The sequence below is a fragment of the Bacillus sp. JZ109 genome (assembly GCF_053903135.1).
In genome coordinates this window covers 3,135,001-3,250,343 of record NZ_CP096388.1, presented here as the reverse complement: position 1 = coordinate 3,250,343, position 115,343 = coordinate 3,135,001, and the positions used below count along the sequence as shown (strand labels likewise).

Genomic DNA, 115,343 nt, shown 5'->3' with positions numbered 1-115,343 from the left:
CACGTATACAACAACTATTATGAAGGAAGCACAAGCTCTTCAAGTTATCCTTTCAGCTATGCATGGGGAATCGGAAAGTCATCTAAAATCTATGCCCAAAACAATGTCATTGACGTACCGGGACTGTCAGCTGCTAAAACGATCAGCGTATTCAGCGGGGGAACGGCTTTATATGACTCCGGCACGTTGCTGAACGGCACACAGATCAACGCATCGGCTGCAAACGGGCTGAGCTCTTCTGTCGGCTGGACGCCGTCTCTGCATGGATCGATTGATGCTTCTGCTAATGTGAAATCAAATGTCATAAATCAAGCGGGTGTGGGTAAATTAAATTAAGAAAGTGAAAAACACAAAGGGTGCTAACCTTTGTGTTTTTTAATTAATTAAAATGTTTATTAACTTAGTTAAGGAGTAGAATGGAAAAGGGGATCGGAAAACAAGTATATAGGAGGAGACCTATTTATGGCTTCAGAAAAAGACGCAGGAAAACAGTCAGCAGTAAAGCTTGTTCCATTGCTTATTACTGTCGCTGTGGGACTAATCATCTGGTTTATTCCCGCTCCGTCCGGACTTGAACCTAAAGCTTGGCATTTGTTTGCGATTTTTGTCGCAACAATTATCGGCTTTATCTCCAAGCCCTTGCCAATGGGTGCAATTGCAATTTTTGCATTGGCGGTTACTGCACTAACTGGAACACTATCAATTGAGGATACATTAAGCGGATTCGGGAATAAGACCATTTGGCTTATCGTTATCGCATTCTTTATTTCCCGGGGATTTATCAAAACCGGGCTCGGTGCTAGAATTTCGTATGTATTCGTTCAGAAATTCGGGAAAAAAACCCTTGGACTTTCTTATTCACTGCTATTCAGTGATTTAATACTTTCACCTGCTATTCCAAGTAATACGGCGCGTGCAGGAGGCATTATATTTCCTATTATCAGATCATTATCCGAAACATTCGGATCAAGCCCGGCAAATGGAACAGAGAGAAAAATCGGTGCATTCTTATTAAAAACCGGTTTTCAGGGGAATCTGATCACATCTGCTATGTTCCTGACAGCGATGGCGGCGAACCCGCTGATTGCCAAGCTGGCCCATGATGTCGCAGGGGTGGACTTAACATGGACAAGCTGGGCAATTGCCGCGATTGTACCGGGACTTGTAAGCTTAATCATCACGCCGCTTGTGATTTACAAGCTGTATCCGCCGGAAATCAAAGAAACACCGGATGCGGCGAAAATCGCAACAGAAAAACTGAAAGAAATGGGACCGTTCAAAAAATCAGAGCTTTCCATGGTTATCGTGTTTCTTTTGGTGCTTGTGCTGTGGATTTTTGGCGGCAGCTTCAACATCGACGCAACCACAACCGCATTGATCGGTTTGTCCGTTCTCTTATTATCACAAGTTCTGACTTGGGATGATATCAAGAAAGAACAGGGCGCTTGGGATACGCTCACTTGGTTTGCGGCGCTTGTCATGCTCGCCAACTTCTTGAATGAATTAGGCATGGTGTCTTGGTTCAGTAATGCCATGAAATCATCCGTATCAGGGTTCTCTTGGATTGTGGCATTCATCATTTTAATTGTTGTGTATTATTACTCTCACTATTTCTTTGCAAGTGCGACAGCCCACATCAGTGCGATGTATTCAGCATTTTTGGCTGTCGTCGTGGCAGCGGGCGCACCGCCGCTTTTAGCAGCGCTGAGCCTCGCGTTCATCAGTAACCTGTTCGGGTCAACGACTCACTACGGTTCTGGAGCGGCTCCGGTCTTCTTCGGAGCAGGCTACATCCCACAAGGCAAATGGTGGTCCATCGGATTTATTCTGTCGATTGTTCATATCATCGTATGGCTTGTGATCGGCGGATTATGGTGGAAAGTACTAGGAATATGGTAGAAAGAAAAAGGCAGACGCGGTCTGCCTTTTTTTTATTTTCACTCCTTCGCAAGAAAACGGATTTTGAAAAATGAGAAAATTGCCTGTGAAAAATGGTATGATCTAGGTAGAAAGGACGGCTGGTGCTGTGGTGAAAAAGCGGTTCCATTTTTCCCTGCAAACAAAAATAATGGGGCTGATTGCGGCTCTGCTGGTCTTTGTCATTGGTGTGCTGACCATTACGTTAGCCGTTCAGCATACACAGGGAGAACGGAGACAGGCAGAGCAGCTGGCGGTTCAAACGGCGAGAACCATTTCCTATATGCCGCCGGTTAAAGAGCTCATTGAGAGAAAAGACGGACATGCGGCTCAGACGCAAGAGGTCATTGAACAAATGAAAGAACAGACTGGCGCGTTTGCCATTTATGTTTTGGACGAAAAAGGAGACATTCGCAGCGTCTCTGGAAAAAGCGGATTAAAGAAACTGGAGCGCAGCAGAGAAATTTTGTTTGGCGGTTCGCATGTTTCTGAAACAAAAGCGGATGGACGAAGAGTGATCAGAGGGAGCGCGCCGATTATAAAAGAACAAAAGGGATACAGCCAAGTGATCGGCAGCGTGTCTGTTGATTTTCTGCAAACGGAGACAGAGCAAAGCATCAAAAAGCATTTGAGAAATTTGAGTGTGATTGCTGTGCTTGTACTGCTGCTCGGATTTATTGGCGCCGCCGTGCTGGCGAAAAGCATCAGAAAGGATACGCTTGGGCTTGAGCCGCATGAGATCGCGGCTCTATATCGTGAGAGAAACGCAATGCTTTTCGCGATTCGAGAAGGGATTATTGCCACCAATCGTGAAGGCGTCGTCACCATGATGAACGTATCGGCGGCCGAGATGCTGAAGCTGCCCGAGCCTGTGATCCATCTTCCTATAGATGACGTCATGCCGGGAGCAGGGCTGATGTCTGTGCTTGAACAAGGAGAAATGCTGCCGAACCAGGAGGTAAGCGTCAACGATCAAGTGTTTATTATCAATACGAAAGTGATGAATCAAGGCGGGCAGGCGTATGGGATTGTCGTCAGCTTCAGGGAGAAAACAGAGCTGAAGAAGCTGATCGACACATTGACAGAGGTTCGCAAATATTCTGAGGATCTCAGGGCGCAGACTCATGAATTTTCAAATAAGCTTTATGCGATTTTAGGGCTGCTTGAACTTGGGGAGTATGATGAAGCCATTGATCTGATAAAAGAGGAATATGCGATACAAAATGAACAGCATGATCTTTTATTCCATAACATCCATTCGCAGCAGGTGCAGGCCATTTTGTTAGGGAAAATAAGCAAGGCATCGGAAAAGAAGGTCAAGCTGGTGATTGATGAGAACAGCTCACTCGCGCCTCTTCCTGCGCATATCGGCTTGTCCCATCTTATTACGATTATTGGCAATTTAATTGATAACGCTTTCGAAGCTGTAGCGGAGCAAAGCATGAAGGAAGTTTTGTTTTTTATCACGGATATGGGCCATGACATTGTCATTGAAGTATCAGACACAGGGCCCGGTGTGCCGCCAGAGAAAATAGAAGCTGTGTTTGAGAGAGGCTATTCTTCAAAGGGGATGAGGAGAGGCTACGGTCTGGCCAATGTGAAAGACTCAGTGCGTGAACTGGGCGGCTGGATCGAACTGGCGAATCAAAAAACTGGCGGGGCGGTATTCACTGTGTTTATACCGAAGGAGAAACAAAGGGGGAATCCATTTGATTCACATCGCGATTGCGGAGGATGATTTTCGAGTTGCGCAAATCCATGAGAGATTGATTAAACAGCTTGATGGATTCAAGATTATCGGCAAGGCGGCTAACGCAAAAGAGACAATGGCGCTTTTGGAGGAACACAAGGCTGATTTGCTTCTGCTGGATATTTATATGCCGGACGAGCTTGGGACCGCGTTGATTCCTGATATACGAAGCCGATTTCCTGAAGTGGACATTATGATTATCACAGCGGCAACAGAAACCCGTCATTTGCAAGAAGCGCTAAGGGCGGGAATTGCCCACTATTTGATCAAACCCGTAACGGCTGACAAGTTCAGGCAGGTGCTGCTTCAGTATAAAGAAAAAAGGAAGCTGCTCATGTCTCAGCCGGAGGTCAGCCAATCCATGATCGACCATATTTTTGGGAACAGTGTGAAGACAGCTTTGCCGGCAGAGGATTTGCCGACTGGCATTAATTCGATTACACTGCGAAAAATTAAGGAAGCGCTTCAGACTGCGTCAGAAGGATTGACAGCGGAGGAACTTGGGGAAAAAATGGGGGCGTCACGAACAACTGCCCGCCGTTATGCCGAGTACCTTGTGTCAAAGGAAGAAGCAAGAGCCGAGCTTGAATACGGGATTATCGGCAGGCCGGAGAGAAAATATTATTTGGCGGCGGATTAGATATGAAAAAATCTATAATCCTATTGATTATTCTATTGATCTTTATGCAGGGTGATATCAGGCAGGCGGCTGCGCCGCGCCTGCCGGACGGGCCGATAGAAATTGTCGTCCCTGCCGAACCTTCTGGCGGCTGGGATGTCACAGCGCAGGCGATCCAATCAGTTTTGAGGCAGAAGCAGATCGTGAAGGGAGATGTTCATATCGTCTATAAATCCGGCGGCGGGGGAGAGAAAGGCTGGAAATATGTCAACAAAAGCAGCAAACAAACCATCAGCATGACGTCCAGCCTAATATTGAGCAATGATCTTCTCGGGCAAAGCAAATTAAAAATGTCCGATTTTACGCCGCTCGCCATTCTCTCCAAGGAATGGCAGACGGTTGCATTGCCAAAAGGATCAGCGTTAACAAATGGCAAGGATGTGCTGAATGAGATCAACATGCATCCCGGCAAGGTGAGAATCGGCTTTGCCCCGGGGTTTGGCAATGATGATCAGCTCTCGTTCGTCAGAGCGGCAGATATGTACGGCATTGACCCGTTTGACATTCAATTCTCACAGTATGACAGCAGCGAACAGCTCATTCAGGCGCTGATCAGACATGAGGTAGAAGCGGCTTCCATGACACTTTCTGAAGCGAAACCATATGAACGAAACGGCGATATCACGTTAGCCGCTGTAACGTCTGATAAAAGACTTCCCGGTTTTCCAAATGTACCGACGTGGAAGGAGCAGGGAATCCCGTTTGTTTTTTCTCATTGGAGAGGGATTTTGGGCCCGAAAAATATGTCTGAGGAAGAGATTTCTTACTGGGATCAAGCGCTAAAGAAGGTCACCTCCTCACCTGAATGGAAGCGGAAAATAAACGAACAGGACTGGGAAAGCTTTTATTTGAACAGCAGGGAAACGAAACGGTTTTTAGAAGAGCAATCCGCTTTTTATCAAAGCATCATGACAGGAAATTAAGATCCCGGCATCCCGGGATTTTTTCATGCCGAAAAATGATCAAAAAGAACAAAACGGTTTTAAAAATTTAAAAATACAAAAAAACCAAATTATTTACTTGCGGTTGGTTTTCCCATACGATGGCAAAAAGGCAAGACAAAAAGGGGAGTAAGGGAGAAAAAAATGTAAGCGGATTCATTTAAGGGGGAATGGATGTGTTAGCAATCTTAGGCTTTCTCATGATGCTTGTGTTTATGGCATTGATCATGACAAAACGGCTTTCTGTTTTAACAGCATTAGTTTTGACGCCGATTGTGTTTGCGCTTATCGCCGGATTTGGATTTACTGAAGTTGGGGACATGATGATTTCGGGGATTCAGCAAGTCGCACCGACTGCGGTCATGATTATGTTTGCGATCTTATATTTTGGAATTATGATTGATACAGGCCTGTTTGATCCAATGGTTGGCAAAATTTTAAGCATGGTCAAAGGAGACCCTTTAAAAATTGTTGTCGGGACAGCGGTCCTTACAATGCTCGTCGCCTTGGACGGAGATGGCTCGACAACGTACATGATTACGACAAGCGCCATGCTTCCGCTCTATTTGCTGCTAGGCATCCGGCCAATTATCTTGGCAGGAATCGCGGGAGTCGGCATGGGAATCATGAACACGATTCCATGGGGCGGTGCGACGCCGAGGGCCGCGAGTGCGCTGGGGGTTGATCCAGCTGAGCTTACAGGGCCGATGATTCCTGTCATTGCAAGCGGGATGCTTTGTATGGTGGCGGTTGCGTATGTGCTTGGAAAAGCGGAACGAAAGCGACTTGGTGTGATTGAACTGAAACAGCCAGCCAATGCCAATGAACCGGCTGCTGCGGTTGAAGATGAGTGGAAGCGGCCGAAGCTTTGGTGGTTCAATTTATTGTTAACGCTTTCTTTAATAGGATGTTTAGTATCGGGTAAAGTCAGTTTAACCGTACTGTTTGTCATTGCGTTTTGTATTGCACTGATTGTGAATTATCCCAATCTCGAGCATCAGAGACAGCGCATCGCGGCGCATTCCAGCAACGTGCTGGCTATCGGTTCAATGATTTTTGCCGCGGGGGTGTTCACGGGGATTTTGACAGGCACGAAAATGGTTGATGAAATGGCGATCTCGCTCGTGTCCATGATACCGGAACAAATGGGCGGATTGATCCCGGCGATTGTTGCCTTAACAAGCGGCATTTTCACATTCTTGATGCCGAATGACGCGTATTTCTACGGGGTGCTGCCGATTTTATCAGAAACAGCTGTCGCATACGGTGTGGATAAAGTGGAAATTGCCAGAGCCTCTATTATCGGCCAGCCGATTCATATGCTGAGTCCGCTTGTGCCATCCACTCATTTGCTTGTCGGACTCGTCGGAGTTTCTATTGACGACCATCAAAAATTCGCATTGAAATGGGCGGTTCTCGCAGTGATCGTCATGACGGCTATCGCTCTATTGATCGGTGCGATCTCTATTTCCGTATGATAATTCAGGCGTAATGACACACACTAACGGCATACAACATTCCGGAGGTGTCATTATGAGTGATCCTTATATGCCGCTGACTTCAGTCAGAAGCGGAACGGGGTTCGAAGCGGCAAAAGGGGTGCACGGCCTGACTGTGCAAATTGCGAATGTCTATTTTATTCAGCTGCCTTCTGAACCTCACTCATTTGTTTTAATTGATGCCGGCATGCCTCAATCAGCCGGCATGATTGTCAATGAAGCCAAACAAAGATTCGGTGAAGGGTTTCAGCTGAAGGCGATTATCCTCACACACGGGCACTTTGACCATATTGGGGCAATCGAAGAGATCCTTGAGCATTGGGATGTGCCTGTTTATGTCCATTCTCGGGAAATGCCCTATGTAACAGGTAAAGAAGATTATCCTCCGGCTCGTCCTGACAGCAAGAGCGGGCTGGTCGCCAAGCTGTCGCCGCTGTTTCCGCGGCACTCCATCGATATTTCCTCACATGTCCAGGCACTGCCGGAAGACGGTTCAGTTCCTTTTCTTGACGAGTGGATGTGGATTGCGACACCAGGACACACGCCGGGCCATATTTCGTTATTCCGCGATGACGGCCGCGTGCTTGTGGCAGGTGATGCTGTTATTACAGTGGAACAGGAGAAAATGGCTGACGTCTTGATACAAAAACAGGAGCTTCACGGGCCGCCGGCTTATTTCACGCCTGACACAGAGACGGCCGCGGAGTCCATTCTAAAGCTGGCCGGTCTTGAACCGGAAGCGTTATTGACAGGGCACGGCATACCGATGACCGGCAAAAACTTTCGAAGTGAATTAACTGAATTGGCAAATCGGTTATCGTCTATTTGACACCCGCACCACGCGGGTGTTTTTTATTGTTTTCCAGGAAGTTGCAGAAAAATCATTTGTCTTGCCGCTTAAAAACGATACAATGAAAAGCATGAAGTGATGTGAAGGGGAGAGTTTGTTGGAAGAAAAAGAAATACTCTGGAACGAAGCGAAAGCGTTTATTGCCGCATGCTATCAGGAATTGGGAAAGGAGGAGGAAGTGAAAGACCGTCTCGAGGACATTAAAAGCGAAATTGACCTGACCGGAAGCTATGTACATACGAAGGAAGAGCTGGAGCACGGAGCGAAAATGGCTTGGAGAAACAGCAACCGCTGCATCGGCAGATTGTTCTGGAATTCGCTGAATGTTATCGACAGACGAGACGTCCGGACGAAGGAGGAAGTGCGTGACGCCCTCTTTCACCATATTGAAACCGCCACCAATAACGGGAAAATCAGACCGACCATTACGATTTTCCCTCCGGAAGAGAAGGGTGAAAAGCAAGTCGAGATCTGGAATCATCAGCTGATCCGGTACGCTGGATATGAGTCAGACGGAGAAAGAATCGGCGACCCGGCTTCCTGTTCCCTGACAGCAGCCTGCGAAGAGCTCGGCTGGCGCGGAGAGCGAACGGATTTTGACCTGCTGCCGCTCATTTTTCGCATGAAAGGCGACGAACAGCCTGTCTGGTATGAGCTGCCGCGTTCACTTGTGATCGAGGTTCCAATCATACATCCGGACATCGAGGCGTTTTCTGATTTGGAGCTGAAGTGGTACGGCGTGCCTATCATCTCTGATATGAAGCTTGAGGTTGGGGGCATTCATTATAATGCCGCGCCATTTAACGGCTGGTATATGGGCACGGAGATCGGAGCGAGAAACCTCGCAGATGAAAAGCGGTACGACAAGCTGAAAAAAGTAGCGTCCGTGATCGGCATCGCCGCTGATTACAATACGGATTTATGGAAGGATCAAGCGCTAGTTGAATTGAATAAAGCTGTGCTGCACTCGTACAAAAAGCAGGGTGTCAGCATCGTTGACCATCATACAGCGGCAAGCCAGTTTAAACGGTTTGAAGAACAGGAGGAAGAAGCGGGCAGAAAGCTGACGGGGGACTGGACGTGGCTGATTCCGCCAATTTCACCCGCTGCCACTCATATCTTCCACCGATCCTATGATAACTCAATCGTTAAGCCGAATTACTTTTATCAAGATAAGCCTTATGAGTAAACAATAGAAAATCGATGATGGCCTTCAAGGCTGCGGGATTCAGTCACAGAGATGTCGGTAACCTTTGAGAAAGGGCTTCCGTTCTTTACAGCCTCAACAAACGATTGCAGGGCGTTTTCCGGACCCTCTGCCAAAATCTCGACACGCCCGTCATCACGGTTTTTGACCCAGCCGGCCAGTTTTCGCTTATCAGCTTCCATTTGAACAAAATAGCGAAAGCCCACACCTTGAACCCGGCCGTTTACAATGATTCGGTATTGAAGCATGTAAAAACCACCTTTTCTTTTTATGATAATCAATCATTTTACAACCTGTAAAGGGGATGTGTTTGTATGAAACCAGAGCGCTATTCAGTTCTTTCTCTTAATCTGGGAAAACCGCAGACGCTTGAATATGACGGAAAGAAAATCGAAACCGGCATCATGAAGCGGCCGGCTGAATCAGCCGTCATGCTGTATCGGGAGAATTTTGAAGGAGACGGACAGGCGGACCTCGTCAACCACGGCGGACCTGATAAGGCTGTCTGTGTCTACCCGGCGGAGCATTATCCGTTTTGGGAAGAGTTCCTCTCAAGACCACTGTCAAATGCCGCATTTGGAGAAAATTTGACGGTCGCGGGCCTGACTGAGGAGAATGTTTGCATCGGGGATGTGTTCAGGCTTGATGAAGCTGTTGTTCAGGTCAGCCAGCCGCGCCAGCCGTGTGTAAAGCTGGCGAAAAAGTTTGGTGTAAAAGAAATGGTGCTGAAGGTCCAGCAAACCGGCTATACAGGGTTTTATTTTCGCGTGCTGGAGGAGGGCAGGGTGTCTCCCGGCGCGAACCTTGAATTGCTGTCCAGAGGAGAGAAGGGCATCTCCGTCCAGTTCGCCAACCGCATCAACTACCATGATGCAAAAAATCTCACCGCCATAGAACTGATTTTAAGTGAGGCTGCACTATCGGAAAGCTGGAGAGCGTCCTTTATGAAAAAAAAGGACAGGCTGCTGCCGGTTGAATAGAAAAAAGCCGCGCATATCAACGTGCGCGGCTTTGCCATATTTAAGATTGTTTTTTCTTTGTTTCAAGCAGGTTGGCAAGAAAATAGGTTTTATAGCTTTGAAGCTTTCTTCCCTCATGGTGCGTGATCCCCTGCTTTTTTAGTTCTGCCACATACCAGCCTTTACTGCCGTAATGCATGTCAGAAAACTCCTTTCCCTATCTGATTTCGAAACGATTGGCATTGTAACATCTATAAAAAGATGCTGAAAAGAGATGCGGGGAAAACTGAGCCTTTCGCACTAGATGTACGAATGTTCTTCTGTATGTATATGCGGAGCAAAAGCCGAATATGATTTAATGGCCGGTTAGTTTGATCATGACAACGCCAAATGTCATAATGGCGAAAACAATGCCGATATATGTGAGCATCCCGTTTTTTTTCTTAACGCCGTAAACGGTCATAATGATGCCTTCAATGAAAAAAATGATGCCGAAAATAATAAACCACATGCAGATAAAGGCTCCTTTCACAGACATAATAGTAGTGTAGCATATCTGAAAGAGCCGGGCTGTGACAATATCAAGAAAGCCGGGCGCATATCGCCCGGCTCATGTTTTATTGTTTATCAACCAATTTGACCAGAAGCTGTGCCAAATGTTCTTTCTCATCTTCGTCTGCAACGCTCCAAAGCTCTTGCAGCAGCATTTCTTCACCGTTTTGCGGCTCTTCATGCTTTGCGAGGTAGTCTCCCAGGATCGCAGCGCTTTTTACAAGCTTGCCGTCATCCAATCCCAGCTTTTTGCCTCGGTTGACTTGTTTTTTCAAGTAGCCTTTAAATTCCTCAAAGTCTTTTAAAATGTCTTCTTTTATTGTGCCATGCATCGCGTTCATTTCGTTTTCAATTTGGATTTTTTCTTGATCTCTGTTCATTGCAAGACCTCCTCGTGCAGAATAATGATGTTTTACCTGCTATTGGAGGAGGTTAAACCTGCCGGAAGCCCGGAATGTGTTTTACAGTTTCGTCAGGATAATCGGTTCATCTTTTGTGATGACGATCGTGTGTTCAACTTGGGCAACCATGCTTTTATCCGGCGTCTTGAACGTCCAGCCGTCTCCAGCTTCAACAATCGTTTCTGCTTTCGTTGAAATAAACGGTTCAAGCGCGATGACTGTGCCATTTTTGAACAGTGCGTTATCAAACGGATCATAATAGTTCATGATGTGGTTCGGCGCTTCATGCAGGCTTCGGCCGATTCCGTGGCCGGTCAGGGTTTTGATGACGGTAAAGCCTTGAGAGCGTGCTTCATGATAAACGGCTCTTCCGATCTGGTTTTGGCGCTTGCCCGCTTTTGCCTGCTGAAGCCCCTTTTGAAATGCGTTTTCCGCGCATTGGCAAAGCTTATGAAGGCGTTCTTCTCCTTCACCGAGCACAAATGAGATGCCTGTGTCGGAATAGAAGCCGCCAAATTCAGCGGAGATGTCGATGTTGACAAGGTCCCCTGCTTTTAAAATTTTGGATGTGCTTGGTATGCCGTGAGCCACTTCATCATTTACGCTGATGCATGTCACACCTGGAAAATCATATTCCTTCTCAGGAGCTGAAACGGCGCCGTGCTCATCAAGCACAGCTTTTCCGATAAGGTCAAGGTCTTTTGTGCTCATGCCGGGCTCTGCCTTCCGCTTCATTTCTTCACGCGCAAGCGCGACGATTCTTCCGATTTTTTTCAGACCTTCTAATTCTTGATCGTTTGTTACAATCATCTGTCATTCCCGCTTTCTTTTTAAATAATCTAGATTAAGCTTACCACAACTGTCTTAAAAATAGGAAACACACGGGCCTGGGAAAAAAGAAATACCCCCGGGAAAATTGGTATAGATCACTAGATATCTTATATGGTATATTTGAAAAAAAAGGGTATGAGGGGGATGGGTATGCTTTCATTTTTACAAAAACTCGGGAAGTCATTTATGCTCCCGATTGCGGTTCTGCCTGCGGTTGGAATTATCCTTGCGCTTGGCAGAGAGGATGTATTTAATATCCCGTTTGTTTATCAGGCGGGGACGGCGGTTTTTGATCATCTGCCGCTTATTTTTGCGATCGGAATTGCCATCGGCATTTCAAAAGACAGCAATGGGGCCGCGGGTTTATCAGGGGCGATATCGTATCTGATGCTTGACGCGGCAACAAAGACAATTGATAAAACAAATAACATGGCGGTGTTTGGGGGAATTATTGCCGGTTTAATTGCCGGTTACACCTATAACCGCTTCAAGGATACCAAGCTGCCTGAATATCTCGGGTTCTTCAGTGGCAGACGGCTTGTGCCGATTATAACAGCCATTATTACGATCATTTTAGCGGGCATATTCGGAGTCGTCTGGCCGCCGATTCAATCGTGTATAAACTCGTTTGGAGAGTGGATGCTCGGGCTCGGCGGCATCGGGGCAGGCATATTCGGCCTATTCAACAGGCTGTTAATTCCGCTTGGCCTTCACCATGTGCTGAACAATATTTTCTGGTTCCAATTTGGAGAATATAACGGAGTGACAGGGGATCTGGCGCGCTTTTTCGCGAAAGATCCGACAGCGGGCACATATATGACCGGATTCTTCCCAATCATGATGTTCGGTCTTCCGGCGGCTTGTCTGGCTATGGTTGTGACTGCGAAGCCGTCTAAACGGAAAGCGACGGCTGGAATGATGATTGGATTTGCTTTAACGGCGTTTATCACAGGGATTACGGAGCCGATTGAGTTTGCATTTATGTTTTTATCTCCGCTTTTATACGCTGTTCACGCGGTCTTAACCGGGTTATCTTTATTTATCGTCAACTGGCTCGGCATCCGTTCAGGCTTTTCTTTTTCAGCTGGAGCTATCGATTATGTGCTCAGCTATGGAATCGCAGAAAAACCGCTGCTTCTGCTTTTGGTAGGTATATGCTATGCGGCAGTATACTTTATCGTGTTTTATGTACTGATTAAGGCTTTGAATTTAAAAACGCCTGGACGGGAAGACGATGATGTAGATGAAGTGCTGGATGAAAATACTGTTCAGGATGTAAATGAAAACATCATGCTGAAAGGGCTCGGCGGAAAAGAAAACATTCAAACCATTGATCATTGCGCCACAAGGCTGCGACTGACTGTGAAGGATACCGCTTTGGTGGATGAAGCGCTGCTAAAGAAAGCAGGCGCAAAAGGGGTTGTCAAATCAGGCGGGCAATCGGTTCAAGTCATTATTGGCCCGAATGTGGAATTTGCGGCGGAAGAATTGAGGGCTGCTGTCAAATAAAAAAAGCGGAGAGGGCAACCTCTCCGCTTTTTCTTATTTATCTTCGTTATCCTTTGACGTTTCGGAAGAATCTTCGTCATGTTTTGTGTAATCATAATCAGAAGGATTCACCTTCTTAAAACCTTTCGGCTCGTAGAACCGCAGCAGGTCTCCGTTTATGATTTTATCGGACATTTCAAGTTCCTTCTTGACGAGCGAGTCTTCTGACTTGTCGACTTCGGATTCATCGAGTTCTTTTCCGGTTTTCGTGTCGTAATACTTACCGGATATTTTCGTGTACTTCGGTGAAATAAAGTCTCCGTTTCGGAACGGAATCACTTCACGGTGTTCTTTCGATAAAATATCAGACCCGGACATCAGATAGTCCTTCGTATCCACTCCGAGCAGATGCAGAATGGTAGGAGCCACATCAACGTCTCCGGCATATTTATGAACTTTCTCGCCCTTCACGCCGGCAGCGTGGATAAAGAGCGGCACCCGTTGAAGCTGGGCGTTGTCGTAATCAGTGATTTCATCCTTGCCAAGCACTTTCGCCATCGCTTTATTGTGGTTTTCAGAGATGCCGTAGTGGTCTCCGTACATCACAATAATCGATTTATCATATAACCCGTCTTTTTTCAGATCATTGAAGAATTGTTCAATGGACTGATCAAGGTAATGGGCTGACTGGAAGTAGTTATCGACGACAGAGTCACCAAAGTCTCCAGCCGGGAAGTCTGTATCCCCCTCATCCATTCCGAATGGGAAGTGGTTAGACAGGGTAATGAACTTCGTATAGAACGGCTGCGGCAGGCTTTCCAGCAGCGGCATTGATTCTTTGAAGAACGGTTTGTCTTTCATGCCGTAGTTTTTCGTGTTTTCTTCGTTCATGTCATAGTAAGCAGAATCAAAGAATTTATCAATGCCTTCCGCTTTGTACATTTCGTTACGGTTCCAGAACGTCTGCGTGTTCCCGTGGAAAGTAGCAGATGTGTAATTCTTAGACTTCAGAATCGCCGGAACGGATTGCAGCGTGTTTTGTGCTTTGTTTACGAAAACTGAACCTTGAGCCAGCGGGTACAGAGAGTTTTCCATCATAAATTCAGCATCAGATGTTTTACCTTGTCCCGTTTGGTGGAAAAAGTTATCAAAGTAGAACGTTTCGTTATCATGTGCCAGTTTATTTAAGAACGGTGTCACTTCTTTGCCGTCAATTTTATAGTCGATAATAAATGACTGCAAAGATTCAAGTGAAACGTAAATGACGTTTTTTCCTTCCGCTTTGCCGAAATACACGTTATTCGGCACATCGTAATTGGCTTTCATGTAGTTTTCCACTTCCGTCACGTCGCTGGAATCGGCAAGCGCGCGCTGGCTGTTGGACTTGATATTCTGTACAGCGTCATAAATCGTGAAATTGTATGTTCCCAAGTATTTCACAAGATAGTTCCGGTCGAATGATCTTGTCAGCAATTCAGGACGGTCTGATTCCGCAACTGCCAGGTTGATCAAGAACACAAGAATTGAAGACGCAAAAATAATTCGGAACGATTTTTTGCTTGACGTTTCGGCAGGCTTGTTTACTTTGATCGCCAAGATGATCAGGATGATCGTATCGATAAAGTAAAAGGCGTCAGTCGGTCTCATCAGCGAAAATGCGCTGTCACCGAGTTGGCCGCCGTTTGTTTTAGCCTGCATAATGACCGGAATTGTAATAAAATCATTGAAAAATCTGTAGTACACAATGTTTGCGTACAGTAAAAAAGACATTAAAAAATGAATCACTATAATGGCTGTCTGCTGTAATTTTTTCTTGAACAAGAGTCCAAAGCCAAGAAAGAACAAGCTTGAGCTAAGAGGATTCACAAAAAGCAATATTTTTTGTATCGTGTTGTCTATTCCTAAGTTGAAGTTCAGGACATAACCGACATACGTTTTGATCCATAACAGGACGACCGCAATTAAGAAGAAGGCCAGTCCTCTTTCTTTTATAAATGTTTTCATTGTTACACTCCTTTTTTCCGATCCAGTTCGAGCGAAACGATAGAAAAAACGAACGTATCCAATATAACACGAATCAGCAGATTAGAAAAGTGAAAATCGTATGATGGAGAAAGTGGCGAAAAACGCCGTCGAATCAACGTTTCGCTTTGATATTACCAAATGTAAAACAAGGTATCTTTCTAGAAATAAAGGAATAAAATGGTACATTGAGAATTGTATGATAAAATATAAGGTATAGATAAAAAGAGGTGAAATGATGGATTTTTCCCATATTGTGTCTGAAGATAAAATTAAGCGCGCCATCAAAGACGGGGACTTTCAAAACCTCCCGGGAATGGGGAAGCCGCTGCCGAAGGATGACGCGGCACACTTGCCGGAATCGCTGCGCATGGGCTATCGTATTTTGAAAAACGCGGGAATGGCAGAGGACGAGGGCGCGCTCAAAAAAGAGCTTATGACCATCGACCATTTAATCGAAAAGTGCTATGACGAAAAAGAACGCGAGCAATTAATCAGAAAAAAATCTGAAAAGCAATTGCTGCTTGATAAGCTTGTCGACAAAAAAAGCATGTTTTCAAAGCCAGCATCCGCTTTTTATAAGAATAAAGTATATGACCGGCTTGGACGAAACAGACCTTCTTCCAGCTGATTTGTCTTGTCTGCAGGATGGCGTTTGTTAAAAGCCATCCTTTTTATGGTCCAAGTTCTATGTCAAAAGGTTTATGTTTTTCCATCTATGGGAAATGACCCATAAACGAAAAAAGGGTGATGGGATGGAACGACTATTAGTATGGATAGAGCATATATCTGATTGGCTGTGGGGTCCGCCGCTAATCATCCTGCTGACGGGGACGGGGTTGTATTTCACTATTTTGCTGAAAGGTTTTCAATTTCGCTATCCTTTATACATTTTCAAACAGACAATCGGCAGCGTAGGAAAAAAGCCGAAGGGAGAGGGCACAGTCACACCGCTTCAGGCATTGACCTCAGCCCTCAGTTCAACGATCGGTGCAGCGAACATTGTCGGTGTGCCCGCCGCTATTATGTTTGGAGGACCAGGAGCGGTTTTTTGGATGTGGCTTATTGCCTTATTTGCCATGGCGATTAAGTTTTCTGAAAGTGTTCTTGCTGTTCATTACAGAGAAAAAAATGAGCAGGGTGAATACGTCGGGGGACCGATGTATTACATAACAAAAGGGCTCCGCATGAAATGGCTCGGCGTATTCTTCTCTGTTGCGCTGATTGTGGAGCTGATCCCGAGCATTATGGTTCAGGGAAATTCGGTTTCAGTCTCGCTTGCCGAGACGTTTTCTTTCAATAAAATATACGCAGGAATCGGAATTGCATTTTTGATTGGGTTAGTGGTGATAGGAGGGGTAAAGCGGATCGGAAAAGTAACAGAGTTTGTCGTGCCTCTTATGGCAGGGGCATACGCAGGTGCCGGTCTCCTGATTGTTCTCATGAATCTATCATCAGTGCCGGCGTTTTTCTCTCTCGTTTTTTCAAATGCGTTTACCTCTTCTTCAGCAGTTGGAGGGTTCGCAGGTGCTGCGTTGGCGGAAACCGTTCGCTGGGGATTTGCCCGCGGGCTTTATTCTAATGAAGCCGGAATGGGAACAGCCCCGATTGCACATGCGGCAGCAATGACTGATCATCCTGTGCGGCAAGGGTTTTGGTCTGTGATCGGCATTGTCATTGACACCTTGATCATCTGCACGACCACCGCTTTTGTCGTTCTTGCATCTGGTGTCTGGACAGGGAAGAACGCCTCAATTGATCCGGCAGCACTGACGACGGCTGCATTTCAGCATTATTTCGGTTCTGGCGGAGGGTACTTCGTTTCGGTTTCCCTAGTCTTCTTTGTCGTATCAACCATTATGGTTGTCATTTTTTACGGCGTAAAGCAAGCTGAATTTCTGTTCGGGCGGCTGGCAGGACACGTGATTAAATTCGTTTATTTAGCGGCTATTATCATAGGTGCCGCAGGCGGAGCAAAAGCCATTTGGGGCTTTTTGGACTTAGCATTGGCTTTTATTCTCGTCCCAAATGTGATTGCGCTGTTGTTATTGAGCAGAAAGGTAAAAGCGCTGTACACCGAATTCTTTACATCTGAACAGTACTACCTGAAAGATATAAGGAAAACAAAACAGAATCCTGTTTATCAAACAAAAGAAGCTAAAAACTCCTAGTGCTTTGCTTTGGCGCCGAACAACGCTTTGCTTTTTATGATCAAATAAATGAGTAAAGGCAGCAAAAGAGAAATCACTACATTAATGATTGGTTTGATTCTGTTAAAGTCGATTAGCTGATTTGTATTTAAAAAGAACCAAAAGCTGCATACGACTGAGAACATGCCGATTGGTGTATACATGGCTTTCGGGTCGATTTTTGAGTGTAAAAACGAAAGGCCGTATACCACGATATATAGGGAACCTGCTATCTTCACCATAATGACCGGAATCCAAAAAGCCGCGATGATCAGGTCTGAGCGATCCAGAAAATCCGTAATGCGGATCTGCCTGATGACCATATAAGCAGGATCAAAGAAAGTAGATGTCAGGTTGGGACCAAAGACAGAAATTGAAGAAAATAACATCACGGCCAGCAATAAAGCGCCCAGCAGTATCGCGAAAATGGTGTATTTTAGCGGGACGCTCCGGTTTGAGAAGAGAAGCGGAAGGATAATCAATTCCCCCATTGTCCCAAACGCGTAATAGCCTGATTGAAGATATGGGATTAGACCTTCAAAAACAGGCGTCAAGTTTTGAAGCTCAATTTGTGTGGCCAGCGTAAATGGAAGGAATAAGATCAGGATGCCGAATGGAAATAGGAATATCTGCGCCATTCTGGTCAATGTTTCTTTTCCCTCTCCGGCAATACAGATCGCCACAAAGATAATAACACCGCCAAGAACAGCCATTGGTGTTCTCGGGAGAAATAAAATGTTAATCAAATTGATGAAAAAACGTATATCATGAGCATTGATTAACAGGAAATACAAAGAAAACAGTAAAATGATAATCCGGCCTGCGATTGGTGAGGAATCGCTCAGCAGCTCATAGATATTTTTATCCTGATGCTTTTTCATCAGCCTATGCATGAGCCAGAGTGCCGGAATCACGATGACAACGCCGAGGATGTAGCTGTGCCAGGCATTTTGTTTTGCTGATTCGATCATGAGAATCGGAGCATGCTTTAATCCGACTGCTAACGTATACAGAGCTCCGAAAAATAATCCTTGGTATGCAGAGGTCTTGTCCATAAAGCACATCCTTTCTGTCATGTTCAAAACGGAATATATTTAAACAGGTGCCCCAGCCGCGGAAGCAGGGGATTCACTCTCATATAAATCCATAGAAAAGCACTTCCTGCAATTAGCAGGCTGAAGGCCCATTTTGTTAGATTGTTAGCGGAACGAAAATTCTTCCATTCATATGCGTATATGGCAATGCACACTATCAATGTCTGTACGATATAGCTGATCATGCTGACGCACCTCCATTAATGGCTGATCGTTTTGTATAGGACACCGCCCTGCTCAATCGTCACAATTGGGACGACGTGAACCACCATATCCTTATATACCTCTTCCCATTCCTTTTTCAGCAGATTCTTCGTGGTTGCCGTGCTTCTGATGGTCCTGTCTTGAAAGCCGGCCGGGTCCGCCTTTAGCTTTTGCAAACGATGAACGGTGCTGATCACGTCCTTCTTTATGGTTCTGTTTAATGCTTTTTGAATGATGTAATACTGGTCAGTTTCTCTCGTCTCATAGGTTGATTGGTTTTCCATAATAATTCCTTTGGCTCTGATCTCGATTGTCATTGACAGCTTTCCGTTTTTTTCAGCGGCATGAAAGGATGCATTGGACTTTTGAAGCTGAATGGATGCTTGTCCCATTTGATTCGGCAGGTCTACTATGAATTCTGGCTGGCGGGCTTGATTAAGCAACATCAGGGCTGCTGTCATGTGTTCATCTTTGAAAATATCCATCAATCTGTCCTTTTTAAAGATCGCAAGCCCGTCAATTTTCAAATTAGATTTGCCTTTCCCTCCAGGTTTTGTTTTAGATGCAGAGATGACCGGTGCATACGGATCACTGCCTATTTCTACTAGATCAGACATGAATCTGCTTAAAAAAACGGGGCGGCTCGTTGCGATAATGGCCAGCTCCCGAATCATTTCCGCCGGAAACTGTTCAAGCTGAACATCGGTGTTTAAAATGTCCCGCGCTTCTCCCCGGCTGACTAAAATGAGCGCCGTTAATCTGTTCTGCGGATTTCGCGTTAAAATATCAAAGACTGGGGCAACGCCGTCTCTCGCCATATCCTCTCCAATAATGACTGTACGTCTGTGGGACGTATTGATTGTCCGTGACAAGGAGGTTTGCAGCTTGTTGTTCGCTTCTCTGATCGTAGTGCCGGAAGCTGAATCAACATACCATGTTTTTGAACCGGCAGTTCCGCCGCCGCCCCCTGTTTGTCCGCCTAATTGACCGACCAAGGGAATCTGCATGGCCACTCGATACTGATCTTTTTTCTTATCAATGGCTGAGCTGACAACAAATGCAATGTCATTGATTTCTGTCCGGTCCCAGCACCCCGTTAGAAGGATACAAATGAGAAGCGGCAAAACACACTTATATATTGTTTTCTTCATCTTTTGGGTCCTCTCTTTTCGCTCCCTTCTGTCCGTTGCCGCGCGAATACGTGCCCGGCCTTCTGGTCATCGTCCACCAAGGCGCCCTGACAAAAATATCTTTTACTTCATCTCGTTTAAACGGAGAAATCCCGGATAAATAAGGAATGCCGAAAGATTGCAGCTTGCATAAATGAAGCACTAAGATAATCGTGCCGAGCATAATGCCGAATATCCCAAAAATACTCGCCAAAAACATAAGCGGGAAACGAAGCATCCTGATGGAGATAGCTAAGTTAAACCGCGGAATTGTGAATGACGCGATCCCTGTTAACGATACGATGATCACCATGGGGGCAGACACAATTCCCGCTTCAACAGCTGCTGTCCCGATGACTAGGGCCCCGAGAATACTGACGGTCTGGCCGATGGTTTTCGGCAGGCGCACTCCCGCCTCACGGAGAGCCTCAAAAGAAATTTCCATAATCAATGCTTCTATGATGGCGGGGAAAGGAATCGGTTCACGCGCGGAGGCCACACTGAACATTAAGTTTGTCGGCATTAAGTCCTGATGGTATGTAATAACGGCAACATAAATAGCCGGCAAATATAAAGCAACGAATAAAAACATATAGCGAAGCCAGCGGATTAAGTTAGACATCAAATAACGCTCATAGTAATCTTCACTGGCCTGCATAAGCTGCCAAAACGTAATCGGGCCTGTTAAGACAAAGGGCGTATTATCTGTGAAAATGGCAAATCGGCCTTCGAGAAGCTGGGCGGCGACGGTGTCCGGCCTTTCTGTGTATTGCAGCTGGGGGAATGGCGAGTACGTGTCGTCTTCGATAAATTCTTCAATATATCCGCTTTCTAAGACAGCATCAATCTTTATCTTTTTGATTCTTTTTTTTGCTTTGTCAATGACCTTTGGATCGGCAAGCCCGTCAATATAGGCCAAGACAACATCTGTTTTGGTTTTTGTGCCGATTTTAAATGAGATCATTTTAAGCTGAAACGTTTTGACTCGAAACCGCACAAGAGCGGTATTGACCCTGAGGCTTTCAGTGAAGCCCTCTCTTGACCCTCTGATGGTCGATTCTGTTATCGGCTCTTCAATGCTTCTTCTTTGTCCGCCTTTTATATTTAAGATCAGGCCTTTTGAGTGCCCGTCGGCAAATAAAACCGCGTTCCCCTCAATGATGGATGCAGCCACTTTACTCATACTCGTTTCTATTGCAACACTTGAAATTGATAGAGTATTTTGCAGCGCCTTTTCATGTTCATCTATTTGATCCGTCAAATGCATTAAGAAAGGGCGGAGGGCGTGATCCTGAATATGTTCAGATTTTACAATTCCTTCGATATAAACAATAAATCCGCACAGCCCGTTTCCAAAGTCAAATTGTCTAAATACGATGTCTGAGCAGCCTTCTGTTAATAAGGTCAGATTATCGAGGTTTTCCTTCAAATTGGGAGAGATCGGTCTGTCCTGATTGTCTTCAAGCTCTTTGATGAGCTGAAGCGCTTTGTCGCGTTTATTCATAGAGACTCACCCTGCTTTTTAATGTCACAATAATTGCTTGTGACTTTTAGGGTAACCTTGTCTGTTTCATATATTCCAGACTAGGATGAAAGCGCTATAAAAAAGTGTTGACTACCTGTATATACAGGAATACAATATGATTATAAGTTGTATATACAAGTTATAAAAACGGATACGGAGGGGTTGGCATGGGGGAACTGAACAAATCGGCACGTCAGATTGTCGAAGCAGTCGGCGGTGCTGAAAATATTGCAGCGGCAACTCATTGTGTTACACGTTTGCGTTTTGCTTTAATAGATGAAAGCAAGGTTGACCAAGAGATGCTTGATCAAATTGATGTGGTAAAGGGATCATTCTCGACAAACGGACAGTTTCAGGTCGTAATCGGCCAGGGAACTGTCAACAAAGTATATGCTGAACTGGTTAAGGAAACGGGGATTGGCGAGTCAACAAAGGATGAAGTGAAGAAGGCCTCAGAAAAAAATATGAATCCTTTGCAGCGTGCTGTGAAAACGCTTGCAGACATTTTTATTCCAATATTGCCTGCGATTGTCACGGCGGGTCTTTTAATGGGGATCAATAACATTTTAACGGCGGAAGGCATTTTCTTCAGCACAAAATCGATTGTGCAGGTTTATCCGCAGTGGGCGGATCTTGCTAATATGATTAACCTGATTGCAGGCACGGCCTTTACGTTTTTGCCTGCGTTAATCGGATGGTCTGCAGTCAAGCGGTTCGGCGGCAATCCGCTTCTCGGCATTGTGCTCGGGGTTATGCTCGTGCATCCTGATTTGCTGAATGCGTGGGGATATGGCGCGGCAGAACAAAGCGGAGAGATCCCGGTATGGAATCTATTCGGCCTAGAGGTGCAGAAAGTCGGCTATCAGGGCCAGGTGCTCCCAATTTTGCTTGCTTCTTATATGCTGGCGAAGATTGAGGTATTTTTAACAAAACGCACACCTGAGGGCATACAGCTGCTCGTTGTCGCACCAATTACGCTTCTCTTAACAGGATTTGCCTCTTTTATCATTATTGGCCCGATTACATTTGCGATCGGTAATGTACTGACTTCAGGGCTTATCTCGGTGTTTGGTTCTTTTGCCGCACTGGGCGGTCTGTTATATGGCGGTTTCTACTCAGCGCTCGTGATTACCGGTATGCATCACACGTTTCTTGCAGTCGACCTGCAGCTCATCGGTTCAAAGCTCGGCGGCACCTTTTTATGGCCGATGCTGGCGCTTTCTAATATCGCACAAGGTTCGGCCGCTCTAGCCATGATGTTTATCGTGAAGGATGAGAAACAAAAAGGCCTCTCCCTCACATCAGGGATTTCTGCTTATCTTGGCATTACAGAGCCTGCCATCTTTGGGGTGAATCTGCGATACAGATTTCCGTTTATCATTGCAATGGTCAGCTCTGGCCTGGCCGGAATGTATATTTCTTCTCAAGGTGTGCTGGCAAGCTCCGTCGGTGTCGGCGGTGTGCCGGGGATTTTCTCAATCATGAGCCAGTACTGGGGCGCGTTTGCAATCGGGATGGCTATTGTATTGATCGTGCCGTTTGCCGGAACATACGCGTATGCGAGATTCAAACATAAATAACAAATGGGGAGCGGGACGTGTTGAACGTTCCCTTTTCCCGTTTTCAATTTAAATATGGTGGTGGAAACAGATGAAAACAGAACAAACGCCATGGTGGAAAAAAGCTGTGGTTTATCAAATTTATCCGAAAAGCTTTAACGATACGACAGGAAACGGTGTCGGCGATCTGAACGGCATTATTGAAAAGCTTGATTACTTAAAAACACTTCAGGTGGATGTGCTTTGGCTGACGCCGATTTATGATTCTCCGCAACATGATAATGGGTACGATATTCGTGATTATTACTCGATTTATCCTGAATACGGAACGATGGAGGATTTTGAGCGGCTAGTGTCCGAAGCACATAAAAGAGACCTGAAAGTCGTCATGGATCTTGTTGTCAATCATACGTCAACAGAGCACAAATGGTTTCGCGAGGCGATCTCTTCAATAGACAGCCCGTACCGTGATTTTTATATATGGAAAGACCCGCAGGAAAACGGTTCTGTTCCGACGAACTGGGAATCGAAATTCGGCGGCTCGGCATGGGAGCTTGACGAAGCATCAGGCCAATACTATTTGCATCTGTTTGATGTGACGCAGGCTGATTTGAATTGGGAAAATGAAGAGGTCAGAAAGCATGTCTATGACATGATGCATTTTTGGTTTGAAAAGGGAATAGACGGCTTTAGGCTTGATGTCATCAACCTGATTTCTAAAGATCAGCGCTTTCCGAATGCGGAGGAAGGCGACGGCCGCTCTTTTTACACTGACGGGCCGCGGGTACACGAATTTCTGCATGAAATGAACGAAAAGGTGTTTTCGCATTACGACAGCATGACGGTCGGTGAGATGTCTTCAACAACCGTAGACCACTGTATCCGGTATACGAATCCTGACAATAAAGAACTTGATATGACATTCAGCTTCCATCATCTCAAGGTTGACTATCCTAACGGCGAAAAATGGGCCTTGGCGCCGTTTGACTTTTTGAAGCTGAAGGAGATCCTATCCGACTGGCAAACGGGGATGCACGCAGGAGGGGGATGGAACGCTCTGTTCTGGTGCAATCATGATCAGCCGCGCGTTGTATCAAGATATGGAGATGATGGCGCATATAGGGTGAAATCGGCGAAAATGCTTGCTACGGCCATTCATATGATGCAGGGCACGCCTTATATTTATCAGGGCGAGGAGCTGGGGATGACGAATCCGAAGTTTACTGACATAAGCTCCTATCGGGATGTCGAATCGCTGAACATGTATCACGCCTTTAAGGAAAAAGGAATGGCTGATCAAGAGATTACAGCCATTTTACAGGCGAAATCCCGTGACAATTCCAGAACCCCCGTTCAGTGGGATGCTACGGAGAATGGCGGTTTTACAACGGGCACACCATGGATACCGGTTGCAGGAAATTACCGGGAAATCAATGCTGAAGCGGCGCTGAGGGATCAGAATTCGGTGTTTTACCATTATCAAAAATTGATTCAGATTCGCAAAATGTATGACATTGTGACAGAGGGTACGTATGAGATAATCGCAAAGGATGACCCGAACATTTTTGCGTATCTCAGACACGGCAGCAATGAAAAGCTGCTCGTGATCAATAATTTTTACGGGACAGAGGCGGCCTTTACACTGCCGGACTCTTTAGCGCCTGACGAATGGAAGGCAGAGGTGCTGTTGACGAACGATGAAGCAAGGGAAGGGCTTCAGTACATGACGCTTCGCCCGTATGAGTCCATTGTTTATCGTTTAACGAAACCGTGTTAAACTAAGCTGGGTGGTCCATAATGAAGGTGAATAAATTCATCACAATTTATAAAGACATCGCACAGCAAATTGAAGGCGGCCGATGGAAAGCGGAGGAGATTCTTCCGTCTGAACATGAGTTGACCGCACAGTACGGTACATCAAGAGAAACGGTCCGAAAGGCGCTTCATATGCTCGCGCAAAACGGTTATATCCAGAAAATCAGGGGAAAAGGCTCCGTCGTGCTCAATCGTGAAAAAATGCAGTTTCCCGTTTCGGGCCTTGTCAGCTTCAAGGAGCTCGCGCAAACGCTTGGCAAAGAAACGAAAACAACTGTACACAAATTCGGGCTGGAGCCTCCGTCAGAGCTGATCCAAAAACAGCTCCGGGCCAATCTGGATGACGACATCTGGGAAGTCATCAGGTCTAGAAAGATTGACGGGGAACATGTGATTTTGGACAAGGATTACTTTTTCAGAAAGCATGTCCCTCACCTGACGAAAGAAATTTGTGAAAACTCCATATATGAATATATAGAAGGAGAGCTCGGTCTTTCGATCAGTTACGCCCAAAAAGAAATTGTCGCCGAGCCGTGTACGGACGAGGACAGAGAGCTGCTCGATTTACGCGGCTATGACCATATGGTCGTGGTGAGAAACTACGTCTTTTTGGAGGATACCAGTTTGTTTCAATATACGGAAAGCAGACACCGTCTCGACAAATTCCGATTTGTTGATTTTGCGCGGCGGGGGAAATGAGAGAGGCGCCTGCCTGCGGCAGCGCGCTTTTTTGTTTGGTATCAAAATTGATACTATCCAACAAAAATGTGCGTACTTTTACTTTTTATCATAATGGCTACAATAGAGATGAGAGTAACCTAAAGGAGAGGTGTTTTACATGGCAGATCTAAAGAAACAAATTCTGGATGCATACAATTTCAGGCATGCGACTAAGGAATTTGACCCGAATAAAAAAGTGTCAGACAGCGATTTTGAATTTATTTTAGAAACAGGAAGACTGTCTCCGAGCTCACTCGGCCTTGAGCCTTGGAAATTTGTCGTCGTCCAAAATCCGGAGTTCCGCGAGAAGCTTCGTGAATACACATGGGGCGCGCAAAAGCAGCTGCCGACCGCAAGCCATTTCGTCCTGATTCTTGCGCGTACAGCGAAGGATATCAAATATAATGCGGACTACATCAAACGTCATTTAAAAGAAGTAAAACAAATGCCGCAAGACGTGTACGAAGGCTATTTAAGCAAAACAGAAGAATTCCAGAAAAACGATTTGCATTTGCTTGAAAGTGACAGAACATTGTTTGACTGGGCATCAAAACAAACCTATATCGCGCTTGGCAACATGATGACTGCCGCTGCGCAAATCGGTGTTGATTCCTGCCCGATAGAAGGCTTCCAGTACGATCACATTCACCGTATTCTTGAAGAAGAAGGCCTTCTGGAAAACGGAAGCTTCGATATTTCTGTGATGGTGGCATTTGGCTACCGAGTGAGAGACCCTCGTCCGAAAACAAGATCTGCTGTTGAAGATGTTGTGAAGTGGGTTTAAATAAAGAAAGCTGCTCGCTTAGCGAGCAGCTCTTTTTTATGCCTGATTCGCTCTATTCTGTTTTCTCCTCTGATGTAAGTACATTGCGGTGCCGAGTGCGCTGATCAGAAATCCGGCCAACAGGATCGAGTACATGGATGTGGCTGTGTCCGGAAGCAGGCCGCCAGCCGGACCGTTTCCTCCAGAGCCGTTAGTCGGTTGAGTGCCGGGAGGCGTATCATTTCCTCCGTTCCCGTCAGTTGGCTGTTTTCCGCCTGGTTTGTCGGAGCCTCCGCCATGATTGCCGTCATCACCGCCTGTCGGTTGGTCGGACGGGAATGCCGGCGGTTTGTTGTTTGAACCGGAATTTAAGATCGTGTATTCGCTGAAGTGGTTTGTATATCCTGTCACCATATCATCGTCGACTGATCCGTGATCTGTCTTTGTGAAAGCTTTCTTTTTCCTGTCGACATGATAAATGGCAGGGTTATGGGCTTCTTCAATATCAAACATGCGAAGCGAAAGCTGAACGGGCTCCTTGAATGATTTTATTTCTTTTCCTTTTTGCTTCACTGTAAAGTCATATACATCTGCCAGTGACACATCCAATTCTCCCGTCGACTTGATTCCGATTGCAGTGTCTGCTGTTTTAAGGTTCGCCATTGGCATCTTCATGCTGTACCAGTAGTTGAACACCGTCAATGAAGGATCTGACTCTCTTTCTTTCAAAAGTTTGACCTGATCTTTTTTTACTTTGAGATTGATAGGCTTCTCTTGTGATCCTTCATGTGTTCCGTAATAGACAAACGGCGTGTTGGCATTTTTAGCGTAAATCGCAAATTTGTCTTCATCAAGTGTCCAGCTGCCGTCCTTCTGCTTTGTCGGCAGGAATACTTCTTTGATCCGTCCTTCAACTTTAGGAGAGACCTTGTTTCCTAGTTTTTTCAGCTGTTCGGTGAAAATCTCATAATCAACGTAGCCAAGGTCTTCACCATGGGAGGCTTCTGTAAAGACAGAATATCCGTCTCCTCCGGCACCGACAAAATTATTTGTTGCCACGCGGTAGGTATCATCCGTATTTATAGCAACTTTGTCTCCGTTAGGCGATTCAATTTTCACTTCTAACACACGGTGTCCAGGTTCGTTGTTTAATGTAAAGGTATATTCGATTCCGGCCACCTGAGGGAAAGCGCCGCCGCCATTTTCCACATTGCTTAAGCCTTGTTCAAGGGCTTCTTTAATTTGTTTTCCGGTTAAATCGGCCACGTAAAGCGTATTGCCGAACGGCATCACGTTGAGCACATCGCCGAGTGTGATATCCCCTTTGTCAATGCCGGCTCTGATGCCGCCGCCATTTGTTATCGCTATTCTGGCGCTGGCTGCTTCTTTCGCTTTTGCCAGCATACCGTCCGCAATGAAGTTTCCGAGATTTGTTTCCTTCGTGCGCACATGCTCACGCTGGCCGTCAAGCGCCACATCCGTATAGCCGACTTTTTCATTTTTCACGTCTTCTAATTCACTTTTGAACTGATCAAGCTCTTGTTTTGCTTCTGCGTTTTCTTCTGTATGCTCATCAATTGGCAGCACGCTCAGATTTGATTTGTCTGTTTGCACAACGCCATTTTCATCAAACGCGACATCAACGCGCCCCAAGAATTGGCCGTATTCTTTTGCCTGCGCCACGATCGTCGGTTCTTCGTTGTTCACGACCTCCATTTTGTCAACGAGGGTGTGAGTGTGTCCGCCGATGATCAAGTCAATGCCTTTTACTTTTTTGGCTAGCTCAAGATCACGGTTATGACCGATATGGGTTAAAGCAATAATTTTATTTACCTGTTCTTCTTCCTGAATCGCTTTGACGGTGTTTTGTGCTGTTTCAAAGGCATCATTGAATACGATGCTTTTGCCCGGGCTTGATGTGGTGGCTGTATCTTCTGTTGTCAGGCCGAATACGGCGACTTTCTCCCCGTCAACGTCTAACAGAATGTAAGGATGGATGCCGGCCTCTTTCTTTTCACCTGCGGTAAAGGTTTGCGGTTTTTTGACAAATGATTTCAGTTTGGGCTCATTTGACACATCTACGTTTGCGCTGACAATCGGAAATTCCGGCGCTTCAAAGTGATAGCGGTTCGCCGGATCAACGGTTGCGCTGTTTCCGCTTAGAAAATCAGAAAGCACTGTCGGGCCTTTATCAAATTCATGGTTCCCGAAGGTCATGGCGTCATAGCCCATCATGTTCATCATTTTCAGATCGGCCAAACCGTTCCATTTTGTAAAATACAGATCGCCGGAAAACACATCTCCCGCATCAAGGAGAATGTTGTGATTTGTTTCGCTGCGTACTTCGTTGATTTTCGTCATTCGTCTCGCTGCATCATCGAGATGTGCGTGCGTATCATTGGTGTGCATGACGGTCAGGTCCCACAGTCCGTCTTTAGGAGGATCTGGATTTGAATCATCATCGAATTGCAGCTTATACACACCATAGCCTTCATTCGCAGACTTGCCTACATAAGCGACGTCGTCTGCTTTATCGGCAAATGGCTTGGCCAAAAGCGAGGATTCAAACGTCAGATTCGTGCCGGAAACAGGCGCGATTGACCAGTTGTTGTCTGCCTTTGGATTGACTGTTTTTTGTTCAATAATGTAATCCATCAGCACCTGCCTATTTTCAACCGCAGAGCCGTGGACAATTTTATCGCTTGTCAGATGAGGGAACCCGCCGCCTCCGGACGCACGATAGTTATTGGTGACTACGAGAAATTCCTGGCTTGGGCTGATCGGCTTGCCTTCATAGGAAAGGTTGATGATCCGGGATGAATCCGCATTGATCACTTTTCCGTTCTCATTGTATTTAGCCGGTTTTGTCACATCGACCTGATATGTGACACCGTCAATCACGTCAAAATTATAGGAGCGGAAATTCTCGTTCAGCAAGGCCTGATCGCCGCCTTTGGCTGGATCAATCTGGTTGAATTGGCCTGCTGACATCTCCAGCCAGTCCTTCACTTCGCTGCCTGTCAGCTTGACGATTTGAACAGTATTATCGTAAAGGTACAAGTCACCGACATTTTTAATCGCAAGATCTCCGGCTGGAATGTTTGTATAGTAATTGGCTCCGTTTCTGCCGCCTGCTTTAAACGGCGCCCCCGCAGACAAAATTGGAAGGTCCTTGTACTCAGTATCCTTCATTTCTTTTTGGGCATACCATTTTTGCGCGTCAGTCACGATCTGAATGGAAGGATCATCTTTGACCTGTGCAAAGAAGCTGTTAATATCTGCTTCGGTTTTGCCGACTGGCTTTCGGACATACTCCAGTGTGTTTTGGTGTGTTTGCTGAATGGTGTTTGTAACGGTCTCGTTTCTTGATGTGACGTTGCCAGCAATAGATTCAATACTTCCTTTGGAATCTGCTACCTTCCATGAGCCGTCCGCCTTTTCAAGCTTGAGGTCAATCACGCCTAAATATTTGCCCCAGCTGCTTGGCATGACGACAGGAATGCCGTTTATTGTTCCCTTTTCCACATTGAACTGAGCAACACCCGCATACTCGGCGGAAGGAAAGAGTCCGTGCTGATGGCCCGAGATAATCGCGTCAATGCCTTTCGTTTTGGTGGCAAGGTCAAACACGGCGTTTTCTGCACCTGATGATTGTGACTGCTTTTCAATGCCGGTGTGGGCGAGGGCAATAATGACATCTGCACCTTCCGCCTTCATTTTCGGGATCGTTACATTGGCGGATTCTACGATATCCTGCACCTGCACCTGCCCCTCGAGATTCTTTTTGTCCCATGTCATGATTTGCGGCGGGACAAAGCCTATGTAACCGACTTTTACTTTCTGCTCATTACCGTTTTCATCAATGAGGTTTTTTTCATTAATCACATACGGCGTATAACGGTTTTCACCGCTAGTTGTTTTGACGTTGGCATTTACAATCGGGAAATCGGCTCCTTTGATTGTGCCGTCGAGAAAGTCGAGCCCGTAGTTGAATTCATGATTGCCAAGCGTTCCGGCGTCGTATTTCAGCGCGTTCATGACGCTGATAATCGGATGGGTTTTCGTGCCGGAGATAATGTCGTCTTTTTGATATTTCACCGCGTATTCACCCAGCGGATTCCCTTGAATCAAGTCACCGTTATCCACAAGCAGAGTGTTAGGGTTTTGCTCGCGGTGCTTTTGGATCAATTGCGCTGTTCTCGCCAGACCGAAATCCGCCGTTTCTTTGTCGCTGTAGTAATCGTAATCCATCATGTTGGCATGAATATCAGTTGTAGCCAAAATACTCAGATGCACCTGAGGAGCCGCGCTTTCTTCTGCATGAATGGGTGGTGTTGGGAGGATTAGGCTAAGTATCATAATTGGGGGCAAAAGAATACGGAGAATGTTTTCGACGTGTGTTCGTCTTTTCTGTATTCTCACCAGTTCTCCACCTTTCAACGAAATTTGTGTTACAGCTCCTATTGTAAGAATATTTTGTAACTATTTGTAGGTGTTTCTTTATGATTATTGTAAAAGGGAGAAAAATGAGTATTATGTAGTAGTATCAAGCGACAAATACTGGGTATTTATACTTATCGTTTGTCACAATCGCGGAATGTTTATTTTAGTGTGGCTGGGGTAGAGTGTTTTATGTAGACATATAAAGCGGGAGGTTATGAATCATGGGGAAAAAAATTGCAGTTGTTTTAACAGATTATTTTGAGGACAGCGAGTACACTGAGCCTGCGAAAGCCTTTAAAGAAGCGGGACATGAACTGACTGTCATCGAAAAAGAAAAAGGAAAAACAGTAAAAGGCAAGCAGGGAACAGCGGAAGTGACGGTTGACGCGTCCATTGACGACGTAAACCCTTCAGACTTTGATGCGCTTTTGATTCCCGGAGGATTTTCACCAGACCAGCTTCGCGCTGACGATCGTTTCGTCCAATTTACAAAAGCGTTTATGACTGACAAAAAACTGGTATTCGCCATTTGCCACGGCCCGCAGCTTTTAATCAATGCGAAAGCGCTCGACGGCCGAAAAGCGACGGGCTATACGTCCATTCGTGTTGACATGGAAAACGCCGGTGCCGACGTTGTGGACAAGGAAGTGGTTGTTTGCCAGGATCAATTGGTCACTAGCCGCACACCGGACGATATACCGGCATTTAACCGCGAGTCATTGGCATTGCTTGAGAAATAAGAAAAAACGGACGCTCTTGGGCGTCCGTTTTTTTGTTGCTTAGGCTTGAGCACCTGTCAGTTTCTTGTACCTGTAATACAAGAAAGCAGCTGCAGCCGTTCCGATGACCGCAATGCCGAAGTCGAATATGAAAATATGGGCGATGCCCCCCGCTTTTGCGATAAGCCCTGTTGCAATCGGCAGCAGAATCGATGCAAGGCTTGAAGCGGTCGCTACAATTCCGGTAACGGTTCCTTTTCGCTTCCAGAAAAGCTCTGTCATTAACGTAATGGTAATTTGAAACACACCCGCAGTTGAAAAGCCTAAGAAAAAGGCAGTGATGTCCAGCACAACTGGGATATGAACGGTCAGCATGACTGCGAGCGTACATAAAGTAATAATAGGATATAAGAGCGTTATGAAGACAGGTTTGACCCATCTGTTCAGCAAAACGGCTAATAATAAAACAGATGCCAGAGATCCTATACTATAATAGCTCAGCAATTGTACAGATGCTGATTCAGCTAAACCGGCTGCCTTTTGCGCGTAGCTCGGGAGCCAGATTTGAGAAACCGTAAATAAAGCCGTGGATGTAAAACCGATGATAATCAGTGCGGTGCCTTCCTTCTGAAAAACGGGTTCAGACAAGAAAACGGGAGATTCCTGTTGGCCGCTATTAGTTGGTTTCTTATGTTTTTTAGGAAACGAAAGCGTTGATAAATAAATAATATTCAGGAGATAGACCGCTGCCGGCAGATAAAAAGCAAATCCGTAAAACATGCTGTGGTCTGCTAAAAATGTGATCAAAAGCGGCAAAAGTGCGGCCCCGACAGACATAAAGGCTTTGACCAAGACATTTGCCGAACCGGAAGCAGACGGAAAGAGCTCGGTTAGCGCCGGATATGTTCCGGCATCCATCGCTGAATTTGCGACCCCGGCTAATAAAGCGAACACAAACGCCAGTTCATAGCTCGGTGATAAAGGAATACCGACTAAAAAGACGGCCATAATTCCCGCAGAAGCGACAACAAGCGGCTTTCTGCCGATTTTATCTGATAGAACGCCGGAAATGCCGTATGTCAGCAGTTTGCCAAACCCGATAGCGGCAATGACATAACTGATGCCGGTCGGATCGGTATTCCACTGTTTTGTTAATGAAGACATATTGGATGCGAGAATGATGTTGACCATCCCCAGAAAGAAGTAGTTGATATACATTCCGGATGCTGTTTTGATAGATGTCGTTTGCATGCTTGTACTCCTTCAAATCTTATTCGAACACTTTACTGTTTTGGTTTGAGGAAATGATAAAAAAGACTCGCCGAGTTTCCGGCCAGTCTCCATTATTTACGAAGCGAGGCTAATTCTTGAGCAATCGCCTGCATTTCACTTGGGCTGAATGATTCTTTTTTCATCACCATGCTGTGAAGGTACGTGAGGTCTTCAATCTTCTCATCACTGAAATCCTCCGCTTTGATTACGCCGACGTTCAGCATGTTCAGCTTTTGGGAAATCTCTTCAATCATTTGAGTTAATGTTTCTGTATTTGGGCTGGACAAATGGTTCCATCCTTTCTATGCGCAATATAGGTATGTTTTATTCTAACAGAATTCCATCAGAAAAAAACCCTATTCTAAAAGCAGGCTGTTCATTCCAAAAAAGTGAAGACATCAGTTGAAAAGAAAATGAACATCCTACTAAGATATTCATGAAAGTTTCTTTTTAGAGAAATAGGGGCAAAGAATAGGGAGGTTGGACAATATGATAAGCGTGTTATTTGTTTGTTTAGGAAACATTTGCCGGTCTCCGATGGCGGAAGCGATTTTTCGGGACCTTGCAGCCAAAAAAGGATTAGAGGAGAAAATCAAGGCGGACTCAGCGGGAATCGGCGGCTGGCACATCGGCAATCCGCCGCATGAGGGAACGCAGGAGATATTGCGCAGAGAAGGAATCAGCTTTGATGGCATGCTGGCGCGTCAAGTCAGCGAACAGGATCTGGCCGATTTTGATTACATCATTGCAATGGATGCAGAAAATATCGGAAGTCTCAGAAGCATGGCGGGATTTAAAAACACCTCACATATCAAAAGGCTTTTGGACTATGTTGAAGATTCAGATCTTGCCGACGTTCCCGATCCTTACTACACAGGGAATTTTGAAGAAGTCTGCCAATTAATCAAATCGGGCTGTGAGCATCTGCTTGCGTCTATTCAAAAAGAAAAACAATTGTGAGTGAAAGGAGAATTTGCATGAACAACGAACGTTTAATGCTGAAAGGGATATTTCTCGGAGCTGCGGCAGGCGCGGCGTTATCACTGCTCCATAAGCCGACAAGACAGGCGTGCGGCATGAGATGGCTGACATGCAAGCATAAACTTTCACTGTATAAAAGCAATCCGGAGCTGTTAAAAAACACTGTTATCACAAAAGTGGATGAGGCCAAAAAGCTCGCCCAAACGCTTTCAAAGGAAGTCGACTTTGTGAACCAGCAGGTGAAAGAGCTGAAGAAAACAACGCCGCAAGTGATGGAACTCGTGCAAGAAACGAAAGAGCATCTTTCAAAAAAATGATCAAACATGCGAGGTGAGACGACATGAGTTTTTTGAAAGAGCTTTTCAGCAGATACACCCTTCATGAAGGACAAAGTAAATCAGCGGAGCTGGCGTATTTTTTTCTATTGTCACTGTTTCCGTTTTTGATTTTTATGCTGACGCTCACCGCGTATCTTCCGCTTTCTACCGATGATGTTTTAGGAGTCATAGAACAATATGCTCCCGCCAGTGCGATGTCTCTCGTTGAATCCATTACCCATCAAACCTTAAATAATCGAAATGGCGGTTTGCTCTCATTCGGGATTATCGCCGCATTATGGTCTGCGTCTAATGGAATGAACGCGATCGTCCGGTCGCTGAACCACGCGTATGATGTGGAAGAAAACCGCTCTTTTATCATTGTTCGTTTAACCTCGATTTTTTTGACGATTGCCATGGTATTTACGATTTTAGTGGCTTTGCTTCTGCCGGTATTTGGCCGGGAGATTGGAAGGCTCGCTTCTGACTTTGTCGGCGCGTCGGATCTGTTTTTATCCGTCTGGGCCGCCATTCGCTGGGGTGTCAGCCCGCTTGTGCTTTTGATTGTTTTTTCCGCGCTGTATGTGATTGCGCCGAACAAAAAGCTGTCTCTCCGGTTTGTCATGCCGGGTGCGGTCTTTGCGACCATCGGCTGGATCGTTGTCAGCACATTGTTTTCATTTTACGTCAGCACGTTTGCGAACTATAGCGCCACTTACGGGAGCATCGGGGGAATCATCGTTCTGATGATTTGGTTTTACTTGAGCGGCATTTTAATTATCCTAGGCGGAGAAATCAACGCTCTTTTACATAAACGTAAAAAGCTTCCTGATGAAAATCCCTACCATTAGCGCACCCTATAAACGAACTTCGGTTCAAAAAGAAGTCGGGGGGATATCGTGATGACCAAGCATACGAAAAAAGGCGGAAGCCATAACAAACAAAATTCGAAAAGCAAATCGAGCCATAAAACAAGCGGAAGCGCCAACGGACAAAACGGCTACCATTAGCATAAAAGCCTCCTGACATGATGTCGGGAGGCTTTTTGATTAAGAAGATGAAGAATAGGTTTCAGCCGGTGACCAGCTTTTCGGTTTGCCCAGCACAAGGGCCAGCCACACAGCGCTAAGCGTGAGAGTAATGAAGTAGAACAAGTTTGCGCTTTCAAATGTCTGCATATACCAGCCGCCGGCAACCGGGCCGAGGATGCTGCCGAGACTGAAGGTAATGCCGCAAAGCAGGTTTCCCGCCGGCAGGAGGTGGGGCGGAAGAAGATCTGTCATATAGCTGATGCCAAGTGTAAAGGTTGATCCTACTGCCATTCCTGCAATAAAAAAGCAGCCGCCGATCACGTAAGGCGAAGGAAATACACCGGCTATGAAAAAGCAAAGAGCCCCAGTCAGTAAAATCACCAGCAGCACATTCCGCCTGCCGTATTTATCGCTGAGGATGCCGAGCGGAAACTGAAAAATAATGCTTCCAATCGCAAATGCGGGAAGGATGATCGCTACTGCGTCTACTGATATCCCCAAACGGAGCGCGTACACCGGAAAGCTTCCGTTCAGCGCCGTTTCCAGAAAGCCATAGCCAAATGTAGGCATAAAGGCAACCCACCCAAACAGCATGGCCTGATAAAATCGCCTGAAACTATTGTCTGATTTGGTTTCATGAGGACTGGTTTCCGGGTATGCATTTTGTAGAAAGAAAACAAAAAGCCACGCAAACAGACTGATGCAGCCGGACACGATAAAAGGAAGCGACGGACTCAGCTTGACAAGCGGCACCATGAACGGGCCTGCGGCAAAGCCAAGGCCAAAGGAAAGCCCGTAAATAGACAGGTTTCTTCCGCGATTTTGTTTTGATGACATGGAGGTCACCCACGTTTGCGTAGAAAAGTGAAGCATGTGGTCGCCGATTCCAATGAACAGGCGAAGCAGGAACCAGACCCAAACTGACTGAAGCCAAATAAATCCGAATAAGCTTAAAATGACAATGCTTCCGCCCATGACGATCAGCGGCTTGAACCCGAGCTTTCTGAGCGGCGCTTCCATAAACGGCGAAGCCAAAAGCACACCGATATACAGCCCGGTCGCGTGCAGGCCGTTGATAGCAGCGGATTCTCCATTTGTTTCAAAAATGATTGAAATGACAGGCAGCAGCATGCCTTGTGAAAACCCGGAAATGGATACGAGCAAGACAAGGATAAAGAAATGAAATCGTGACATCGTGTCAGTTCTCCTTATGTGGAATCTATGTTGATCGTACAATGTTTTCCAAAAGCAGGCAACCTGAAAAAAGCCTATATCACGCTATACATTTGCCCTCGTGTAATCATGAAGGTTTTTGTGAAGAATAAAAATAAAACAAGTCATAAAAAAGGAGCTATTTCACCATGAATCGTATCTTTTTTATTTTAGTGGCGGCCGGTGTTCCGCTTTCTGTGATTGGCAGTTTGATGCATTGGCCTTCCGCGGTTCTATTTGCCGTTTATTGTGTGACGATTATCGCGCTTGCAAGCTATATGGGGAGGGCGACAGAATCACTGTCCATCATTGCAGGACCGCGTATCGGCGGTTTGTTGAATGCAACCTTCGGGAATGCGGTGGAGCTGATTATTTCCCTTTTTGCATTAAAAGAAGGCCTGACAGGAATCGTGCTTGCCTCTTTAACCGGTTCAGTGCTGGGGAACCTGTTGCTGGTAGCGGGCCTATCGTTTTTTGTCGGCGGTTTAAAATATAAGCGGCAGGAATTTAATATCCATGATGCCCGCCATAACTCCGGGCTTCTGATTTTTGCCATCATTGTCGCCTTTGTGATTCCGGAGGTATTCTCTGTTGGTATGGGAAACGCCAGCAAGCTCAATTTAAGCATCGGCATCAGCATCATTATGATTCTGTTGTATGTGGCGGCGCTGTACTTTAAACTTGTCACGCATCGGGGCGTTTATCAGCCGAATAATGCCGCTCAGACTGAAGAAGAGGAAGAGCCGGAATGGTCAGGGAAGGTTGCGACGATTGTCTTGTTTGCGGCAACGATTGTGGTTGCATACATATCCGAAAACCTGGTCCATACCTTTCACTCGGTGGCTGAACAGTTCGGGTGGAGCGAGCTGTTTATCGGGGTCATCATCGTGGCGATTGTAGGAAATGCGGCGGAGCACGCGTCAGCGATTATTATGGCCTTCAAAAATAAAATGGACATTGCGGTTGAAATTGCAGTCGGCTCTACGCTGCAGATCGCTATGTTTGTCGCACCGGTTCTCGTCATCTGTTCTATCTTTTTTCCGACAAGCATGCCGCTTGTATTTACATTGCCTGAGCTCGTCGCGATGGTATCAGCGGTTCTCTTGATGATCGCGATTTCGAATGACGGGGATTCCAACTGGTTTGAAGGGGCGACACTGCTTGCTGCATATGTCATTATGGCGATCGGCTTTTTCCTTCTTTAACCTGAAAAAATGATGGATAACAACAAAGCGGGATGAAAAGACTAAGGGAAAATGCCATAGAAAGAGTGATATGATGAAAAAGCTATTTCATTCCACACTTATCGTGTTGTTATTCTTTAGTTTTTTCGGCGTTCAGCCCATCCACGCGAAAAAGCAGTTTAAGGTTCCTAATTCTGTCGCAAGCATTTCAAAGGAAAACACGTATCCGAATGCTTCACAGGATCAGCCAATGCTTCAGCCGAGCAAGCTGGCAAAGGAATTGCTCGATCATTCTGAGGTGAAGATTGAAAATCCGCATCTCATCAAAATGCTGAATGAATCCAACATATCCGGCACACCGCTTGCAGTAGGGTACCGGGCGACAATATTTCTCGGGAAATGGGCGCTCGGCTATGAATCAAATGAAACAGTCGCAAACTGGGAATATAAAAAAATCAATACAAACCGTGCGGATAACCGCGGCGGGAAAGAAACGGCTGAAATGCATTATGCCCAGGAACAGCAGTACAGAGTGAAGGGCGGCCTGACAGCTAAAGTTCCAAATGCTGAAGATGTCAAAAGCATGATGATGCAAAAAGCAATGAAGAAAACGAACCTTCCGCTTGCATTTGAGACGGTCATTGGGGCTGGCACAAAACGGGATCAGATTTATAAAGTCGCTCCTAAAAAAATCGGTTATCTACATGCATATGCACCGGCTGTGAATGAAAAAGGAAAAGTGACTTACGGAGAAGTGTACTTAGTGCTGAAAGGAAATAAACGAAAACTCGTCGTGAAAAATGTCACGTCACAGGGCATCGGCGCGTGGATTCCGGTTCAAGACCATGTCACATTTGGCTTTCAGCTTTCCTCACTGCCAAGATAAATAAAAAACTGATTCCAACTCGGAATCAGTTTTTTTGTTTATTGGGTTCTCTCGATTCGGACCGCTTCCTCAAGCATTTGCACATTGTTTTGGTAGAGCTGGCGAACGAGAACCCGTCTGACTGCAAGGCTGGCACTGAAATAATCATCATCTTTCACCATGCCTTTAACCGTAAATTCGACGCCGCGATTGATTTTATTCAATGCGGTGATGCCGTGGATTTGAAACGGTTCTGTCGGATTGCCGAATTCATCCCGCTTCAATGAATCACGAAGCTCTTCATTCAGCATGTCACATGCCTCTTCCAACACGCTGTACACGCGGTCCGGATCTTCTTTAAAGCTGATAAGAAAGGATTCGGTAATCCGCATAAAATCAATATTATAGTTCTCTATTTGTCTGACCTCGCCGTTGCTGATGGTGAGCAGCTTCCCGCTCCATTCCCGGATTTGCAGCGAGCGGAGGCCGATTTCCTCCACTGTCCCGTTGAACAAGTTGTTGACGGTGACATAATCGCCTTTGTGCAGCTGGCGTTCATATATTAAGAACACACCAGCCAGCACATCTTTGATCAGCGATTGGGCGCCAAAACCGATCACGATACCTGCTACGCCCGCCCCGGCCAATATCTTGCCGAAATCATGCACAAATAAAGAAATAACGTAAAAGATAAAACCAATTGTCGCCGTATACTGGGTGACAGAACGGACAAGGCTTTCAATCGTTTTTTCCTTTTTTTCTTCAATAAAATCCGTCCGTTTAAAAAATAGCTGTACCAGCCGGTTGATGATAAAGACACCGATCCAAAGGATAACGGCAACGAGGAGAATATCGACGATTTTATTTTGAAAAATCTCCGTAAGTGTTTCTTTCATCCGCATCTAACTCCTGGCTTGACGTTTTGTGAAGTCTGTATCCTGATAATAACTGTTTTTGACAAGAACATTCGGTCCGAGGCACCGGACATTCGGGCAGTGGCAACTCAGTTCTTTCGCAAGCTTGGTCTCTCTCCACTTTTCATAGGCGGAAGGGAGGCTGTCCGTCTGAATGTTGCCAAGCGGCGGGGTATCACCGAAATCGGTCACGATAATGTTTCCGTCGAAAATGTTCACATTCAGGCGGGATCGGCCGTCAGGGTCATTTCGCACTGTGACGTTTTTCGCCGCGCGAAGCCGGCGAAGCAGCTTTTGATCGTCTTCGTCCGGACTGCAGGCATAAAACGGCAGCGTTCCGAACAGCATCCACGTATTTTCATCACGAATATCCAGCAAGCGGTGAATGGCCTGTCTCATCTCTTTCAGGCTGAGGGATTCAAGAGCGCTTGCGAAATCGCTTGGATACATTGGGTGGACCTCGTGACGCTGACATTTCATATCTTCTGTGATTTGGCGGTGAATATGCTCAATATGCGGAAGAGTTCGTTTGTTCAGCATCGTTTCCGCAGATACCATTACTCCGGCATCCACGAGCGTGCGGCTGTTTTCGATCATTTTTTCAAAATAGCGCGCGCGCTGTTCGAAGGTCGGTTTTCTGTCCATCATGGCAAAGCCGATTTCAGCAAAATCTTCAACTGTACCCCAGTTATGAGAAATATGTAGCACATCGAGATACGGAATGATCCATTCGTACCGCTCGATGTCGAGGGTCAGATTTGAATTAATTTGTGTCCGCACACCCCGTTCATGGGCATATTTCAATAAAGGAACAACATATTCTTTTACTGATTTCAACGAAAGCATCGGCTCTCCGCCTGTGATGCTGATGGATCTGAGGCGCGGGATTTCCTCCAGCCGTTTTAACAGAAGATCTATTGGCAGAGCATTCGGGTCTTTAGGCTGCAATGTATAGCCTACAGCACAATGCTCGCATCTCATATTGCACAGTGTCGTCGTTGTGAATTCAACGTTTGTCAGCTGCATGTCTCCGTATTGGTCAACATCCATATAGGCTTCCCAAGGGTCAAACTCGGGCGTAATCGGACGCAGCTTCGTGTTTTGTGTCATGACTATCTAACTCCTTTATAAATGGGCATACTAACGCTGCCAACAGTTAATTTTAGACCTGATTTGCCAAGATCGCAAGTAGCGCGGCGATTGAAAAACCGCAAAAAATGAGCTACCATAATAAAAAATGAATGGAGGAACAGAATGGGGAACGCCGTAAACAATAAAGATCAGCAGATTGATTATTTAAAGAACAGACTTGACATGTTTATGAACGTCATCGATTCATTAGACCCTGAAGCAACCGACGTTGAAGATATAGACAGGCTCATCAGCATGCTTGATGACCTGGAAGCCAAATACGAACGTTTTAAAAAAGATTGGGAATAAAACCGCGCGCCCGCCGCGGTTTTTTTATTGGCATAAAGCAACAGTATAAAACAAAGCCCCTATCTGTAAAATAAGAAAAAATGCAGAAGGAGCGCTGGCCATGAAGTGGATGTGTTCAATATGCTGCGCCGCCGTATTGCTTGCCGGAGGTGCAGCACAGGCGGAAGCGGTGCCGAATGAGCCGATTAATTGGGGCTTTAAACGAAGTGTCAATCATCAGCCGCCAGATGCCGGGAAGCAGCTGAACAGTTTAATTGAAAAATATGACGCGTTTTATTTAGGGAATACAAAGGAAAAAACGATTTACTTAACGTTTGATAACGGATATGAAAATGGCTATACGCCAAAAGTGCTTGATGTCTTAAAAAAACATCGCGTAACAGGAACGTTTTTTGTCACCGGGCATTTCGTAAAGGACCAGCCTCAGCTGATCAAACGAATGTCAGATGAGGGCCATATTATCGGCAACCATTCCTTTCACCATCCGGATTTAACGACAAAAACAGCTGATCAGATTCAGGATGAACTTGATTCAGTCAACGAAGAGGTTTATAAAATTACGGGAAAGCAGGACAACCTGTATTTGCGTCCGCCGCGCGGCGTGTTCAGTGAGTACGTACTGAAAGAAACGAAACGCCTCGGCTATCAAACCGTTTTCTGGTCGGTCGCTTTTGTTGATTGGAAAATCAACAACCAAAAGGGGAAGAAATATGCCTACGATCATATGATTAAGCAGGCGCACCCGGGAGCCATTTACCTGCTGCACACCGTATCAAGGGACAATGCTGAAGCACTGGATGATGCGATTACAGATCTGAAAAAACAGGGCTACACTTTTAAAAGCATTGATGATCTGATGTTTGAGAAAGAAATGAGGCTGCCGTCTTTGTAAAAGAGAAAAACCTCTCCTTAAACGGAGAGGTTTTTCTTTATTTTATACATTTAATCAGTGCGGCCCAGTCCAGATCCCCGAAGCCTTTCTCAATCCCGCTTTCAAAATGGCTCTTGGCCAGCTCGGCAAGAGGAAGATTTGCAGAAACCTGTTTTGCGGCGGCGAGTGCCAGGTTGGTATCCTTCAGCCCTAAAGACATTTTGAAGCCGGCCGGCTCAAATTTCTGCTCGGCCATAATGGTTCCGTAATTTTGATAGACTGGAGAACCAAAGAGCGCGCTGGCGATTTCTAAAAATTGTTTTTGTTCTAAGCCGTATTTCTCCATCATTAAAAAGGATTCAGATAACGCCTCCAGCATGGACACGAGCAAGAAATTAATGCTGATTTTGGCTGCATTTGCCGTCTTGCTTTCTTCGCCGACGTCAAATACCTGCTGGCTCAGGCTGTCGAGCAGAGGCTTGGCAGCTTGCTTTGCTTCCGCCGGTCCGGCTGTTATGATACGGAGCGCGGCTTTGGCTGCGGCATCCGGTCTGCCAAGAACAGGAGCGGCGAGAAAAAATTGTCCTTTCTCTGCATGAGCTGCTGCGAGCTTTTCTGAGAACTCAACACTGATTGTGCTCATCGAGATGTGAATGCCGTTCTCTGCTAATCCTTCAAGCAGCCCGTCTTCTCCGAATGTCACGGCGCTGACAGAATCATCATCTGCAAGCATAGTAATGACAATATCAGCGGACTTTGCCGCCAGCCGCGGCGTATCAGCTGCCTGTGCGCCTTTTGTGACAAATTCTTCTGTCTTTTGTTTCGTCCGGTTATAGACAGTCAATTCGTAGCCTGCTTGAAGAACATTTCGGGCAATGGGCTGTCCCATATTGCCGAGTCCGATGACAGCAATTTTCAATCTGATCACTCCCTGAATATTTTTTCCATTATAAACAATATGAACAGAATATGCATAGCGATCGGCTTACAACAAAAAAGAACAGCTGCTCGCTGTCCTCATTTAAAAATATTGAACCATCCTTTATGTACAAACCAAATCAGCATCCCGATCACAAGCGCGGCCATCAGGCCAAGTACAGCAAAATATCCGTATTTCCAATGCAGCTCCGGCATGAAGTCGAAGTTCATACCGTATACACCGGCAATAAAGGTGAGCGGGATGAAAATGGTCGACACAATCGTCAGAGTCATCATAATCGCATTCATCCGGTTTGAGTTTAGCGTCACGTAGCTGTCACGCAAGTCGGACGTCATGTCACGGTTGGATTCCACAATTTCAGACAACTTTAACAAATGATCATATATGTCGCTGAAATAGGCTTTCGTTTCCCGCTGCTCTTTCACATGGTCAAGGCTTAAAATCCGGTAGAGCAAATCACGCATCGGGATAATCGTCCGTCTCAAATGCAATAGGTCTGTTCTGAGATCAAACACCTCGTTCATCAGCGTTCCATACGTTTTGTGGGGACGGCTTTCTTCAATTTCATTCAGCCGGTCTTCGATTTTATACACGAGAGGAAAATATTCATCAACAAGCTGATCCATGATCATATAAGAAATATGCCCGGGCCCTTTTTTCAATATATCCGGTGAAGCATACAAACGCTCCCGGACTTTAGCGATACCGGGCGTTTCGTGTAAATGAAAGGTGACGACAAATTTTTCGCCTTGAAAGATATCGACTTCCTCCGTCTCAAGTGTTTCCTTATTCAGCGCATGAATCACGTAAAAACGATAGCCGTCATAATGGTCAAGCTTCGGCCGCTGCATATGCTGGAAGCAATCCTCAATGGCAAGCGGGTGAAAATGAAAAAAATCTCTCAATAACGCCGTTTCCGTATCCTCCGGGCCGTAAAAATCAACCCAGTACCATGCAATATCAGGCTGTTCCACTCGTTCGATCGGTATATTTTTCAGCAGCTGATGCTCTGTTGTGATTGCGGTAATGTTGATCATAAACAACCCTCCACCTGCCATTATATCATGCGGTCTTTATGAGAAAAGTATACGGTACTCTCTGCCTAATTCAAGCGGCATGTTATACTGAACAAAAACGGAAAAAGGGTGGATCTCATGTGGAAGGAAAAAGTATCTGTCACGCCTCCGTATCATTTTGACCGCGTGCTGGACAGGCTGTCTTTAGACCCCCTCAATGCTGTTGATCGAGAGGCGAGGGAAGTCCGTGTGCCAATCAGAAATCAAGCGGGGGATGTATGTATTGTAAAGATACAGGCGTTAGGCCATGCGGGTGAGCCTGAGTTCCTCGTCAGCGGGGAAACGGATCAGGGAGAAATGATGAAGGAAATCAAGCGGATTTTTCAATGGGAAAATCATTTGCAGCACGTTCTGGATCATTTTTCAAAAACGAGCCTGTCCGCCATTTTTGAAGAGCATGCAGGGACTCCGCTTGTTCTGGACTACAGCGTGTACAACTGCATGATGAAATGCATTATCCACCAGCAGCTCAATCTTTCCTTCGCTTACACGCTAACAGAACGGTTTGTTCATGCGTTTGGGGAGCAGAAGGATGGCGTGTGGTGCTACCCAAAGCCGGAAACGATTGCAGAACTCGATTATCAGGATCTGCGTGATCTGCAATTCAGCATGAGAAAAGCGGAATACACCATTGATACATCAAGGATGATCGCAGAAGGCACACTCAGCTTGTCAGAGCTGCCGCATATGGCGGATGAAGACATTATGAAGAAACTGATCAAAATTAGGGGTATCGGCCCGTGGACTGTGCAAAACGTCCTCATGTTCGGACTTGGCCGTCCCAATTTATTCCCGCTTGCCGATATCGGCCTCCAGAATGCCATCAAACGCCATTTTCAGCTGGACGATAAGCCGGCAAAGGATGTCATGCTGGCGATGAGCAAGGAGTGGGAGCCTTATTTAAGCTATGCGTCTTTATATTTGTGGAGGAGTATAGAATAATTCATCTGACAATGAAGGAAATCCTGCAAACGTGTTATACTAGAAAGATGTGAAAAAACCATTTCACTTTCTGCCATCTGCAGAAAGCTTTATATAGAAACGGAGAGAACAACGTGAACCAACAAAAGAAACAGGCGCCCGTCGAACTGAAGGTCGGACAAACCTTTCCGCTGACGATTAAGCGTCTCGGCATTAACGGAGAAGGTGTCGGCTATTTTAAGAAAAAAGTCGTCTTCGTACCCGGCGCGCTTCCTGGCGAAGAAGTTGTTGTGCAGGCCACAAAGGTCCAGCCGAAGTTTTCGGAGGGCCGCATTAAGAAAATCCGCAAGGCATCTGAGCACCGGGTGGCACCGCCTTGCCCTGTTTATGAACAATGCGGCGGATGTCAGCTTCAGCACCTTGCATACAGCCAGCAGCTTCGGGAAAAACGCGATATCGTCATTCAGTCTCTTGAACGCCATACGAAGTTTAAAGTTGAAAACATGGAAATCAAAGAAACGATCGGCATGGACAACCCGTGGAATTACCGCAATAAAAGCCAATTCCAGATCGGACGCTCGCAAAGCGGCAGCATCATCGCCGGCTTATACGGCCTTGATTCCCATGATATCGTGCCGATTAAAGATTGCATCGTTCAGCATCCGGCAACGAACAAAACAACAGGCATCGTCCGCCGCATTTTAGAGGACTTCAATGTGTCTGTTTATAATGAAAGAAAACGAAAAGGCGACGTTCGCACGATCGTGACGAGAGTCGGCTTTGAAACAGGCGAAGTGCAGGTCGTGCTTGTAACCGCAAAAGAAACGCTTCCGCACAAGGAAGAAATCGTCAAAGCGATTCAAAAGCGATTGCCAGAGGTCAAATCCATTATTCAGAATGTAAATGGTGCGAAAACTTCAGTGATTTTTGGTGAGAAAACAAAACAGCTCGCCGGAAAAACAGTAATTCAAGAAGTGCTAGGCGACGTATCTTTTGAATTGAGTGCCCGCGCTTTCTTCCAGCTCAACCCGGAACAGACCGTCAAGCTGTATGATGAAGTGAAAAAAGCGGCGCAGCTGACCGGAAAAGAAAAAGTCGTTGATGCGTATTGCGGCGTCGGCACTATCGGCATGTGGGTGGCGGACGGAGCGAAGGAAGTCCGCGGCATGGACGTCATCAAGGAATCAATTGACGATGCTAAGAAAAACGCCAAAAAACACGGCATGGCAAATGCCACATATGTAACAGGAACAGCCGAACACTGGCTCCCGAAATGGACGAAAGAAGGCTTCCGCCCGGACGTCGTCATTGTAGACCCGCCAAGAACGGGCTGTGACAGCACGTTCCTGGACACGATCAAAAAAGTCAAACCGAAACGCTTCGTCTACGTTTCCTGCAATCCATCCACGCTTGCGAAGGATTTGCAGACGCTGTCGAAGGACTATCGCGTGGACTATATTCAGCCTGTCGATATGTTTCCGCAGACGGCGCATGTGGAAGCAGTGGCGAGACTTGTATTGAAATCGTCTAACTAAAAAGAACATTTCCCAGTCATAAAATAGTTTTCCTAATAAGACCTGGATTTCGGTAAAATAAACAATTCCGATTTCCGGGTCTTTTTCGTGCGCAGCCCTTGTCCTAACTGTCTTTCCCCAATTTTATCTTCCTTCTTTTCTCGGAGATCTTTATTTTAACTGGCGAAAAGAATTGAAAAAACGTGTTGAAAAGCGGGTGAAAAAAGCGTTATTTAACCGGAAAAATTTCCTTCCAGTATGATTAAAATACATGAGTAAAATGATGTAAAATCATAGATATATTTTTCATAATTTGTAAAATTATATATTGACTTGCAGTTATTACGTGTGAAATATTGATTATAGGAATATAAGGAAAGGTATGGCGTATATCATTTCAAGAGTCATTCGATGTAAAAAGTTGAAACATTGTAATAAACGAAAGAGGTGAAAATGATGGCCAACCCCATTTTAAAATGAATAACGTATGAGCACTACAACAATTAAATAATAGTGCCGACGATAACAACTATTAAAGTAATACCTACAATGGTTATATCCTTGCGACAATCATGCTTCATAATAATTTAGATTGACACTTGGCTAAAAAGTATTGCAGAGAAGGAAATGGATAACTAAATGGATAAAGTATATAAAAAACGACCGTTATATAAAAGAAGTTGGTTTCAAACATTTTTGGCATTTTTAGTATCTCAGCTTTATTTTAATTTTGTAGAATTAACGGGATGGGGTCCTAAGTATAGAGAAATGAATGGATTCCCAGCAAACATAGTTGAACTAGATTTCTTTCAAACATATCTTTCATTCTATGATAATCCATGGTTTAATATTATTACTGTTTTCTTGGGAGTTTTCACTATTATACAAATAATTACAGGGATAACAAAGGATATTCGAAATTAAAGCAATAACTTCTGATGCCTTATTTAATGATGAAAGAAAATGAAGACTTTCTTAATTTTCTTATGAGTGAAGACTGCGACACTTAGTCAGCAGTCTATTTTATTGGTTCTGGATCAGGATTATCGAATTATAACCCTATACAAATATATAGTAGGTTGCCACTTGCTGCGTTGGTTATTTTCTAAATCATGAGCAAATCCCAAATGATTCAGATTGAAGTTCTTGAATTCTTTTAAATAAGGATTTATTTTCTCTTCTCATCCTCTTTACTCCATGTGATTCATAAGTGGTAGCAGCTTAAGTAGAGGTTTTTTTATTCTCTAAAGTACTCAGTTATACCACCCCCAACTCAATTTGCTTAATCAAAGTTTATCTCTTGAAATTAGTTTTTCCGCAAATATGATATTGAGATAAGGATATGGTGTAGCGTTAAATATCTTATCCTCAATAACAGGACAATTAGTTTGCGTTGGTAATATGGAGAACTCATATGATATTCTATTTAGGTTGGAATTCTTTTTATCCAAAAAGTTCAAAAGTAAGGCCACAAAGAAAGACGAAGGTCAGCGCCAGTGTTAACCACAATATAAAAAATGGTGTAGATAATCATCCCATGTGAAAATGTTCAAAATTTACTATAGATTGATAAGAAATGCTTTCGCATGCGATAAGTGTAAAAAGAAAGCATGGTCAGTTTTTAAATATTGAGATACAGGTATAGCTGTATCCTCTAATGAAAGGATTTGATTTTTGTTATGACAGAAAATTTCTGGCGTGAATTGCCACGGCCATTTTTTGTACTGGCACCAATGGAAGATGTGACAGATGTTGTTTTCCGGCATGTAGTAAGTGAAGCAGGCAGACCGGATGTGTTTTTTACAGAGTTCACAAACTCAGAGAGCTATTGCCACCCGGATGGGAAGGATAGTGTGCGTGGCCGTTTGACGTTTACAGAGGATGAACAGCCAATGGTAGCCCATATATGGGGGGATAAGCCTGAAAACTTCCGTAAAATGAGTATTGGCATGGCAGAGTTAGGATTTAAAGGCTTAGATATCAATATGGGCTGCCCTGTGCCTAATGTGGCGGGGAATGGAAAGGGAAGCGGCCTAATTTGCCGTCCTGCAGTTGCGGCAGAATTAATACAAGCTGCAAAAGCAGGGGGATTGCCTGTAAGCGTGAAGACAAGACTTGGATACACGGATGTGGATGAATGGCGCGAGTGGCTGACACACATTTTGAAACAGGATATTGCGAATCTTTCTATTCATCTGCGTACAAGGGCAGAAATGAGCAAAGTAGATGCGCATTGGGAGCTCATCCCGGAGATTAAGAAACTTCGTGATGAGGTGGCACCAGATACACTGTTGACAATCAATGGAGATATCCCTGACCGCCAAACCGGCTTGAAACTTGCTGAACAATACGGTGTTGATGGAATTATGATAGGGCGCGGTATTTTTACAAATCCATTTGCCTTTGAAAAGGAGCCAAAAGAGCATAGCAGCAAGGAATTGCTTGATCTCTTAAGGCTGCATCTGGATCTCCATGACAAATATTCAGCATTAGAAGCGCGTCCGTACAAGCCTCTTCCTCGCTTTTTCAAGATTTACCTCCGCGGGTTCCGAGGGGCAAGTGAATTAAGAAATCAATGCATGAACACAAAGTCAACAGATGAAGTGCGTGCATTGCTCGACGACTTTGAGAGAAAGTATCTTGATGGGATAGAGTAACTGCAGTGCTTGATTCAAAAAAGGCTAACACAATTCTTGACTAAAATACCTGGATTTTCGGTAAATCCGGGTCTTTTTTGTACGCAGCTTTACTCAGCCTGTCTTTTCTCTAATTTATTGTAAGAAAATAATGGTATATTTAGTGGAGATATCTTATAAAGGGGGAGAGAAAAATGAAACGGCTATGCATCATCCCCTGCGGCAAGAAAAAAATCTGGGACGTCCAGCCTGATGCCGGGCCGGTAAGAGCAGAGGACGCTTATCTCAGCCCGTTTCATCAGGCGTGCGAGCGGTATGCGAAAGCATTTTTCGATGAGTGGGTGATTTTGTCTGCGAAACACGGGTTCCTCCGCCCTAATGATCTCGTTTCGGGAAATTACGATGTCACTTTTGGCACCGGTCATCCGGAAATCATGACAGCGGACGAGCTGAGCCGCCAATTTCACGAAAAAGGCTTTTCTGATATCGAAGAGCTAGTCATGCTTGGCGGAAAAAAATATCGAAGCGTTCTAAACGCCGTCATCGGAGAACACCAGCATATCAGCTGGCCGCTATCATCTTACAAAGGCATAGGCTATATGCTCCAAGCGCTGAACCGGGCTGTTGAAGAAAAGCATGAACTGTAGCACATACATATGAAGAAAAGAGTGTGAACATGAAAAAACTTGTGTTTGGCTTGCTTGCCATTGCATTATTCGGATGCGGACTATATATCTATCATGTATGGTTCGGTGATCCATTTTCGAAAAATGCTGCAGAACAGAAGCTAGTCTCTTATGTGAAACAAACCTATCCTAAGAAAGAAATCAAGATCACGAATGGGGTATATAACGCTAAAACCTCTGAATATGTATTCGAAGCAACCTCCCAATCTCATCGCTACCCAATGTGTACGAAGGGATTTCTGCATCCTAAAGTAACGTGCGATGGAATTGAAGAAGCGTATACCGAATCAGTATCAAAACATGTAAATAAAGAAGCAACGAAGGCAATCGAAGCAGATCTGAAAAAAGCGGTTCCTCGACTTATAAAAGCTGATGCTGCTTTGAGTATTGAAAACGGACAGTTCACGTTAGATACAAAATGGAACAAACAGCTGGCTGAAAAAGCGCCTATGAGCATGACGATTCAGTTAGACGCCAGCGGGTTATCAAAAACAGATGCCGCAAAGATGGCGGAAACGGTCAGAAAAACGCTTAATGAAAAGGGATATACATACTCAAACGGCACGATAGACTGTATGCAGAAGGACGGGGACGGCGGTATTGGATATGTCAAATATTCAATTGATTTTCTTTCAAAAGCAGCTATTCAGTCAAACGATGCAGAGGAACTAGGAAGTTAAAAAGATTTCCAAGGAAATAAATACGTCGATCATTGTCAAAGGCCGGGTGATATCCGGTCTTTTTTTGCATGCTGTAAAACGAGACAAATGAATCAGTTTGAGACAAAACGAGACACACGTCTCAAACTGTCTCCAAAGTGAAGACGAGAAGACTGGTTTTACGGGCTCAAAAGACTGGCACACTTCTTGCATTTATAATGGTGAACCCTAAATAGAAGGAGGCGCACAAAATGGAATTGTTAAAACGAGAAGGCTTATCATTAACTGAGGAAAAAGCGCTGTGGATGTACCAAAAGATGCTGGAGATCAGGGGCTTTGAAGACAAAGTGCATGAACTGTTCGCCCAGGGAGTGCTTCCCGGATTCGTTCATTTATATGCCGGTGAGGAAGCTGTGGCTGTAGGGGTGTGCGCTCATTTACATGATGGCGACAGCATTACAAGCACCCACAGGGGACATGGACATTGTATCGCCAAAGGCTGTGATTTGGACGGCATGATGGCGGAAATTTTCGGAAAAGCGACCGGATTGTGCAAAGGCAAGGGCGGTTCTATGCACATTGCGGATCTTGATAAAGGCATGTTAGGCGCAAATGGAATCGTCGGGGGCGGCTTTACGCTCGCATGCGGATCAGCGCTCACGGCTAAATATAAACAGACTAAAAATGTAAGCGTTTGCTTTTTCGGGGACGGGGCAAATAACCAAGGCACCTTCCACGAAGGGCTGAATTTAGCGGCTGTATGGAACCTTCCTGTCGTGTTTGTTGCTGAAAACAACGGCTATGGCGAAGCTACCCCATTTGAGTACGCATCAGCCTGTGATTCAATCGCCGATCGGGCAGCTGCTTATAACATGCCGGGGGTTACAGTTGACGGCAAAGATATTTTAGCAGTTTACCAGGCAGCCGAGGAAGCGATAGAAAGAGCAAGAAACGGCGGCGGCCCGTCTTTGATTGAATGTATGACCTACAGAAACTACGGCCATTTCGAAGGAGATGCCCAAACCTATAAAACGAAGGATGAAAGAGTTGAGCACCTTGAAGAAAAAGATGCCATTCAAGGTTTTAAAAACTACCTTTTAAAAGAAACAGATGCTAATAAGCTGTCAGACATTGAACAGCGTGTCAGCGAATCGATTGAAAAAGCCGTCTCGTTCAGCGAAGACAGCCCATATCCAAAAGATTCGGAGCTGCTGACAGATGTGTATGTGTCATATGAAAAAGGAGGAATGTAAGAGATGGCGAGAGTCATAAGCATGTCAGACGCGATCAATGAAGCAATGAAGCTTGCGATGAGAAAAGACGAAAATGTGCTTTTGATCGGTGAGGATGTCGCCGGGGGAGCGGCGGTCGATCATTTGCAGGATGATGAAGCATGGGGCGGTGTATTAGGGGTCACAAAGGGGCTCGTACAGGAATTCGGGCGCACAAGAGTGCTGGACACTCCGATTTCTGAGGCGGGCTATATGGGTGCGGCTATGGCTGCGGCATCAACCGGTTTGAGACCGATTGCCGAGCTGATGTTTAACGATTTTATCGGCACGTGCTTTGACCAGGTGATCAACCAAGGGGCGAAATTCCGTTACATGTTCGGCGGAAAAGCGCAAGTGCCGATTACCGTCCGCACCACATACGGAGCAGGGTTCCGGGCCGCTGCCCAGCATTCACAAGCGCTGTATGGCCTTTTCACGAGCATCCCTGGACTGAAGACAGTTGTTCCATCCAATCCGTATGATGCCAAAGGTCTTCTGCTTGCAGCAATAGAAGATAATGATCCGGTGTTCTTCTTTGAAGACAAAACGTCCTACAACATGAAGGGCGAGGTGCCGGAAGATTATTATACAATTCCCCTCGGAAAAGCGGATATCAAACGCGAGGGCAATGATGTTACGCTCTTTGCAGTCGGCAAGCAGGTCAATACTGCGCTTGAAGCGGCTGCACAGCTTTCAGAGAGGGGCATCGAAGCCGAGGTCCTTGATCCGCGCAGTCTGTCCCCTCTGGATGAGGATGCGATTTTCACATCGTTAGAAAAAACAAATCGTCTGATCATCATTGATGAAGCCAATCCGCGATGCAGCATTGCCACGGATATTGCTGCGCTTGTCGCTGACAAGGGCTTTGATTTGCTTGATGCGCCGATTAAACGGATTACAGCGCCGCATACACCGGTTCCGTTTTCACCAGTGCTTGAAGATCAATATTTGCCGACACCAGATAAAATTGTCAGCGTCACGCTTGAATTGCTTGGCGAGCCGGCAATGAATTAAAGGGGGAACACAAATGGCGGTAAAAGTAGTGATGCCAAAATTGGGAATGGCCATGAAACAAGGGGAAGTATCGATATGGAATAAAAAAGTAGGCGACCCGGTTGAAAAGGGAGAAAGCATTGCCAGCATTCAATCGGAGAAAATTGAAATGGAGATCGAAGCGCCTGAAAAAGGAACGCTGATCGATATCAAAGTGAAAGAGGGAGAAGAGGTTCCGCCCGGCACAGCGATCTGCTATATCGGGGACGCCAATGAGTCGGTGCAGGAAGAGGCGAGCGCGCCTGTTGCTGAAGACAATATGCCGCAAGCCGTTCAGCCCGTCAAACAAGAAAACAAACCCGCAGCCTCCAAAAAAGATCGAATGAAAATATCTCCAGTCGCCAGGAAAATAGCAGAAAAAGCAGGATTAGACCTAAAACAACTGAAAGGAACTGGACCAGGCGGACGAATCGTGAAGGATGACGTAACAAAGGCTCTTGCTGAACAGAAAAAAGATCAGGCAAAGCCTGTGTCGGAGCAGAAAGCGCAGGAAATCCCGGTGACAGGCATGAGAAAGGTCATCGCTGCCCGAATGCAGGAAAGCCTGGCAAACAGCGCGCAGCTGACGATCACGATGAAAGCTGATATCACCAAGCTTGCCACTCTTCAAAAACAGCTTTCACCAACTGCGGAAGAGAGATACGGCACAAAACTGACGATCACTCATTTTGTCTCAAGAGCCGCCGTTCTCGCTCTGCAAGCTCACCCTGTGCTGAACAGCTTTTATCAAAATGAGCGCATCATCACACATCCCCATGTGCACCTTGGTATGGCTGTAGCCTTGGAAAATGGCTTAGTGGTGCCTGTCATCCGCCATGCTGAAAAGCTATCGCTGATAGAACTGGCTCAATCTATCTCAGAAAATGCCAAAAAAGCACGCGAGGGACGTGCGGGAAGCGAAGAACTGCAAGGATCTACTTTCTCCATTACAAACCTTGGCGCGTTTGGAGTTGAGCATTTCACACCGATACTAAATCCGCCGGAAACAGGCATTCTCGGCATCGGAGCAAGCTATGACACGCCGGTGTATCAAGGGGAGGAGATCGTCAGAAGCACGATCCTGCCACTCAGCCTGACATTTGATCACAGAGCGTGTGACGGCGCCCCTGCCGCTGCATTCCTGAAGGCGATGAAAACATATTTGGAAGAACCCGCAGCATTAATTTTATAGGAAAAGCAGGTGAAAACGACATGACATTAGCCATTATCGGCGGCGGACCTGCAGGCTATGCGGCTGCGGTTTCCGCGGCACAGCAGGGCAGAAACGTGCTGCTTATTGACAAAGGCAAGCTTGGAGGGACCTGCCTGAATGAAGGCTGCATCCCGACAAAGTCTTTGTTAGAAAGCGCAAACGTTCTTGATAAAATCAAGCATGCCGACAGCTTTGGAATCGAACTTCCGGCAGGTGCGATATCAGTCGATTGGAGTAAAATGCAAAGCCGGAAACAACAGGTTGTCAGTCAGCTTGTCCAAGGCGTTCAGTACCTAATGAAGAAAAATCAAATACAGGTTGTAAAGGGAACAGCCTCCTTTCTTTCTGAAAGAAAGCTCTTGATCGAAGGAGAAAAAGGAAAAGAAATCAGAGAGGCGGACCAAGTATTGATTGCCTCCGGATCAGAGCCAATCGAGCTGCCTTTCGCCCCGTTTGACGGCGAATGGATCCTCGACAGCAAAGACGCGCTTTCTCTTTCCGAGATTCCGTCTTCACTAGTCATTGTCGGCGGCGGTGTCATCGGGTGTGAGTATGCAGGGCTGTTCGCCAGATTGGGATCGAAGGTGAACATCATTGAAACAGCGGACCAGCTGATCCCGGCTGAAGACGAAGATATTGCCCGTCTTTTTCAGGAGAAACTTGAGGAAGACGGTGTCGAAGTGCATACCTCATCCAGATTAGAGCGGGTGGATCGGACGGCCAAAACGGCAATATGGAAAAGCGGTCAGCGAGAGTTTAAAACGAAGGCCGATTATGTGCTGGTGGCTATCGGCAGAAAACCCCGTCTTGACGGATTACAGCTTGAACAGGCCGAAGTTGATTTTTCTCCAAAGGGCATTCCGGTGAATGGGCACATGCAGACGAACGTGCCTCATATTTACGCGTGCGGAGATGCTATAGGGGGCATTCAGCTGGCGCATGCCGCTTTTCATGAGGGCATCATCGCTGCTTCTCATGCTTCCGGAAGGGATGTCAAAGTCAATGAGAAACATGTGCCGCGCTGCATCTATACGTCCCCGGAAATCGCTTGTATCGGAATGACAGAACGTCAGGCAAGAAGCATATACGGCGATGTGAAAATTGGCGAATTTCCTTTTTCCGCAAACGGCAAGGCACTCATTAAACAGCAAGCGGAAGGAAAGGTCAAATTCGTGGCTGAACCGGAATTCGGCGAAATCGTAGGTGTCTCGATGATTGGCCCGGACGTAACCGAGCTCATCGGCCAAGCGGCAGCGATCATGAATGGTGAGATGACGGCAGATATGGCGGAGCATTTTATCGCCGCGCATCCGACTTTATCGGAAACATTGCATGAGGCGCTGTTAAGCACGATCGGGCTTGCAGTACATGCATAATAAAGGAAAAAGCAGGTGCATGGATATAAGGCGCCTGCTTTTTTATTGTTGAAAGCGCTTTATTTTTCCCCTACAATAGATGAAAACGGCGTGTAAGGGAGGAGCGATCAAGGAAATGAATTCGGTCCCAAACGATTTGCAAACCTGGAAACGTTTTGTGAAAGACGGTGTGCTTGACGAAGCCCGATTAAGAAAACGGATTGCCGAGTCATGGCATCGCTGCAAAAAAGCTGAGGTCAATCCTTATTTAGAAAAAGGCCCGAAGGTTTTACAGCAAACGGAGCTGGATCAGCAGTCAAAAAAACATTCATTCTTCTTGACGACCGCAAAGCCTTACCTCGAAAAACTGCTGCCTGCCATAAAAGAAATGGAAATGATGGCGCTGCTAATTGATTCAGACGGTGTTGTTCTGGCATTGGACGGCCATTCCCGCGCGCTCTATGAAGCCAAACGCATCAACTTTGTCGAAGGGGCATGCTGGACGGAAACGGCTGTCGGAACAAATGCGATTGGCACGGCGCTCCACATTAGCGAGCCGGTTGCGATACAAGGATCAGAGCATTACTCCATTGCTTCCCATCTTTGGAACTGTTCAGCCGCTCCGATTCACCATGAGGATGGCAGCCTTGCGGGTGTGATTGACATATCGTGTCCGGCGGCAGGCGCTCATCCTCATATGCTCGGTATTGCCACTGCGATCGCCTATGCAGCTGAACGGGAACTCGCAGCTAAAAGCCGTGAGAAAGAGCTCGAGCTGATCAGCCGTTTTGGAGAGAGGGCTGCATCCAGTGTGCCGATGGTGCTATGCAATAACAAGCAGCACATCATCAGTGCGAGCATACCGATTCGAACCTCAATGCCGGATTGGCAGGGCCGGCACCTGTATGAGTTGAAGGAACGGGGCTACTCAATCGAAAAAGCTGTCACCATAGGAGATGGCGGCACTTGTTTTTATCTTTCGGAACATAAGAAAAAGAAGGTGTTTCGATTCAATGGAGTGATCGGGAAAAGCGGCCGATCGCAAGCGATGCTGATGAACCTTGAACGTGCAGCTGCGGCAGATGCAACGGTCTGTTTGTCGGGCGAAACTGGTACGGGAAAGGAAGTCGCGGCTCGCGCTCTTCATGAGAACAGTGAGAGACGTCACGGTCCGTTTGTTGCTGTCAATTGCGGAGCGATTCCGTCTGATTTGATTGAAAGCGAACTGTTCGGATATGCAGAGGGCGCTTTTACGGGAGCGAAACGAAATGGCTATAAAGGCGCCTTTCAAAAAGCGAATCAAGGCACATTATTTTTAGATGAAATCGGGGAAATTTCCCACTCGATGCAGGTTGCACTTTTACGGGTGCTTCAGGAACGCAAGATAACGCCAATCGGCGGGACGAAAGAAATTCCGGTTGATATCAGAGTTATTGCCGCCACACATTGTGATTTACGCGAGCTTGCCGAAAACGGAAAAATCAGAGAGGACTTGTTTTACCGTCTTCATGTCTATCCAATTGAACTCCCTCCATTACGCGATCGCACCGAGGATATCCCGGACCTCTTTGAGTACTACAAACAGAAGAATCATTGGCCAGGCGAACTTCCTTCTGATTTTTGTAATGTGCTGAAGCAATGGAAGTGGCCGGGGAATATCCGTGAGCTGTTTAATGTGTTTGAACGTCTTTCTATCAGATTTCCGGACGGCAAGCTGAGGGATGAACCGCTACCCGCTTTACTGGAAGCCGCTGGATTGCCGGCCAGCTCTGCAGAAAAAAAGCCGGCTGCTGCCGGCGTGCTTACCTTTCGTGAGCAAATCCAAAAGGATATGATGATCAAAGCGCTTGAATCAGCAAAAGGAAACGTCTCTCAAGCCGCAAAAATCAGCGGGATCCCCCGAAGCACTTTCTACAAACGCCTGAAAAAATTCAACTTGTCCGCTGAATCATAAAGCATACTTCCTTCAGGAAATGGAAACGTTATGTATTGAAGGAGGGTGTTACGATGAATATTCAAAGGGCGAAAGAAATTGTAGAATCTCCCGACATGAAAAAAGTAACATACAACGGCGTTCCTATATACATTCAGCACGTGAATGAAGAAACTGGAACAGCAAGAATTTATCCGCTTGACGAACCGCAAGAGGAGCATGAAGTGCAGCTGAACAGCTTAAAAGAGGATTAAACAAAAATGGCCCGCTTCATAAGCAGGCCATTTTGTTATCCGCGCGGCGCAAATAAAATAACACAGACACCGATGAGACAAATGAATGCGCCGATCCAGTCATACAGATCAGGTGTTTTCCGGTCAACAAGCCATCCCCACAGGACCGCAAGCACGATGAATACTCCGCCATAAGCGGCGTATACACGGCCGAAAGATGGGAAGGACTGAAACGTCGGAAGAATGCCGTATACAATGAGGATCAGCGCCCCGGCGATTCCGTAGCCGGCTGGCTTTGCCTCTCTCAGCCATAGCCAAACCAGATATCCGCCGCCAATTTCGGCAAGCCCTGCCGCGAGAAATAAAAGAATGGTAATCAGCATCATGAGCACTCCTCAATTTGCATTTATCTTTCATTATAGAGGAGGAGAGCTTTTAAAGCTTCGGATGATTCTCAAATTCCTTCAAATACGCTTTTCGCTGAACCTCTGTAAATTGGCTGATCCAATTGTTTTGAGCCTCTTCATTCAAATGGGGAAGGATATAGCGTTCAACGGCTTCGAAAAACAGCGGATTCGCGATGATGTTCCAGGTCGGGATGCGAACGATATTGCCGTCTGTTTTCTCGATGATAATATCCTCAAAAAAGATCCCTTTCAAACTGTATTGATGGCGTCCCATATAAAGCCGCTTCACCTCGGAAAACAGTACGCTGCGCTTTCTCGAAAAGATCTCGCCATTAGGTCCGGTCTTTATGCTGAAAATGACATTTCCACGGCTTGTGAAGGCAGGAAAAGCCATAAAGAATGTGATCAATCCATAAATCATCGCCAGTAATCCGCCGCCCAAATAAAGCAGGGCATATTTAGATTCAAACGTGAGAGCTTCAGACACCAGCCAGACGCCCACAATAAAGGCGCCCCATGTAGCGAGGAACAGCCAAGCCCTTAGAAACATCATGCTTTTTACTTCAATCATGTGCTGCCCCTAAAGCTTCGGATGATTCTCAAATTCCTTCAAATACGCACTGCGTTGGATGTCTGTAAACTGTCCGATCCAATTGCTTTTCGCCTCTTCATTCAGATGTGGAAGGATATAGCGTTCAACCGCTTCGAAAAACAACGGATTCGGAATGATGTTCCAAGTGGGAATGCGAATGGTCTTCTGATCAACAGTTTGGATCAATATATCTTCTTGGAAAATTCCTTTTAGACTAAATTTATGGCGGCTCATCTCAATTTTCTTGATATCAGTAAACGTAACAGACACTTTGTCAGTGAACACTTCTCCATTTTTTCCTGTCTTGATGCGGAAAATGGTATTTCCCCGCGGGGTGAAAGCCGGAAAGAAGATGATAAATAAATATAAACAAAACAAGGTGAACAGAAAGCCAGCAGGAATGGCTAATAGGTAATATTTCGTTTGAAACGTAATACCCATATAAAAGAGCCACAAACATGCTAATCCCATACCGGCAGATCCGACAAAAGCCCATATTCTCAGGAACATTTTGCTTTTGACTTCAATGATTTCTTGGTTTTTCAATGCTTTTCTCCTTTTGTTAATTCAATTCTTATCATTTTGAAATGATTTGATTTACAACATCCTTATGAGCAGGGAGGATAGAAAATTCATTCTGGGTGATGCCTGTGACAAGCCAAGTATGGTGGGCCCCCGGCAGGACAAATGCCATGTCAGCCACTTCAGGAGTGTTATCTTTGCCATATGCCAGACGCATAAGTGTATCCATTTTCCCTTTCCGCAAAGCCAGATCATTTGCAAATCGGGTAACGTCCTCTTGGTGGTCATGTTTTTCAAGGAACTCTTTTAGATATGAAGGGTTGTCTGAAGCGCCCTCCAAGAGTTTTTCAAATTCATTTGATGTCAATGTCACAATCGATTCTCTTTTATCCTCTGTATCTATTATATGTAAAAACTCATCTGTCTTAGCAAGTAACCCTTCACTTGATTCCATTTTTGTAATGCGATGGACTTGTTCATCAAAAAGGAGTTCGTGAGAGTAGGTGCCGAATTTTGATACATGGCAGGACACATTCTGTTCGGCGCCTTGCCCGTTAAATTTAGAAAGCTTCACTGTATAGTCAGCGTCGTTTAATACATGGATAAACGGACAGTACTCGTCCTTTAACCGATATTGATGGTTCCGATATTCCGCTGCATCCTTAGCTAAGAGTGAGCGGCAAGCTGCTTCGAACAAAGCGCCGAGCTGTTCATCTTCTATTTCCGGAAAATAGGCCTGCTTCAAGGCCATCCCCTGTTCAAAAAACCCTTCGCTGTAAAAGCAAAATAAGAGTTCTTCTATGCTAATTGTAAACTGCTTCATTGTTTATTCTCCTATCCAAATGAAAATTTCCCTTTAAGGAAATGGGTTGCGCCGTGTATAAGCGAATCCGCTGTTTTCTTTGCTTTTTCCATTCCTTTTTTTGCGCTGTCTATCCCTTTATGTATCGATTTATTCGCCGCATCTATGCCGTCATTCACTGATTTGACGACTTTGCCGGCTGATTCCAGCCCTTTTTTGGCTGTATCAACAACAGCATGGATCGGTTCTTTCAGCTTTAAGGCTGCTTTTTCAGCAAAACCGGCTGTATATTTGGCGATTTGTTCTCCGACGACTCCGCCAATGTATGAACCTGCTGCCCCAAGAAGGACAGTACCCACAGGTCCTGCAAAGCTTCCGATTGCACCGCCGATGACAGCACCAGCTGTGGCACCGCCGGCAACAAAAATCGTATTATTCACAGCATTCCCGACGGCCTTGGCGTTTTCACGCTTGAGAACTTCGGGTTTGTCCTGGTATTTTGCATAATTTTCAGCAATTTTCACGCCTGCTCCGAATGTTTCGGTCGCACCGGTAATCAGTGTGGCGGTAATGGCATTTCCTTTCGCGAATCTCAAGCCCGTTTTTCCCACATCCTTCAAAGTGGAGCGTACGCCGGCTTCATTAAGAAATCCTTTTGTGTAGCTTCTGACGCTGTTTGAAAAATCCACCGTGTCCTGAGGGAAGTATTTTGTAAACTTTTTATGTACCAAATCTGAAAAAGGACGGTTTGTCTTTTTCAACAAATATTTAGGATTCAAAAGCACTCTTGCCGCTTTTTGATAACGTGAGCTGTCAACGGCCCTGGAAATATCCAAGAGCAGTTTTGAGTGCTGTGCTGTATGCAAGCCGCTTGGCTGTTTCACAAATTTCGTAAGCCCTAATCCGTAATATTTTCCCTGCGTCAGCATAAGGGCGGTTAAGCTTGTCAACGTACCGTATTTGTCGTAGGCATTGTAGAGCTTTCGCAAAATATCATCTTGTTCCACAAATTTATCGCCCGTTTTTCTGATGAAAATCTCATTGTCACTCAGCTTGGTGACGAGCGCCTTTCCTGAGCTCCACGCATCGCCCACTCCGGAAAAACAGCTGCTGTAGCGGGGATCGCATTGCAAAATCATCTGCCCCAGCTCCACATGCAGGTCCTTATATTTGTTTTCCATATCAGTTAATTCAGTGACTACATCATTTGCAAGCTGTTCGAGCTTATCCGGATCAACTGCAATGTTTCCTGACACACCGTTCACCTCCCGAGTTTATGTCTTTCCTCTCTTGCTTTACGCTCCAGTTCTTCCATTCTGGCAATTTCAGCTTTTCGTTCTTCTATTTTGACAGCGGCAGCCTTCAGCTCTTGGCTTGTTTCAAGCAGCTCCTGTTCGAATTGATCGTAGGCGGCTTTCGTTTCCTCGAAATCCTGGTCAAACGAATCTCTTGCTTTGCCCTGCCAAGCATCTCCCAATGCAGATAACCGGGATTCAAGCAGCATTTTGGAGCTTCTGACCTCTTCTGCGGCCGCACTATACTTGTTTGCCAGCTCAATGACTTTATATGAGTCCAACTTTTGTCCCCTGCCTTTTCTAAATTCACGCACAATTGGATGTTTTATATAAATGATTATAAATAATTCGGCATGTATCCGAATCGTACAAAAGAACCTTTTCATAAGAATTGGAAGGGCGTATATTCACTTAAAATTCACAGTTGGTGAGACTTTAAGATTACAAAAAAGGTAAAAAAACCAAATCTCTCAGACATAAGGCAAATGAGAAATTTCCCGCTCTATGGGAAAAAACACTAAAGTTGATCAAATGACCTAAGTTCGCCAAACGTGTTACGGGACGGGCTATCTCGTGGTATAAATGGAATTGTAAACGTTATCAAGGAGGTCGTCATATGAAGAAAAAATCATTCTCAATCGTAATAGCGGGCGGAGGGAGCACTTTCACTCCAGGGATCGTACTCATGCTCTTGGACCATTTGGAGGAGTTTCCGATCAGAAAGCTGAAGCTGTATGATAATGATAAGGAGAGACAGGATCGAATTGCAGGCGCCTGTGATGTTTTTATCAGAGAAAAAGCGCCGGATATTGAATTTGAAGCGACGACTGACCCGGAAGAAGCTTTTACAGATGTCGATTTTGTTATGGCGCACATCAGAGTAGGGAAATACGCGATGCGTGCGCTTGATGAGCAAATTCCGTTAAAGTACGGAGTTGTCGGCCAGGAGACGTGCGGGCCGGGCGGGATCGCATACGGTATGCGTTCGATCGGCGGTGTGCTTGAGATATTAGATTACATGGAAAAATACTCGCCTGATGCGTGGATGCTCAATTATTCCAATCCGGCGGCGATTGTGGCTGAAGCTACGAGACGCCTTAGACCGAATTCTAAAATTCTCAATATCTGTGATATGCCGGTTGGGATCGAAGACCGGATGGCGCAAATTCTTGGCTTAGCTTCAAGAAAAGAAATGAAGGTCCGCTATTACGGATTAAATCACTTCGGCTGGTGGACATCAATTCAGGATCAAGAGGGCAACGATTTAATGCCGAAGCTGAAGGAGCATGTATCTCAATACGGCTATATTCCGAAAACAGAGGCTGAAGCGGTGGAGGCGAGCTGGAATGACACATTCGCCAAAGCGCGTGACGTGCAGGCCGCAGATCCTGACACACTGCCGAATACGTATTTGCAATATTATTTGTTCCCGGATGATATGGTGAAAAAATCAAATCCGAATCATACGCGGGCAAATGAAGTGATGGAAGGTCGCGAAGCTTTTATTTTCAGCCAATGTGACATGATTACACGTGAGCAGTCCACGGAAAACAGCGAAATCAAAATAGATGACCACGCATCATATATCGTTGATCTTGCCCGGGCGATTGCCTACAACACAGGTGAAAGAATGCTGTTGATCGTTGAAAATAACGGCGCAATTGCGAACTTTGACCCGACTGCGATGGTCGAGGTGCCATGCATTGTCGGCTCAAATGGGCCTGAACCGATTACCGTCGGCACCATTCCGCAATTCCAAAAAGGGCTTATGGAGCAGCAGGTATCCGTTGAGAAGCTGACTGTTGAAGCGTGGGCGGAGAGATCGTTCCAAAAGCTGTGGCAGGCGCTAATCCTGTCAAAAACAGTGCCGAACGCGCGTGTGGCAAGACTCATTCTCGAGGATTTAATGGAGGCCAACAAAGACTTCTGGCCTGAGCTTGATCAAAGCCCGACCCGTATATCATAACTGAAATTCCCCCATTTTCGAATCTGTAATTGTATATAATAGAAAGAAAATGGGGGGATCTGATATGCAGCTCGAAGAACTGATCAATCAGCACTACAGCAAATTGAATGACAACGATTTTCATATTTTAAAATATATATTGAATCATAAGCACACATGCTATCACCTTGGAATCGACGCGCTTGCCAAAGCTTGCAGTGTATCGCGTTCCTCAATTTTACGGCTTGCCCAAAAGCTCGGTTTCAGCGGTTACAGTGAATTTCGCGTCTTTTTAAAGTGGGAAGATCAGCCGGAAGAAGGCGAGAGTATGAGTTTTGAAAAGCTGCTTGATGATATTGAAGCAAATTTGAAGTTCTTAAGGACAAAGGACATGACGGACATGTGCCAGCTGATTGATGAAGCTGACCGCATTTTCGTCTACGGTTCTGGAAATGCGCAAAAGATATGCGCCCGCGACCTGCAAAGAATGTTTATTCCGCGTCATCGCTATCTTATTTTAATTGAAGACACAAATGAATTTAATCTGATGCGCGGGGATTTTAAAGTGAACGATCTGTTTATCATCATTTCTCTTTCCGGAGAAACACCGGAGCTGATTCCTCAGGCAAGAATGCTTTCTGCAAAGGGTATTCCCTTTATTTCCATTACGAATTTAAAAAACAATGTCCTCGCCCAGCTGACTCCGCATAATCTTTATGCGACAAGCAAACCTGTGACATTAAGCGATAAAACGGAAATTGTCGCTTTTGCACCGTTTTTTCTCGTTGGCGAAGCATTGTTCCGCGCATATGTTGATTACAAAGAGGCAGAAAAAAATGACAATGAGTAGCAGGGGGTTCTGGTATGATGCAAAAAATTCAGCGCTTTGGAAGCGCGATGTTTGTGCCTGTTTTATTATTCGCGTTCGCCGGCATTATCGTCGGTATCAGCACGCTCTTTAAAAATAAAACCCTCATGGGACCGCTCGCCGATCCTGACGGTTTTTGGTATCAGTGCTGGTATATCATTGAGCAGGGCGGCTGGACTGTCTTTAACCAAATGCCGCTCTTATTCGCCATTGGCATCCCGGTTGCTATGGCGAAGAAAGCTCAGGCACGCGCTTGTTTGGAAGCGCTTACTGTCTACCTGACATTCAACTATTTTGTCAGCGCGATATTGACGGTATGGGGAGGAGCATTTGGCGTCGACATGAATCAAGAGGTCGGCGGAACGAGCGGGTTAACGATGATTGCGGGCATAAAAACGCTCGATACCAACATTATCGGAGCCATCTTTATTTCTTCGATTGTCGTCTTTTTGCATAATCGCTATTTTGATAAAAAACTGCCCGATTTTCTCGGCATCTTTCAAGGCTCAACATATATCGTGATGATTTCCTTCTTTATTATGATCCCAATTGCCTTGGCTGTGTCTTATATTTGGCCGATGGTTCAATCGGGAATCGGCTCGCTTCAAAGCTTCCTGGTTGCTTCTGGGGCGGTGGGCGTTTGGATATACACGTTTTTGGAACGGATTTTAATTCCGACCGGCCTTCATCACTTTATTTACACGCCGTTTATTTATGGCCCGGCTGTAGCGGAAGGCGGGATCGTCACGTATTGGGCACAGCATCTCGGCGAATATTCGCAAAGCGCCAAACCGCTGAAGGAGCTCTTTCCGCAAGGCGGATTCGCGCTTCACGGCAACTCGAAAATCTTCGGTATTCCGGGTATCGCCCTGGCTTTTTATGTGACAGCCAAAAAGGAAAAGAAAAAACTCGTCGCAGGGCTGCTGATTCCTGTCACACTGACAGCGATTGTCGCCGGTATTACAGAGCCAATTGAGTTTACGTTCTTATTCATTTCACCTTTCTTATTTGCGGTTCACGCCGTGCTTGCCGCCACAATGTCGACAGTTATGTATATGGCCGGCGTCGTCGGAAATATGGGAGGCGGACTGATTGAGGCGGTGACCTTGAACTGGATTCCGCTCTTTGGCAGCCACGGTATGACATATGTGTATCAAATTTTGATCGGGCTCTCGTTTACAGCAATTTATTTTTTCGTCTTCAGATTTTTAATCCTCAAATTCAATATCGCTACACCAGGACGGGAAAAGGATGAACAGCAGGAAACAAAGCTGTATTCGAAAAAGGAATACAGAGAAAGAAAAAACAAGGATGAAACGGCCTCCGCTGCTGAAACTGCTGATGACACCGCTTTTCTGTATATTGAAGCGCTGGGCGGAAAAGACAACATCACTGAAGTCACAAACTGCGCCACCCGCCTCAGAGTCAGTGTCAAGGATGAAACAAAGGTTGAACCCGACAGCGTATTCCGCGCGCTTGGCGCACACGGCGTTGTCAGGAACGGGAAGGCGTTTCAGGTAATTATCGGATTAAGCGTACCGCAGATGCGGGAGCGTGTGGAAAAATTACTAAATGAATAGGTGAAATTATTTGATCAGTGCGCTGTTTAAAGACAGCGCTTTTTTGTTTGTCATACGTTTGCCACTTATAAGTGCAAGGGATGTTATGTTTCTTAAAAACTGAAACCAATAGGGGGAGTAAAAATGGAAAATTATACAACGTTTTTAGGTCTTTACAAACCTGAAAGCACTGAAAGTATTGAAATTGATTCCAAGCTTGCCGAGAATTTCGAAACGATTGATAGTAAAATTGGGATTGCATTAAGTAATGGAATAACAACTTTTGAAAACTTAAATGAAAGACTCAAAATGTATGAGAACAGATTTGAGTACCTTGATGAACGAAACGTAATGGATTATGGAGCTAAAGGAGACGGGGTCACAGATGATACGCAAGCATTTCATGATGCGATGGCCGAAGGTGGCTATCTCATAAAAGTCCCTGCAGGCGTATTTAGGGTATCTGGCTTGCTCGTTCCTTCGAATACAATGCTGGTTGGAGCGGGTAAAAAAAGGACCATCATCAAGTTATTAGACGATACGCCAGTTGGTCACTCTGTACTCACCAATAGTGATCATACAAATGGTAATGAAAATATCTACATTGGACATTTGACACTGGACTGGAATAAAGATACGCGTCCTGCTGGATGGAAGATCCCTAAGGGGCCCACTTCAAGCTGCTTGCTTTTTGCAAATGTGGATTACTCTTTTGTAGAGCATGTTTTTGCAAAAAATGCCGGCCTTCACGGGTTTGATGCTACAAGCCCTAATTATAACAGACACGGAGAAAATGATGATCCTACCTTTTATCAGCCTGGTGGCTGCAACTTTGTAACCTTCTCATATTGCGAAGCAACAGGCTCTGGCGATGATAATTTCACATGTCACTTTGGAAAGCATACGACTTTCAGTCATTGTCTTTCTTACCATCCGATGGGGTTAAATGATGGGTCTTCAAATACAAACTGTTTTGAAATCGATGATGGCTCTCAGGATGTAATGATTGATAGCTGCATCGCAATTGGAGGAGTTCGAGGATTTGAAATTAAAGCTCATGATTATGCTCCGGCTGCAAAAAGAGTTCAACTTGTGAACTGCCGTGCCTATGAAAATGCAATTAGTTTTTGCATTCGGCATATAGGACACCACACAGCAAGTGATCCTCAATCAGCATCAGCTCATGACGTTCAGCTGGCTAACTGTATCGCATATAACCCTAAGCCGAGTGATCTGTACAAAGGGGCAGGGCCGAATGCATTGCAAATTTCAGGTTACGATGGCGTCAATGTGGTTAATTTTCATGCTATATGCGATGATTCCTCCATTAACTATAAGGGAAATTCAGTCGTAAGCGTGTATTATAAAGGGCGTCTAATCAATTTAAAGAATATAACGATTCGAGGATTTAAAACTGCTGATAATGATCTTTATATTGTAGGTGGCGACAATTCTGTCGGCAAGGTAATGATTGATGGTGTGACATTGATCGATTCAGCCGAAAAGGGTGTTGTTTTTGGGAGCGGTATGTACGAATCTGTAGTTAGTAATGTATGGGGGCAAAGATCGCCTAAAAATAACAGTGGTACAGTTGGGATTTTTTCTGTTGACCCTGATCTTAATGTTTCTAATTGTGACTTTTCAGGCTACGAAACAGATTTTAAGATTGGCGGCGTTGTGACGCCGTACTTTTTGTTTAAACATAAAGGAAGCGGGATTATTGGCTCTCGTGATTCCCACGCTACTGGAAATAATAATTTTGTAGCTGGATCTGTTCGAAGCAGAGCAACTGGGGCTGCTCAATCTTCTGTGATAGCCTCATATAATACGATCAATCCGAACTCAGACTCAGTTGCTCTAGGATGGGCAAGTGGGAGCACACCATCCTCATCAAACAGAAAGATAGAATTTCATGCAAAAGATGGAACGATTAAGGCTTCAGGAAGCATAAAAAGTTCCCAAACGTTCTCGGATTACGCTGAATATTTTGAGAGCCTAAGCGGTGAAAAAATTCCGGCAGGAACCCTAGTTACTTTGGAGGGTGATAAAATTAGACCTGCAAAAAAAGGTGACTTTATGCTTGGAGTTATTTCTGAAACAGCTGGTGTGATACTTGGTGAGTCAAGCTTCCATTGGTCTGGAAGATACCTGAAGAATGATTTTGGCGGGTATATTTATGAAAAACAGAAAGGTGCCAATGGCCAAATCGTCATGGCGCCTATGGAAAACCCTGATTATAAGCCAGATAAGAACTATGCCTCTAGGGAAGAGAGGGATGAATGGAATGTTGTGGGCCTTGTAGGACAGGTTTATGTAAGATGCGACAGCACAGTAGAAGCCGGAGACTTTATTCAAGCGCATAACAACGGAATTGCTACAAAAACGGTATCTCCTAAACAAAGGTGGCAGGTCATGAGAGTCATCAAAGAGTTCGACAAAAGTAAGGGATATGGAGTGGTTTTAGTTTTTATTCGGTAACATTAAAATGTACAGATTCTAAATAGAGTGCTTAACAATGCACTCTATTTAGAGTTTTAATTAGATTTTAGAAATTTTTCACCGCATTTTTATGAGATTATATTCCTCGCAAAAAGGTCTTCATTTTAAAATTTATCTTTTTCATTATTCCTACGGTTCCAGCAATCTTCCTAATTTATCTAAGTCTATCCAGCACCTCAACTTGAGTAGAGTAAAATCTTTGATATTTTTTAATGAACGCAGATCAGCAGTGAATAGCTCTTGAATAAAAGATAAAGTGATTTTGGTTATCGATAAATTCAGTGCTTTTCTATGCTTTCATAACACTTCATGACAGTAAAATTCTTTCATCAAGCCCTATAAACAATTAAAATAAAAAGTACATATTGCTAAAAGGGGTTTGGAGGCTTTTACATGCAAAAGGCTTTGTCGTTTTTAAAACCATATTCATTGCTGGCGGGAATTGCTCTGATTCTTATGTTGACGGAGCTTGCAGTTGAACTGATGCAGCCTTTATTGATTGCAAAAATCATCGACGATGGGATATTGAAGCAAGATCTGCGGCATGTATGGATATGGGGCGCGGTCATGATCGGGCTGACCGTGTTATCCTTTGCGGCGGGGATGCTGAATTCCTTTTATGCCGCCCATGTCAGCCAAAGCTTTTCCTATGATACGAGAAAAGGGCTTTTTCAAAAAATCCAGTCCTTCTCCTATTCCACATTTGGACAGTTTTCGTCCTCTTCTTATATTACAAGGCTGACAAACGACGTCACACAGGTTCAAAATATGATTTTTATGAGTTTGCGGTTTATGCTGCGGGCTCCCTTAATGATTGCAGGCGGCATTGTGCTGTCGCTTGCCGTTAATGTGAAACTCGGCTTTTTTCTGCTTGTGACCATTCCGATCCTGATCTTGTTTTTGCTATGGGTATTAAGGAAAGGCGGGGCACTGTTCCGCTCAGTGCAGAAAAGGCTGGATCAAGTGAACACTATCATGCAGGAAAATTTAACTGCAATCAAGCTGATCAAAGCGCTGCTTCGCGGCAGCCACGAAGTCAAACGATTTATCAAAGCCAACACAAGGCTGATGGAAAAAACGGTTTCGGCCTTTCAGCTTGTGGAATTCACGATGCCTGTACTGATGCTTTTGATGAATCTCTGCATCCTTTTGATTTTGTGGGCGGGGTCCTACAGTATCACGAGCGGAAGCACTCAGGTCGGCGATGTTGTTGCGATTATTAACTACGCAACACGAATTACGGGCGCGCTTTCGATGTTTCCGTTTTTGATTATGATTTTCACCAGGGCGAAAGCTTCAGGGGATAGAATCGGCGAGGTGCTTGAAACAGAAGGCGATGAGCGGGAGGAAGGCATCATATCTGATCGTTTGTCAGGACGGATTGAGTTTCAGCATGTATCCTTTCGCTATCCTGAAATGGACAGAGAAGCGCTCAGGGATGTCTCATTTTCTACAAAGCCAAGAGAAACGATCGCGATTCTCGGTGCGACGGGCTCGGGCAAGTCCACGCTTTTTCAGCTCATTCCGCGGCTTTATCAGCCGGATTCAGGCCGCATTTACATAGATAAAAAGCCGGTTCAAGATTTTCCGGCTGAAGGGCTGCGCAGGCAAATTGGATATGTACCTCAGGAAGTCCTCTTGTTTTCCGGCACAATCAAAGAAAACATCGCTTGGGGCAAAGAAAATGCTTCACTAGATGAAATAATAGATGCGGCCAAACATGCGCAAATTCATGAAACGATTTTGAAGCTCCCAAATGGATATGACACAGTTTTGGGGCAAAGAGGCGTCAACCTGTCCGGCGGCCAAAAACAGCGAATTTCCATTGCGCGGGCACTGATTAGAAAACCGGCTATCCTTCTATTAGATGACAGCACAAGCGCGCTTGATCTGCAAACGGAGGCGAAGCTGCTTGAAGCAATCAGCACATACCATTGCACAACTTTGATCATTACACAAAAAATAACCACGGCGATGAAAGCTGATCAGATTTTGCTGCTTGAGGACGGCGAACTGATTGAAAAAGGCACTCATAGTGAGCTGCTTTCTGCATCTCAGTTATACAAGCGTATTTACGAGTCACAATTCGGAAGGGAGGGGAGCGAGTCATGCTAAAAGACATCCGCAAGCCTTTCCAATATCCCAAACTGCCAATTGACAAAAAAGAAGGCGCGAAAAAGCGGGCGAAAGCAAAGGATACAAAGGGCACACTGAGACGAATCTGGTCTTACTTGGCTGAACGAAAAGGACTGCTCGTACTTGTCATGCTGATGGTTGTCATCAGCGCGATATTCGGGCTCCTTGGCCCCTTTGTGATCGGAAAGGCCATTGACCATTTTATCGTCGGGAAAACGGTCAGCGGCTTGATTCCTTTTTTGCTTCTTCTGCTCGCTATCTATATCATTCAGTCCCTGTCGCTTTGGTTTCAAAACTATTGGATGATTACGATCTCGCAGGGCACGGTTTTCAGAATGAGAAGCGAATTGTTCACCCATCTGCATGAGCTGCCGATTCCATTTTTTGATAAACAGCGGCACGGCGAGCTGATGAGCCGGGTGACGAATGACATCGAAAATGTCAGTTCTACCTTAAACACGTCAGTCATTCAAATTTTGTCAAGCGTGATCACCTTTGTCGGGACGATTGCGGTGATGCTGTACATGAGCCCGCTCCTTACATTGATTACGCTGACCATTATTCCGGTGATGGCAGCGAGCCTGAAATGGATCACCAACCGAACGGGAAAGCTGTTTAAAGAACAGCAGAAAAACCTTGGTGATCTGAATGGGTATATTGAGGAATCTGTTTCAGGCGCAAAGGTCATCAAAGCATATTCACGTGAGAAGCAGATTACTGCTGAATTTCTCGAAAAAAACGCTGCACTCAAGACGTCGGGCTTTTGGGCGCAGACGATTTCCGGGTTTATCCCGAAGGTCATGAACTCTTTGAATAACTTAAGCTTTACAATGATAGCGGCAATCGGCGGTTTGTTTGCGCTGAAAGGCTGGATCTCGATCGGCTCCATCGTCGTCTTTGCCGAGTATTCAAGACAATTTACACGCCCTTTAAACGATCTGGCCAACCAGTTTAATACGATGCTGTCCGCAATCGCCGGCGCTGAACGGGTGTTTGACGTGCTTGATGAAAAAGAAGAGCGCGAGGATGAAAAGAACGCCGTGCATCAGCCCATCCAAACAGGCAGCATTGAATTCCGGGATGTGTCCTTCGGTTACGATAAAGGGCAGCAGACACTGAAGCATTTACAGTTTACCGTGCCTGCGGGGCAGTCCATCGCGTTTGTCGGACCGACGGGGGCGGGGAAGACAACCGTCACTAACCTTATCGCCCGTTTTTACGAGCCTAACGAAGGAAAAATTTTAATCGACGGTACAGATATTAAAACCCTTACTAGAGCAAGCCTGAGAAAAAACATGGGGTTTGTTCTTCAGGATTCTTTCTTATTTCAGGGAACGATCAGAGAAAACATTCGCTACGGCAGGCTTGATGCTTCTGATCAGGAAGTCGAAGCCGCTGCAAAAACAGCGAATGCCCATAGTTTTATTGAAAGGCTGCCAAAAGGGTATGACACCGTGCTGACGCAAAACGGTTCGGGCATCAGTCAAGGACAGAAGCAGTTGATTTCTATAGCGAGGGCGGTGCTTGCCGATCCGGTTCTTCTCATTTTGGATGAAGCGACAAGCAACATTGATACCGTTACAGAAGTCAACATTCAAGAAGCGCTCGCCCGTTTAATGGAAGGAAGAACAAGCGTCATCATTGCCCACAGGCTGAACACCATTCAAAGAGCGGACCAGATTGTGGTGCTAAAAGATGGTGAAATGATTGAAAAAGGCAGCCATGACGAGCTGATTCGGCAAAAAGGATTTTACAGTGACTTATATGAAAGCCAATTTGAGAAATAGACCTTTGTCCTGCACAGAGGTCTTTTTTGTTACAGTTTTATAGTACTTTTATTTCATTTTCGTAAAATGTAACGAAATTACTTGACGTAAACAAGTTATGTATATATACTAGCTTACATTAAGTAAGTGATAACTTTTATCAAGGAGGATAAAATGAATAAATCATTTGAAATTGGCACATTACTTTTAAGGCTTATTACAGGTATTATCTTTTTTGTTCACGGTTTATCAAAGTTTCAGGGAATGGAGGGCACCATCCAATTTTTCGGCAGCATAGGCCTTCCAAGCTTTATGGCGTATGTCATCGCAGCGATTGAACTCATTGGCGGAGTGCTTGTCTTCTTCGGATTGGCTACACGTATTGTCGGTGTACTGTTCGCCCTTACACTGATCGGCGCCATCATCACTGTTAAGCTGAAAGCGCCATTCATGGGCAATGCAGAATTTGATTACCTTCTGCTTTTGACATCCATTCACCTGGCGCTTACTGGAAGTCGATTTCTGGCGCTGGATCCATTTGTGTTTAAAGGAAAAAAGAACGGAAACGTTTCAGCATAAGAAAAGAGGCATGCAGCATGACCAGCATTCATGAGGATACACACATTGGCTATGCCAAACTCACAATTCGCAGTCTGGAGCGTTCGCTTCAGTTCTACTGTAACGTCATCGGTTTTCAAGTCTTAAAAAAGACGGATCGCCAAGCTGAATTAACGGCTGACGGGAAACGCGTACTGCTTATTCTTGAAGAAAATCCGAGCGCTGTCGTCTTTCCTGAACGGTCTGTGACAGGCCTTTATCACTTTGCGATTCTTCTTCCGGACAGGAAGGAACTTGGGATCGCGCTCGCCCGCTTGATTGAACACGGCATTGCTATCGGACATGGGGACCATGCTGTCAGCGAAGCGCTCTACCTGTCTGATCCTGACGGAAACGGCATTGAAATGTATGCTGACCGCCCCCGCAGCACGTGGCAGCGTGATCTGGAAGGAAACTATGTCATGACGACAACCGCTGTTGACATTGAGGGCCTTCTGGAAGAGGCAGGAGATGAGCGGAAAGCATCGCTTCCGAACGATACAATCATCGGACACATTCATCTGCATGTCAGTGATTTGAAAGAAGCAAAGGCGTTTTACACAGATGTACTGGGCTTTGACATTGTCGGAAACTATGCGGGCATGTCCGCCCTCTTCGTTTCAGCCGGGGGGTACCACCATCATATCGGCTTAAACATTTGGGCGGGAAGAAATGCGCCGCCTAAACCGACAAATGCCAGCGGACTAGACTATTACACTGTTGTCCTGCCTCACCAAGAGGAGCTGGTTTTAGTGGCGAACCGAGTCAAACATGCCGGGTATTCGATTGAAGAGACGGAAAACAGTTTTCGTGTGAAAGACCCTGTTTCCGGCGCCTATATTACATTTGTGATTTAACTGCAATCCCCTTGCCGAAAAAACGGCAGGGGGATTTTTTATTTTCCAGAAACTCCTGTCAAAAATGCCCTCAGGCAGGTATGATAAGAAGGGAATTGGGTATCGGGAGTGATGAGCGTGAAGGCTCTTTTTTTTACTAGGATTTTCACCTTAATGGTAAGCTGTTCGGTTTATTTTTTTCTTGTAGAGGATGACAGCTGGTTTGAGTATTTGTTCATCGCTGGCGGTGCAAGTGTATTCTTAGCAAATCATCTCTTATTAAGGGTACAGAAATATGCAATTATTTTTTGTCTAATTGATATTGCAGTTGGCTTTTCGTTCGGTTTCATGTTTCCGGGTACAGGTTTATATATTACATTGCTCAGCCCGGTTGCAGTTACCTTTTTTCTGAAGGGATTTGACCGAAAAACTGTATGGTCTGTCCTGTGTTTTTGTTTTATGATGTGGCTGATTGTTCTATTACGCACATATCATATGCTTGGTGATGAATATGTGATGGATCATTGCATCAGCATGACATTCGTTGTCTTCTGCGGTGTCGTGGGCAAATTAATCCGCAAGCTGTTGGAGGCTCAGGATACGGCAAAACAGCAGTTTCAGGAACTGACGGAGTCCCATCTGGCGCTGTCTGCTGCACATCAGGAGCTCCATTTATATGCGAAGCAAGTTGAAGAGCTGACTGCCATTTACGAGCGGAACAGAATGGCGCGGGAAATCCATGATACAGTGGGGCATAAAATGACGGCTCTTCTTGTCCAGCTGCAGCTTTTGCGTGAATGGCAAAAAAGAGACAGTCAAAAAGCGGATGAGACAGTAGGTGTCTGTGAAACACTTGCCCGTGAAGCGCTTGATGATGTCCGCTTATCAGTACGCACTCTGCAAACTGAAAACGATCCTTCGCTAATCGAATCGCTGAAACAGCTGACAGAGGACTTTTGCAAAAATGCAGGAGTCACAACAGAATTTGCGGTCAGCGGCGATCCTGCAATCATCCCGCTGTCTCTCCATCCGACCCTGATCAGAACGGCGCAGGAAGCACTGACCAATGCCAAACGGCACGGCGGCGCCACAGCTTGTTCGATACAGCTTGCCTGCACAACGGACAGCATCAGCCTTGTCATTAAGGATGACGGCAAAGGCAATCCCGAGGCAGCACTTGGTTTTGGCCTCTTGAATATGAAAAAGCGGGCAGCGGAACATGGCGGAATGATCCGCTTTGAAAGCGAACGGGATCAAGGATTTACTGTGAATGCAGAATTTTCACTCGCCAATAAAAAATGGAGCTTCAGGCCCGTGCAGCAAAAGGAGAGTTTATCATGATTAAGATCATCATTACCGACGATCAGGATATTGTCAGAGAAGGGCTGGCATCCCTGCTCCAGCTCCGAGAAGAGCTCGATGTGATCGCAACGGCGCGAAACGGACAGGAAGCATTCGAAAAGGCGAAAGAGCTGGAGCCGGATATCGTATTAATGGACATCCGCATGCCGGTTTCCAACGGGGTGGAGGGAACAAAATTAATCACAAGCTCGCTGCCCGGTGTAAAGGTTTTGATGCTGACAACCTTTAAGGATTCAGCGCTGATTGCTGAAGCGCTTGAAGAAGGAGCAAGCGGGTACCTGCTGAAGGATATGTCGGCAGATACGATTGTAAAAGCGGTGATGACTGTTCATTCTGGCGGAATGGTGCTTCCGCCGGAATTGACTGCTCAAATGCTGAATGAATGGAAGCGTGAAAAACAGCTGAAAGGAATAAATGAGATAGAAAAACCTAAGGAGCTGCTCGGCCTGACCGAGCGCGAAATCGAAGTTCTGGCTGAGCTGGGGTACGGGCTGAATAACAAAGAAATTGCCGAAAAGCTTTACATTACAGAAGGCACAGTCAAAAACCACGTTTCAAATATTATCAGCAAGCTGGCTGTCAGGGACAGAACCCAAGCCGCCATTTACTCGGTCAGATATGGTGTATCTGTCTTTTGACATATGACGTTTTGCATATACGCTTCTCTGAAAAGGCCTTTTACAGGCCTTTTTTTCATGCCCTATGTTCTATCTGCCGCTACATGCCGCACGCCTTTCTTTCTTCTACAATGGCAATGGATCAAAAAAGGAGTGAGACGACGTGCTGCAAGCAGAAAATATCAAAAAGGCATATGGGAAAAAAACAATCGTGAAAGGCATTTCTTTTTCCCTCCAAAAGGGGGAGTCGTTCGGTCTGCTCGGGCCAAACGGTGCGGGGAAGTCCACAACCATCTCGATGATTTCCGGCCTTGTGCCGCATGACAGCGGGAACATCACGGTGGGCGGCTATGTCATCGGAAAAGAAACGGCCAAAGCGAAACAAAAAATCGGCATTGTTCCGCAGGAAATTGCATTATATCCGACGCTGACGGCTCATGAGAATCTTATGTTTTGGGGGAAAATGTACGGACTTACGCACGGTGAGGCCAAAAAAAGATCGGCAGAGGTCCTTGAATATGTCGGTCTGACTGAGCGGGCTAAAGATAAGATTGAAACATTCTCCGGGGGGATGAAACGAAGAATCAACATTGGTGCGGCTTTAATGCATAAGCCCGAGCTGCTGATTATGGATGAACCTACTGTCGGTATTGACCCTCAATCGAGAAATCACATTTTAGAAACGGTTAAACAGCTCAACGAAACGGGCATGACGGTGATCTATACGAGTCATTACATGGAAGAAGTTGAGTTTTTATGCGACAGGATCGGGATAATTGATCAGGGAGAAATGATTGCGATTGGCACAAAAACTGATTTGTGCAGCCGCCTTGGGGGCGATACCATCATTCAGCTCACGGTCAGCGGGATCAATGAAGCGTTTCTTGTGGCGATCCGTTCCCTGGCTCATGTGAATGATGTAACAGTCCAAGAGTCAGAGCTCAAAATTGACATTTCTGCGGCCCATCATGAGAAAGTCGTCACAAGTCTGCTTGCTGAAGCTGCTGCTCATCATATAAACCTGCTGTCCCTTCAGGTGCAGGAACCGAATCTGGAGCGCCTGTTTCTGAATCTGACCGGCCGCACGTTGCGGGATTGAGGAGGGACGGCAATGAAAAAAAGCATATGGATCGCATGGAAAGATGTCAAAATCAGAATCACGGACAGAAAAGGGTTTATGATGCTTATCCTAATGCCGCTCATCCTAACGTGTATTTTAGGGGCGGCGCTCGGATCAGTTGTTGACGGAGGCAGCCGGATTGATGACATCAAAGTCGGCTACATTCAATCAGACCAGTCAGATGCAGCGAACATGTTTACAAAAGATGTTCTCAAAAAAATGAAGTCGATAAAGGCCACAAAAGCCGGCAGCGAAGACAAGATGAAAAAACTGCTTGATGAAAAGAAAATCGATGTAGGTATCGTCATCCCCAAAAATTGGGAAGCCGGCAAAACCTCAGCTGTTGTTTATGCCGCTCCTGATCAAACATTGAAAACTTCCATCATCGAAACAGCTGCAAGCTCTTTTATAGAGCAATATAAAGCGGTAAAGGAAGCCGCGTCAGCCTCAATGGACTACATCAGCAAAACGGAAGCTGTAAAGCAAGGAAAACTTGACCCTGCACAGTTTGCAGAAAAGCTGGTAAAGACGCTTGAAAAAGAAACAGGTGACAAGCTGACTATTGCAGAAAAATCTGTCGGCAGCAAGGCCGTTACCAGTTTTCAATACTATTCGGCGGCAATGCTTTGCATGTTTATGCTGTTTCATATGACAGTCGGGGCGAAATCGTTTTTACAGGAAAAGGATACGGAGACGCTTGCCAGAATGCTGATGACGCCTGCGCAAAAATCCGTCATTCTCTTCGGAAAATGGTTTGGGACGTATCTGTTTGCCATCATACAATTTTTCATATTTCTGATCGTCACAATCAATGTATTTGGTGTGGACTGGGGCGGTAATCTGCTTTTCGTGAGTGTACTCGGGCTTTCTTACGCCGCAGCTGTATCTGGTATTTCAATGCTGCTTGCGTCGTGCATCAGCGATATGAAAACTGCAGATGCGATAGGCGGCTTCGGCATTCAATTGCTTGCGGTTCTCGGCGGGTCCATGCTGCCGCTGTACCAATTTCCGGACGTCTTGCAGTCTGTATCCAAAGCGGTGCCAAATCGCTGGGCGCTTGACGGCTTTCTTTCTTTAATGGAAGGGGGAGGCTGGGCTGACCTTCAAAAGCCTGTGCTTCTTTTTGCGGCGATCGGCTTTTGTTCACTTGTAATTGGTATCAGACGGCTTCATACAAGATAAGGAGGTACAAAAGGTGAAAAAAATTCTAGCCATTTGCGGCATTGAGCTTTCTCTCATTTTTAAGAAGCCACAGAACTATTTGATCATGTTTGCTGCCCCGCTTTTGCTTACCTTTGTATTTGGGAGTATGCTCAGCGGCAATGATGATAAGGTGCGGCTTGCAATCGTTGATCAGAACGATACGATTCTCTCACAGCATTATATTCGGCAGCTGAAGGCACACGATGATATGTATGTATTCGAAAACATGTCTGAAAGCAAAGCGTCAGAAAAGCTGAAACAAAAGAAAATTGCCGGGATCATCGTCATTTCCCGCTCGTTCCAGACACAGCTGGAAAAAGACAAACATCCTGAACTGATTTTCCGTCACGGCCCTGAGCTGTCGGAAGCGCCGATGGTCAAACAATATGCAGAAAGCACATTGGCAACGCTCAATATTCAGGTGACCGCGGCAAAAACGGCATCGCAGACAGCTGGAGAGAACTGGAAGGCTGCGTATAAAACCGTTTTCGCCAAAAAACATGAAGATACAGTTCCGGCTGTAACACGACAGACGCTCAGTGATAAAAAAGAGGGTGCGGAAGCAAGTGACACAGCCTCCAGAGCAGCAGGGTTTTCCATCCTGTTTGTCATGCTGACCATGATGGGAGCGGCTGGAACCATTTTAGAAGCAAGAAAAAACGGCGTATGGTCCAGATTGCTTACAGCCTCTGTCAGCCGAGCCGAAATCGGTGCTGGGTATGTGCTGTCCTTCTTTGTCATTGGCTGGATTCAATTTGGCATATTGCTTCTCGCAACCCATTGGCTGTTTGGCATCAACTGGGGGAATCCGGCTGCGGTTATGGTGTTGGTGTCGCTTTTTCTGCTGACCGTTGTCGGCATTGGATTGATGATTGCGGCCAATGTCAGAACGCCAGAACAGCAGCTTGCGTTCGGTAACTTGTTCGTCATCGCAACATGTATGGTTAGCGGGATGTATTGGCCGATCGACATTGAACCGAAATTGATGCAATCCATCGCTCAATTTCTTCCGCAAAAGTGGGCGATGAGCGGGCTGACGGAGATTATCGCTAACGGTGCCCGCGTCACAGATATTCTCGGAATCTGCGGCATCTTGCTTGCTTTTGCAGCAATCACTTTCGTAGCGGGGCTTAAGGCGCTCCGAGCCTAAAAAACATCTGCCGTTTAGGCAGATGTTTTTTTGCATGTGGGTACATTCGTATGGGTGCAGCCTGAACTGCGGTTAATCCTTATCTATCATAGCTAAAATTGATTCCAGCCAAGAAACGTAATTTTTCTCCCGCTCCAGCGCTTTCGTCAGCACAAGATAGTGGCCGAAGTCCGGTGAAGAAAATGACATCGGCTCTGCTGAAGCCATAAGCTTTTCATAGCTTCCCTGTAAGTCAGAAAGCTTGGCCTGGCGTTTTTGCAGCTGGTCTTTGAACAAATCAGAAGCCTCCTGGCGCGATAGACAAGAAATGAAATAAGCCTTCAGCATAAATTCATCCTTCACCGTCTCGGGTATCGGCTGGTGGCGGATCAGCCAGTCATGCAGCTCCTGCTTTCCGCTGTCTGTCAGGGTGTACATCTTTTTCTCCAGCTTTGTGCCCTGAATCGTTGTCCGGAACGTGATAAATCCTTCATCCGTCAGCTTTTTGAGCTCAGGGTAAATCTGGCTGTGCTTGGCGCTCCAAAACTGGCCGAGCTCCTCTTTAAAATAACTCGTAATATCGTATCCACTCAATTCGCCTTTTCGCAAAAGCCCTAATATGGCGTATTTTAATACTCTCATGCTATCCTCCGTGTCTGGCTGTTTCGCAAAACAGATGAGCCGGTGCTCAACTGTGATTCTAACTGCCTATTCCCCTTATTATAGAAAAGGGAGGAAGGGAACACAACCGGGCTCTTTGGAAATGAAGATAAAAGGTTTGTCAGAAGGTATCCGATTTATCTCCGTCAATATAAAAGAGATTTAAATTTAATTTTCAGAAAAAATATTAACCATATTGATTTTTTATGTATAATAGGAAATTGGTGGTATAAACATTTTAAGGGGGAATAAACGTGAAAAAAGTACTTATGGCATTCATTATTTGTTTATCGCTGATTCTATCTGTTTTAGCCGCTCCGCCGTCTGGCGCAAAAGCTGAATCAGTACATAATCCTGTCGTTCTTGTTCATGGAATAAGTGGTGCATCATACAACTTTTTCGCTATTAAAAACTACTTAATTTCTCAAGGCTGGCAAAGCAACAAACTGTACGCAATTGATTTTTATGATAAAACAGGAAATAACCTAAATAACGGCCCGCAGCTTGCTTCATATGTTGACCGTGTTTTAAAAGAGACGGGGGCAAAAAAAGTAGATATTGTGGCTCATAGTATGGGAGGCGCCAATACGCTGTACTATATTAAATATTTAGGCGGGGGCAATAAGATTCAAAATGTCGTAACGCTTGGAGGGGCTAATGGTTTAGTGTCATCAACGGCGCTGCCGGGTACAGATCCTAATCAAAAGATCCTCTATACATCTATTTACAGTCTCAATGATCAAATTGTAATCAATAGCTTGTCTCGGTTACAAGGAGCGCGAAACATCCAGCTTTATGGCATCGGTCATATTGGCTTGCTCTCTAATAGCCAAGTGAACGGCTATATCAAAGAAGGGCTGAATGGCGGAGGCCTCAATACAAATTAATATCTTCATAAAAAACCTGCAGTCTCCGTTACGGCAGGTTTTTTGCATTTTTCTAGCAATCTCGTCTGAGAAAGATACACCAATAAGCCAGAGGGGTTTATGACCTTAGTCTATCATGCATACGTCAATTTATGACATCAGGCACTTTTTCAAATAGAGCGGACATGTTAAGGTACAACCATCGATTTCTATCAATTTGAAATAAAAGGAGCGCTGTTATGCAAATTAAAGAAATTTTTATGATCCGCTGCATTTCGTGCTTAAGTGTCGTCTTGCTCCATATCATTTCAATGGTCCTGATGCTTCAGGCAGAAGCTCTTGCAGATATTTCTCACACTGTTGATTCTTTCCGAACACTCCTGATGTTCAGCACGCCCGCTTTTATTTTCATCTCTGAATTTTTACTGGCCCGTTCTTATCCTGATGGGGTGCCTGACGGTTTTTTAAAGAAGCGGGGAAAAGTGATTTTTGTTCCTTTTTTATTTATCGCGGCCATCGATGCGCTGCTGATGACCAGTGCGATGGGGGGAGAGGTAACCTTTCTCGCGTTTGTGCAAAAATATCTGGCGAACGTATTCTTAGGAAACTTTATCGGATACTTCATTCTCGTCATCTTTCAATTTTACATGCTGCATATGATGTTTCATGAGTATTTGAAAAAAGCATCGCCGAAATGGGTGCTGTCTATCTCATTTGTGGTGACAGCCGCTTATTTAGGCTATTTCTCCGCAGCCAGCCCGGCTCCTGCTTCTGAAGAGGGCGGGGCATTTCCGTTCTTCTGGGTTCCGTTCGCAGGCTGGCTTTTCTACTTTTGTCTAGCCTACTATTGCGGAAAAGAATACAAGCGTTTTTTAGCGCTGCTGAACCAATACCGCTGGGTAGTGTACGGCGCCGCAATTGCTTCTGGGGCGCTGGTTGTCACTGTTTCTTATGTGGGTGAAATCGGCATGATCAGCTCAAAGCGGCCTGATATCATGCTGTATTCAACAAGCGTGATTTTCCTGTGCTTTCACTTGTTTTCCAAAATGAAGCATGTGCCGAAAATTATGATGTTTATCAGCAACTATTCCTTTTCGATTTATCTGCTTCATGCCTATTTTATGATTATAGGCTACGTGTTGCTTTTGAATATACCCGACATTCCTGCCGTACCGGCTGTTCTCCTGTTGTTTGCCGTGTGCACAGCCGGCCCGATTATGACCTCATGGGCGCTGAATAAGTTCAAATACGGGTATTTATTTGTGGGGAAAATTTATCAGCCAAAACAGAAGAAGGTAACAGTCGAAGTGCGTGATCACGCAGGGTGAAAAACAAGCGGCAGGGGGGCTCCTGCCGCTTGTTGTGTATTAAATCATACAGTATACACAATCTTTTTCTTGTAAAATAAAGGAGAAGCTTGAATAGAAGGGAGAACATGCATGACATCAGTCAATCTAAGCTACCCAATAGGAGAATACAAGCCGAGGGAATCCATATCGAAGGAGCAAAAAGATAAATGGATTCAAGTGCTTGAAGAAGTGCCGGCAAAATTGAAGCAAGCTGTAGAGGGCATGACGGACAGCCAGCTTGACACACCGTACCGGGACGGTGGATGGACCGTTCGGCAAGTTATTCATCATCTGGCTGACAGTCATATGAACAGCTATATTCGTTTTAAATTGAGCTTGACGGAAGAGACACCGGCTATCCGTCCGTATGATGAAAAAGCATGGTCGGAGCTAAAAGACTCGAAAACGGCAGATCCGAGCGGCTCACTCGCGCTTTTGCAGGAGCTTCACGGAAGATGGACGGCTCTGCTCCGCACCCTGACGGATCAGCAATTTAAGCGCGGATTTTATCACCCTGATACAAAGGAGATCATTACCCTGGAGAACGCGCTCGGCCTGTATGTCTGGCACTCACATCACCATATCGCTCATATTACGGAGCTTTCCAGACGGATGGGGTGGTCTTAACGCTTTTGCCGGCGGAAAGCCGGAATACTGATAGCAGCAATCACCAGAAGTGAGATCACAGCAGCCGCTGCATATAAATGATCATAGCCGCTGGCGACACTCGCATGAATGGCGTCGCTTATCGCGGTTTTGACTTCAGGAACGGGAATGCGTTCGATTTGTTCTTGTAAAGAAGAAACATCAGAACTGTCGATCTCCGGAATCATCTGCATCGCCTTTTCTGAATATCCGCTGTCCGATAAGTGGCTACTGATCTCATCACCTATTTGGTCAAACCCGGCTGTGATAAAACCTGCATAAAGAGTAGGCGCCAAGGTCAGTCCAATTTGCCTTACTAATGAAAGCGTGCCAAGAGCTGTACCCTTATTTGTTTTTGCCGCTTCTGATACAAGGACGTTCAGCGGAGCGCCTAACAGAAAGCCAAAACCGATCCCAGCTGCCACACTTGCGATCACAAACTCCCATTTTTCCGTCACCCAGAGCGGAAATAAAGCAAACCCCGCACATGAGATGATTCCCGAAAGAATAACGGTTTTTACAGGACCTTTTTTGTCGGTAAGCGCTCCGCCAAGCCAAGCGCCGATTCCGGAAGCCAACGCAAGCGGTGTCATCCAATAGCCTGCTTTTGCGGCAGGGACACCCAAATACTGCTCGACATATGACGGGATAAAAATGACTGCCGCCAAGAGCCCCCCGGATAACAAACCGATGATAAGCGTGCGCTGAAACATATGGTTTCGCAGCAGAGAATACGCCAAAATGGGATCGCCTCCTCGCATTTCAACTCTCTTTTCATACGAGATAAGCGCTGCAAAACAAAGTATGCCAAAAATAATACATCCATAAACCTCCGGATTCCCCAAGCTGTGTAAGAGATTTGCCCCGTCAAGGTTCGTCATGCCGTACATCACGGCTAAAATCGACAGGGATAGAAGGAAGATTCCGGCCGTGTCGAGGCGCTTAGCTTCAGGTGCTTTTGTTTCCGCGATAAAGTATGCGCCGAAAACAACCAATAGCACGGCAATCGGCAAATTAATCAAAAACAGCCAATGCCAAGACCCGGTCCAATCAAGCAGAAAGCTTCCGATATTTGGCCCGAGCACAGCGGCCATCCCGTTCATTGCGCCAAGCAGCCCAAGGGCCTTCCCCTGTTTTTCCTTTGGGAGAGTCGCGAGAATGTGAGAGCTGCCGATGATGAAAATCCCGCCGCCTCCAAGCGCCTGAATCAGCCGCGATATCAGAAAGAGCGGGAAGCTTTGGCTCAAAGCAACAAGCAAAGAACCAAGTCCGAACAGGCAAACCTCAATGAGAAAGAGTTTTTTTCTGCCGTAGCGGTCGGAAAGCTTTCCGACGATTGGCACACTGACGCTAAGACCAAGCGTATAAAGGGTAATGCCCCATGATCCCCAGGAAGGAGAGACGGAAAACGACTCGTTTATCGTTGTTAAGGCAGCTGAAATAATTCCGTTATCTAGCGCAGCCATAAATACACCAATCGTAAACAGGCTGATCGCCCACTTTTGGCCTTTCTGCTCTGTTAATGCTTCAGACATATTCATCAACTCCTTTTTTATTCATTCAAAGTATATTATTCATTTTAAATGAACTAAATGTCAAATAAAAAAAGCCTGCTCCCGCAGTTTGCGGATGACAGACTTACAGATTTATTCTTTTTTCGCTTTCTCTAATGCTCTTGAAAGGATAGACAGCCCTTCGGAAACAGCCTGCTTTTCTTCAGGGGACAGCAGCTCTAATGAACGCTTCAATTTCAGGTGGCCTTTTTCATACAAACCCCGGAAAATCTTTTTCGCATTCTCTGTCAACTGAACAACTACAGAGCGGCGGTCCTCTTCAGAATGTGAGCGTTTGACAAATCCTGATTTTTCAAGCCGGTCAAGCAGCCCAGTTGTATTGGACAGGGAAGCCCCCATTTTTTCAGCAATGTCGCTCACTTTCAATGTTCCATGGTTGTTTAATAGCATCAGCACCTTCATTTGCGGCATGCTCATATCCAGCTTCATCCACTCGGACACATCACCGAGCCCGGCGGACGTTAAGACTTTCATATAGAGCACCCATATTTCCCGTTCCTCCGATGAAAGAATGTTTTCGTTTAAGACTGTTGTATCGTGTAAATTATATTCCATTTCATCACTTCCTCATCATTCACTCCTCTTACCATATTACTCGATTTTCACTCCAGAAAGAAAGTGAGCAGAAACCGCATGCGGGACTTTGTCCGAAAAATAACGGTAGTGTATAATGAGTTGGAGATTATTGGGGGAGAGGATCGAACTAGAATATGATTGGAGAGACCATTGCTGATTAAAAAGAATGCTTTATCAATATTAAAAATCGTTTTTCCTATTGCTGTTTTGCTATTTGTTATTTATCAATCGAAAAAAGAACTGACAAATCTGTCTTTCAAACGTACGCTCATGGTCATCAACGGACTGGAACGAACGGACTTATTCATGCTTGTGTTGATCGGCTTGCTGGCTGTTGCGGCCATGTCGCTGTATGATTACGTCCTGAAATACTCACTGCGCCTATCGATCACAAACGGAAAAGTATTCAGGGTTTCCTGGATCGCCAATTCATTTAATAATGTGCTGGGCTTCGGCGGTTTAGCCGGCGTCGGGTTAAGAATGATGTTCTATAAGGAGCATACGAAAGACCATAAGGCACTCGTGAAAGGAATCGCCTGGCTCACATCATCTATGCTGCTCGGATTATCTGTTTTCAGCATTTTCGTCGCTGCGAGAGTGCTGCCAGTGGATGAAGTGATTCATGAAAAGCCTTGGCTATGGGCGGTCGTTATCGGTTTTGCGCTGATATTGCCGCTGTCTTTGGCGGTGTCCAAAATAAAAGACCGCAAAGCTGGGGACGAAGAGAATGCGGATAAAGTGAAAAATCCGATTTTCGCATATATTGGAGCTTCAGTTGTTGAATGGCTCATGGCCGGGATCGTCATCTATTTTGCTTTGTTCGCTATGGGCATTCATGCAGATATCAGGTATGTGTTCGGGGTGTTCGTCATTGCGGCGATCGGAGGAATGATCAGCCTCGTGCCGGGCGGCTTCGGCTCGTTTGACCTTTTATTTTTGCTGGGGATGGAGCAGCTTGGCTATCATCAAGAGGCCATCGTTACTTCTATTGTGTTGTACAGGCTCGCCTACTCATTTATCCCATTTATCTTGGGACTGTTCTTTGCCGCCGGCGACCTGACGGAAAATACAATGAAGCGGCTCGAAACGAACCCGCGCATCGCACCGGCAATTGAGACGACAAACGTTCTGCTTGTTGTTCAGCGTGCGGTATTAGTGAGAATTTTGCAAGGCTCGCTTTCCCTTATTGTGTTCGTAGCAGGTCTGATTGTCTTGGCCTCAGTTTCCTTGCCGATTGACAGGCTGACGGTTATACCGCACATTCCGCGCCCGGCGCTTTTGCTGTTCAACGGCCTGTCCTTAAGCTCAGCACTCATTCTGCTAATTTTGCCGATCGAGCTTTATAAACGGACAAAACGTTCCTACACGATGGCCATTACAGCGCTTGTCGGCGGCTTTGTGTTCAGCTTTTTAAAAGGGCTTAACATCAGCGCGATATTCGTACTGCCGATGATTATCGTATTGCTTGTGCTATTGAAAAAACAATTTGTCCGCGAACAGGCATCCTATACACTGGGACAATTGATATTCGCTGTGGCGCTGTTTACTGTGGCGCTCTTTAACTACAATCTGATCGCGGGATTTATTTGGGACCGGATGAAGAAGGTGCTGCGTCACGAATATTTCGTCCACAGCACCTCGCATATTACACATGCAACCATCATGGCGATCATTATTGTGCCGCTGTTCTTCTTGATATTTACAGTGGTCTATCATAAGAGAACGAAACCGATCGGAGAGAAAGCTGACCCTGAGCGTCTTGCTGCGTTTCTCAATGAAAAAGGCGGCAACGCGCTGAGCCATCTTGGTTTTCTTGGAGATAAGCGGTTTTATTTTTCCAGTGATGGGAATGCACTGCTTCTATTCGGGAAAATCGCCAGAAGGCTGGTCGTGCTCGGCGATCCGTCTGGCCAAAGAGAATCATTCCCGCTCGTGCTGGAAGAATTTCTGAACGAAGCGCATCAGAAGGGATTCAGTGTTTTGTTCTATCAAATTGAACGAGAGGACATGGCGCTGTATCACGATTTTGGCTACAATTTCTTTAAATTGGGCGAGGAAGCATATGTAGATTTAAATACATTTACCTTGACTGGGAAGAAAAAAGCCGGCCTTCGGGCAATCAATAACCGCTTTGAGCGGGAGGAGTATACTTTCCATGTGGATCATCCCCCATTTTCTGATGCGTTTTTGGAGGAGCTGAAGCAAATCTCAGACGAATGGCTCGGCTCGAAAAAGGAGAAGGGATTCTCGCTCGGATTTTTTGATCCTTCCTATTTACAGAAAGCGCCGATCGCCTATATGAAAAATGCAGAGGGAGAGATCGTTGCATTCGCAAATGTCATGCCGATGTACCAGGAGGGAGAGATATCGGTTGACCTAATGCGCTATCGCGGCGACGCTCCAAATGGCATTATGGACGCATTGTTTATCCGTATGTTTTTATGGGCAAAGGAAGAGGGCTGCACGTCATTTAATATGGGGATGGCACCCTTGGCTAATGTCGGCACTGCCTTTACATCCTTCTGGTCCGAAAGGTTTGCCGCTGTCATTTTTAATAATGTCAGATACATGTACAGCTTCAGCGGCCTAAGAGCCTTTAAAGAAAAATACAAACCGGAGTGGCGAGGGAAATACTTAGCGTATCGGAAAAACAGATCTCTTTCTGTCACCATGTTCCTCGTTACACGTCTGATTGGCAAAAGCAAAAAAGACTCCGTCTAATAAGACGGAGTCTTTTTTTTATTTCGTTTTTAAGAAGTAGGTTTCAATATCATCAAGCAGGTAGTTTGCGGCTTTAATTCCGCCTGCGGTTGTCCATACGACGTCATCGACTTCATGCGCATTACCTGATTTCACGGCCTTTAGGTTTTTCCATAGTGAACTGCTTGTCCACTGATTGGCCCATTTTTCATTTTCCTTTGCATTATCGGCTTTATAAGTGAAATAAAACAGCACATCAGCATCCATATCAGGAATAGATTCTTTACTGTCAGTTGAGAACGTAAATTGGTCCTTTTGTTTCTTGAACAGTTCTACTTGTTTTTCAGGGCGTTTGAAGCCAAGCTGGTCTAAAATAATCCCTGAGAATGAATCGGTATAATAGATTCTTGATTCACCGGATAAAAAGCGTACGACTGAAACGGTTTTGTTTGTCTGGTCGCCCAGCTTGTTTTTTAAATCAGAAACACGTTTATCAAAATCGGCAATGACTTCCTTGCCTTTGTCCGCCTTATTCACCGCGTTGGCGTATAGAGTCAGGTTATCCTTCCAGTTCCCAGCCAAAGATTCAGCAAAAACAGTCGGCGCAATCGCATTTAACTGATCATAAATTTTTTCCTGGCGCACTTTGTTTCCAATAATCAAATCAGGCTTTAATTCTGCGATGGCTTCCACATTCGGTTCCGTTTCAAGACCGACGTTTTTAACACCTTTCATGTCATCTTTCAGATAGTCATACCACGGGTCGCCCTTCCATGACTTTACGGCTCCGACCGGCTTAATGCCAAGCGCTAAGAGCGCCTCTGTTCCTTCATTAGTTAAAACAACAATCCGTTTTGGATTGGCGGGGATGTTGTCTGATGTCCCCATTGCATGTTTGACCGTTCTTGTTTTGCTGCTTGACCCCTCGCTGTTGCTTGAACTTTCTGAACTATTACAGGCAGAAAGTACCATAACGGCCATTAAAAATACGAATAGCATGCTGATATGCTTTTTCATCTTTTTCCTCCCAATATTGAAATTCATTATCATTTAGATCATAATAAGCAGTGTTAAGAGTGTCAATCCCTAATTGAGGATTATTCTCAAAAACAAACATTACATAGTAAATAACTAGGAGAATTAGATCATGATCTGCAAAAAGGCATCTTCAAAATGGATTATGTTAGTATGTCTGATTTTCATTTTACTGGCGGCTGTCTGCGCAAGCGTCGTGTACGGCTATACAGGTACGTCATGGAGACAGGTCTATCAGGCGTTTACTTCCTTCAATGGAACAAATGAGCATGTCATCATCAAGGATGTCAGGCTTCCGCGCGCTTTGGTTGCGACATTCGTCGGCGCCTCGCTTGCAGCCGCAGGCGCTCTCATGCAGGCGCTCACAAAAAATCCGCTTGCGTCACCGGGTATTTTCGGGATTAACGCCGGTGCAGGTTTTTTTATTGTTGCCGGATCGTTTTTTCTGCATATTCAGTCACCTCAGGCATTAGTATGGAGCTCGTTTCTGGGGGCAGCATTTACCGCCGCGATCGTCTATGCAGCAGGCTCGCTTGGGAGGGAAGGGCTGACGCCAATCAAACTGACGCTGGCGGGAGCTGCCATGGCAGCCATGTTTTCTTCTCTGACACAGGGCTTGCTGTCTGTCAACGAACTCGAGCTTGCCCAGGTGCTTTTTTGGCTGACTGGCTCTGTGCAGGGCCGGAGTCTGGATCTGTTGATGACGATGTTTCCATATGCAGCGGCAGCGCTGGTAATCTGCTTCTTTCTCGGCCAAAAAATTAATCTCCTCGTTATGGGAGAAGATGTGGCAAAAGGACTCGGCCAAAAAACAGGCCTGCTGAAATTTGTGATGGCGCTTTGTGTTGTCATGCTTGCAGGGTCCGCTGTCGCCATTGCCGGGCCGATTTCTTTTATCGGCATCATTATTCCGCATTTTGCCCGCTTTGTCGTTGGTAATGATTATCGCTGGGTTCTGCCATTTTCCGCTGTTTTGGGTGCCATTTTGCTTGTTTGCGCGGATATCGGTGCGCGATATATCATTATGCCTCAGGAGGTTCCTGTCGGGGTCATGACCGCCATCATCGGAATGCCTGTGTTTGTGTACATCGCAAGAAGGGGGGCGAAGCTATGAAACTTCGTTTTGGCGTTACTGCGGCTGAAAAGAAAGCATGGATCGTCTTTTTAATTTTACTGGGGTTAACAGCTGCTGTACTCATCATAAGCGCAGGTCTCGGACAAAGGTTTATTCCTCCCTGGGATGTAGCAAAAACATTCTTTGGTGCAGGTTCCAAGCTGGATGAACTGATGATCATGTCGTTCCGCATGCCAAGAATTTTGACGGCTTTATGCGCCGGTGTCTGCTTGGCAGCGGCAGGCGCGATATTGCAGGGGCTCGTCAGAAACCCTCTCGCATCTCCGGATATTATCGGAATAACAGGAGGAGCGGCGGTAGCGGTCGTGCTTTTAATGATGTTCTTCTCAGACCGCAGCAGTTCACTTACGATCAGTCTGTCATGGCTTCCAGCAGCCGCATTTATCGGCGCATCGGCTGTCGGGCTCATCGTCTATTTACTGGCATACAAAAATGGCGCCTCCACATTTCGGCTGGTGCTTATCGGAATCGGATTTTCAATGTCGGCGCAGGCGATGACTACCCTGTTGATGATCAAAGGCCCGATTTACCGGGCATCACAAGCCAATGTATATATCACTGGGTCAGTTTATGGGTCAAACTGGCAGCATGTAAAAATAGCTATTATCTTATCTGTCATTCTCTTATTCATTTGTTTTGTCGCGCTAAAAAATATGAATATACAGGTGCTGGGTGAAGATATTGCGGCGGGTGCAGGAAGCGCTGTGCAGCGAAATCGTTTTTTCTTGCTACTTTTGAGTACGGCTCTTACTGGTTGTGCAGTTTCAGTTGCCGGCACAATCGGTTTTGTCGGGCTGATGGCGCCCCATATTGCAAGACGGCTTGTCGGCTCATCTTATGGCGCCCTGCTCCCAGCGTCGGCACTTATTGGAGCTCTGCTCGTTTTAACAGCTGATATCGTCGGCAGAACCTTATTTGCTCCGGTGGAAGTGCCGGCCGGCGTCTTTACAGCGGCTATCGGCGCACCTTATTTTATTTATTTGCTCTATAAAACAAGAAATTCTTGATCGTTACACCCATTTTCTTAAAAAAGAAAATGGGTTTTTTTTATAATGACTGAAGATTCGTAATTATTTTTGCTATACTGACAGAGACATTGATAAAGAAAGGGCGGCAGATGAATGAAAGAAGCAGAGGTATTAAAATATGAAGCATTTACAAGCAGTCCCGGTAAAGGAAACCCCGCAGGCGTCGTTTTGCGGGGAGACGTTTATACGGAAGACGAGATGCAGATCATAGCTGAGCGTGCCGGGTATTCAGAAACCTCCTTTATCCGAAAAAGCGAGTCGGCCGATCTTGAACTCCGTTACTTTACACCTGGACACGAAATGAATTTGTGCGGTCATGCGACAGTTGCGTCTCTTTACGCATTATGTGAGAAAGGAATGCTGGAGAGCGGTAAAACGTACAGCATCCAAACGAAGGCCGGTATCCTGCCTGTGAAGATTTCTGAAAAAGATGGCCGTATTCATATCACGCTTGAACAGGCCTCTCCGCAATTCAAACCATTTACAGGAGATCGGAGAAAACTTGCGGACGCACTGGGTATCACCGAAGAGGATTTTCATGAAGACCTTCCGATTGTGTTTGGCAGCACTGGCATATGGACAGCCATCGTTCCGCTTAAATCATTGGAGGCTTCCAAAAAAATGGTGCCAGATAACAAACAATTTCCGGAAGTGCTAATTGATCTGCCAAAAGCTTCAGTACATCCGTTTACCTTTGAAACCGTTCATCCCGACAGCGACCTGCACGGACGCCACTTTTCATCCCCGTATTCGGGAACGATTGAAGACCCCGTGACCGGCACAGCATCCGGCGTGATGGGGGCTTATATGAAACATTATGGCAATGCCGAGCAGCATAAATTTATCATTGAACAAGGGCAGGAAATTGGAAAAGACGGAAAAGTGGAGATCGAAATGAACGAAGCCGGCGGCCATGTGAAAGTGAACATGACAGGAACAGCTGTTTACTCAGAAACCCGTATTCTTAAAATCTAATACGGATGATGGTTTACAAAAAGATGCACTTTCCGTTATCATTATGAAATGATAATCATTTTCAATTGCATAGGAAGGTGAGACGGTATGCCTCAAACCGAACAAATACATCAGCATTCAGTACTGCGGGACATCATACGCAGCAGAAGATCGATTCGAAAGTTTAAACAAGAGCCAGTACCTTCAGCAGTCATTCTTGACATGCTTGAAACGGCAAAATATGCGCCAAATCACAGAGTGACAGAGCCATGGAGATTTATTTACGTTTCCAGTGAGACAGGTAAAGCGAACCTCATCAATACATTTGCAGCGTTCTCTAAGAAATCCAAGCCGGATATGACAGAGGAAAAGCTTCAAAATTTCAAAAACACACTTGGGCGCGTTCCGGGATTTCTCCTCGTCGTGTTTCAGGAAGATGAAAACGAAAGAGCGCGGGACGACGATTTTGCGGCAACAAGCTCGTTGATTCAAAATCTTCAGCTTCTTGCTTGGGAAAAAGGAATCGGCATGGTTTGGAAAAGCGGAAAAATCCTTTATGACAAAGAAGTCCATCAGGCCTTTGGTTTGCAGGATAATGAGCGTTTCGCCGCCATCATACAAACAGGTTATCCTGACGAGGCGCCGGAAGTGAAAAAACGCACACCGATCCGCGACCGGTTCACTGAAATGTAAAAAACCCCTTGTCTCAAACGGAGACAAGGGGTTTTTCATTAACGAGATTTCTTTTTCGCTCTGTTGTCGGCTGCTTTCGCACGCTCTTGCGCTTCGCGGTCATCTGCATCAGCAAGCTCGGTTGAATATTCTTCGTAAACGCCGTCAGTTTCCCTTTTTAATGCATCGGGAACTTGTGGAAGCTTTTGTTTGTTTTTATCACGGTTTTTGTGGATATGATTTCTGCCCATATCAAATTCCCCCTAAAAAGTGATATCAAACAAAGATAGTATTTGGTTTTAAGGGGCTATGTATTCCTACTTCCGCTTAGCAGCTTTTTCCGCTTTTTTAAATTCGCCTGAATAAAGAACTTCCTGCATTTTTTTCAGGTTGGCGCCTTGCTGGTGCTTCTCCCTCTTTTTTTCCATATAAAGGACCTCCTTCAACCATGTTATTCTTAAGGTTGACGCTTCCTGCTGTTTTTATACAGTCTTTCGGTCCGCTATCAGCTGTGAGAGTGCAAATTCAAGATCCGAATATGTAAAACGAAATCCAGAGGTTATCGCTTTTTTAGGAAGAGCGCGCTGTCCTTTCACAATCAAAAGACTCATTTCACCCAATGCTTTTGATAAAAAGAATTCCGGGACGGGGAGCCAGTGCGGGCGGTGCTTCACCCGTGCAATCGCTTTTCCGAATTGCTTCATGTCCACAGGATTGGGCGCGGTGACATTCATTGGGCCTGAGATGCCGGCGTTTTCCACCGCATATCGGATCAACTGGGCCGCATCCTCGACATGAATCCATGACAGCCACTGCCTTCCCGTTCCAATCGTTCCGCCGGCCAGAAACTTATAGGGGAGAACCATAAGCGGTAAAGCGCCTTTTTCTCCAAGCATCACGCCAAATCTCGCATAAACTGTCCGGATACCCATCGCTTCAATATGCTGTCCTTCCTTTTCCCACAGGTGTGCAGTATGGCTGAGAAAATCCTCATCTGACGTTGCAGAATCCTCTGTGAAAGTTTTCTCAAGGCTTGTGCCGTAAATGCCCACGGCACTGGCTTGGATCAATGTCTTCGGCTTCTCCTTCTGTTTCTGAATAAGCCGCTGCACTTCACGCGTCGCATTGATACGGCTGGAGAGAATGTGCTGCTTCGTTTTTTCTGTCCAGCGGCCAAAAATCGATTTTCCCGCAAGGTTTATCCAGACATCAATATGAGGAAGTTCCTGCTCCGGGGCGGCTCCTTCCGTCAGCCATTGGACATATGTCATATTTTTTTGTTCAGTTTCCCTTGCGTTTCTTGATAAAATATAAACATGATGTCCCTGGCGGGTAAGAACGCCTGTCAGATGCTGGCCAAGAAAACCGGTTCCGCCCGTCATTGCGATATTCATGAACATCTCTCCTCATCGTTCTAATAAATATACTTTACCTCATTGTAATAAAAGAAAACGCGTTTCAGGCCTGAGAAGGGAGATTAAGATGCCGTTTATTACAAAAATATCAACGCAAAAAAAGAATACGGAACGCTTCAATATTTTTCTGGATGATAAATACGCCTTCAGTGTGGACGCGGATGTGCTCGTGAAATTTGAGCTCAAGAAGGGAAAAGAACTCGATGATCTTGACATCATTGAGATTCAATACGGCGATGAAGTGAAGAAAGGCTTCAACCGTGCGCTTGACTTTTTATCCTATCGAATGCGGTCGACGAAAGAGGTCGAGGACCACTTAAAGAAAAAAGAAACCTCGCCCCCCGTCATTGCGGAAGTCATCCATAGGCTTAACGATTACAAGTACATAAACGACCAGGAATTTGCCGCAGCCTATGTCAGCACTCACAAAAAAACAACCGGAAAAGGCCCTGATGTTTTGTTCAGAGAGCTAAGAGCGAAGGGAATTGATGACGATACAATTAAGGAGGCGCTAAGTTCCTTTTCCTTTGAGGATCAGACAAGAGAAGCGGTCAAGCATGTTGAAAAGCTTCTCAAAAAAGATAAAAAACTTTCGACGAAAGAACTCAAACAGCGCGCCCAGCTGCAGCTTCAGCGCAAGGGCTTCTCATTTGATGTTATCAGCGCGGCGATGGATCAGATTGAATATGAAAATGATGAAGACACAGAGAAAGAAGCGCTGCGCCTTCACGCGGAAAAAGCGTTTAGAAAATACCGCTATGACGGCTCATATGAAAGCGCCATGAAGGTCAAACAATTTTTATTCCGCAAAGGATTCTCACTCGATTTAATCGAGCAATTACTGCAGGAAGAGGAGTACTGAAATGGAGAAACGATACAGTCAAATGACACCTCACGAACTCAATACCGAAATCGCATTACTTTCTGAAAAAGCAAGAAAAGCCGAACAGCATGGAATCATAAACGAACTGGCAGTGCTCGAACGGAAAATTACGATGGCAAAAGCATATTTGCTGAACCCGGAAGATTACTCACCGGGAGAAACATATCGTGTGGAAAACACTGAGGACGAGTTTACCATCAGTTATTTAAATGGCGTTTTCGCATGGGGATACAGGACCTCTTCCCCTCAGCAAGAGGAAGCGCTGCCAATCTCAGTATTGCAAGAAAAAGAATAAAGCGTAACAGGAGGCTGATGATCAGCCTCTTTTTGTTTGCAGCACATTTACACGAATTCTTAAAGAAAAAATCATTGAATTCACTTGAAAAATCTTTTAAGATGAAACTCGTTGTTTTTTAAAATCAAAGGAGGCGATGACGTTGAGTATCAAAAACCCATCTGTAAAATTTATTATATTTGTTCTTATGATTTGTACATTTTCAATCGGCTATACAGAATACGCGGTGATGGGTATTTTGACGTCGATTGCCAATGACTTTCATATACAGGTTTCATCCGCAGGGCTTCTTGTCACGGCTTATGCGGCAAGCGTTTGTTTGACAGGACCGCTCGTCACCATCATTTCCGTCAAGCTTCCGAGAAAGCCTGTGCTTCTTGGGCTTATGGCGATATTTATCCTTTCAAACCTGATGAGCGCACTGGCGCCGAATTTTGCGGTATTGGCCATTTCAAGAATTTTATCTGCGTCCATTCACGGCGCTTTCTTCGCGATTGCCATGGTATTCGCAAGTGAAATGGTTCCGCCGGAAAAGCGTGCTGCAGCTGCTGCTTCAATGAACGGCGGACTGACAGTGGCTCTAATGCTTGGTGTTCCATTCGGCTCTTATCTCGGAGATGTCCTGAATTGGAGAGCGGTGTTTTCCATCATTACGGCACTTGGTGTCATCGGATTTTTAGGCCTTATGGCTGCCGTGCCGAACAGAAAACCAAAAGTGATCCCAATGCTTATGAATGAGTGGGGGGTTTTTAAACACAAACAAGTGCTGTTTTCCTTCGCGATTACCATTTTAGGCTATTCCGGTGTCTTTATCGCCTACACCTTATCGATCGAACCCATTTTAAGGCATTCAGCCGGATTCAGCACAGTTGGCATTACAGGTGCTCTCTTTGCGTATGGATTGGGAGGCGTTGCCGGGAATTTCTTTGCTGGAAAAGTACCGCTGCCTTTGCTGACTCGGACGATGATCGGCGTAATGATCGGTTTAATCGGTGTTCTGGCTGTATTTCCTTACATCGCCATTTACCCGGCTGCAGCCATTGTGGCAACGTTCCTATTCGGGGCATGCGCATTCGGCACGCCGCCTCTTCTGCAAACAAAGGTCATTTCCTCATCTGAGGGCGGCACAACCATTGCCGCAGCTGTCAGCGTATCAGCATTTAACCTTGCCAATGCCCTTGGTGCATGGATCGGCGGAATGATTTTAAACGGAACAGGCTCTTATTCCTGGCTGTTTGCAGGAGGTGCGCTTATGACCGCATGCGGACTTGTGCTTTCTACCTTCGCACACTTATCAGAAAAGAAAAGCGTCTACGAATATCAAGTCAATAAAGGGTAAAAACAGCTGCAGTGTATGCAGCTGTTCTTCTTTACCGTTTGCCTGAGGCTCTCATTCTTTCTTGAGGATGCTGATTGATAGATCCGTCAGCACGCTTTGAAGCATAGTCGTCCTTTGCTCTCGGTTCACCCTGAAATTTGTTTTCGTTTTCGTAAGGAAATCCTTTTTCTTTATTTCGGACCATGTCATATCCCCCTAGGTTCGAGATCAAAAAGTTGCGTCTTTCCAGATGAAGACGTAAGGTTAGTATATGGAGAACACCACGTAATAAAGCGTTATTTTTTTCCTGAAGAAAGGAGACTGCACACATGAATATGTACATTGAGAAACTGACTAATCTGCTTCTGGAAAAGAACGAGATGATCAGCTATATACAGGCAAAAACGTGGGTGGAATTGTTATGGAGCGATTTCGAAGCAACCTATGCAAAAGCCGGACACGCCTATCAAGGTGAAAAAATGACTGAAAAAATCGTCACACAATGGATTGAAAACTATGGCGGCCAGCTCCACCTTTTTCAAAGCTCCCGTAACGACGTGAATGATTACTTAAATCAAAGCAGAGGCCTTTTGCACTAAAAACCTGCCGTTAACGACCGGCAGGTTTTTTTATTTTCTTAAAATTATTTTAAAAGGAAGAAATCATAAACAAAACATGTTTCACCAGCCTGTCAATCAGGGAATACCACTTATATCTTGTCAAATGCGAGGAGGAGCTTTATATGAAAAAGAAACAAGTAATGCTCGCTTTAACAGCTGCCGCAGGACTGGGTTTGACAGCACTTCATTCCGCTCCCGCAGCAAAAGCTGCGCCCCTTCACGACATATCTGTCAGCATGCCATCATCCGATTCTTACATCATAAAAACAGGAAAGCTGAATGTCCGGACTGAGCCAAATCATAAAGGTGACATTCTCGGCACTGTATCATCAGAACAAAAAGTAAAAGTCTATGGATTTGTAAATGCCGATTGGGCTCAAATTCATTTCAAAGGAAAAAAAGCGTATATTTCAACCCACTTTTTAATGAAAACCGCAAGCCAAGCGAAAACAATGAAACAGACAGCCTTCTATGCACCGACGCCCGAAAATGGAAAAGCTAAACAGCTCCCATCTGGAACAGAGGTGACAATACTTGGGTGGGGATTCAGTGAAAACGGCGGATTTGACTTCACTTGGGCGTTCGTGGATTATGGCGGAGTTAAAGGCTATATTCACACAAAGGATTTACAAATGCGATAAAAAGGCAGGCCGAGGCTTGTCTTTTTGCCTATGCATGAAACATTTCTCCTTTCTGCACGTAACAATGAGAAAGAAGATGAGGATATGACGGGTTTAGTCGGCGGAGGGCTTATGATCATTGCTGGCATACTGATCAAACTGTTTCCTCCCAAATCGATCAACAGTGTGCTCGGATACAGAACGAGACGCTCAATGTCAGATCAAAGATTATGGAATGAAGCGAACCGTTACAGTGCATCATTAATGATCCTGTCAGGCTTGGTGATTGCGGGAATGGGTTTGCTGCTGGGATCAAACTTGTTTATTCTTCAGCTTATCCTGCTGATTGCCGCCTGTGTCATAACATTTATGCTGACGGAGAAAAGGCTGAAAATCATGACGCACAGTCAAGGAGGAGATAGAGATGGACGGAGTTAAATGCCAGTTTGTCAATACGAACGGAATCACGCTCCACGTTGCAGCCGCAGGACCGGAAGATGGCCCGTTAATTGTCCTGCTCCATGGATTTCCTGAGTTTTGGTACGGCTGGAAAAATCAAATCAAACCGCTTGTTGATGCGGGTTACCGGGTCATTGCTCCTGATCTGCGGGGCTACAATCTCAGTGACAAACCGGAAGGAATTGATTCATATCGGATTGATACATTAAGAGATGATATCATCGGGCTTATTACGCAATTCACTGATGAAAAAGCAATTGTCATCGGTCATGACTGGGGAGGAGCTGTCGCATGGCATTTGGCCTCCACACGCCCGGAATATCTTGAAAAACTGATCGCGATCAATATCCCGCACCCGCACGTCATGAAAACCGTAACGCCGCTTTATCCGCCGCAATGGCTGAAAAGCTCGTATATCGCATACTTCCAGCTGCCCGATATACCGGAGGCATCACTAAGGGAAAATGATTATGAAACATTAGACAAAGCGATTGGATTATCCGACCGTCCCGCGCTTTTTACATCCGAGGATGTCAGCAGGTACAAAGAAGCGTGGAAGCAGCCGGGCGCGCTGACAGCTATGCTGAACTGGTACAGAGCCCTCAGAAAAGGAAGCTTGGCAGAGAAACCCTCTTACGAAACAGTACCTTACCGAATGATCTGGGGAATGGAAGACCGCTTTTTGAGCAGAAAGCTTGCGAAAGAGACGGAAAGGCATTGCCCGAATGGACATCTCATCTTTGTTGATGAAGCTTCCCATTGGATTAACCACGAAAAGCCAGCCATCGTCAATCAGCTGATTTTGGAATATCTTAAGAACCAATAAGCCAAAATTTCTCTCCATCCGTCTGTCATAATGGCAGACTTTTTCTGTGCGTTTTTTTCATAGTCTGTTTTAAACATGACAAAATAACATTAAAAATCATGAATGTCACCATAAAATTGTAACAAAAAACAGGTTTAAACGACTTTAAAAAAAGGAATAGCCTTACTGAAGATTTGTGTAAAACTCCCCTAAGGCAATACTTAAAAAGAATAATAAAAAGAAGGTGCCTTAATGAAGCAAGGATTAATCTCGATTATTATCCCGTCTTACAATGAAGGGTATAATGTCAAACTCATTCATGAATCTTTAAAAAAGGAATTTAAAAACATTCATTATGACTATGAAATATTCTTCATAAACGACGGAAGTGTTGATGACACGCTTCAGCAGATCAAAGACTTGGCAGCGACGTGCAGCCGGGTAAAATATATATCTTTTTCTCGAAACTTTGGAAAAGAAGCCGCAATTTTGGCGGGCTTTGAGCATGTTCAGGGCGAGGCGGTTATTGTAATGGATGCCGATCTGCAGCATCCGACATATTTGCTGAAGGAATTTATCAAAGGCTACGAAGAAGGGTATGACCAAGTCATTGCCCAAAGGAACAGAAAAGGGGACAGCTTTGTCCGCTCACTCTTATCATCTATGTATTACAAGTTCATTAATAAAGCGGTGGAAGTCGATTTGCGTGACGGTGTCGGTGACTTCAGATTGTTAAGCCGCCAAGCTGTGAATGCACTTTTGAAGCTGAGCGAAGGAAACCGCTTTTCAAAAGGCCTTTTTTGCTGGATTGGCTTTGATCAGAAAATTGTATTTTATGAAAATGTCGAACGAAAAAACGGCACTTCCAAATGGTCGTTCAGCAGTCTGTTTAACTACGGAATGGACGGCGTCGTTTCATTTAATCATAAGCCGCTGAGATTATGTTTTTATACAGGCATTTTCATCCTGCTGCTTTCCATCATTTATATCATTGCCACATTCGTTAAAATTCTGACTAACGGTATTTCTGTGCCTGGGTATTTCACCATTATCTCAGCAGTGTTATTTCTCGGCGGAGTACAGCTGTTAAGCCTCGGAATTATAGGCGAATATATCGGCCGAATCTATTATGAAACAAAAAAACGCCCGCATTATTTGATCAAAGAAGCGAATATCCCGAACAAAGACCTGCCTGAAACGAACGAATTAAAAAGCATGCGGCGTCTGACAAAAATGCACTGAAAATACCAAGCGCCATTGGCAGTGCTTTTTTTGCGTGTCTATTATCTTAAAAGCAAGACTGGAGAATTCATATGAAAAGAAAACATATCATGATCTATGCGGCCAGTTTGCTGGTGTCCGTTCTGGCACACGCTTTTTTTGTGAAAGAATGGACGGAAGGCAGGTATATGACAGGTCCGGGTGACGGGCTTGCGCAAATGATCGTATTTAAAAAATTATTATTTGACCAATATACACACGGGAATTTTTTCTACAATTATTCATTCGGACTTGGCGGCGGCACATTCAGTCAGCTCGGCTATTATTTTTCTGCGTCTTTTCTTTTTCTTGCTGTATCCGCCGCTGTTTGGATGCTTCAAGCCGTCCAGCTGATCGGAGAAGCGGATACGCTTTTTTGGGCTGAGTCAGCTGTTTTTATCAGTATTTTCAAATTGAGCTTGATCATCTTTACGTCCGCTTCTGTTTTTCATTATCTTATTAAGCACAGGGCGGCATCGTTCACGGGAGCCGTGTTATACGGCGTCTCAATTATTTATTTCCGTCACGAAGCGTATTGGGAATTTTTCACCGATACAATGGTTTGGCTTCCGCTGCTTGTGCTTGGCGCAGAAAAAATTATTAGAGAGCGGCGTCCGGCGTGGTTTATCGTTGCGTGTTCGCTGACGTTAATCAACAATTTTTACTTTGCATACATAAACCTTATATTCATCGGAATCTATGTGCTGTTCAGATGGCTGATTAGTTTGGAACCACATGAAGAGAAAAGATGGATTCAAATCAGATTATTTCTCGTTTCAGGCTTCATTTCTTTTGGCATCAGTGCGGCGGCGTTTGTGCCGGTAGTATACGGTTTTTTAAACAACCTGCGCCCTCCATACAGCCAGAAAATAGAGTGGCTCAATTTCGATGATAATATCTTATTTTCGAGCCGGATCATCATTGTGCCGGCCGCTTTTCTGCTGTTTTTGTTTATGATTTCTTTTTACAAAAACCGTGTGTTTCGTCTCTTTGCCGGGTTGAGCCTGCTGTTTATTCTGTTTCATTTCAGTCCGTATGCGGCAAGCGTCTTTAACGGTTTTTCCGCCCCGCAAAACCGGTTTGAATATATTCTGGCCTTTACCATTGCGGGAGCAGCTGCGGCTGGTTTGTCACAGCTGTCTGAATTGAAACGGAAAGAACTGCTCCCGGCCGCAGCTGTCGTCCTGCTTCTTTACTTGTATCATATTCAAAGGTATAAGCTCGATATATGGAAGCCTGCGAATGAAAGTATTCTATTGCTCTTACTCATGACAATCGCAGCCTTGTTTGCTGCAGCTTTTGCGAAAAAACGGGCAAAAATGGCTGTGTACGGTATAATCATTCTTTCTTCGCTGTTTGTCACCAACTCCTATCAAAAATACGCGCTCTCAGAAGGCGGCGATTTGGATAGTGTGACAAAAGAATATCTTACAAGTGAGGAATACAGAGGGCGGGAATCATCTGAGCTCATCAGACGTTTACAGAAGGAAAACGATGATCCGCTCATGAGAATCGACTGGATGAACGGGGTCCGCAATAATACGCCAATCATTTACGGGTTTAATGGCTTCAGCGCCTATTCCAGCATTTTAAACAAAGATCTGCTGGCCTTCTATTGGAATGATTTAAGCATCGATATGGGCAGGGAAAGCGTCAGCCGTTACGCGTCATTGGGAGACAGGGCGAATTTATACAGCCTGCTTTACGGCAAATATTATATGACCGAAAAAACAAACGAAGCCAGCGTTCCGTACGGCTTCAAAAAGCATTTAGAAACAGAGCATTATGCAGTTTATGAGAATCAGTACATGCTTCCATTCGTCAAAACAGCGGATGCCATATACAGCGAAAGTGAGCTGGACCGATTGCCCGCTCTTGCGAAAGAACAGGCGATGTTGAAAGGAATCATATTAAAAGATCCATCAGGAAAAACGGAGCAGACACCAAAACCGTCCAATATGATCACCAAGTCGGACATTACCGCAAAACAAGCCCAGTATCAAAACGGGCTGCTAACCGTAACTGGAGAAAACGGAGGAGAGCTGATCATCACCCCGAAACAGCCATCATCCGCTCCGGGAGACTACTATGTCAGCTTTTATTTGAAAAGCAAAGCAAAAGACAGAGGATTTACGTTAAAGGTAAATGATTATGTCACAACAAGGAAATCGAACAAATCGATATATAAAACCGGAGTAAATAATATAACGGTAAGAGTGCCTAAATCAGGCCATATCTCAATCAATCTTCCGAAAGGAACCTATGAGCTGAGGAACATAGCGCTCTATGAAGAAAATTACCAAACGCTGAAAAACGCTGTAATGCTAAATAAAACAGAGAAAGCAGACAAACTGAATTGGAACAAAAATCGACTGACCTTTGCCTATCATCTGTCAAAAGACCAGTACATCATGCTTCCGATCCCATATGAAAAAGGCTGGGAGCTGAAGATCAACGGAAAAACACAGAAGATCGAAAAAGCGGATTATGCTTTTATAGGCTTCAAGGCGCAAAAGGGAGACAATCACATTGAGCTGACTTACTATCCGCCATACTTCAAAATATCGGCGATCATATCTCTCGTCAGTCTGCTGCTTGCTGTTTTCTATATAAGACGTAAAAAGCCCGGCTCTATATAGAGCCGAGCTTTAATTTTTTCTGAAGTTTTTCTTCGCTGAATATCCATCCCGTATAGGACGAACGGATCGTGAGATCATGGCCGATATGAACAATCGCGACAAACGGATAATGGCCTTTGCTCCGATAACGCAGGTCGATAAATCTCACCTCATAATGATCTTTAAACGTATCCACTTCCCACCGGTAAACCGGAGAAAAGGACAGAAACGCCGCGATGTTATCATCCTGCTTTGCCGCATGCATTACATCGGTTTCAGGAACAGGCACCCGATTAAATGTATCCAGAATCACGACATGTCCTTCCATGCTTCTTCCTACATAGAAAGCATGTGCTGTCGTCACTGCGATTCGCCATTGCCTGAATTTCATCGTTGGAGAAATAATAATGCTTTCGATCTCATCATGAATCATCTCATGAAGCTTCCGTTTAATTCTCAGTTGCATGATCAGGCGCACCAAATAATAGCCTGCCAATATGATATATAAGCTGAGAAACGTGATGCCGGGACTCCCGCCTGCATACCAAATCGCGATAGCTGCCAGATGGCTGATAAAAATAAACGGATCAAACGTATTAATCAGCCCGAGCGCAACCCATTTTTTCGAAAACGGACGAATGGCTTGTGTTCCATAGGCGTTGAATATATCAACAAAGACATGCAGAACGACTGCCAGCAGTGTCCACAGCCACAGGTGCAGAAAATCAGCCTGAGGATAAAATAAATACAGAATCGCCGGGATGATGACAGACCAAAACAAAACGGCGGGAATTGAATGGGTAAATCCTCTGTGATTCCTTATATAAACAGCATTGTTTTTAAGCTTTAACACAGTATCAATATCCGGAGCCTGAGAGCCCGCAAGCGTTGCGATCATAACAGCGTGAGCCATTGCCGGATCTGATCCGACAACAGGATCAAGCGTCGCAATACCGCCCAGTGCGATGCCCATAACGACATGTGTGCCCGTATCCATAGGTGACCTCCTTGCAGGATGATCCTGCACATTCACTTTGTAAGAAATTCCCCATTTTCATATACCCAATTTTTAAACTGATTCAATCGTTCTCATATGTTTCCGCTTTTTCTTTATTACTATTTAATGTAACATATTATCGTACTGTGCCCTTAGTGTACAACAAAAAACAGTCTAAAGAAAAGCGGGGCGCGAAAGACTGGGGAGAAACACATATGAACGTACTTGAAGACAAATTAAAACAAAAAGACATACAGCAATTTCGCGATGATTTAATCTCATGGTTTGAACGAGAGCAGCGCGTTCTGCCGTGGAGAGAGGACCAAGATCCATATAAGGTGTGGGTATCTGAAGTGATGCTACAGCAAACAAGAGTAGAGACAGTGATTCCTTACTTTCTCCGGTTTGTGGAACAATTCCCGACAGTGGAAGCGCTCGCTGATGCTGATGAAGAAAAGGTGCTCAAAGCATGGGAAGGGCTCGGCTATTATTCGCGAGTTAGAAACCTGCAAAGCGCGGTAAAAGAAGTGAAACAGGAATACGGCGGCATTGTCCCTCCAGACGAGAAAGATTTTGGCGGGTTAAAAGGCGTCGGCCCTTATACAAAGGGAGCGGTGCTCAGCATTGCCTACAATAAACCCATTCCCGCAGTTGACGGAAATGTGATGCGTGTCATGTCCAGAATTCTTTCTATTTGGGATGATATTGCCAAACCAAAAACAAGAACGATCTTTGAAGACGCCATACGAGCTTTTATTTCCAAAGAAAAACCATCTGAATTTAATCAGGGCTTGATGGAGCTTGGAGCCTTGATCTGTACGCCAAAATCACCCTCATGCCTGCTATGCCCGGTTCAGCAGCATTGCTCAGCATTTGAAGAAGGCACTGAACGGGAGCTTCCGGTAAAAAGCAAAAAGAAAAAGCCCGGGATCAAAACCATGGCCGCGATCGTACTGACTGATGAAGACGGACAAGTGTATATCCACAAACGGCCGTCTAAAGGTTTGCTCGCCAACCTGTGGGAATTCCCTAATCTTGAAACACAAAAAGGGATCAAAACTGAGCGTGAACAGCTCATTGCTTTCTTAGAAAACGAATATGGCATACAAGCTGATATCAGTGATCTGCAAGGTGTAGTCGAGCATGTTTTCACCCACCTGGTATGGAATATTTCAGTGTTTTTCGGTAAAGTAAAACAAGTGTCGGATACCAGCAAGCTGAAAAAAGTAACGAAAGAAGAGCTCGAACAATTTGCGTTCCCGGTGTCACATCAAAAAATCTGGAAGATGGCAGTAGAAGCAGCCGCCATCTCGGCTGCTCCGTAAACCATTCTTAATCGTAAGAGACGCGCGTGCCGTGGCTGTAGTCCGCTTCATTGCGCTTCATTCCGCCGCGCGCTTCAATTTCTTGCGTTAACTCCCGGTATTTTGATTGGCCTTCTTCGTTCAAATAAGGCATAATTTGCTGAAAGGCATGATGAAAATAAGCGAGTTCACTGTTCTTCCAATCTTTTTTGGAAACCATGTTCAATTCGCTCATATCACGTCCGACATACATAACAGAAGACCCCCTTTAAAGTTCTTGCCATTATTGTTTGTGGAAATAAAAGAACTATACGCTACAAGGAGATGAGGAAAAATGGAACAAAATAAATGTGCACTCGTAACAGGAAGCAGCCGCGGTGTCGGAAAAGCGGCCGCGATCAGACTTGCTGAGAACGGCTATAACATCGTCATTAACTATGCACGCAGCAAAAAAGCAGCATTAGAAACAGCGGAAGAAATCGAAAAGCTTGGCGTTAAAGTTCTTGTCGTAAAAGCAAACGTAGGACAGCCTGCAAAAATCAAAGAAATGTTTCAGCAAATTGATGAAACGTTCGGCAGACTTGATGTTTTTGTCAATAATGCCGCATCAGGAGTACTAAGACCTGTCATGGAATTAGAAGAAACACACTGGGACTGGACGATGAACATTAATGCGAAAGCATTGCTTTTCTGCGCTCAGGAAGCTGCCAAGCTAATGGAGAAGAACGGTGGCGGACATATTGTCAGCATCAGTTCATTAGGCTCTATCCGCTATCTTGAAAACTACACCACGGTCGGTGTATCAAAAGCAGCGTTAGAGGCTTTAACCCGTTATCTTGCCGTTGAGCTTTCACCAAAACAAATTATCGTCAATGCTGTTTCAGGCGGAGCGATCGACACAGATGCGCTGAAGCACTTCCCGAATAGAGAAGATCTGCTTGAGGATGCGCGCCAAAATACGCCGGCGGGACGCATGGTCGAAATTAAAGACATGGTTGATACTGTGGAGTTTCTAGTGTCTTCCAAGGCTGACATGATCCGCGGACAGACAATTATCGTTGACGGCGGACGCTCACTGCTCGTTTAAAAATTTTTAAAAAAGAGGAATAGCTATACGATCACCTGCACATTCTAATGACCGTGGAGGTGATAACAATGGCTAACTCAAATAACTTCAGCAAAACAAACGCTCAACAAGTTAGAAAACAAAACCAACAATCAGCTGCTGGTCAAGGTCAATTTGGCACTGAATTTGCTAGCGAAACAAACGCTCAGCAAGTCAGAAAACAAAACCAGCAATCAGCTGGCCAACAAGGTCAATTCGGCACTGAATTCGCTAGTGAAACTGACGTACAGCAGGTAAGACAGCAAAACCAATCTGCTGAACAAAACAAACAACAAAACAGCTAATCACTGAAACAGAAAAAAGCACTTCATCTTCGGGTGGAAGTGCTTTTTTCTGTTTGAAAAACGACAAAACTTGTGGAAGGTCTACAGAATGAGTCAAAGGGTTTGCTTTATGGAGATCGAAATGATTAAAGGAGGAAATGTTTATACTTTCATCAGGCTGAAGGAGGAACCGATGACGGAATTTGAAAAGCTGGTAAGTGAACAGATGAAAACGATGGATAAGCTTCTCGATCTCCAATCAGAGCTCGACCGCTGCAAACAAATTGAGGCGGAACTCCGGCATTTGGAAAGGGATGCAAAGCTGCGTGGGATTCAGGCTGAAATTGCGGTAAAACGGAAACACCTTGCCGATATACAGGATATGTTTCAAAAGCAGACAGAGCAGGTCATTCGTTCATATCGCAGCTCAGAAAAGCCGTCTTCCTTTGTGTAGTGCAGGAATGTGCCATTCCCCGGCCGGAATGGCTCTTTTATTTTCATTTTTCAATTTGTAACGTTATAATAGGTAAAAGACGTTGTCGGTAAGCAAATTTGGACATACTAACTGTAGGGCTTTATAGAAAGTAGGGGAGAAATATGGGCTATCCCAAGGAAGGAGAAACCATTCAAATTCACAGCTATAAGCACAACGGGCTGATTCATAGAATTTGGAATGAGACAACAATCTTAAAAAGTACAGAAATGTGTGTCATCGGAGCCAATGACCGGACGATGGTAACCGAATCAGACGGCCGGACATGGATAACCAGAGAGCCCGCAATCTGTTATTTTCACGCAAGACAATGGTTTAATGTCATCGGGATGCTGAGGGAAGACGGGGTTCATTATTATTGCAACATCAGTTCTCCGTTTGCCTATGATGGCGAAGCAATTAAATATATTGATTATGACTTAGATGTTAAGGTTTTTCCTGACATGACCTACAATATTCTCGATGAAGACGAATATGATGATCATCGGAAAGCCATGAATTATCCAAAAGAAATCGACAGTATTTTAAGAGACTACTTAAATACGCTGCTCCATTGGATTCACCAGCGTCAGGGACCGTTTGCGCCCGAGTTTGTCGATATGTGGTATGAACGGTATTTGCGCTACACAAAATAATGGTTACGTAAAAACCTGTTGCGGGGTACAACAGGTTTTTCACATGGGCTCACACACATCATGATAAAGAGAGAGGGGGAATCAACGTGGGGGTTATGAAACGCTACATGCAATTCGTCAAACCTTATAAGAAGCAAATTTTCGTTACAGTGTTAATCGGGATCGTAAAATTCTCCATTCCGCTTGCTCTCCCATTGCTTCTGAAGTACGTAGTTGACGACATTATTCAAGGAGGCGGCACGGCTAGTGACAAAACAACGTCATTGTTCACGATTATGGCGATCATGTTCGCCTTATTTTTAATTTTGCGCCCGCCTGTTGAATATTACCGGCAATATTTTGCCCAGTGGACTGCCAGCAAGGTGCTTTATGATATAAGAGCTAAGCTGTTTGACCATATACAAAAACTGAGCCTGCGTTTTTACGCGAATACAAGAACAGGGGAAGTCATTTCCCGAGTGATTAATGATGTAGAACAAACAAAGGATTTCGTCATCACAGGGCTGATGAATATATGGCTCGATATGCTGACGATTTTGATTGTAATCTCGATCATGCTCACACTGGACGTTAAATTAACGCTGATCTCTATCGTATTATTCCCATTATACGGAATATCAGTGAAGTATTTTTACGGCCGTTTACGAAAGCTGACAAGGGAGCGCTCACAGGCTCTTGCTCAAGTGCAGGGGCATTTGCACGAACGCATTCAAGGCATGCCTGTCATCAGAAGCTTTGCGATAGAAGATCATGAACAGGCTCAATTTAATGAGAAAAACGGTCATTTCTTAGATAAAGCCATCCGACACACGAATTGGAACGCCAAAACCTTTGCGGTCGTTAATACCATTACAGATTTGGCGCCGCTCATCGTCATAGCGTGCGCCGGGTATTTTGTCATTAATGGACCGCTGACAGTCGGAACAATGGTCGCGTTTGTCGGATATATTGACAGAATGTACAACCCTGTTAGAAGGCTGATCAATTCCTCTACAACTTTGACACAGTCAATCGCATCAATGGACAGGGTATTTGAATTTATTGACGAGCCCTATGAACTCACTGACAAACCAAATGCGATAAAGGCCGATCAGATTCGCGGAGGAGTGGAGTTTCAAAACGTTTCGTTTCAATATGAGAAGGACAAAGAAAATATTCTTCATGATGTATCCTTAAAAGTAAATAGAGGAGAAACTGTAGCTCTCGTCGGCATGAGCGGAGGAGGAAAATCAACGCTCGTCAGCCTGATCCCAAGATTTTATGATGTAACAAGCGGCAGACTGCTGATTGATGGGACGGATATTCGCGATTATGAAGCAAGAAGCCTTCGCAACCAGGTTGGTATGGTGCTTCAGGATACCTTTTTATTTAGTGAAACGATTCGGGAAAATATCGCGATCGGCAAGCCTGATGCCACACTTGAAGAGATAATCGAAGCCGCCAAAGCTGCAAATGCCCATGAATTTATCATGAGTTTTCCAGAAGGATATGAGACCCGGGTGGGAGAACGTGGCGTTAAGCTTTCAGGCGGACAAAAGCAGCGGATCTCAATTGCGCGGGTATTCCTGAAAAATCCGCCGCTCCTCATTTTAGATGAAGCTACATCAGCTCTGGATTTGGAAAGTGAGCATTACATTCAAGAAGCGATGGACAAACTGGCGAAGGATAGAACAACTTTTGTTGTCGCCCACCGTTTATCGACAATCACCCATGCGGATAAGATTGTTGTCATGGAAAACGGGACGATCATTGAAATCGGAACCCATGATGAACTCATGGACTATGAGAGCCAATACAAGCACTTATTTACCATTCAAAATTTGAACTAAAACATCAATCTTATATCCTTTTAACGAAGGATATAAGATTTTTTTGTATATAAAAAAACCCGGCTGTTTAACCGGGTTACTCTTCTGTTTCTATTTCGCAGTCTTTCGGATGATACGTTTGAAAACTTGTGATAAGTGTTTCTAAATGTTCAAGCTGCTCGCGATATTCCACGGCGCTTGCCATAATATTGAGCATGTTGTAATCAATAAGCTCCTCATCCGTATTCTGCTGATTTTTTAAAAATGACTTTGTTAAAAGCTGCTTATACCGGATGCCTTCTTCAACCGCGTCATCATGCGGCTTGATTTTTCCGACAAACCTCATCAAAATCCGTTCGTGCCAGTAAAGCAGGTAATCAAGTTCTTCAGTCAATGTTTCCTGAAACTCTTCCGGCATATGATAGATCTCGTTTTCCAGACGATGCAGCTTCTTCAATGTATCAAGCGCCCGATTTGCAGTAATAATGGCCTGTCTGAACAGGACAAGCTTTCTTGATTTCACATAAGTCGTTTTCTTAAAGTAACTTCTTTCTTCTTTATATAGAAGATATGTCTGATCAAGCTTGATCATTTTTTCTTTCAGTTTTTCAATATCCTCTTTCAAAATCGAATGCTCTGTCGACTGCCGCATGGACAATCTGATCCACTTCATAATTTCTTCGGTGTTTTCGACGGTATTATGAATCAGTTTTGTTTCGTACTTAGGAGGCAAAAACACAAGGTTGACGATAAAGGAAGAAAGCACCCCTAAGATGACTGTGCTTGTTCTGATCAGCGCGAACATTAAAAAGTCGTCACCGGCAGATTCTAATATCGCAATGACTGTTACAAGAGCAATTGAAATTGTATGTTCAATTTTAAGTTTCAGCATGATTGTAATGACAATAACTGCTGTTAACCCGATCATAATCGGGCTGGGTCCGAAAATAAGGCCGAACACTGTGGCAATCACAGCTCCGATGATATTTGCTTGAACCTGGTCAATAATAATGAGAAAAGAGCGGTAAATCGACGGCTGGATCGCAAATATCGCTGCAATTCCAGCGAAAATCGGCGCGGGAAGCCCGATCCACGAAGCCAAATAAAGAGCAAGTGTAATCGCAATCCCGGTTTTGAAAATGCGGGCACCAAGTTTCATTGGTTTGTGCGTGCATTCCTTTCTATAGTAAATTGTGTGACATAGCAAATGGGCTAATCCTTAAAATTCCCGGTTAGTTTATTTGCTAAACAATTAAGTAATATACAGGGATCGATACAAATATTCAAGCTATTTTTCTAGAAAAAGACCAAAATCTTACACGTTGTTTGATTCCATAAAAAAACAGGAGCCCAAAGCTCCTGTTCAAAGTATCTGATTCTAGTTTTTAAGATGTTTAAAAGCATCCTCGACCGCTGCAAGCGTGTCTTTAATATCCTGCTCTGTATGTGCTGTAGTAATAAACCAAGCTTCATACTTAGAAGGTGCTAAATTAATTCCGCGTTCCAGCATCAGCTTGAAAAACGTAGCGAATGTTTCTCCGTCACTCCGTTCAGCCTGCTCGTAATTTTCCACTTTCTCATCAGAGAAGTATACCGTGAGCGCACCTTTTAACCGGTTGACCGTAATGGTGATGCCGTGTGTTTCTGCGTGCTTCAAAATGCCTTCCTCAAGCATAGCGCCAAGGTGATCAAGCTTTTCATACACGCCTTTTTCTTTGAGCACTTCCAGACAAGCGATGCCTGATAGGATGGAAGCGGGGTTCCCTGCCATTGTTCCTGCCTGATAAGCAGGCCCTAGCGGAGCTACCTGCTCCATGATTTCTTGTTTGCCGCCATAGGCGCCAATCGGAAGTCCGCCGCCGATAATTTTCCCGAGTGCTGTTAAATCTGGTTTCACCTGTAAGAGATCCTGCGCGCCGCCATACATAAAGCGGAAAGCCGTAATGACTTCATCGTAAATAACGAGAGCGCCTGCATTATGTGTCAATTCATTTACTTTTTCTAAGAAGCCCTCTTTAGGCTCGACGATACCGAAGTTGCCGACAATCGGTTCAACGAGAACCGCCGCGATTTCACTGCCCCATTTATCAAGAGCCGCTTTATAGCTATCGATATCATTAAATGGTACTGTGATCACTTCGTTTGCAATGCTTTTCGGTACACCGGCTGAGTCTGGTGTGCCGAGAGTAGACGGGCCGGAGCCTGCGGCGACAAGCACAAGGTCCGAATGCCCGTGATAACAGCCCGCAAATTTAATGATTTTTGTCCGGCCTGTATATGCGCGAGCCACGCGGATGGTCGTCATAACGGCTTCTGTACCCGAATTGACGAATCTTACTTTGTCCATAGCGGGAATGGCTTCTTTGAGCATCTTTGCAAATGTAACCTCGTGTTTCGTTGGTGTTCCATACAATACACCGTTCTCTGCCGCTTTTTTAATCGCTTCTGTAATATGTGGGTGGGCATGTCCTGTAATAATCGGACCGTACGCCGCTAAATAATCGATGTATTTGTTGCCGTCCACATCCCAAAAATAAGCGCCGCTTGCTTTCTCCATTGCAACAGGAGAACCGCCGCCGACTGCTTTATATGATCTAGACGGGCTGTTTACACCGCCGACAATGTGCTGTAATGCCTCATTGTGAAGTTCAATTGATTTTGTATGCAAGAATAAAAACCTCCTATATCTCCATGCGTCCTTTCTATTGTAGCATGCTTCCGAACAAGAACAATGGCTTCGGGCTTCAGATTCAGCTGAGATGGTTGTAATCCGGACAAGAATTGGATACGCTTAATAAAAAAACATCCGGAGGTAACGTAATGACTATAGAAATCGGACAAAAAGCGCCTGATCTTGAGTTAAAAGGCGATCATGGGGAAACAGTAAAATTATCGGATTATAAAGGAAAGTACATCGTGCTTTATTTTTATCCAAAGGACATGACACCGGGATGTACAACTGAAGCATGCGATTTTCGGGACAGTCACGAGAGCTTCGCCGAACTGGATGCCGTCATTATTGGCGTCAGCCCGGACAGCCAGGAAAAACACGGAAAATTTAAAGAGAAGCATAACCTGCCATTTCTGCTTCTTGTAGATGACGAGCATGAGCTGGCGGAAGCGTTTGATGTGTGGAAGCTGAAGAAAAACTTCGGAAAAGAGTATATGGGAATCGAGCGTTCCACTTTTTTAATTGATAAAGAAGGCCGGCTCATTAAAGAATGGAGAAAAGTAAAAGTAAAGGACCATGTAGCCGAAGCGCTTCAAACCCTCAAAGATATGTCGGAAAAGTAAGTCTCTATGAGCCTATGCTTACTTTTACCCTGATATCAATTGACAAATTATCGTAGAAAGAGTTACACTAATTATAAACATTACAATGTAAGAATTTTTTTTAGAAGAGAGGTGCATGACGGATGGCTGCACATGAACTAAAAGAAGCCTTAGAAACGTTGAAGGAAACCGGAGTTCGCATTACTCCTCAACGTCATGCGATTCTGGAATATCTCGTTAACTCTATGGCTCATCCAACAGCGGACGATATATATAAAGCTCTGGAAGGGAAATTTCCTAACATGAGCGTAGCGACGGTATATAACAATTTGCGTGTGTTCCGGGAATCAGGTTTGGTAAAAGAGCTCACATACGGTGATGCTTCCAGCAGATTCGATTTTGTGACATCTGATCACTATCACGCGATTTGCGAAAACTGCGGTAAAATTGTGGACTTCCACTACCCGGGCCTTGATGAAGTGGAACAGCTCGCTGCCCACGTCACGGGCTTCAAGGTAAGCCACCACCGTTTAGAAATTTACGGCGTCTGCCAAGAGTGTTCGAAAAAAGAAAATCATTAAAAATAAGCTGACCGCACGAAACGGTCAGCTTATTTTATTTCGACATTTTCTTTTTATTATAAGACTCATCAAATTCTTTTCCTTCTAATCCCTTATCTAAAGTCAGCGGCTCTCGGCAATGCATGCACATATCGACTCTTCCTAAAACCTTTGTCTCTTTTTCACAGCCCGGACAAATGACGCGAACCGCTTTGGTCGAAAGCATTCCGATCCAAAAGTAAACAACCGTGCTGAGACCGATGGATAAAAGTCCAAGTATCATAAACAAACTAGATAGCAAAACTGACTCTTTGAAAAAGATCCCGATGTACATAATGATAAACCCAACGAAAACCAAACTTAACGCAAATGTTCTGATTTTATTAATTTTGCTGGAGTATTTCGCCATGTCCATCCCCCTCTGATTTAACTATAGCACAAACCCGATGGGATTTTCTTCATGTTTTCGGTTGAACTGGAATTTACATATGGAGAGTTACTGTGAAATTGTTTATAATAGTTCAATGTGTTTAGAAAAAAGGAATTTCGTTTTAACCATAGAATTGAATCAAATAGAGAATAAAAAAATTTGAACAATTGCATTGGAGGAATAGTGATGGAAAATCTTCTCCGTCCAATTTACCAAGAAAGAGCAAGTCACCCCAATACATTGGCTGTCATTATGATTGAGAGAAGAAACAAAACATCTTCCTTAACAGATAACTTTGATGCAGCTTTGCTGGTGATTGTAAAGGATGCTGATGAGCCAGTTTTTATAAAGCATTATGAATTTGATCATCAAACAGCTTCTTTGCATGTGGTAACAGATTCTCAGATTCAAGAATGGATTTTGCTCGGAACAAATAGAAGAATCATAGATTGGATTGTAAATGGCAGAGTTTTGTTTGACCGTAATGAATACGTAGTTGAACTGATTGACAGGCTGAATACATTTCCGTTTGCCGAACGTAAACTGAAGATCGGACTCGAATACGGCAAATTAATCAGAAGGTATGTTGAAGGGAAAGCTTTTTTTGAAGCCAATCAATTTTTAGATGCCTACAACGCCGTTGTTCATGCGCTGCATCATTTAGCACGTATTGAAGTAATCGACAGAGGATTCCATCCCGAAACCACGGTGTGGAGCCAAGTGCGCCAGATGGAGCCGCAAGTGTACAAGTTATATTCCGAGCTGATTGAAAGTCACGAGAGCCTGGAAAAAAGACTTGAATTATTATTCTTAGCAAATGATTTTCTCATCCATTCCAAAGCCGAGATCGGTTCGGCGCATCTTTTCGAAGTAATGAAAGAAAAAGACATTTGGCAATTCGGTGAGCTTCTTCAACATCATGACCTAAAGCACTTTACCCAAGATCTTGGCGTTATGCTTGATTACTTGACAGAAAAGGGACTTATCAACGTCTGCCAGATAGAAACGAAAGGACAGGCTGTCTATCACCGAGGATATTCTTTTAAAAAAGGTGTTGACTCTGATTCTTGACCGTGTTATATTATTAAACGTCGCTGGTGCGCTTCTGAGAAAACAAGCTCACAGCGGCGGGAAAATAAATCAAAAAAACATTTGACAAAAGAAAGTCAAAATGTTATATTAATAAAGTCGCTTCAACAAGAAGTGAAAATGATCTTTGAAAACTAAACAAGACAAAACGTACCTGTTAATTCATTTTTATAAATCGCACAGCGATGTGCGTAGTCAGTCAAACTAGGGCCTGCATGACGCAGGTCACACAGGTGTCGCCGCAGGAAGCGGTGGACTTAATCTGTGATCCATTTATCGGAGAGTTTGATCCTGGCTCAGGACGAACGCTGGCGGCGTGCCTAATACATGCAAGTCGAGCGGACAGATGGGAGCTTGCTCCCTGATGTTAGCGGCGGACGGGTGAGTAACACGTGGGTAACCTGCCTGTAAGACTGGGATAACTCCGGGAAACCGGGGCTAATACCGGATGGTTGTTTGAACCGCATGGTTCAAACATAAAAGGTGGCTTCGGCTACCACTTACAGATGGACCCGCGGCGCATTAGCTAGTTGGTGAGGTAACGGCTCACCAAGGCAACGATGCGTAGCCGACCTGAGAGGGTGATCGGCCACACTGGGACTGAGACACGGCCCAGACTCCTACGGGAGGCAGCAGTAGGGAATCTTCCGCAATGGACGAAAGTCTGACGGAGCAACGCCGCGTGAGTGATGAAGGTTTTCGGATCGTAAAGCTCTGTTGTTAGGGAAGAACAAGTACCGTTCGAATAGGGCGGTACCTTGACGGTACCTAACCAGAAAGCCACGGCTAACTACGTGCCAGCAGCCGCGGTAATACGTAGGTGGCAAGCGTTGTCCGGAATTATTGGGCGTAAAGGGCTCGCAGGCGGTTTCTTAAGTCTGATGTGAAAGCCCCCGGCTCAACCGGGGAGGGTCATTGGAAACTGGGGAACTTGAGTGCAGAAGAGGAGAGTGGAATTCCACGTGTAGCGGTGAAATGCGTAGAGATGTGGAGGAACACCAGTGGCGAAGGCGACTCTCTGGTCTGTAACTGACGCTGAGGAGCGAAAGCGTGGGGAGCGAACAGGATTAGATACCCTGGTAGTCCACGCCGTAAACGATGAGTGCTAAGTGTTAGGGGGTTTCCGCCCCTTAGTGCTGCAGCTAACGCATTAAGCACTCCGCCTGGGGAGTACGGTCGCAAGACTGAAACTCAAAGGAATTGACGGGGGCCCGCACAAGCGGTGGAGCATGTGGTTTAATTCGAAGCAACGCGAAGAACCTTACCAGGTCTTGACATCCTCTGACAATCCTAGAGATAGGACGTCCCCTTCGGGGGCAGAGTGACAGGTGGTGCATGGTTGTCGTCAGCTCGTGTCGTGAGATGTTGGGTTAAGTCCCGCAACGAGCGCAACCCTTGATCTTAGTTGCCAGCATTCAGTTGGGCACTCTAAGGTGACTGCCGGTGACAAACCGGAGGAAGGTGGGGATGACGTCAAATCATCATGCCCCTTATGACCTGGGCTACACACGTGCTACAATGGACAGAACAAAGGGCAGCGAAACCGCGAGGTTAAGCCAATCCCACAAATCTGTTCTCAGTTCGGATCGCAGTCTGCAACTCGACTGCGTGAAGCTGGAATCGCTAGTAATCGCGGATCAGCATGCCGCGGTGAATACGTTCCCGGGCCTTGTACACACCGCCCGTCACACCACGAGAGTTTGTAACACCCGAAGTCGGTGAGGTAACCTTTTAGGAGCCAGCCGCCGAAGGTGGGACAGATGATTGGGGT

Annotated in this window: 114 protein-coding genes and 1 rRNA gene (2 of these 115 only partly in view); 78 read left to right on the top strand and 37 right to left on the bottom strand. The window is 45.3% G+C overall.

Annotated features, from left to right (window positions below; translation table 11 throughout):
- From M1D94_RS17185 to nosA, 9 genes are all read left to right on the top strand, one after another.
- On the top strand, positions 1–336 hold the 3' portion of the coding sequence (locus M1D94_RS17185) for a pectate lyase (RefSeq protein ID WP_072173386.1). The gene continues 927 nt to the left of window position 1, outside the view; only the last 336 of its 1,263 coding nucleotides appear in the window; its start codon lies beyond the left edge, outside the window; it ends in the stop codon at positions 334–336.
- Positions 337–462: 126 nt separating this feature from the next.
- On the top strand, positions 463–1,899 hold the full coding sequence (locus M1D94_RS17180) for an anion permease (protein ID WP_015383080.1): 1,437 nt from the start codon (positions 463–465) through the stop codon (positions 1,897–1,899).
- A 127-nt stretch (positions 1,900–2,026) separates the two neighbouring features.
- Positions 2,027–3,655, top strand: coding sequence for a two-component sensor histidine kinase CitS (gene yflR, locus M1D94_RS17175; RefSeq protein WP_072173385.1), 1,629 nt, complete (start codon positions 2,027–2,029; stop codon positions 3,653–3,655).
- Positions 3,627–4,307 (top strand): two-component response regulator CitT, encoded by a 681-nt coding sequence (citT, locus tag M1D94_RS17170; RefSeq protein ID WP_064671900.1) that lies wholly within the window; start codon positions 3,627–3,629, stop codon positions 4,305–4,307. The genes yflR and citT overlap by 29 nt, the downstream gene beginning before the upstream one ends.
- A 2-nt stretch (positions 4,308–4,309) precedes the next feature.
- The gene (locus M1D94_RS17165) at positions 4,310–5,269 is read left to right on the top strand and encodes a tripartite tricarboxylate transporter substrate binding protein (RefSeq protein WP_124048446.1); all 960 of its coding nucleotides are present in this window, start codon (positions 4,310–4,312) and stop codon (positions 5,267–5,269) included.
- Between the two features lie 25 nt (positions 5,270–5,294).
- Entirely contained in the window at positions 5,295–5,420 is a 126-nt protein-coding gene (locus M1D94_RS17160; RefSeq protein WP_032679059.1) for a hypothetical protein, read from the top strand.
- 43 nt (positions 5,421–5,463) lie between these two features.
- A complete protein-coding gene (citM, locus tag M1D94_RS17155; protein ID WP_003242978.1) occupies positions 5,464–6,765 on the top strand; it encodes a citrate transporter CitM in 1,302 nt (433 codons plus the stop codon).
- A 55-nt stretch (positions 6,766–6,820) separates the two neighbouring features.
- The gene (locus M1D94_RS17150) at positions 6,821–7,615 is read left to right on the top strand and encodes an MBL fold metallo-hydrolase (protein ID WP_144453930.1); all 795 of its coding nucleotides are present in this window, start codon (positions 6,821–6,823) and stop codon (positions 7,613–7,615) included.
- Positions 7,616–7,733: 118 nt separating this feature from the next.
- Positions 7,734–8,825, top strand: a complete 1,092-nt coding sequence (gene nosA, locus M1D94_RS17145) for a nitric oxide synthase (protein ID WP_044052598.1) — start codon at positions 7,734–7,736, stop codon at positions 8,823–8,825.
- On the opposite strand, the gene M1D94_RS17140 is transcribed toward nosA, so the two are convergent.
- Positions 8,816–9,091 carry an acylphosphatase gene (locus tag M1D94_RS17140; protein ID WP_003233709.1) on the bottom strand — a complete coding sequence of 92 codons (276 nt, stop codon included), beginning with the start codon at positions 9,089–9,091 and terminating at the stop codon, positions 8,816–8,818. The genes nosA and M1D94_RS17140 overlap by 10 nt on opposite strands.
- 66 nt (positions 9,092–9,157) lie before the next feature.
- On the opposite strand from M1D94_RS17140, the gene M1D94_RS17135 reads away from it, so the two are divergent.
- Positions 9,158–9,823 (top strand): MOSC domain-containing protein, encoded by a 666-nt coding sequence (locus M1D94_RS17135; protein WP_014479155.1) that lies wholly within the window; start codon positions 9,158–9,160, stop codon positions 9,821–9,823.
- A 40-nt stretch (positions 9,824–9,863) separates the two neighbouring features.
- Here M1D94_RS17135 and M1D94_RS17130 read toward each other — a convergent pair whose 3' ends face one another.
- The 4 genes from M1D94_RS17130 to map all read right to left on the bottom strand — a co-directional run bounded on the left by M1D94_RS17130 (position 9,864) and on the right by map (position 11,565).
- On the bottom strand, positions 9,864–10,001 hold the full coding sequence (locus M1D94_RS17130) for a YflJ family protein (RefSeq protein WP_003239885.1): 138 nt from the start codon (positions 9,999–10,001) through the stop codon (positions 9,864–9,866).
- A 156-nt stretch (positions 10,002–10,157) separates the two neighbouring features.
- Positions 10,158–10,313 carry a hypothetical protein gene (locus tag M1D94_RS17125; protein WP_003244572.1) on the bottom strand — a complete coding sequence of 52 codons (156 nt, stop codon included), beginning with the start codon at positions 10,311–10,313 and terminating at the stop codon, positions 10,158–10,160.
- 106 nt (positions 10,314–10,419) lie between these two features.
- Positions 10,420–10,734 carry a DUF3243 domain-containing protein gene (locus M1D94_RS17120; protein ID WP_003242951.1) on the bottom strand — a complete coding sequence of 105 codons (315 nt, stop codon included), beginning with the start codon at positions 10,732–10,734 and terminating at the stop codon, positions 10,420–10,422.
- An 81-nt stretch (positions 10,735–10,815) separates the two neighbouring features.
- On the bottom strand, positions 10,816–11,565 hold the full coding sequence (map, locus tag M1D94_RS17115) for a type I methionyl aminopeptidase (protein WP_003233698.1): 750 nt from the start codon (positions 11,563–11,565) through the stop codon (positions 10,816–10,818).
- Positions 11,566–11,736: 171 nt separating this feature from the next.
- Between map and nagE the strand changes: the two genes are divergently transcribed.
- Positions 11,737–13,095, top strand: a complete 1,359-nt coding sequence (nagE, locus tag M1D94_RS17110; RefSeq protein WP_041851180.1) for an N-acetylglucosamine-specific PTS transporter subunit IIBC — start codon at positions 11,737–11,739, stop codon at positions 13,093–13,095.
- A gap of 33 nt (positions 13,096–13,128) precedes the next feature.
- Here the strand turns inward: nagE and ltaS are convergent, their stop codons facing one another.
- Complete coding sequence (gene ltaS / locus M1D94_RS17105; protein WP_003233694.1) at positions 13,129–15,078, bottom strand: lipoteichoic acid synthase; 1,950 nt, start codon at positions 15,076–15,078, stop codon at positions 13,129–13,131.
- A 100-nt stretch (positions 15,079–15,178) separates the two neighbouring features.
- Here ltaS and M1D94_RS17100 point away from each other — a divergent pair, with 100 nt between their 5' ends.
- From M1D94_RS17100 to M1D94_RS17090, 3 genes are all read left to right on the top strand, one after another.
- Positions 15,179–15,316 carry a hypothetical protein gene (locus M1D94_RS17100; protein WP_072557053.1) on the top strand — a complete coding sequence of 46 codons (138 nt, stop codon included), beginning with the start codon at positions 15,179–15,181 and terminating at the stop codon, positions 15,314–15,316.
- A gap of 18 nt (positions 15,317–15,334) precedes the next feature.
- Positions 15,335–15,727 carry a DnaJ family domain-containing protein gene (locus M1D94_RS17095; RefSeq protein WP_029317492.1) on the top strand — a complete coding sequence of 131 codons (393 nt, stop codon included), beginning with the start codon at positions 15,335–15,337 and terminating at the stop codon, positions 15,725–15,727.
- A 124-nt stretch (positions 15,728–15,851) separates the two neighbouring features.
- Positions 15,852–17,267, top strand: coding sequence for an alanine/glycine:cation symporter family protein (locus tag M1D94_RS17090; RefSeq protein WP_015252561.1), 1,416 nt, complete (start codon positions 15,852–15,854; stop codon positions 17,265–17,267).
- On the opposite strand, the gene M1D94_RS17085 is transcribed toward M1D94_RS17090, so the two are convergent.
- The 4 genes from M1D94_RS17085 to M1D94_RS17070 are packed head-to-tail and all read right to left on the bottom strand — an operon-like array spanning position 17,264 to position 21,256.
- The gene (locus M1D94_RS17085; RefSeq protein WP_424935162.1) at positions 17,264–18,340 is read right to left on the bottom strand and encodes an endospore germination permease; all 1,077 of its coding nucleotides are present in this window, start codon (positions 18,338–18,340) and stop codon (positions 17,264–17,266) included. The two genes, M1D94_RS17090 and M1D94_RS17085, sit on opposite strands and share 4 nt — an antisense overlap.
- 23 nt (positions 18,341–18,363) lie before the next feature.
- Positions 18,364–18,564, bottom strand: a complete 201-nt coding sequence (locus M1D94_RS17080; protein ID WP_003233686.1) for a hypothetical protein — start codon at positions 18,562–18,564, stop codon at positions 18,364–18,366.
- A gap of 15 nt (positions 18,565–18,579) precedes the next feature.
- Positions 18,580–19,734 carry a Ger(x)C family spore germination protein gene (locus M1D94_RS17075; RefSeq protein WP_424935161.1) on the bottom strand — a complete coding sequence of 385 codons (1,155 nt, stop codon included), beginning with the start codon at positions 19,732–19,734 and terminating at the stop codon, positions 18,580–18,582.
- The gene (locus M1D94_RS17070) at positions 19,715–21,256 is read right to left on the bottom strand and encodes a spore germination protein (protein ID WP_163117689.1); all 1,542 of its coding nucleotides are present in this window, start codon (positions 21,254–21,256) and stop codon (positions 19,715–19,717) included. The genes M1D94_RS17075 and M1D94_RS17070 overlap by 20 nt, the downstream gene beginning before the upstream one ends.
- A gap of 188 nt (positions 21,257–21,444) precedes the next feature.
- Between M1D94_RS17070 and treP the strand changes: the two genes are divergently transcribed.
- From treP to M1D94_RS17050, 4 genes are all read left to right on the top strand, one after another.
- Positions 21,445–22,857, top strand: coding sequence for a PTS system trehalose-specific EIIBC component (gene treP, locus M1D94_RS17065; RefSeq protein WP_003233682.1), 1,413 nt, complete (start codon positions 21,445–21,447; stop codon positions 22,855–22,857).
- 70 nt (positions 22,858–22,927) lie between these two features.
- A complete protein-coding gene (gene treC, locus M1D94_RS17060) occupies positions 22,928–24,613 on the top strand; it encodes an alpha,alpha-phosphotrehalase (RefSeq protein WP_038829525.1) in 1,686 nt (561 codons plus the stop codon).
- A gap of 20 nt (positions 24,614–24,633) precedes the next feature.
- A complete protein-coding gene (treR, locus tag M1D94_RS17055) occupies positions 24,634–25,350 on the top strand; it encodes a trehalose operon repressor (protein ID WP_003233679.1) in 717 nt (238 codons plus the stop codon).
- 139 nt (positions 25,351–25,489) lie between these two features.
- The gene (locus M1D94_RS17050) at positions 25,490–26,155 is read left to right on the top strand and encodes an NAD(P)H-dependent oxidoreductase (RefSeq protein WP_014476144.1); all 666 of its coding nucleotides are present in this window, start codon (positions 25,490–25,492) and stop codon (positions 26,153–26,155) included.
- Positions 26,156–26,191: 36 nt separating this feature from the next.
- Here the strand turns inward: M1D94_RS17050 and M1D94_RS17045 are convergent, their stop codons facing one another.
- Complete coding sequence (locus M1D94_RS17045) at positions 26,192–30,556, bottom strand: multifunctional 2',3'-cyclic-nucleotide 2'-phosphodiesterase/3'-nucleotidase/5'-nucleotidase (RefSeq protein ID WP_456270293.1); 4,365 nt, start codon at positions 30,554–30,556, stop codon at positions 26,192–26,194.
- A gap of 242 nt (positions 30,557–30,798) precedes the next feature.
- Between M1D94_RS17045 and yfkM the strand changes: the two genes are divergently transcribed.
- Positions 30,799–31,317 carry a general stress protein 18 gene (yfkM, locus tag M1D94_RS17040; protein WP_133953914.1) on the top strand — a complete coding sequence of 173 codons (519 nt, stop codon included), beginning with the start codon at positions 30,799–30,801 and terminating at the stop codon, positions 31,315–31,317.
- A 39-nt stretch (positions 31,318–31,356) separates the two neighbouring features.
- On the opposite strand, the gene M1D94_RS17035 is transcribed toward yfkM, so the two are convergent.
- Together M1D94_RS17035 and M1D94_RS17030 are read right to left on the bottom strand one after the other, a co-directional pair.
- Positions 31,357–32,547 (bottom strand): MFS transporter, encoded by a 1,191-nt coding sequence (locus M1D94_RS17035; protein ID WP_003243812.1) that lies wholly within the window; start codon positions 32,545–32,547, stop codon positions 31,357–31,359.
- Positions 32,548–32,639: 92 nt separating this feature from the next.
- Positions 32,640–32,855, bottom strand: coding sequence for a DUF1128 domain-containing protein (locus tag M1D94_RS17030; RefSeq protein WP_010330293.1), 216 nt, complete (start codon positions 32,853–32,855; stop codon positions 32,640–32,642).
- A 202-nt stretch (positions 32,856–33,057) separates the two neighbouring features.
- On the opposite strand from M1D94_RS17030, the gene yfkJ reads away from it, so the two are divergent.
- Genes yfkJ through M1D94_RS17015 form a run of 3 tightly spaced genes read left to right on the top strand, consistent with a single transcriptional unit; the run spans position 33,058 to position 34,717 of the window.
- Positions 33,058–33,528: a protein-tyrosine-phosphatase gene (gene yfkJ, locus M1D94_RS17025; protein ID WP_019712686.1), complete on the top strand. Its 471-nt coding sequence runs from the start codon at positions 33,058–33,060 to the stop codon at positions 33,526–33,528.
- A 17-nt stretch (positions 33,529–33,545) separates the two neighbouring features.
- Positions 33,546–33,866: a hypothetical protein gene (locus M1D94_RS17020; RefSeq protein ID WP_456270292.1), complete on the top strand. Its 321-nt coding sequence runs from the start codon at positions 33,546–33,548 to the stop codon at positions 33,864–33,866.
- Between the two features lie 23 nt (positions 33,867–33,889).
- Positions 33,890–34,717 carry a YihY family inner membrane protein gene (locus M1D94_RS17015; protein WP_014479170.1) on the top strand — a complete coding sequence of 276 codons (828 nt, stop codon included), beginning with the start codon at positions 33,890–33,892 and terminating at the stop codon, positions 34,715–34,717.
- Between the two features lie 198 nt (positions 34,718–34,915).
- Here the strand turns inward: M1D94_RS17015 and M1D94_RS17010 are convergent, their stop codons facing one another.
- Positions 34,916–36,091 (bottom strand): MFS transporter, encoded by a 1,176-nt coding sequence (locus tag M1D94_RS17010; RefSeq protein WP_003243008.1) that lies wholly within the window; start codon positions 36,089–36,091, stop codon positions 34,916–34,918.
- Between the two features lie 167 nt (positions 36,092–36,258).
- Here M1D94_RS17010 and cax point away from each other — a divergent pair, with 167 nt between their 5' ends.
- Together cax and M1D94_RS17000 are read left to right on the top strand one after the other, a co-directional pair.
- The gene (gene cax / locus M1D94_RS17005) at positions 36,259–37,314 is read left to right on the top strand and encodes a calcium/proton exchanger (protein WP_003242902.1); all 1,056 of its coding nucleotides are present in this window, start codon (positions 36,259–36,261) and stop codon (positions 37,312–37,314) included.
- Positions 37,315–37,384: 70 nt separating this feature from the next.
- Positions 37,385–38,179, top strand: coding sequence for a YfkD famly protein (locus M1D94_RS17000; RefSeq protein WP_003233657.1), 795 nt, complete (start codon positions 37,385–37,387; stop codon positions 38,177–38,179).
- Positions 38,180–38,217: 38 nt separating this feature from the next.
- On the opposite strand, the gene mscC is transcribed toward M1D94_RS17000, so the two are convergent.
- Entirely contained in the window at positions 38,218–39,060 is an 843-nt protein-coding gene (gene mscC / locus M1D94_RS16995) for a mechanosensitive ion channel protein MscC (protein ID WP_010886444.1), read from the bottom strand.
- Positions 39,061–40,182 carry a radical SAM/CxCxxxxC motif protein YfkAB gene (yfkAB, locus tag M1D94_RS16990; protein ID WP_003233655.1) on the bottom strand — a complete coding sequence of 374 codons (1,122 nt, stop codon included), beginning with the start codon at positions 40,180–40,182 and terminating at the stop codon, positions 39,061–39,063.
- A 144-nt stretch (positions 40,183–40,326) separates the two neighbouring features.
- Here yfkAB and M1D94_RS16985 point away from each other — a divergent pair, with 144 nt between their 5' ends.
- Together M1D94_RS16985 and pdaA are read left to right on the top strand one after the other, a co-directional pair.
- The gene (locus M1D94_RS16985) at positions 40,327–40,512 is read left to right on the top strand and encodes an SE1561 family protein (RefSeq protein WP_003223132.1); all 186 of its coding nucleotides are present in this window, start codon (positions 40,327–40,329) and stop codon (positions 40,510–40,512) included.
- 100 nt (positions 40,513–40,612) lie between these two features.
- Positions 40,613–41,404 carry a delta-lactam-biosynthetic de-N-acetylase gene (gene pdaA / locus M1D94_RS16980; protein WP_003244439.1) on the top strand — a complete coding sequence of 264 codons (792 nt, stop codon included), beginning with the start codon at positions 40,613–40,615 and terminating at the stop codon, positions 41,402–41,404.
- Positions 41,405–41,441: 37 nt separating this feature from the next.
- Here pdaA and M1D94_RS16975 read toward each other — a convergent pair whose 3' ends face one another.
- Entirely contained in the window at positions 41,442–42,302 is an 861-nt protein-coding gene (locus M1D94_RS16975; protein ID WP_049140613.1) for an NAD(P)-dependent oxidoreductase, read from the bottom strand.
- A 98-nt stretch (positions 42,303–42,400) separates the two neighbouring features.
- Positions 42,401–43,360 carry a magnesium/cobalt transporter CorA gene (gene corA, locus M1D94_RS16970; RefSeq protein WP_003233650.1) on the bottom strand — a complete coding sequence of 320 codons (960 nt, stop codon included), beginning with the start codon at positions 43,358–43,360 and terminating at the stop codon, positions 42,401–42,403.
- Positions 43,361–43,477: 117 nt separating this feature from the next.
- Here corA and M1D94_RS16965 point away from each other — a divergent pair, with 117 nt between their 5' ends.
- From M1D94_RS16965 to M1D94_RS16910, 12 genes are all read left to right on the top strand, one after another.
- Complete coding sequence (locus M1D94_RS16965; RefSeq protein WP_038427531.1) at positions 43,478–44,341, top strand: DNA-3-methyladenine glycosylase family protein; 864 nt, start codon at positions 43,478–43,480, stop codon at positions 44,339–44,341.
- Positions 44,342–44,454: 113 nt separating this feature from the next.
- Positions 44,455–45,855, top strand: a complete 1,401-nt coding sequence (gene rlmD / locus M1D94_RS16960) for a 23S rRNA (uracil(1939)-C(5))-methyltransferase RlmD (RefSeq protein ID WP_003233644.1) — start codon at positions 44,455–44,457, stop codon at positions 45,853–45,855.
- Positions 45,856–46,473: 618 nt separating this feature from the next.
- Positions 46,474–46,758, top strand: a complete 285-nt coding sequence (locus M1D94_RS16955; RefSeq protein ID WP_021481197.1) for a YfzA family protein — start codon at positions 46,474–46,476, stop codon at positions 46,756–46,758.
- A 755-nt stretch (positions 46,759–47,513) separates the two neighbouring features.
- Positions 47,514–48,491, top strand: coding sequence for a tRNA dihydrouridine synthase (locus M1D94_RS16950; RefSeq protein ID WP_032726644.1), 978 nt, complete (start codon positions 47,514–47,516; stop codon positions 48,489–48,491).
- Positions 48,492–48,664: 173 nt separating this feature from the next.
- Positions 48,665–49,117 (top strand): DUF6884 domain-containing protein, encoded by a 453-nt coding sequence (locus M1D94_RS16945; RefSeq protein WP_043857915.1) that lies wholly within the window; start codon positions 48,665–48,667, stop codon positions 49,115–49,117.
- 29 nt (positions 49,118–49,146) lie between these two features.
- The gene (locus tag M1D94_RS16940) at positions 49,147–49,836 is read left to right on the top strand and encodes a YfjL-like protein (protein WP_125121391.1); all 690 of its coding nucleotides are present in this window, start codon (positions 49,147–49,149) and stop codon (positions 49,834–49,836) included.
- Between the two features lie 230 nt (positions 49,837–50,066).
- Positions 50,067–51,068 (top strand): acetoin:2,6-dichlorophenolindophenol oxidoreductase subunit alpha, encoded by a 1,002-nt coding sequence (acoA, locus tag M1D94_RS16935; RefSeq protein ID WP_015383114.1) that lies wholly within the window; start codon positions 50,067–50,069, stop codon positions 51,066–51,068.
- 3 nt (positions 51,069–51,071) lie between these two features.
- Positions 51,072–52,100 carry an acetoin:2,6-dichlorophenolindophenol oxidoreductase subunit beta gene (gene acoB, locus M1D94_RS16930; RefSeq protein WP_015252545.1) on the top strand — a complete coding sequence of 343 codons (1,029 nt, stop codon included), beginning with the start codon at positions 51,072–51,074 and terminating at the stop codon, positions 52,098–52,100.
- 13 nt (positions 52,101–52,113) lie between these two features.
- Positions 52,114–53,310 (top strand): acetoin dehydrogenase complex dihydrolipoyllysine-residue acetyltransferase, encoded by a 1,197-nt coding sequence (gene acoC, locus M1D94_RS16925; protein ID WP_014479180.1) that lies wholly within the window; start codon positions 52,114–52,116, stop codon positions 53,308–53,310.
- Between the two features lie 20 nt (positions 53,311–53,330).
- The gene (gene acoL, locus M1D94_RS16920; RefSeq protein WP_456270291.1) at positions 53,331–54,707 is read left to right on the top strand and encodes an acetoin dehydrogenase complex dihydrolipoyl dehydrogenase; all 1,377 of its coding nucleotides are present in this window, start codon (positions 53,331–53,333) and stop codon (positions 54,705–54,707) included.
- Between the two features lie 115 nt (positions 54,708–54,822).
- Positions 54,823–56,640 (top strand): acetoin dehydrogenase operon transcriptional activator AcoR, encoded by a 1,818-nt coding sequence (gene acoR, locus M1D94_RS16915; RefSeq protein WP_124048460.1) that lies wholly within the window; start codon positions 54,823–54,825, stop codon positions 56,638–56,640.
- Positions 56,641–56,693: 53 nt separating this feature from the next.
- On the top strand, positions 56,694–56,873 hold the full coding sequence (locus M1D94_RS16910; protein WP_003244276.1) for a small acid-soluble spore protein H: 180 nt from the start codon (positions 56,694–56,696) through the stop codon (positions 56,871–56,873).
- A 35-nt stretch (positions 56,874–56,908) separates the two neighbouring features.
- Here M1D94_RS16910 and M1D94_RS16905 read toward each other — a convergent pair whose 3' ends face one another.
- The 6 genes from M1D94_RS16905 to M1D94_RS16880 are packed head-to-tail and all read right to left on the bottom strand — an operon-like array spanning position 56,909 to position 60,751.
- Positions 56,909–57,238, bottom strand: coding sequence for a YnfA family protein (locus tag M1D94_RS16905; protein ID WP_010886445.1), 330 nt, complete (start codon positions 57,236–57,238; stop codon positions 56,909–56,911).
- A gap of 49 nt (positions 57,239–57,287) precedes the next feature.
- Positions 57,288–57,830 (bottom strand): YfjD family protein, encoded by a 543-nt coding sequence (locus tag M1D94_RS16900; RefSeq protein WP_172861565.1) that lies wholly within the window; start codon positions 57,828–57,830, stop codon positions 57,288–57,290.
- Between the two features lie 9 nt (positions 57,831–57,839).
- Positions 57,840–58,397 carry a YfjD family protein gene (locus M1D94_RS16895; RefSeq protein WP_003244496.1) on the bottom strand — a complete coding sequence of 186 codons (558 nt, stop codon included), beginning with the start codon at positions 58,395–58,397 and terminating at the stop codon, positions 57,840–57,842.
- Between the two features lie 31 nt (positions 58,398–58,428).
- On the bottom strand, positions 58,429–59,196 hold the full coding sequence (locus M1D94_RS16890) for a hypothetical protein (RefSeq protein WP_003243767.1): 768 nt from the start codon (positions 59,194–59,196) through the stop codon (positions 58,429–58,431).
- Positions 59,197–59,207: 11 nt separating this feature from the next.
- Complete coding sequence (locus M1D94_RS16885; protein WP_014476173.1) at positions 59,208–60,431, bottom strand: hypothetical protein; 1,224 nt, start codon at positions 60,429–60,431, stop codon at positions 59,208–59,210.
- Positions 60,432–60,436: 5 nt separating this feature from the next.
- Positions 60,437–60,751 carry a WXG100 family type VII secretion target gene (locus tag M1D94_RS16880; RefSeq protein ID WP_003243177.1) on the bottom strand — a complete coding sequence of 105 codons (315 nt, stop codon included), beginning with the start codon at positions 60,749–60,751 and terminating at the stop codon, positions 60,437–60,439.
- A gap of 335 nt (positions 60,752–61,086) precedes the next feature.
- Here M1D94_RS16880 and glvA point away from each other — a divergent pair, with 335 nt between their 5' ends.
- The 13 genes from glvA to lnrN all read left to right on the top strand — a co-directional run bounded on the left by glvA (position 61,087) and on the right by lnrN (position 78,128).
- Entirely contained in the window at positions 61,087–62,436 is a 1,350-nt protein-coding gene (gene glvA, locus M1D94_RS16875; protein ID WP_411226304.1) for a maltose-6'-phosphate glucosidase, read from the top strand.
- A 64-nt stretch (positions 62,437–62,500) separates the two neighbouring features.
- The gene (glvR, locus tag M1D94_RS16870; protein WP_014476181.1) at positions 62,501–63,265 is read left to right on the top strand and encodes a MurR/RpiR family transcriptional regulator GlvR; all 765 of its coding nucleotides are present in this window, start codon (positions 62,501–62,503) and stop codon (positions 63,263–63,265) included.
- Between the two features lie 14 nt (positions 63,266–63,279).
- Positions 63,280–64,863 carry a PTS maltose transporter subunit IIBC gene (gene malP, locus M1D94_RS16865; RefSeq protein ID WP_456270290.1) on the top strand — a complete coding sequence of 528 codons (1,584 nt, stop codon included), beginning with the start codon at positions 63,280–63,282 and terminating at the stop codon, positions 64,861–64,863.
- Between the two features lie 123 nt (positions 64,864–64,986).
- Positions 64,987–67,320 (top strand): peptidase G2 autoproteolytic cleavage domain-containing protein, encoded by a 2,334-nt coding sequence (locus tag M1D94_RS16860; RefSeq protein WP_049140601.1) that lies wholly within the window; start codon positions 64,987–64,989, stop codon positions 67,318–67,320.
- A gap of 414 nt (positions 67,321–67,734) precedes the next feature.
- Positions 67,735–69,456: an ABC transporter ATP-binding protein gene (locus M1D94_RS16855; protein WP_124048465.1), complete on the top strand. Its 1,722-nt coding sequence runs from the start codon at positions 67,735–67,737 to the stop codon at positions 69,454–69,456.
- The gene (locus tag M1D94_RS16850) at positions 69,450–71,264 is read left to right on the top strand and encodes an ABC transporter ATP-binding protein (protein WP_456270289.1); all 1,815 of its coding nucleotides are present in this window, start codon (positions 69,450–69,452) and stop codon (positions 71,262–71,264) included. Before M1D94_RS16855 ends, M1D94_RS16850 begins: the two co-directional genes overlap by 7 nt.
- A 153-nt stretch (positions 71,265–71,417) precedes the next feature.
- Positions 71,418–71,822: a DoxX family oxidoreductase CatD gene (gene catD, locus M1D94_RS16845; RefSeq protein ID WP_049140598.1), complete on the top strand. Its 405-nt coding sequence runs from the start codon at positions 71,418–71,420 to the stop codon at positions 71,820–71,822.
- A gap of 17 nt (positions 71,823–71,839) precedes the next feature.
- Complete coding sequence (catE, locus tag M1D94_RS16840; protein WP_049140597.1) at positions 71,840–72,697, top strand: catechol 2,3-dioxygenase; 858 nt, start codon at positions 71,840–71,842, stop codon at positions 72,695–72,697.
- 117 nt (positions 72,698–72,814) lie between these two features.
- Positions 72,815–74,017, top strand: a complete 1,203-nt coding sequence (locus M1D94_RS16835) for a sensor histidine kinase (RefSeq protein WP_080351437.1) — start codon at positions 72,815–72,817, stop codon at positions 74,015–74,017.
- Positions 74,014–74,676, top strand: coding sequence for a two-component system response regulator LnrK (gene lnrK / locus M1D94_RS16830; protein ID WP_032726622.1), 663 nt, complete (start codon positions 74,014–74,016; stop codon positions 74,674–74,676). The genes M1D94_RS16835 and lnrK overlap by 4 nt, the downstream gene beginning before the upstream one ends.
- A gap of 142 nt (positions 74,677–74,818) precedes the next feature.
- On the top strand, positions 74,819–75,754 hold the full coding sequence (gene lnrL, locus M1D94_RS16825) for a linearmycin resistance ATP-binding protein LnrL (RefSeq protein WP_124073280.1): 936 nt from the start codon (positions 74,819–74,821) through the stop codon (positions 75,752–75,754).
- 12 nt (positions 75,755–75,766) lie between these two features.
- Positions 75,767–76,957 (top strand): linearmycin resistance permease LnrM, encoded by a 1,191-nt coding sequence (gene lnrM / locus M1D94_RS16820; RefSeq protein ID WP_161986665.1) that lies wholly within the window; start codon positions 75,767–75,769, stop codon positions 76,955–76,957.
- A 13-nt stretch (positions 76,958–76,970) separates the two neighbouring features.
- Positions 76,971–78,128 carry a linearmycin resistance permease LnrN gene (lnrN, locus tag M1D94_RS16815; protein ID WP_282627470.1) on the top strand — a complete coding sequence of 386 codons (1,158 nt, stop codon included), beginning with the start codon at positions 76,971–76,973 and terminating at the stop codon, positions 78,126–78,128.
- 72 nt (positions 78,129–78,200) lie between these two features.
- Here lnrN and padR read toward each other — a convergent pair whose 3' ends face one another.
- Positions 78,201–78,749 (bottom strand): transcriptional regulator PadR, encoded by a 549-nt coding sequence (gene padR / locus M1D94_RS16810; protein WP_003233588.1) that lies wholly within the window; start codon positions 78,747–78,749, stop codon positions 78,201–78,203.
- A 272-nt stretch (positions 78,750–79,021) separates the two neighbouring features.
- On the opposite strand from padR, the gene estB reads away from it, so the two are divergent.
- The 3 genes from estB to bstA all read left to right on the top strand — a co-directional run bounded on the left by estB (position 79,022) and on the right by bstA (position 81,609).
- Positions 79,022–79,654, top strand: coding sequence for an esterase EstB (gene estB / locus M1D94_RS16805; protein WP_003243184.1), 633 nt, complete (start codon positions 79,022–79,024; stop codon positions 79,652–79,654).
- 218 nt (positions 79,655–79,872) lie between these two features.
- On the top strand, positions 79,873–80,961 hold the full coding sequence (locus M1D94_RS16800) for an acyltransferase family protein (RefSeq protein ID WP_101501781.1): 1,089 nt from the start codon (positions 79,873–79,875) through the stop codon (positions 80,959–80,961).
- Between the two features lie 111 nt (positions 80,962–81,072).
- Positions 81,073–81,609, top strand: a complete 537-nt coding sequence (bstA, locus tag M1D94_RS16795; protein WP_003233581.1) for a bacillithiol transferase BstA — start codon at positions 81,073–81,075, stop codon at positions 81,607–81,609.
- Here the strand turns inward: bstA and M1D94_RS16790 are convergent.
- Both M1D94_RS16790 and M1D94_RS16785 read right to left on the bottom strand, forming a co-directional pair.
- The gene (locus M1D94_RS16790) at positions 81,606–83,162 is read right to left on the bottom strand and encodes an MFS transporter (RefSeq protein ID WP_103803360.1); all 1,557 of its coding nucleotides are present in this window, start codon (positions 83,160–83,162) and stop codon (positions 81,606–81,608) included. The two genes, bstA and M1D94_RS16790, sit on opposite strands and share 4 nt — an antisense overlap.
- Before the next feature lie 111 nt (positions 83,163–83,273).
- Positions 83,274–83,756 (bottom strand): MarR family transcriptional regulator, encoded by a 483-nt coding sequence (locus tag M1D94_RS16785; RefSeq protein WP_003233577.1) that lies wholly within the window; start codon positions 83,754–83,756, stop codon positions 83,274–83,276.
- Between the two features lie 171 nt (positions 83,757–83,927).
- Between M1D94_RS16785 and mprF the strand changes: the two genes are divergently transcribed.
- Positions 83,928–86,498 carry a bifunctional lysylphosphatidylglycerol flippase/synthetase MprF gene (gene mprF, locus M1D94_RS16780; RefSeq protein WP_014476202.1) on the top strand — a complete coding sequence of 857 codons (2,571 nt, stop codon included), beginning with the start codon at positions 83,928–83,930 and terminating at the stop codon, positions 86,496–86,498.
- 18 nt (positions 86,499–86,516) lie between these two features.
- Here the strand turns inward: mprF and M1D94_RS16775 are convergent, their stop codons facing one another.
- Entirely contained in the window at positions 86,517–87,494 is a 978-nt protein-coding gene (locus M1D94_RS16775) for an ABC transporter substrate-binding protein (protein ID WP_014476203.1), read from the bottom strand.
- A 130-nt stretch (positions 87,495–87,624) separates the two neighbouring features.
- Between M1D94_RS16775 and M1D94_RS16770 the strand changes: the two genes are divergently transcribed.
- The 4 genes from M1D94_RS16770 to M1D94_RS16755 all read left to right on the top strand — a co-directional run bounded on the left by M1D94_RS16770 (position 87,625) and on the right by M1D94_RS16755 (position 91,322).
- Positions 87,625–88,626: a FecCD family ABC transporter permease gene (locus M1D94_RS16770; protein ID WP_101501785.1), complete on the top strand. Its 1,002-nt coding sequence runs from the start codon at positions 87,625–87,627 to the stop codon at positions 88,624–88,626.
- Positions 88,623–89,654: a FecCD family ABC transporter permease gene (locus tag M1D94_RS16765; protein ID WP_003233568.1), complete on the top strand. Its 1,032-nt coding sequence runs from the start codon at positions 88,623–88,625 to the stop codon at positions 89,652–89,654. Before M1D94_RS16770 ends, M1D94_RS16765 begins: the two co-directional genes overlap by 4 nt.
- A 114-nt stretch (positions 89,655–89,768) precedes the next feature.
- Complete coding sequence (locus tag M1D94_RS16760) at positions 89,769–90,650, top strand: PhzF family phenazine biosynthesis isomerase (protein WP_125121377.1); 882 nt, start codon at positions 89,769–89,771, stop codon at positions 90,648–90,650.
- A gap of 87 nt (positions 90,651–90,737) precedes the next feature.
- Entirely contained in the window at positions 90,738–91,322 is a 585-nt protein-coding gene (locus tag M1D94_RS16755; protein ID WP_003243940.1) for a nitroreductase family protein, read from the top strand.
- A 38-nt stretch (positions 91,323–91,360) separates the two neighbouring features.
- Here the strand turns inward: M1D94_RS16755 and M1D94_RS16750 are convergent, their stop codons facing one another.
- The 3 genes from M1D94_RS16750 to M1D94_RS16740 all read right to left on the bottom strand — a co-directional run bounded on the left by M1D94_RS16750 (position 91,361) and on the right by M1D94_RS16740 (position 92,695).
- Positions 91,361–91,552, bottom strand: a complete 192-nt coding sequence (locus M1D94_RS16750; RefSeq protein WP_003233561.1) for a YfhD family protein — start codon at positions 91,550–91,552, stop codon at positions 91,361–91,363.
- Positions 91,553–91,618: 66 nt separating this feature from the next.
- Entirely contained in the window at positions 91,619–91,729 is a 111-nt protein-coding gene (locus M1D94_RS16745; RefSeq protein WP_003223230.1) for a YfhE family protein, read from the bottom strand.
- Positions 91,730–91,783: 54 nt separating this feature from the next.
- Positions 91,784–92,695 carry a TIGR01777 family oxidoreductase gene (locus M1D94_RS16740; protein ID WP_103803364.1) on the bottom strand — a complete coding sequence of 304 codons (912 nt, stop codon included), beginning with the start codon at positions 92,693–92,695 and terminating at the stop codon, positions 91,784–91,786.
- Positions 92,696–92,783: 88 nt separating this feature from the next.
- Here M1D94_RS16740 and recX point away from each other — a divergent pair, with 88 nt between their 5' ends.
- From recX to M1D94_RS16725, 3 genes are all read left to right on the top strand, one after another.
- Entirely contained in the window at positions 92,784–93,578 is a 795-nt protein-coding gene (recX, locus tag M1D94_RS16735) for a recombination regulator RecX (RefSeq protein ID WP_424935154.1), read from the top strand.
- Position 93,579: 1 nt separating this feature from the next.
- A complete protein-coding gene (locus tag M1D94_RS16730; RefSeq protein ID WP_003244592.1) occupies positions 93,580–93,894 on the top strand; it encodes a YfhH family protein in 315 nt (104 codons plus the stop codon).
- 142 nt (positions 93,895–94,036) lie between these two features.
- The gene (locus M1D94_RS16725) at positions 94,037–95,233 is read left to right on the top strand and encodes an MFS transporter (protein ID WP_456280233.1); all 1,197 of its coding nucleotides are present in this window, start codon (positions 94,037–94,039) and stop codon (positions 95,231–95,233) included.
- A gap of 31 nt (positions 95,234–95,264) precedes the next feature.
- Here the strand turns inward: M1D94_RS16725 and M1D94_RS16720 are convergent, their stop codons facing one another.
- A complete protein-coding gene (locus tag M1D94_RS16720) occupies positions 95,265–95,417 on the bottom strand; it encodes a small, acid-soluble spore protein K (protein ID WP_003223241.1) in 153 nt (50 codons plus the stop codon).
- A gap of 124 nt (positions 95,418–95,541) precedes the next feature.
- Here M1D94_RS16720 and M1D94_RS16715 point away from each other — a divergent pair, with 124 nt between their 5' ends.
- From M1D94_RS16715 to M1D94_RS16690, 6 genes are all read left to right on the top strand, one after another.
- On the top strand, positions 95,542–95,811 hold the full coding sequence (locus M1D94_RS16715; protein WP_003243789.1) for a YfhJ family protein: 270 nt from the start codon (positions 95,542–95,544) through the stop codon (positions 95,809–95,811).
- A gap of 143 nt (positions 95,812–95,954) precedes the next feature.
- Positions 95,955–96,473: an SH3 domain-containing protein gene (locus tag M1D94_RS16710; protein ID WP_049140591.1), complete on the top strand. Its 519-nt coding sequence runs from the start codon at positions 95,955–95,957 to the stop codon at positions 96,471–96,473.
- An 84-nt stretch (positions 96,474–96,557) separates the two neighbouring features.
- Positions 96,558–96,890, top strand: a complete 333-nt coding sequence (spdL, locus tag M1D94_RS16705) for an SdpC immunity protein SpdL (protein ID WP_424935185.1) — start codon at positions 96,558–96,560, stop codon at positions 96,888–96,890.
- On the top strand, positions 96,877–97,737 hold the full coding sequence (ephM, locus tag M1D94_RS16700) for an epoxide hydrolase EphM (protein WP_072173355.1): 861 nt from the start codon (positions 96,877–96,879) through the stop codon (positions 97,735–97,737). The genes spdL and ephM overlap by 14 nt, the downstream gene beginning before the upstream one ends.
- A gap of 231 nt (positions 97,738–97,968) precedes the next feature.
- On the top strand, positions 97,969–98,958 hold the full coding sequence (locus M1D94_RS16695) for a glycosyltransferase family 2 protein (RefSeq protein ID WP_003244113.1): 990 nt from the start codon (positions 97,969–97,971) through the stop codon (positions 98,956–98,958).
- A 71-nt stretch (positions 98,959–99,029) separates the two neighbouring features.
- Positions 99,030–101,615, top strand: coding sequence for a YfhO family protein (locus tag M1D94_RS16690; protein ID WP_456270288.1), 2,586 nt, complete (start codon positions 99,030–99,032; stop codon positions 101,613–101,615).
- On the opposite strand, the gene M1D94_RS16685 is transcribed toward M1D94_RS16690, so the two are convergent.
- On the bottom strand, positions 101,608–102,591 hold the full coding sequence (locus M1D94_RS16685; RefSeq protein WP_014476212.1) for a metal-dependent hydrolase: 984 nt from the start codon (positions 102,589–102,591) through the stop codon (positions 101,608–101,610). The two genes, M1D94_RS16690 and M1D94_RS16685, sit on opposite strands and share 8 nt — an antisense overlap.
- Before the next feature lie 215 nt (positions 102,592–102,806).
- Between M1D94_RS16685 and mutY the strand changes: the two genes are divergently transcribed.
- The gene (gene mutY, locus M1D94_RS16680; protein ID WP_014479222.1) at positions 102,807–103,916 is read left to right on the top strand and encodes an A/G-specific adenine glycosylase; all 1,110 of its coding nucleotides are present in this window, start codon (positions 102,807–102,809) and stop codon (positions 103,914–103,916) included.
- A 7-nt stretch (positions 103,917–103,923) separates the two neighbouring features.
- On the opposite strand, the gene M1D94_RS16675 is transcribed toward mutY, so the two are convergent.
- On the bottom strand, positions 103,924–104,148 hold the full coding sequence (locus M1D94_RS16675) for a hypothetical protein (RefSeq protein WP_003233542.1): 225 nt from the start codon (positions 104,146–104,148) through the stop codon (positions 103,924–103,926).
- A gap of 81 nt (positions 104,149–104,229) precedes the next feature.
- Here M1D94_RS16675 and fabL point away from each other — a divergent pair, with 81 nt between their 5' ends.
- The 5 genes from fabL to M1D94_RS16650 all read left to right on the top strand — a co-directional run bounded on the left by fabL (position 104,230) and on the right by M1D94_RS16650 (position 108,241).
- Positions 104,230–104,982 (top strand): enoyl-[acyl-carrier-protein] reductase FabL, encoded by a 753-nt coding sequence (gene fabL, locus M1D94_RS16670; RefSeq protein WP_003223262.1) that lies wholly within the window; start codon positions 104,230–104,232, stop codon positions 104,980–104,982.
- 68 nt (positions 104,983–105,050) lie between these two features.
- Positions 105,051–105,305, top strand: coding sequence for a gamma type acid-soluble spore protein SspE (gene sspE / locus M1D94_RS16665; protein ID WP_014476214.1), 255 nt, complete (start codon positions 105,051–105,053; stop codon positions 105,303–105,305).
- Between the two features lie 172 nt (positions 105,306–105,477).
- On the top strand, positions 105,478–105,738 hold the full coding sequence (locus tag M1D94_RS16660; RefSeq protein WP_031315502.1) for a YgaB family protein: 261 nt from the start codon (positions 105,478–105,480) through the stop codon (positions 105,736–105,738).
- 143 nt (positions 105,739–105,881) lie between these two features.
- On the top strand, positions 105,882–106,412 hold the full coding sequence (ntdP, locus tag M1D94_RS16655) for a nucleoside tri-diphosphate phosphatase (protein ID WP_003223272.1): 531 nt from the start codon (positions 105,882–105,884) through the stop codon (positions 106,410–106,412).
- Between the two features lie 86 nt (positions 106,413–106,498).
- Positions 106,499–108,241 (top strand): ABC transporter ATP-binding protein, encoded by a 1,743-nt coding sequence (locus M1D94_RS16650; protein WP_009966836.1) that lies wholly within the window; start codon positions 106,499–106,501, stop codon positions 108,239–108,241.
- Positions 108,242–108,317: 76 nt separating this feature from the next.
- On the opposite strand, the gene M1D94_RS16645 is transcribed toward M1D94_RS16650, so the two are convergent.
- Together M1D94_RS16645 and M1D94_RS16640 are read right to left on the bottom strand one after the other, a co-directional pair.
- On the bottom strand, positions 108,318–109,379 hold the full coding sequence (locus M1D94_RS16645; protein WP_003233537.1) for an aromatic acid exporter family protein: 1,062 nt from the start codon (positions 109,377–109,379) through the stop codon (positions 108,318–108,320).
- A 219-nt stretch (positions 109,380–109,598) separates the two neighbouring features.
- Positions 109,599–110,888 (bottom strand): glutamate-1-semialdehyde 2,1-aminomutase, encoded by a 1,290-nt coding sequence (locus M1D94_RS16640; protein WP_015715541.1) that lies wholly within the window; start codon positions 110,886–110,888, stop codon positions 109,599–109,601.
- 152 nt (positions 110,889–111,040) lie between these two features.
- Between M1D94_RS16640 and bcp the strand changes: the two genes are divergently transcribed.
- Together bcp and perR are read left to right on the top strand one after the other, a co-directional pair.
- Positions 111,041–111,514: a thioredoxin-dependent thiol peroxidase gene (bcp, locus tag M1D94_RS16635; RefSeq protein ID WP_024572676.1), complete on the top strand. Its 474-nt coding sequence runs from the start codon at positions 111,041–111,043 to the stop codon at positions 111,512–111,514.
- Between the two features lie 122 nt (positions 111,515–111,636).
- Positions 111,637–112,074, top strand: a complete 438-nt coding sequence (gene perR / locus M1D94_RS16630; protein ID WP_003223285.1) for a peroxide-responsive transcriptional repressor PerR — start codon at positions 111,637–111,639, stop codon at positions 112,072–112,074.
- A gap of 34 nt (positions 112,075–112,108) precedes the next feature.
- Here the strand turns inward: perR and M1D94_RS16625 are convergent, their stop codons facing one another.
- Positions 112,109–112,462 carry a YgzB family protein gene (locus M1D94_RS16625; protein ID WP_014113119.1) on the bottom strand — a complete coding sequence of 118 codons (354 nt, stop codon included), beginning with the start codon at positions 112,460–112,462 and terminating at the stop codon, positions 112,109–112,111.
- A gap of 207 nt (positions 112,463–112,669) precedes the next feature.
- Here M1D94_RS16625 and M1D94_RS16620 point away from each other — a divergent pair, with 207 nt between their 5' ends.
- Positions 112,670–113,554, top strand: a complete 885-nt coding sequence (locus tag M1D94_RS16620) for a nucleotidyltransferase-like protein (protein ID WP_003243727.1) — start codon at positions 112,670–112,672, stop codon at positions 113,552–113,554.
- A 291-nt stretch (positions 113,555–113,845) separates the two neighbouring features.
- Positions 113,846–115,343, top strand: a 16S ribosomal RNA gene (locus tag M1D94_RS16615) (it continues 52 nt past the right edge of the window).

Bases quoted from the DNA above. Each gene is read 5' to 3' on its own strand.
- catE (WP_049140597.1), top strand. From the start codon at position 71,840: ATGACCAGCATTCATGAGGATACACACATTGGCTATGCCAAACTCACA.
- M1D94_RS17095 (WP_029317492.1), top strand. From the start codon at position 15,335: ATGGATTTTTCCCATATTGTGTCTGAAGATAAAATTAAGCGCGCCATC.
- M1D94_RS16855 (WP_124048465.1), top strand. From the start codon at position 67,735: ATGCAAAAGGCTTTGTCGTTTTTAAAACCATATTCATTGCTGGCGGGA.
- acoL (WP_456270291.1), top strand. From the start codon at position 53,331: ATGACATTAGCCATTATCGGCGGCGGACCTGCAGGCTATGCGGCTGCG.
- yfkAB (WP_003233655.1), bottom strand. From the start codon at position 40,182: ATGACACAAAACACGAAGCTGCGTCCGATTACGCCCGAGTTTGACCCT.
- padR (WP_003233588.1), bottom strand. From the start codon at position 78,749: ATGAGAGTATTAAAATACGCCATATTAGGGCTTTTGCGAAAAGGCGAA.
- M1D94_RS16720 (WP_003223241.1), bottom strand. From the start codon at position 95,417: ATGGTCCGAAATAAAGAAAAAGGATTTCCTTACGAAAACGAAAACAAA.
- M1D94_RS17135 (WP_014479155.1), top strand. From the start codon at position 9,158: ATGAAACCAGAGCGCTATTCAGTTCTTTCTCTTAATCTGGGAAAACCG.
- treC (WP_038829525.1), top strand. From the start codon at position 22,928: ATGAAAACAGAACAAACGCCATGGTGGAAAAAAGCTGTGGTTTATCAA.
- mscC (WP_010886444.1), bottom strand. From the start codon at position 39,060: ATGCGGATGAAAGAAACACTTACGGAGATTTTTCAAAATAAAATCGTC.
- fabL (WP_003223262.1), top strand. From the start codon at position 104,230: ATGGAACAAAATAAATGTGCACTCGTAACAGGAAGCAGCCGCGGTGTC.
- M1D94_RS16965 (WP_038427531.1), top strand. From the start codon at position 43,478: ATGTGGAAGGAAAAAGTATCTGTCACGCCTCCGTATCATTTTGACCGC.
- M1D94_RS16785 (WP_003233577.1), bottom strand. From the start codon at position 83,756: ATGGAATATAATTTACACGATACAACAGTCTTAAACGAAAACATTCTT.
- M1D94_RS16660 (WP_031315502.1), top strand. From the start codon at position 105,478: ATGACGGAATTTGAAAAGCTGGTAAGTGAACAGATGAAAACGATGGAT.
- M1D94_RS16790 (WP_103803360.1), bottom strand. From the start codon at position 83,162: ATGTCTGAAGCATTAACAGAGCAGAAAGGCCAAAAGTGGGCGATCAGC.
- M1D94_RS17015 (WP_014479170.1), top strand. From the start codon at position 33,890: ATGAGTTTTTTGAAAGAGCTTTTCAGCAGATACACCCTTCATGAAGGA.
- bstA (WP_003233581.1), top strand. From the start codon at position 81,073: ATGACATCAGTCAATCTAAGCTACCCAATAGGAGAATACAAGCCGAGG.
- M1D94_RS17020 (WP_456270292.1), top strand. From the start codon at position 33,546: ATGAACAACGAACGTTTAATGCTGAAAGGGATATTTCTCGGAGCTGCG.
- M1D94_RS17120 (WP_003242951.1), bottom strand. From the start codon at position 10,734: ATGAACAGAGATCAAGAAAAAATCCAAATTGAAAACGAAATGAACGCG.
- M1D94_RS16645 (WP_003233537.1), bottom strand. From the start codon at position 109,379: ATGAAACTTGGTGCCCGCATTTTCAAAACCGGGATTGCGATTACACTT.
- M1D94_RS17130 (WP_003239885.1), bottom strand. From the start codon at position 10,001: ATGCATTACGGCAGTAAAGGCTGGTATGTGGCAGAACTAAAAAAGCAG.
- M1D94_RS17160 (WP_032679059.1), top strand. From the start codon at position 5,295: ATGCCGAAAAATGATCAAAAAGAACAAAACGGTTTTAAAAATTTAAAA.
- M1D94_RS17070 (WP_163117689.1), bottom strand. From the start codon at position 21,256: ATGAATAAACGCGACAAAGCGCTTCAGCTCATCAAAGAGCTTGAAGAC.
- M1D94_RS17085 (WP_424935162.1), bottom strand. From the start codon at position 18,340: ATGGACAAGACCTCTGCATACCAAGGATTATTTTTCGGAGCTCTGTAT.
- M1D94_RS16690 (WP_456270288.1), top strand. From the start codon at position 99,030: ATGAAAAGAAAACATATCATGATCTATGCGGCCAGTTTGCTGGTGTCC.
- sspE (WP_014476214.1), top strand. From the start codon at position 105,051: ATGGCTAACTCAAATAACTTCAGCAAAACAAACGCTCAACAAGTTAGA.
- acoB (WP_015252545.1), top strand. From the start codon at position 51,072: ATGGCGAGAGTCATAAGCATGTCAGACGCGATCAATGAAGCAATGAAG.
- M1D94_RS16695 (WP_003244113.1), top strand. From the start codon at position 97,969: ATGAAGCAAGGATTAATCTCGATTATTATCCCGTCTTACAATGAAGGG.
- M1D94_RS16945 (WP_043857915.1), top strand. From the start codon at position 48,665: ATGAAACGGCTATGCATCATCCCCTGCGGCAAGAAAAAAATCTGGGAC.
- acoA (WP_015383114.1), top strand. From the start codon at position 50,067: ATGGAATTGTTAAAACGAGAAGGCTTATCATTAACTGAGGAAAAAGCG.
- M1D94_RS16890 (WP_003243767.1), bottom strand. From the start codon at position 59,196: ATGAAGCAGTTTACAATTAGCATAGAAGAACTCTTATTTTGCTTTTAC.
- M1D94_RS16750 (WP_003233561.1), bottom strand. From the start codon at position 91,552: ATGGGCAGAAATCATATCCACAAAAACCGTGATAAAAACAAACAAAAG.
- M1D94_RS17125 (WP_003244572.1), bottom strand. From the start codon at position 10,313: ATGTGGTTTATTATTTTCGGCATCATTTTTTTCATTGAAGGCATCATT.
- M1D94_RS17100 (WP_072557053.1), top strand. From the start codon at position 15,179: ATGATGGAGAAAGTGGCGAAAAACGCCGTCGAATCAACGTTTCGCTTT.
- M1D94_RS16685 (WP_014476212.1), bottom strand. From the start codon at position 102,591: ATGGATACGGGCACACATGTCGTTATGGGCATCGCACTGGGCGGTATT.
- ltaS (WP_003233694.1), bottom strand. From the start codon at position 15,078: ATGAAAACATTTATAAAAGAAAGAGGACTGGCCTTCTTCTTAATTGCG.
- ephM (WP_072173355.1), top strand. From the start codon at position 96,877: ATGGACGGAGTTAAATGCCAGTTTGTCAATACGAACGGAATCACGCTC.
- M1D94_RS16955 (WP_021481197.1), top strand. From the start codon at position 46,474: ATGGATAAAGTATATAAAAAACGACCGTTATATAAAAGAAGTTGGTTT.
- M1D94_RS17180 (WP_015383080.1), top strand. From the start codon at position 463: ATGGCTTCAGAAAAAGACGCAGGAAAACAGTCAGCAGTAAAGCTTGTT.
- acoR (WP_124048460.1), top strand. From the start codon at position 54,823: ATGAATTCGGTCCCAAACGATTTGCAAACCTGGAAACGTTTTGTGAAA.
- spdL (WP_424935185.1), top strand. From the start codon at position 96,558: ATGACGGGTTTAGTCGGCGGAGGGCTTATGATCATTGCTGGCATACTG.
- M1D94_RS17080 (WP_003233686.1), bottom strand. From the start codon at position 18,564: ATGATCAGCTATATCGTACAGACATTGATAGTGTGCATTGCCATATAC.
- yfkJ (WP_019712686.1), top strand. From the start codon at position 33,058: ATGATAAGCGTGTTATTTGTTTGTTTAGGAAACATTTGCCGGTCTCCG.
- M1D94_RS16900 (WP_172861565.1), bottom strand. From the start codon at position 57,830: ATGATTGAAGTAAAAAGCATGATGTTTCTAAGGGCTTGGCTGTTCCTC.
- lnrK (WP_032726622.1), top strand. From the start codon at position 74,014: ATGATTAAGATCATCATTACCGACGATCAGGATATTGTCAGAGAAGGG.
- glvA (WP_411226304.1), top strand. From the start codon at position 61,087: ATGAAGAAAAAATCATTCTCAATCGTAATAGCGGGCGGAGGGAGCACT.
- M1D94_RS17075 (WP_424935161.1), bottom strand. From the start codon at position 19,734: ATGAAGAAAACAATATATAAGTGTGTTTTGCCGCTTCTCATTTGTATC.
- M1D94_RS17165 (WP_124048446.1), top strand. From the start codon at position 4,310: ATGAAAAAATCTATAATCCTATTGATTATTCTATTGATCTTTATGCAG.
- M1D94_RS16905 (WP_010886445.1), bottom strand. From the start codon at position 57,238: ATGATGCTGATTACCATTCTTTTATTTCTCGCGGCAGGGCTTGCCGAA.
- M1D94_RS16675 (WP_003233542.1), bottom strand. From the start codon at position 104,148: ATGTATGTCGGACGTGATATGAGCGAATTGAACATGGTTTCCAAAAAA.
- M1D94_RS16850 (WP_456270289.1), top strand. From the start codon at position 69,450: ATGCTAAAAGACATCCGCAAGCCTTTCCAATATCCCAAACTGCCAATT.
- M1D94_RS16755 (WP_003243940.1), top strand. From the start codon at position 90,738: ATGCCTCAAACCGAACAAATACATCAGCATTCAGTACTGCGGGACATC.
- yfkM (WP_133953914.1), top strand. From the start codon at position 30,799: ATGGGGAAAAAAATTGCAGTTGTTTTAACAGATTATTTTGAGGACAGC.
- M1D94_RS16950 (WP_032726644.1), top strand. From the start codon at position 47,514: ATGACAGAAAATTTCTGGCGTGAATTGCCACGGCCATTTTTTGTACTG.
- M1D94_RS16910 (WP_003244276.1), top strand. From the start codon at position 56,694: ATGAATATTCAAAGGGCGAAAGAAATTGTAGAATCTCCCGACATGAAA.
- M1D94_RS17150 (WP_144453930.1), top strand. From the start codon at position 6,821: ATGAGTGATCCTTATATGCCGCTGACTTCAGTCAGAAGCGGAACGGGG.
- perR (WP_003223285.1), top strand. From the start codon at position 111,637: ATGGCTGCACATGAACTAAAAGAAGCCTTAGAAACGTTGAAGGAAACC.
- treP (WP_003233682.1), top strand. From the start codon at position 21,445: ATGGGGGAACTGAACAAATCGGCACGTCAGATTGTCGAAGCAGTCGGC.
- M1D94_RS16765 (WP_003233568.1), top strand. From the start codon at position 88,623: ATGAAACTTCGTTTTGGCGTTACTGCGGCTGAAAAGAAAGCATGGATC.
- nagE (WP_041851180.1), top strand. From the start codon at position 11,737: ATGCTTTCATTTTTACAAAAACTCGGGAAGTCATTTATGCTCCCGATT.
- M1D94_RS16775 (WP_014476203.1), bottom strand. From the start codon at position 87,494: ATGAAAAAGCATATCAGCATGCTATTCGTATTTTTAATGGCCGTTATG.
- M1D94_RS16985 (WP_003223132.1), top strand. From the start codon at position 40,327: ATGGGGAACGCCGTAAACAATAAAGATCAGCAGATTGATTATTTAAAG.
- M1D94_RS16740 (WP_103803364.1), bottom strand. From the start codon at position 92,695: ATGAATATCGCAATGACGGGCGGAACCGGTTTTCTTGGCCAGCATCTG.
- cax (WP_003242902.1), top strand. From the start codon at position 36,259: ATGAATCGTATCTTTTTTATTTTAGTGGCGGCCGGTGTTCCGCTTTCT.
- lnrM (WP_161986665.1), top strand. From the start codon at position 75,767: ATGAAAAAAAGCATATGGATCGCATGGAAAGATGTCAAAATCAGAATC.
- M1D94_RS16860 (WP_049140601.1), top strand. From the start codon at position 64,987: ATGGAAAATTATACAACGTTTTTAGGTCTTTACAAACCTGAAAGCACT.
- ntdP (WP_003223272.1), top strand. From the start codon at position 105,882: ATGGGCTATCCCAAGGAAGGAGAAACCATTCAAATTCACAGCTATAAG.
- acoC (WP_014479180.1), top strand. From the start codon at position 52,114: ATGGCGGTAAAAGTAGTGATGCCAAAATTGGGAATGGCCATGAAACAA.
- recX (WP_424935154.1), top strand. From the start codon at position 92,784: ATGCCGTTTATTACAAAAATATCAACGCAAAAAAAGAATACGGAACGC.
- M1D94_RS16715 (WP_003243789.1), top strand. From the start codon at position 95,542: ATGAATATGTACATTGAGAAACTGACTAATCTGCTTCTGGAAAAGAAC.
- M1D94_RS16745 (WP_003223230.1), bottom strand. From the start codon at position 91,729: ATGGAAAAAAAGAGGGAGAAGCACCAGCAAGGCGCCAACCTGAAAAAA.
- M1D94_RS16625 (WP_014113119.1), bottom strand. From the start codon at position 112,462: ATGGCGAAATACTCCAGCAAAATTAATAAAATCAGAACATTTGCGTTA.
- corA (WP_003233650.1), bottom strand. From the start codon at position 43,360: ATGATCAACATTACCGCAATCACAACAGAGCATCAGCTGCTGAAAAAT.
- M1D94_RS17090 (WP_015252561.1), top strand. From the start codon at position 15,852: ATGGAACGACTATTAGTATGGATAGAGCATATATCTGATTGGCTGTGG.
- malP (WP_456270290.1), top strand. From the start codon at position 63,280: ATGATGCAAAAAATTCAGCGCTTTGGAAGCGCGATGTTTGTGCCTGTT.
- M1D94_RS17035 (WP_003243812.1), bottom strand. From the start codon at position 32,547: ATGCAAACGACATCTATCAAAACAGCATCCGGAATGTATATCAACTAC.
- map (WP_003233698.1), bottom strand. From the start codon at position 11,565: ATGATTGTAACAAACGATCAAGAATTAGAAGGTCTGAAAAAAATCGGA.
- catD (WP_049140598.1), top strand. From the start codon at position 71,418: ATGAATAAATCATTTGAAATTGGCACATTACTTTTAAGGCTTATTACA.
- pdaA (WP_003244439.1), top strand. From the start codon at position 40,613: ATGAAGTGGATGTGTTCAATATGCTGCGCCGCCGTATTGCTTGCCGGA.
- M1D94_RS16770 (WP_101501785.1), top strand. From the start codon at position 87,625: ATGATCTGCAAAAAGGCATCTTCAAAATGGATTATGTTAGTATGTCTG.
- M1D94_RS17050 (WP_014476144.1), top strand. From the start codon at position 25,490: ATGGCAGATCTAAAGAAACAAATTCTGGATGCATACAATTTCAGGCAT.
- M1D94_RS17010 (WP_003243008.1), bottom strand. From the start codon at position 36,091: ATGTCACGATTTCATTTCTTTATCCTTGTCTTGCTCGTATCCATTTCC.
- M1D94_RS16620 (WP_003243727.1), top strand. From the start codon at position 112,670: ATGGAAAATCTTCTCCGTCCAATTTACCAAGAAAGAGCAAGTCACCCC.
- mutY (WP_014479222.1), top strand. From the start codon at position 102,807: ATGAACGTACTTGAAGACAAATTAAAACAAAAAGACATACAGCAATTT.
- M1D94_RS16710 (WP_049140591.1), top strand. From the start codon at position 95,955: ATGAAAAAGAAACAAGTAATGCTCGCTTTAACAGCTGCCGCAGGACTG.
- treR (WP_003233679.1), top strand. From the start codon at position 24,634: ATGAAGGTGAATAAATTCATCACAATTTATAAAGACATCGCACAGCAA.
- M1D94_RS17140 (WP_003233709.1), bottom strand. From the start codon at position 9,091: ATGCTTCAATACCGAATCATTGTAAACGGCCGGGTTCAAGGTGTGGGC.
- bcp (WP_024572676.1), top strand. From the start codon at position 111,041: ATGACTATAGAAATCGGACAAAAAGCGCCTGATCTTGAGTTAAAAGGC.
- M1D94_RS16940 (WP_125121391.1), top strand. From the start codon at position 49,147: ATGAAAAAACTTGTGTTTGGCTTGCTTGCCATTGCATTATTCGGATGC.
- M1D94_RS16800 (WP_101501781.1), top strand. From the start codon at position 79,873: ATGCAAATTAAAGAAATTTTTATGATCCGCTGCATTTCGTGCTTAAGT.
- M1D94_RS17000 (WP_003233657.1), top strand. From the start codon at position 37,385: ATGATGAAAAAGCTATTTCATTCCACACTTATCGTGTTGTTATTCTTT.
- M1D94_RS16730 (WP_003244592.1), top strand. From the start codon at position 93,580: ATGGAGAAACGATACAGTCAAATGACACCTCACGAACTCAATACCGAA.
- M1D94_RS16760 (WP_125121377.1), top strand. From the start codon at position 89,769: ATGAAAGAAGCAGAGGTATTAAAATATGAAGCATTTACAAGCAGTCCC.
- glvR (WP_014476181.1), top strand. From the start codon at position 62,501: ATGCAGCTCGAAGAACTGATCAATCAGCACTACAGCAAATTGAATGAC.